The sequence below is a fragment of the Stenotrophomonas sp. MYb57 genome (assembly GCF_002966815.1).
GTDB classification, from domain to species: Bacteria; Pseudomonadota; Gammaproteobacteria; order Xanthomonadales; family Xanthomonadaceae; genus Stenotrophomonas; species Stenotrophomonas indicatrix.
On record NZ_CP023271.1, the window covers coordinates 767,899 to 879,993 of the forward strand.

The 112,095-nt window shown below is 67.2% G+C and carries 107 protein-coding genes, 1 tRNA gene and 1 riboswitch (2 of these 109 cut by a window edge); of the genes, 54 read left to right on the forward strand and 54 right to left on the reverse strand.

Going from position 1 to position 112,095, the window contains the following annotated elements; genetic code table 11:
* Together secA and CLM74_RS03405 are read left to right on the forward strand one after the other, a co-directional pair.
* Positions 1–45: the 3' portion of a preprotein translocase subunit SecA gene (secA, locus tag CLM74_RS03400; RefSeq protein ID WP_025876568.1), read on the forward strand. Its footprint begins 2,688 nt before the window's first position; the window shows 45 of its 2,733 coding nt (coding positions 2,689–2,733); its start codon lies beyond the left edge, outside the window; the stop codon is at positions 43–45.
* 95 nt (positions 46–140) lie between these two features.
* A complete protein-coding gene (locus CLM74_RS03405; protein WP_059066020.1) occupies positions 141–1,094 on the forward strand; it encodes a Nudix family hydrolase in 954 nt (317 codons plus the stop codon).
* 202 nt (positions 1,095–1,296) lie between these two features.
* Here CLM74_RS03405 and CLM74_RS03410 read toward each other — a convergent pair whose 3' ends face one another.
* The 3 genes from CLM74_RS03410 to CLM74_RS03420 all read right to left on the reverse strand — a co-directional run bounded on the left by CLM74_RS03410 (position 1,297) and on the right by CLM74_RS03420 (position 3,124).
* Positions 1,297–1,875: a DUF4124 domain-containing protein gene (locus CLM74_RS03410; protein WP_033830360.1), complete on the reverse strand. Its 579-nt coding sequence runs from the start codon at positions 1,873–1,875 to the stop codon at positions 1,297–1,299.
* 41 nt (positions 1,876–1,916) lie between these two features.
* Positions 1,917–2,744 carry a methylenetetrahydrofolate reductase [NAD(P)H] gene (gene metF, locus CLM74_RS03415; protein ID WP_059066021.1) on the reverse strand — a complete coding sequence of 276 codons (828 nt, stop codon included), beginning with the start codon at positions 2,742–2,744 and terminating at the stop codon, positions 1,917–1,919.
* 158 nt (positions 2,745–2,902) lie between these two features.
* On the reverse strand, positions 2,903–3,124 hold the full coding sequence (locus CLM74_RS03420) for a hypothetical protein (RefSeq protein ID WP_105163456.1): 222 nt from the start codon (positions 3,122–3,124) through the stop codon (positions 2,903–2,905).
* A 189-nt stretch (positions 3,125–3,313) separates the two neighbouring features.
* On the opposite strand from CLM74_RS03420, the gene CLM74_RS03425 reads away from it, so the two are divergent.
* Both CLM74_RS03425 and CLM74_RS03430 read left to right on the forward strand, forming a co-directional pair.
* Positions 3,314–3,871, forward strand: coding sequence for a DUF3228 family protein (locus CLM74_RS03425; protein ID WP_025876554.1), 558 nt, complete (start codon positions 3,314–3,316; stop codon positions 3,869–3,871).
* 98 nt (positions 3,872–3,969) lie between these two features.
* Positions 3,970–4,599 (forward strand): energy transducer TonB, encoded by a 630-nt coding sequence (locus CLM74_RS03430; protein WP_158684100.1) that lies wholly within the window; start codon positions 3,970–3,972, stop codon positions 4,597–4,599.
* A 92-nt stretch (positions 4,600–4,691) separates the two neighbouring features.
* Here the strand turns inward: CLM74_RS03430 and CLM74_RS03435 are convergent, their stop codons facing one another.
* Positions 4,692–5,186, reverse strand: a complete 495-nt coding sequence (locus CLM74_RS03435; RefSeq protein WP_105163457.1) for a hypothetical protein — start codon at positions 5,184–5,186, stop codon at positions 4,692–4,694.
* Positions 5,186–5,659 carry a Cys-tRNA(Pro) deacylase gene (ybaK, locus tag CLM74_RS03440; protein ID WP_059066028.1) on the reverse strand — a complete coding sequence of 158 codons (474 nt, stop codon included), beginning with the start codon at positions 5,657–5,659 and terminating at the stop codon, positions 5,186–5,188. The genes CLM74_RS03435 and ybaK overlap by 1 nt, the downstream gene beginning before the upstream one ends.
* Positions 5,660–5,751: 92 nt before the next feature.
* On the opposite strand from ybaK, the gene CLM74_RS03445 reads away from it, so the two are divergent.
* Positions 5,752–6,606 carry a hypothetical protein gene (locus tag CLM74_RS03445; protein ID WP_105163458.1) on the forward strand — a complete coding sequence of 285 codons (855 nt, stop codon included), beginning with the start codon at positions 5,752–5,754 and terminating at the stop codon, positions 6,604–6,606.
* A 71-nt stretch (positions 6,607–6,677) separates the two neighbouring features.
* Here the strand turns inward: CLM74_RS03445 and CLM74_RS03450 are convergent, their stop codons facing one another.
* The 3 genes from CLM74_RS03450 to ahcY all read right to left on the reverse strand — a co-directional run bounded on the left by CLM74_RS03450 (position 6,678) and on the right by ahcY (position 10,617).
* Positions 6,678–8,033 (reverse strand): peptidoglycan-binding domain-containing protein, encoded by a 1,356-nt coding sequence (locus CLM74_RS03450; RefSeq protein ID WP_234003417.1) that lies wholly within the window; start codon positions 8,031–8,033, stop codon positions 6,678–6,680.
* A gap of 50 nt (positions 8,034–8,083) precedes the next feature.
* Positions 8,084–8,869, reverse strand: a complete 786-nt coding sequence (locus tag CLM74_RS03455) for a lysozyme inhibitor LprI family protein (protein WP_105163460.1) — start codon at positions 8,867–8,869, stop codon at positions 8,084–8,086.
* A 302-nt stretch (positions 8,870–9,171) separates the two neighbouring features.
* Positions 9,172–10,617, reverse strand: coding sequence for an adenosylhomocysteinase (ahcY, locus tag CLM74_RS03460; protein ID WP_025876541.1), 1,446 nt, complete (start codon positions 10,615–10,617; stop codon positions 9,172–9,174).
* A gap of 36 nt (positions 10,618–10,653) precedes the next feature.
* A riboswitch (S-adenosyl-L-homocysteine riboswitch) is annotated at positions 10,654–10,735 on the reverse strand.
* Positions 10,736–10,858: 123 nt separating this feature from the next.
* Between ahcY and CLM74_RS03465 the strand changes: the two genes are divergently transcribed.
* Both CLM74_RS03465 and ppc read left to right on the forward strand, forming a co-directional pair.
* Positions 10,859–13,375 carry a prolyl oligopeptidase family serine peptidase gene (locus CLM74_RS03465; protein ID WP_105163461.1) on the forward strand — a complete coding sequence of 839 codons (2,517 nt, stop codon included), beginning with the start codon at positions 10,859–10,861 and terminating at the stop codon, positions 13,373–13,375.
* Between the two features lie 172 nt (positions 13,376–13,547).
* A complete protein-coding gene (gene ppc / locus CLM74_RS03475; protein ID WP_105163463.1) occupies positions 13,548–16,259 on the forward strand; it encodes a phosphoenolpyruvate carboxylase in 2,712 nt (903 codons plus the stop codon).
* Between the two features lie 146 nt (positions 16,260–16,405).
* Here ppc and CLM74_RS03480 read toward each other — a convergent pair whose 3' ends face one another.
* The gene (locus tag CLM74_RS03480) at positions 16,406–16,912 is read right to left on the reverse strand and encodes an acyl-CoA thioesterase (protein ID WP_025876535.1); all 507 of its coding nucleotides are present in this window, start codon (positions 16,910–16,912) and stop codon (positions 16,406–16,408) included.
* A gap of 148 nt (positions 16,913–17,060) precedes the next feature.
* Positions 17,061–18,272 (reverse strand): methionine adenosyltransferase, encoded by a 1,212-nt coding sequence (gene metK, locus CLM74_RS03485; protein WP_025876533.1) that lies wholly within the window; start codon positions 18,270–18,272, stop codon positions 17,061–17,063.
* 313 nt (positions 18,273–18,585) lie between these two features.
* Between metK and CLM74_RS03490 the strand changes: the two genes are divergently transcribed.
* From CLM74_RS03490 to CLM74_RS03500, 3 genes are all read left to right on the forward strand, one after another.
* Entirely contained in the window at positions 18,586–20,295 is a 1,710-nt protein-coding gene (locus CLM74_RS03490; RefSeq protein ID WP_032974921.1) for a GNAT family N-acyltransferase, read from the forward strand.
* Positions 20,292–21,092: a UDP-2,3-diacylglucosamine diphosphatase gene (locus CLM74_RS03495; RefSeq protein WP_025877846.1), complete on the forward strand. Its 801-nt coding sequence runs from the start codon at positions 20,292–20,294 to the stop codon at positions 21,090–21,092. Before CLM74_RS03490 ends, CLM74_RS03495 begins: the two co-directional genes overlap by 4 nt.
* A gap of 117 nt (positions 21,093–21,209) precedes the next feature.
* The gene (locus CLM74_RS03500; protein WP_105163464.1) at positions 21,210–22,268 is read left to right on the forward strand and encodes a metal-dependent hydrolase; all 1,059 of its coding nucleotides are present in this window, start codon (positions 21,210–21,212) and stop codon (positions 22,266–22,268) included.
* 198 nt (positions 22,269–22,466) lie between these two features.
* Here CLM74_RS03500 and CLM74_RS03505 read toward each other — a convergent pair whose 3' ends face one another.
* From CLM74_RS03505 to CLM74_RS03520, 4 genes are all read right to left on the reverse strand, one after another.
* Positions 22,467–23,294, reverse strand: coding sequence for a class I SAM-dependent methyltransferase (locus CLM74_RS03505; RefSeq protein ID WP_105163465.1), 828 nt, complete (start codon positions 23,292–23,294; stop codon positions 22,467–22,469).
* A 10-nt stretch (positions 23,295–23,304) separates the two neighbouring features.
* On the reverse strand, positions 23,305–24,300 hold the full coding sequence (gene dusB / locus CLM74_RS03510; protein ID WP_105164928.1) for a tRNA dihydrouridine synthase DusB: 996 nt from the start codon (positions 24,298–24,300) through the stop codon (positions 23,305–23,307).
* A 438-nt stretch (positions 24,301–24,738) separates the two neighbouring features.
* Positions 24,739–25,704 carry a ribokinase gene (locus tag CLM74_RS03515; protein WP_025877854.1) on the reverse strand — a complete coding sequence of 322 codons (966 nt, stop codon included), beginning with the start codon at positions 25,702–25,704 and terminating at the stop codon, positions 24,739–24,741.
* Positions 25,705–25,730: 26 nt separating this feature from the next.
* Positions 25,731–27,029, reverse strand: coding sequence for a nucleoside transporter C-terminal domain-containing protein (locus CLM74_RS03520; RefSeq protein WP_025877855.1), 1,299 nt, complete (start codon positions 27,027–27,029; stop codon positions 25,731–25,733).
* 193 nt (positions 27,030–27,222) lie between these two features.
* Between CLM74_RS03520 and CLM74_RS03525 the strand changes: the two genes are divergently transcribed.
* The 5 genes from CLM74_RS03525 (at position 27,223) to CLM74_RS03545 (ending at position 32,540) form a co-directional block, all read left to right on the forward strand.
* Complete coding sequence (locus CLM74_RS03525; protein ID WP_025877856.1) at positions 27,223–28,194, forward strand: aldo/keto reductase; 972 nt, start codon at positions 27,223–27,225, stop codon at positions 28,192–28,194.
* Positions 28,195–28,391: 197 nt separating this feature from the next.
* On the forward strand, positions 28,392–28,586 hold the full coding sequence (locus tag CLM74_RS03530) for a hemin uptake protein HemP (protein ID WP_005412278.1): 195 nt from the start codon (positions 28,392–28,394) through the stop codon (positions 28,584–28,586).
* A 152-nt stretch (positions 28,587–28,738) separates the two neighbouring features.
* Positions 28,739–30,925 carry a TonB-dependent hemoglobin/transferrin/lactoferrin family receptor gene (locus CLM74_RS03535; protein WP_199776073.1) on the forward strand — a complete coding sequence of 729 codons (2,187 nt, stop codon included), beginning with the start codon at positions 28,739–28,741 and terminating at the stop codon, positions 30,923–30,925.
* Positions 30,926–30,929: 4 nt separating this feature from the next.
* Entirely contained in the window at positions 30,930–31,532 is a 603-nt protein-coding gene (locus tag CLM74_RS03540) for a Hemin transport protein (RefSeq protein WP_099782885.1), read from the forward strand.
* A gap of 72 nt (positions 31,533–31,604) precedes the next feature.
* Positions 31,605–32,540, forward strand: coding sequence for a DUF6607 family protein (locus CLM74_RS03545; protein ID WP_105163466.1), 936 nt, complete (start codon positions 31,605–31,607; stop codon positions 32,538–32,540).
* 332 nt (positions 32,541–32,872) lie between these two features.
* On the opposite strand, the gene CLM74_RS03550 is transcribed toward CLM74_RS03545, so the two are convergent.
* Together CLM74_RS03550 and CLM74_RS03555 are read right to left on the reverse strand one after the other, a co-directional pair.
* Positions 32,873–35,377 carry an FtsX-like permease family protein gene (locus tag CLM74_RS03550; protein WP_105163467.1) on the reverse strand — a complete coding sequence of 835 codons (2,505 nt, stop codon included), beginning with the start codon at positions 35,375–35,377 and terminating at the stop codon, positions 32,873–32,875.
* Positions 35,374–36,021 carry an ATP-binding cassette domain-containing protein gene (locus CLM74_RS03555; RefSeq protein ID WP_059066070.1) on the reverse strand — a complete coding sequence of 216 codons (648 nt, stop codon included), beginning with the start codon at positions 36,019–36,021 and terminating at the stop codon, positions 35,374–35,376. The genes CLM74_RS03550 and CLM74_RS03555 overlap by 4 nt, the downstream gene beginning before the upstream one ends.
* A 75-nt stretch (positions 36,022–36,096) precedes the next feature.
* On the opposite strand from CLM74_RS03555, the gene CLM74_RS03560 reads away from it, so the two are divergent.
* The 3 genes from CLM74_RS03560 (at position 36,097) to CLM74_RS03570 (ending at position 38,970) form a co-directional block, all read left to right on the forward strand.
* The gene (locus CLM74_RS03560; RefSeq protein WP_105163468.1) at positions 36,097–36,744 is read left to right on the forward strand and encodes an arylesterase; all 648 of its coding nucleotides are present in this window, start codon (positions 36,097–36,099) and stop codon (positions 36,742–36,744) included.
* 90 nt (positions 36,745–36,834) lie between these two features.
* Positions 36,835–37,548 (forward strand): response regulator transcription factor, encoded by a 714-nt coding sequence (locus CLM74_RS03565; protein ID WP_002811889.1) that lies wholly within the window; start codon positions 36,835–36,837, stop codon positions 37,546–37,548.
* A gap of 150 nt (positions 37,549–37,698) precedes the next feature.
* Positions 37,699–38,970 (forward strand): HAMP domain-containing sensor histidine kinase, encoded by a 1,272-nt coding sequence (locus CLM74_RS03570; RefSeq protein ID WP_032974932.1) that lies wholly within the window; start codon positions 37,699–37,701, stop codon positions 38,968–38,970.
* Between the two features lie 151 nt (positions 38,971–39,121).
* Here the strand turns inward: CLM74_RS03570 and CLM74_RS03575 are convergent, their stop codons facing one another.
* Complete coding sequence (locus CLM74_RS03575; RefSeq protein ID WP_105163469.1) at positions 39,122–39,820, reverse strand: SGNH/GDSL hydrolase family protein; 699 nt, start codon at positions 39,818–39,820, stop codon at positions 39,122–39,124.
* A gap of 234 nt (positions 39,821–40,054) precedes the next feature.
* On the opposite strand from CLM74_RS03575, the gene CLM74_RS03580 reads away from it, so the two are divergent.
* From CLM74_RS03580 to CLM74_RS03625, 10 genes are all read left to right on the forward strand, one after another.
* On the forward strand, positions 40,055–40,450 hold the full coding sequence (locus CLM74_RS03580) for a diacylglycerol kinase (RefSeq protein WP_025877898.1): 396 nt from the start codon (positions 40,055–40,057) through the stop codon (positions 40,448–40,450).
* Positions 40,451–40,482: 32 nt separating this feature from the next.
* On the forward strand, positions 40,483–41,232 hold the full coding sequence (locus tag CLM74_RS03585; protein ID WP_105163470.1) for a TerC family protein: 750 nt from the start codon (positions 40,483–40,485) through the stop codon (positions 41,230–41,232).
* A gap of 255 nt (positions 41,233–41,487) precedes the next feature.
* Positions 41,488–42,648, forward strand: coding sequence for an MFS transporter (locus CLM74_RS03590; protein ID WP_025877900.1), 1,161 nt, complete (start codon positions 41,488–41,490; stop codon positions 42,646–42,648).
* A gap of 543 nt (positions 42,649–43,191) precedes the next feature.
* On the forward strand, positions 43,192–43,812 hold the full coding sequence (locus CLM74_RS03595) for a LemA family protein (RefSeq protein ID WP_025877902.1): 621 nt from the start codon (positions 43,192–43,194) through the stop codon (positions 43,810–43,812).
* Positions 43,813–43,815: 3 nt separating this feature from the next.
* Positions 43,816–44,700 carry a TPM domain-containing protein gene (locus CLM74_RS03600; RefSeq protein ID WP_025877904.1) on the forward strand — a complete coding sequence of 295 codons (885 nt, stop codon included), beginning with the start codon at positions 43,816–43,818 and terminating at the stop codon, positions 44,698–44,700.
* Complete coding sequence (locus CLM74_RS03605) at positions 44,700–45,194, forward strand: TPM domain-containing protein (protein ID WP_025877906.1); 495 nt, start codon at positions 44,700–44,702, stop codon at positions 45,192–45,194. Before CLM74_RS03600 ends, CLM74_RS03605 begins: the two co-directional genes overlap by 1 nt.
* An 84-nt stretch (positions 45,195–45,278) precedes the next feature.
* Complete coding sequence (gene lgt / locus CLM74_RS03610) at positions 45,279–46,166, forward strand: prolipoprotein diacylglyceryl transferase (protein ID WP_025877907.1); 888 nt, start codon at positions 45,279–45,281, stop codon at positions 46,164–46,166.
* Positions 46,163–46,957 (forward strand): thymidylate synthase, encoded by a 795-nt coding sequence (locus tag CLM74_RS03615; RefSeq protein ID WP_033830389.1) that lies wholly within the window; start codon positions 46,163–46,165, stop codon positions 46,955–46,957. The genes lgt and CLM74_RS03615 overlap by 4 nt, the downstream gene beginning before the upstream one ends.
* On the forward strand, positions 46,954–47,517 hold the full coding sequence (locus CLM74_RS03620; protein ID WP_105163471.1) for a hypothetical protein: 564 nt from the start codon (positions 46,954–46,956) through the stop codon (positions 47,515–47,517). The genes CLM74_RS03615 and CLM74_RS03620 overlap by 4 nt, the downstream gene beginning before the upstream one ends.
* Before the next feature lie 12 nt (positions 47,518–47,529).
* Positions 47,530–48,021, forward strand: a complete 492-nt coding sequence (locus CLM74_RS03625) for a dihydrofolate reductase (protein ID WP_025877911.1) — start codon at positions 47,530–47,532, stop codon at positions 48,019–48,021.
* A 48-nt stretch (positions 48,022–48,069) separates the two neighbouring features.
* Here CLM74_RS03625 and CLM74_RS03630 read toward each other — a convergent pair whose 3' ends face one another.
* From CLM74_RS03630 to CLM74_RS03675, 10 genes are all read right to left on the reverse strand, one after another.
* Positions 48,070–48,714, reverse strand: coding sequence for a DUF1287 domain-containing protein (locus CLM74_RS03630; RefSeq protein WP_105163472.1), 645 nt, complete (start codon positions 48,712–48,714; stop codon positions 48,070–48,072).
* Positions 48,711–49,721 (reverse strand): symmetrical bis(5'-nucleosyl)-tetraphosphatase, encoded by a 1,011-nt coding sequence (locus tag CLM74_RS03635; protein ID WP_105163473.1) that lies wholly within the window; start codon positions 49,719–49,721, stop codon positions 48,711–48,713. The genes CLM74_RS03630 and CLM74_RS03635 overlap by 4 nt, the downstream gene beginning before the upstream one ends.
* A gap of 15 nt (positions 49,722–49,736) precedes the next feature.
* Positions 49,737–50,120 (reverse strand): Co2+/Mg2+ efflux protein ApaG, encoded by a 384-nt coding sequence (gene apaG / locus CLM74_RS03640; protein ID WP_025877914.1) that lies wholly within the window; start codon positions 50,118–50,120, stop codon positions 49,737–49,739.
* Positions 50,121–50,133: 13 nt separating this feature from the next.
* A complete protein-coding gene (gene rsmA, locus CLM74_RS03645; protein ID WP_025877916.1) occupies positions 50,134–50,937 on the reverse strand; it encodes a 16S rRNA (adenine(1518)-N(6)/adenine(1519)-N(6))-dimethyltransferase RsmA in 804 nt (267 codons plus the stop codon).
* Complete coding sequence (pdxA, locus tag CLM74_RS03650) at positions 50,934–51,914, reverse strand: 4-hydroxythreonine-4-phosphate dehydrogenase PdxA (protein ID WP_025877918.1); 981 nt, start codon at positions 51,912–51,914, stop codon at positions 50,934–50,936. Before pdxA ends, rsmA begins: the two co-directional genes overlap by 4 nt.
* Positions 51,915–51,917: 3 nt before the next feature.
* Positions 51,918–53,261, reverse strand: coding sequence for a peptidylprolyl isomerase (locus CLM74_RS03655; protein ID WP_032974943.1), 1,344 nt, complete (start codon positions 53,259–53,261; stop codon positions 51,918–51,920).
* Entirely contained in the window at positions 53,258–55,738 is a 2,481-nt protein-coding gene (gene lptD, locus CLM74_RS03660) for an LPS-assembly protein LptD (protein WP_234003418.1), read from the reverse strand. Before lptD ends, CLM74_RS03655 begins: the two co-directional genes overlap by 4 nt.
* 89 nt (positions 55,739–55,827) lie before the next feature.
* A complete protein-coding gene (locus tag CLM74_RS03665; protein ID WP_105163475.1) occupies positions 55,828–56,766 on the reverse strand; it encodes a histone deacetylase family protein in 939 nt (312 codons plus the stop codon).
* Between the two features lie 6 nt (positions 56,767–56,772).
* Positions 56,773–57,327, reverse strand: coding sequence for a cob(I)yrinic acid a,c-diamide adenosyltransferase (locus CLM74_RS03670; RefSeq protein WP_025877925.1), 555 nt, complete (start codon positions 57,325–57,327; stop codon positions 56,773–56,775).
* Positions 57,328–57,335: 8 nt separating this feature from the next.
* Positions 57,336–57,920 (reverse strand): hypothetical protein, encoded by a 585-nt coding sequence (locus tag CLM74_RS03675; RefSeq protein WP_025877927.1) that lies wholly within the window; start codon positions 57,918–57,920, stop codon positions 57,336–57,338.
* A 107-nt stretch (positions 57,921–58,027) separates the two neighbouring features.
* On the opposite strand from CLM74_RS03675, the gene ubiH reads away from it, so the two are divergent.
* Both ubiH and CLM74_RS03685 read left to right on the forward strand, forming a co-directional pair.
* The gene (ubiH, locus tag CLM74_RS03680) at positions 58,028–59,233 is read left to right on the forward strand and encodes a 2-octaprenyl-6-methoxyphenyl hydroxylase (protein WP_105163476.1); all 1,206 of its coding nucleotides are present in this window, start codon (positions 58,028–58,030) and stop codon (positions 59,231–59,233) included.
* Positions 59,230–60,411, forward strand: a complete 1,182-nt coding sequence (locus tag CLM74_RS03685) for a UbiH/UbiF family hydroxylase (protein WP_105163477.1) — start codon at positions 59,230–59,232, stop codon at positions 60,409–60,411. The genes ubiH and CLM74_RS03685 overlap by 4 nt, the downstream gene beginning before the upstream one ends.
* 274 nt (positions 60,412–60,685) lie before the next feature.
* Here the strand turns inward: CLM74_RS03685 and CLM74_RS03690 are convergent, their stop codons facing one another.
* From CLM74_RS03690 to CLM74_RS03710, 5 genes are all read right to left on the reverse strand, one after another.
* Positions 60,686–61,084: a hypothetical protein gene (locus tag CLM74_RS03690; protein ID WP_033830397.1), complete on the reverse strand. Its 399-nt coding sequence runs from the start codon at positions 61,082–61,084 to the stop codon at positions 60,686–60,688.
* On the reverse strand, positions 61,084–62,151 hold the full coding sequence (gene rlmM / locus CLM74_RS03695) for a 23S rRNA (cytidine(2498)-2'-O)-methyltransferase RlmM (protein WP_025877934.1): 1,068 nt from the start codon (positions 62,149–62,151) through the stop codon (positions 61,084–61,086). Before rlmM ends, CLM74_RS03690 begins: the two co-directional genes overlap by 1 nt.
* Positions 62,135–62,695, reverse strand: a complete 561-nt coding sequence (locus tag CLM74_RS03700; RefSeq protein ID WP_105163478.1) for a nucleoside deaminase — start codon at positions 62,693–62,695, stop codon at positions 62,135–62,137. Before CLM74_RS03700 ends, rlmM begins: the two co-directional genes overlap by 17 nt.
* 96 nt (positions 62,696–62,791) lie before the next feature.
* On the reverse strand, positions 62,792–63,523 hold the full coding sequence (locus CLM74_RS03705; RefSeq protein WP_099841940.1) for a DUF6348 family protein: 732 nt from the start codon (positions 63,521–63,523) through the stop codon (positions 62,792–62,794).
* A gap of 177 nt (positions 63,524–63,700) precedes the next feature.
* Positions 63,701–65,449, reverse strand: a complete 1,749-nt coding sequence (locus CLM74_RS03710) for a glutamine--tRNA ligase/YqeY domain fusion protein (protein ID WP_025877940.1) — start codon at positions 65,447–65,449, stop codon at positions 63,701–63,703.
* Positions 65,450–65,645: 196 nt separating this feature from the next.
* On the opposite strand from CLM74_RS03710, the gene CLM74_RS03715 reads away from it, so the two are divergent.
* Together CLM74_RS03715 and msrA are read left to right on the forward strand one after the other, a co-directional pair.
* Complete coding sequence (locus CLM74_RS03715; RefSeq protein WP_025877942.1) at positions 65,646–65,909, forward strand: DUF2007 domain-containing protein; 264 nt, start codon at positions 65,646–65,648, stop codon at positions 65,907–65,909.
* Positions 65,910–65,939: 30 nt separating this feature from the next.
* A complete protein-coding gene (msrA, locus tag CLM74_RS03720) occupies positions 65,940–66,605 on the forward strand; it encodes a peptide-methionine (S)-S-oxide reductase MsrA (protein WP_059066071.1) in 666 nt (221 codons plus the stop codon).
* A gap of 604 nt (positions 66,606–67,209) precedes the next feature.
* On the opposite strand, the gene CLM74_RS03725 is transcribed toward msrA, so the two are convergent.
* From CLM74_RS03725 to ahpC, 5 genes are all read right to left on the reverse strand, one after another.
* Positions 67,210–68,166 (reverse strand): transaldolase, encoded by a 957-nt coding sequence (locus CLM74_RS03725; protein WP_025877945.1) that lies wholly within the window; start codon positions 68,164–68,166, stop codon positions 67,210–67,212.
* Between the two features lie 58 nt (positions 68,167–68,224).
* Positions 68,225–68,629, reverse strand: coding sequence for a nucleoside diphosphate kinase regulator (gene rnk, locus CLM74_RS03730; RefSeq protein WP_025877946.1), 405 nt, complete (start codon positions 68,627–68,629; stop codon positions 68,225–68,227).
* Between the two features lie 123 nt (positions 68,630–68,752).
* A complete protein-coding gene (locus tag CLM74_RS03735) occupies positions 68,753–69,718 on the reverse strand; it encodes a LysR substrate-binding domain-containing protein (protein ID WP_025877947.1) in 966 nt (321 codons plus the stop codon).
* A gap of 80 nt (positions 69,719–69,798) precedes the next feature.
* Positions 69,799–71,391, reverse strand: a complete 1,593-nt coding sequence (ahpF, locus tag CLM74_RS03740; protein WP_033830402.1) for an alkyl hydroperoxide reductase subunit F — start codon at positions 71,389–71,391, stop codon at positions 69,799–69,801.
* Positions 71,392–71,605: 214 nt separating this feature from the next.
* Complete coding sequence (ahpC, locus tag CLM74_RS03745; protein ID WP_105163479.1) at positions 71,606–72,169, reverse strand: alkyl hydroperoxide reductase subunit C; 564 nt, start codon at positions 72,167–72,169, stop codon at positions 71,606–71,608.
* A gap of 306 nt (positions 72,170–72,475) precedes the next feature.
* Between ahpC and prmC the strand changes: the two genes are divergently transcribed.
* Together prmC and pip are read left to right on the forward strand one after the other, a co-directional pair.
* Positions 72,476–73,333, forward strand: a complete 858-nt coding sequence (prmC, locus tag CLM74_RS03750; RefSeq protein ID WP_105163480.1) for a peptide chain release factor N(5)-glutamine methyltransferase — start codon at positions 72,476–72,478, stop codon at positions 73,331–73,333.
* A 49-nt stretch (positions 73,334–73,382) separates the two neighbouring features.
* Entirely contained in the window at positions 73,383–74,324 is a 942-nt protein-coding gene (gene pip / locus CLM74_RS03755) for a prolyl aminopeptidase (protein ID WP_032977488.1), read from the forward strand.
* A 106-nt stretch (positions 74,325–74,430) separates the two neighbouring features.
* Here pip and CLM74_RS03760 read toward each other — a convergent pair whose 3' ends face one another.
* A complete protein-coding gene (locus CLM74_RS03760; protein WP_105163481.1) occupies positions 74,431–75,315 on the reverse strand; it encodes a LysR family transcriptional regulator in 885 nt (294 codons plus the stop codon).
* 106 nt (positions 75,316–75,421) lie between these two features.
* On the opposite strand from CLM74_RS03760, the gene CLM74_RS03765 reads away from it, so the two are divergent.
* Together CLM74_RS03765 and CLM74_RS03770 are read left to right on the forward strand one after the other, a co-directional pair.
* Positions 75,422–76,840: an MFS transporter gene (locus tag CLM74_RS03765; RefSeq protein ID WP_025877957.1), complete on the forward strand. Its 1,419-nt coding sequence runs from the start codon at positions 75,422–75,424 to the stop codon at positions 76,838–76,840.
* On the forward strand, positions 76,837–77,061 hold the full coding sequence (locus CLM74_RS03770) for a hypothetical protein (protein WP_105163482.1): 225 nt from the start codon (positions 76,837–76,839) through the stop codon (positions 77,059–77,061). Before CLM74_RS03765 ends, CLM74_RS03770 begins: the two co-directional genes overlap by 4 nt.
* Positions 77,062–77,202: 141 nt before the next feature.
* Here the strand turns inward: CLM74_RS03770 and CLM74_RS03775 are convergent, their stop codons facing one another.
* The 4 genes from CLM74_RS03775 to CLM74_RS03790 are packed head-to-tail and all read right to left on the reverse strand — an operon-like array spanning position 77,203 to position 80,063.
* The gene (locus tag CLM74_RS03775) at positions 77,203–78,000 is read right to left on the reverse strand and encodes an N-formylglutamate amidohydrolase (protein ID WP_105163483.1); all 798 of its coding nucleotides are present in this window, start codon (positions 77,998–78,000) and stop codon (positions 77,203–77,205) included.
* Entirely contained in the window at positions 77,993–78,547 is a 555-nt protein-coding gene (locus CLM74_RS03780) for an NUDIX hydrolase (RefSeq protein ID WP_025877960.1), read from the reverse strand. The genes CLM74_RS03775 and CLM74_RS03780 overlap by 8 nt, the downstream gene beginning before the upstream one ends.
* Positions 78,544–79,488 carry a 5'-3' exonuclease H3TH domain-containing protein gene (locus tag CLM74_RS03785; RefSeq protein WP_025877961.1) on the reverse strand — a complete coding sequence of 315 codons (945 nt, stop codon included), beginning with the start codon at positions 79,486–79,488 and terminating at the stop codon, positions 78,544–78,546. The genes CLM74_RS03780 and CLM74_RS03785 overlap by 4 nt, the downstream gene beginning before the upstream one ends.
* On the reverse strand, positions 79,485–80,063 hold the full coding sequence (locus tag CLM74_RS03790; protein ID WP_025877963.1) for a nitroreductase: 579 nt from the start codon (positions 80,061–80,063) through the stop codon (positions 79,485–79,487). Before CLM74_RS03790 ends, CLM74_RS03785 begins: the two co-directional genes overlap by 4 nt.
* A 332-nt stretch (positions 80,064–80,395) precedes the next feature.
* Here CLM74_RS03790 and CLM74_RS03795 point away from each other — a divergent pair, with 332 nt between their 5' ends.
* Together CLM74_RS03795 and CLM74_RS03800 are read left to right on the forward strand one after the other, a co-directional pair.
* Entirely contained in the window at positions 80,396–82,717 is a 2,322-nt protein-coding gene (locus CLM74_RS03795) for a DUF1631 domain-containing protein (RefSeq protein WP_105163484.1), read from the forward strand.
* 52 nt (positions 82,718–82,769) lie between these two features.
* Positions 82,770–83,849: an NAD(P) transhydrogenase subunit alpha gene (locus CLM74_RS03800; RefSeq protein WP_032977478.1), complete on the forward strand. Its 1,080-nt coding sequence runs from the start codon at positions 82,770–82,772 to the stop codon at positions 83,847–83,849.
* Positions 83,850–83,936: 87 nt separating this feature from the next.
* On the opposite strand, the gene CLM74_RS03805 is transcribed toward CLM74_RS03800, so the two are convergent.
* The 3 genes from CLM74_RS03805 to CLM74_RS03815 are packed head-to-tail and all read right to left on the reverse strand — an operon-like array spanning position 83,937 to position 85,312.
* The gene (locus CLM74_RS03805) at positions 83,937–84,401 is read right to left on the reverse strand and encodes a DUF3106 domain-containing protein (protein ID WP_099841948.1); all 465 of its coding nucleotides are present in this window, start codon (positions 84,399–84,401) and stop codon (positions 83,937–83,939) included.
* Between the two features lie 3 nt (positions 84,402–84,404).
* Positions 84,405–84,731, reverse strand: coding sequence for a hypothetical protein (locus tag CLM74_RS03810; protein WP_105163485.1), 327 nt, complete (start codon positions 84,729–84,731; stop codon positions 84,405–84,407).
* On the reverse strand, positions 84,728–85,312 hold the full coding sequence (locus CLM74_RS03815; RefSeq protein ID WP_080149966.1) for an RNA polymerase sigma factor: 585 nt from the start codon (positions 85,310–85,312) through the stop codon (positions 84,728–84,730). Before CLM74_RS03815 ends, CLM74_RS03810 begins: the two co-directional genes overlap by 4 nt.
* A gap of 97 nt (positions 85,313–85,409) precedes the next feature.
* On the opposite strand from CLM74_RS03815, the gene CLM74_RS03820 reads away from it, so the two are divergent.
* Positions 85,410–85,730 carry an NAD(P) transhydrogenase subunit alpha gene (locus CLM74_RS03820; protein WP_025877970.1) on the forward strand — a complete coding sequence of 107 codons (321 nt, stop codon included), beginning with the start codon at positions 85,410–85,412 and terminating at the stop codon, positions 85,728–85,730.
* Positions 85,727–87,187, forward strand: coding sequence for an NAD(P)(+) transhydrogenase (Re/Si-specific) subunit beta (locus CLM74_RS03825; protein ID WP_025877971.1), 1,461 nt, complete (start codon positions 85,727–85,729; stop codon positions 87,185–87,187). The genes CLM74_RS03820 and CLM74_RS03825 overlap by 4 nt, the downstream gene beginning before the upstream one ends.
* Before the next feature lie 101 nt (positions 87,188–87,288).
* Here the strand turns inward: CLM74_RS03825 and CLM74_RS03830 are convergent, their stop codons facing one another.
* Positions 87,289–87,708 carry a hypothetical protein gene (locus tag CLM74_RS03830; RefSeq protein ID WP_025877973.1) on the reverse strand — a complete coding sequence of 140 codons (420 nt, stop codon included), beginning with the start codon at positions 87,706–87,708 and terminating at the stop codon, positions 87,289–87,291.
* Between the two features lie 121 nt (positions 87,709–87,829).
* On the opposite strand from CLM74_RS03830, the gene sufT reads away from it, so the two are divergent.
* The 3 genes from sufT to CLM74_RS03845 all read left to right on the forward strand — a co-directional run bounded on the left by sufT (position 87,830) and on the right by CLM74_RS03845 (position 91,785).
* Positions 87,830–88,381, forward strand: coding sequence for a putative Fe-S cluster assembly protein SufT (gene sufT, locus CLM74_RS03835; protein WP_025877975.1), 552 nt, complete (start codon positions 87,830–87,832; stop codon positions 88,379–88,381).
* A 59-nt stretch (positions 88,382–88,440) separates the two neighbouring features.
* Positions 88,441–89,535, forward strand: coding sequence for a branched-chain amino acid aminotransferase (locus CLM74_RS03840; protein WP_025877977.1), 1,095 nt, complete (start codon positions 88,441–88,443; stop codon positions 89,533–89,535).
* Positions 89,536–90,045: 510 nt separating this feature from the next.
* A complete protein-coding gene (locus CLM74_RS03845; RefSeq protein ID WP_059066084.1) occupies positions 90,046–91,785 on the forward strand; it encodes a S8 family peptidase in 1,740 nt (579 codons plus the stop codon).
* Between the two features lie 221 nt (positions 91,786–92,006).
* Here the strand turns inward: CLM74_RS03845 and CLM74_RS03850 are convergent, their stop codons facing one another.
* The 3 genes from CLM74_RS03850 to wrbA all read right to left on the reverse strand — a co-directional run bounded on the left by CLM74_RS03850 (position 92,007) and on the right by wrbA (position 93,497).
* The gene (locus CLM74_RS03850) at positions 92,007–92,492 is read right to left on the reverse strand and encodes an asparaginase domain-containing protein (protein ID WP_033830416.1); all 486 of its coding nucleotides are present in this window, start codon (positions 92,490–92,492) and stop codon (positions 92,007–92,009) included.
* Between the two features lie 79 nt (positions 92,493–92,571).
* Positions 92,572–92,907: a DUF2069 domain-containing protein gene (locus tag CLM74_RS03855; protein WP_025879136.1), complete on the reverse strand. Its 336-nt coding sequence runs from the start codon at positions 92,905–92,907 to the stop codon at positions 92,572–92,574.
* Positions 92,904–93,497: an NAD(P)H:quinone oxidoreductase gene (gene wrbA / locus CLM74_RS03860; RefSeq protein WP_105163486.1), complete on the reverse strand. Its 594-nt coding sequence runs from the start codon at positions 93,495–93,497 to the stop codon at positions 92,904–92,906. The genes CLM74_RS03855 and wrbA overlap by 4 nt, the downstream gene beginning before the upstream one ends.
* A gap of 77 nt (positions 93,498–93,574) precedes the next feature.
* Between wrbA and CLM74_RS03865 the strand changes: the two genes are divergently transcribed.
* Positions 93,575–94,849 (forward strand): YihY family inner membrane protein, encoded by a 1,275-nt coding sequence (locus CLM74_RS03865; RefSeq protein ID WP_025879138.1) that lies wholly within the window; start codon positions 93,575–93,577, stop codon positions 94,847–94,849.
* The gene (locus CLM74_RS03870) at positions 94,846–95,409 is read left to right on the forward strand and encodes a TlpA disulfide reductase family protein (protein ID WP_105163487.1); all 564 of its coding nucleotides are present in this window, start codon (positions 94,846–94,848) and stop codon (positions 95,407–95,409) included. Before CLM74_RS03865 ends, CLM74_RS03870 begins: the two co-directional genes overlap by 4 nt.
* A 595-nt stretch (positions 95,410–96,004) precedes the next feature.
* On the opposite strand, the gene ppk2 is transcribed toward CLM74_RS03870, so the two are convergent.
* Genes ppk2 through hemA form a run of 4 tightly spaced genes read right to left on the reverse strand, consistent with a single transcriptional unit; the run spans position 96,005 to position 100,889 of the window.
* Positions 96,005–96,787 (reverse strand): polyphosphate kinase 2, encoded by a 783-nt coding sequence (ppk2, locus tag CLM74_RS03875; protein ID WP_105163488.1) that lies wholly within the window; start codon positions 96,785–96,787, stop codon positions 96,005–96,007.
* Between the two features lie 46 nt (positions 96,788–96,833).
* Complete coding sequence (locus CLM74_RS03880; protein WP_105163489.1) at positions 96,834–98,540, reverse strand: tetratricopeptide repeat protein; 1,707 nt, start codon at positions 98,538–98,540, stop codon at positions 96,834–96,836.
* 5 nt (positions 98,541–98,545) lie between these two features.
* Positions 98,546–99,628 carry a peptide chain release factor 1 gene (gene prfA / locus CLM74_RS03885; RefSeq protein WP_025879142.1) on the reverse strand — a complete coding sequence of 361 codons (1,083 nt, stop codon included), beginning with the start codon at positions 99,626–99,628 and terminating at the stop codon, positions 98,546–98,548.
* Complete coding sequence (gene hemA, locus CLM74_RS03890) at positions 99,606–100,889, reverse strand: glutamyl-tRNA reductase (RefSeq protein WP_025879143.1); 1,284 nt, start codon at positions 100,887–100,889, stop codon at positions 99,606–99,608. Before hemA ends, prfA begins: the two co-directional genes overlap by 23 nt.
* 63 nt (positions 100,890–100,952) lie before the next feature.
* Here hemA and CLM74_RS03895 point away from each other — a divergent pair, with 63 nt between their 5' ends.
* From CLM74_RS03895 to ychF, 9 genes are all read left to right on the forward strand, one after another.
* On the forward strand, positions 100,953–102,638 hold the full coding sequence (locus CLM74_RS03895) for a tetratricopeptide repeat protein (RefSeq protein ID WP_199776075.1): 1,686 nt from the start codon (positions 100,953–100,955) through the stop codon (positions 102,636–102,638).
* The gene (lolB, locus tag CLM74_RS03900) at positions 102,635–103,294 is read left to right on the forward strand and encodes a lipoprotein insertase outer membrane protein LolB (RefSeq protein WP_025879145.1); all 660 of its coding nucleotides are present in this window, start codon (positions 102,635–102,637) and stop codon (positions 103,292–103,294) included. The genes CLM74_RS03895 and lolB overlap by 4 nt, the downstream gene beginning before the upstream one ends.
* A complete protein-coding gene (gene ispE / locus CLM74_RS03905; RefSeq protein ID WP_105163491.1) occupies positions 103,291–104,160 on the forward strand; it encodes a 4-(cytidine 5'-diphospho)-2-C-methyl-D-erythritol kinase in 870 nt (289 codons plus the stop codon). The genes lolB and ispE overlap by 4 nt, the downstream gene beginning before the upstream one ends.
* A gap of 11 nt (positions 104,161–104,171) precedes the next feature.
* Positions 104,172–104,248, forward strand: a tRNA-Gln gene (locus CLM74_RS03910).
* Positions 104,249–104,386: 138 nt separating this feature from the next.
* Positions 104,387–105,346, forward strand: coding sequence for a ribose-phosphate diphosphokinase (locus CLM74_RS03915; protein ID WP_025879147.1), 960 nt, complete (start codon positions 104,387–104,389; stop codon positions 105,344–105,346).
* A 106-nt stretch (positions 105,347–105,452) separates the two neighbouring features.
* The gene (locus CLM74_RS03920; protein WP_025879148.1) at positions 105,453–106,070 is read left to right on the forward strand and encodes a 50S ribosomal protein L25/general stress protein Ctc; all 618 of its coding nucleotides are present in this window, start codon (positions 105,453–105,455) and stop codon (positions 106,068–106,070) included.
* A 50-nt stretch (positions 106,071–106,120) separates the two neighbouring features.
* Entirely contained in the window at positions 106,121–106,699 is a 579-nt protein-coding gene (gene pth / locus CLM74_RS03925) for an aminoacyl-tRNA hydrolase (RefSeq protein ID WP_099782936.1), read from the forward strand.
* 41 nt (positions 106,700–106,740) lie between these two features.
* On the forward strand, positions 106,741–107,322 hold the full coding sequence (locus CLM74_RS03930) for a DUF4375 domain-containing protein (RefSeq protein WP_223484643.1): 582 nt from the start codon (positions 106,741–106,743) through the stop codon (positions 107,320–107,322).
* A 98-nt stretch (positions 107,323–107,420) separates the two neighbouring features.
* Positions 107,421–108,512 (forward strand): redox-regulated ATPase YchF, encoded by a 1,092-nt coding sequence (gene ychF, locus CLM74_RS03935; RefSeq protein ID WP_025879150.1) that lies wholly within the window; start codon positions 107,421–107,423, stop codon positions 108,510–108,512.
* A gap of 542 nt (positions 108,513–109,054) precedes the next feature.
* Here ychF and CLM74_RS03940 read toward each other — a convergent pair.
* Positions 109,055–112,095, reverse strand: the 3' portion of a protein-coding gene (locus tag CLM74_RS03940) for an autotransporter outer membrane beta-barrel domain-containing protein (protein ID WP_105164930.1). 202 nt of this gene lie beyond the right edge of the window; the window shows 3,041 of its 3,243 coding nt (coding positions 203–3,243); its start codon lies off the right edge, out of view; the stop codon is at positions 109,055–109,057.

Below are 112,095 nucleotides of genomic sequence, written 5' to 3' on the forward strand. Positions count from 1 at the left end.
GGCAGCGGCAAGAAGTACAAGCATTGCCACGGCCAGCTGAGCTGACCCCGGAGAGCCCCGCGAAAGCGGGGCTTTCCTGTTCTGGGCCTTGAAGCGCCCGGCGATTGCGCCGGTGCCCCGCTTTTCGGCATGCTTCGGCCATGCCTTCCCCGAAACGATCGATCCACGTCGTAGCCGCCGTCATCACCGACGCCCGCGGCCGCATCCTGCTCAACCGCCGTACCGAAAGCCGCGACATGGCCGGCCTCTGGGAATTCCCGGGCGGCAAGCGCGAGCCCGGTGAGACCTCCGAACAGGCGCTGGTGCGCGAGCTGCACGAGGAGCTGGGCATCGAGGCAGAGGTGGGCGAGTGGATCATGGACGTGCCGCAGCGCTACCCGGACAAGGACCTGACCCTGGAAGTGCGCCACGTGCGCAGCTGGAAGGGCGCCCCGCGTGGACGCGAGGGCCAGGCCATCACCTGGGTGACGCCGGACAAGCTGGCCCGTTATTCAATGCCGCCGGCTGACCTGCCGGTGGTGGCCGCACTGCGCCAGCCGGACTGCTACCTGATCACCCCTGCGCCGGACATCGATGAGGGCGGCCTGCAGCGTTGGCACGGCCAGCTGCAGCAGGCGGTGGCTTCCGGGCAGCAACGCATCCAGCTGCGCCTGCCCGCCGAGCATCCGCAGCGTCAGGGCGTGATCGAGCAGGCCGTGCGCGCGCATCGGCGCGGTGTGCAGTGGCTGCTCAACCGCGATATCGAACTGGCGCGCACCCTCGGCGTTGGCGTGCACCTGGGCAGCGAGCAGCTGCAGTCGCTGCAGGAACGGCCGCTGCCGTCCGGGCAGCTGGTGGCCGCCTCCTGCCACGGGCTTGAGCAGCTGCTGGCCGCACAGCGGCTGGGCTGCGACTTCGCCGTGCTGGGGCCGGTGCAGGCCACTGCGAGCCATCCCGATGCAGTGCCATTGGGGTGGGAGGCCTTCGCCGCGCTGCGCGCCCAGGTCTCGCTGCCGATCTATGCGCTCGGCGGCATGACACCGCAGCATGTGGCCGAGGCGCGCCGGCATGGCGGGCAGGGTATCGCCGCCATCCGCGGACTATGGCCGGTGTAGCGCGATACACAGGGTCGGATCCCCGCGACGCGGGGCTCTGACCTCCTCGCTTGAATCCGGGGTCGGAGCCCCTTCCGCTGGAAGGGGATCCGACCCCTCACCGCAAGCAGTAGATCCACGCCATGCGTGGATGAGCAGACCCACGTCACGCAGCGACCAGTAGATCCACGCCATGCGTGGATGGCGGTTCAGCAGCACCCGCTCACAACGTAATCCAGAAACACCCATACTGCCGCCGCAGCCCAAGCACGGTCGCCGCACGCGTGGCGCTGCCCGGCAGGGTCTGCTCCAACCGCAACCCGATCGGATGGCGCCGTGCAGTCGGCATCGGCACCGTTTCCGAATCCTGTGAGGCGATGCCCTGGCCTTCATCCAGATCCTGCCGCGGATACACCGGCACCACGTCCACCAGCGGCCGCCGCACCACCGATTCCAGCTGGCCAAGAATCCGCTGCGCGCCGGCATCGGACACCGCGCCCCACAGGTACAGCGAAGAAAGCCGGTTCACATCACCGATGCTGACCGCCGTGTGCAAAGCCTGCACCAGTTCGCTCAGCCGGCGCGGGCAGCTGCTGCCGAGGCTGTCGCGTTGCAGGGTATTGCCGGAAGGCGCCGGCGGTGGCCGCCGGGACTGCGCGCCCAGACTGTCGCAGGGGCGGTCGGTATAGACACTTTGTCCCTGCGGATCGGTGCAGCGGTTCAAGCGCGTGGACTGCGCCTGCACACCGGCGCAGACACCGGGCAGCAGCAGGACCAGCAACAGGGACAGGACGAGCTTCATCGACGCAGCGTAGCGCCGATTGCGATAACGCAGCGTACTTTTCAGCCTTGCAGCAGCTTCAGTACCGAGACCGTCGGCTTGGCCAGGTTCAAGGTGTAGAAGTGCAGGCCCGGTGCGCCACCTTCGACCAGGCGCTGGCACAGCTTGGCCACCACTTCGGCGCCGAAGGCGCGCACCGATTCGGCGTCGTCACCGTAGGCCTGCATCTTGCGGCTGATCCAACGCGGGATTTCCGCACCGCACTGTTCGGAGAAACGGCGCAGCTGGCTGAAGTTGGAGATCGGCATGATGCCCGGGGTGATCGGCACCTGCACGCCGAGCCGCTGCACTTCGTCGACGAAGTGGAAGTAGGCGTCGGGATTGAAGAAGTACTGGGTGATGGCGGCATCGGCACCGGCGTCGACCTTGGCCTTGAAGTGCTTCAGGTCGAGCAGGGCGTCCTGCGCTTGCGGATGCGTTTCCGGATACGCGCCCACTTCGATGCGGAAGGCATCACCGTGCTCGGCACGGATGAAGGCGATCAGTTCGGAGGCATAGCGCATGTCGCCAGGAAAGCCCATGCCCGAGGGCAGGTCGCCGCGTAGTGCCACCAGGCGCCGGCAGCCGATGGCGCGGTAGAGCTTGAGCAGTTCGCGGATTTCCTGGCGGGTACCGCCGACGCAGGACAGGTGCGGTGCCGCGTCGAAGCCGTGGTGCTGGTTGAGATGGCGCACGGTCTCGGAGGTGTAGCTGAGGGTCGAGCCACCGGCGCCGAAGGTGCAGGACACGTACTCGGGGGCATAGGCCTTCAGCCTGGCCGCGGCACGGTCCAGCTGGGTGCGCTGTTCGTCGGTCTTGGGCGGATAGAACTCGAAGCTGATGGCGGTCATGGCACGGGCGGCGGCGGCGGGTTTGGGCCAGTATATCGCTCCATCAAGATGGATGTGTAAATATTGGTCTCAATCCGCAGGAAGCACGATCCGCTCCTTATGGAATGGCCAATGGTTTTCACACCATGGGCCACCCAAGTTACCAGCTGGCCTGACTCTCAGCGCTTTTCGACCTTGTTGCCATGCTCGGCAAACAGCGCATCGAGCTTGCTCCAGCTGAGTCGATAGCCCTTTTTCCCATCGGCGCGAAACCATACCGCAGACCCGTTGGACACCTTGAGCTCGCCGAACTTGTCGTCATCCTTGCGGACGGCGAATGACACATCAGCCTTTCCCAGTTCGCGGGAAGGCAGGGTGAAATGTACTTTATGGGTTGCCATGAGGATTTCGTCCTGAAATTGATGTCATCGACTTGCAGCTGATTTTCCAGCCACCGAAGTCATGGCGGCATGCGCTGGAATTTCTTGAGCGCTGATATGGCGGAACCAATGCGGGCAGAGAGCGTGCTAGGCAGACGCATTGCCGTGCCACCCGTTACCCTGACAGTCTGTTCCGGTCCGTAGTTCGCCATGTCCATCGTCCTCACCGATTTCGCCCGCCCCCGCCTGTTCCCGCGCGTACCGCGCGGCAACACCATCCAGGACTGCAGCGCCGAGCAGTTCCAGGCGCATCTCAACGCGCACCCGCCGCTGAAGGTGCTCGATGGCTATGCACCGTTCTGCAAGCTGTTCGTCTATGAAAACTGGACCAGCACGCGCTGCCTGACCGTGCCGGTCACCGACGCCAACCGGCACCTGCTGCGCAGCGGCTACGAGGCGCGCAACCGTGAGGAACTGCCGGTGCTGGTGCGCTGGTTCGAGGGCGTGGAATCGCCACGGGCCAATTACCTGGTGGTGATCCTGTACAGCGCCGAGCAGCTGGCCAAGGAAGGTTCACCCATCGATGCGGACTGGGGCATCGTCGGCTGCATCTATACCGCCGAGCCGGAAGAAGTGCCGATGGCGCCGATCACCATGATGCGCAATGCGCTGGGCGTGGAGGAGGGTGGTTCGGGCGTGCCGCTGGACCGCGAAGCCTATCAGCGCGCGGTGGCGTTCTGGGAGAACAACGCCAACTGGCGGCCGTGAGAACACAGCATCGCGATGCGCGTCAGCGCACTGCGATGTGAAATCCGCTGCGGCCACCGCGGGATACGATGCTGTTTCCATCACAGCAGGAAGCAACGATGACGATCAGAACGTGGATGCCGTTGGCGGTGGCGCTGGGCGCCTTGCTGGGTTCAGCCGAGAGTTCAGCCCAGCGTTACGATGCCAACGCCGCATGCGGTGGATTGAGCAACGCGGCATCGATCCAGGATGTGGGCGTCAGCAGCATGGAGGCGCGTGCCCAGCAAGGGCGCTGCACGCTGCACGTCGTGGCTGCGGATGCGGAAGCGCTGGTGCGCCAGCAACGCATGCTGGAAGCGGTGTCGATGGCGGTATGCAAGGCCGCTGCGGAACCGCAGCCGTCCGCGCAGCCGCTGTCACTGGTGCTGCGATTCCCTGCGCGCTGCCCGCTGTCGTCCAAGGCGACACTGTTCCCTGCGGCCAGCGGCAACTGGAGGCGTGAATTCCCCGAGTACCCCTCTGCGGCTGTACGTGACGGGTTGCAGGGCAAAGTGCAGCTGAAGGCGCTGGTGAACGGGGACGGCAGGATTGTCGCGGCAGTGGTACGCGTGTCCAGTGGTCACGCGGTGCTGGACGCGGCAGCGGCCAAGGGGCTCCGCTCGTGGGCCATGCAACGCGACGCGCAACAGCCCGCGTTGCCCGCCATGAGTGTGATGGACGTGCCGGTGACCTTTGCTCTCAACGAATGAAGGACGTGCTCTCCTGGCTTTCGTAGCGGGAGCCGGCACAACCAGGCTTGGCGTGGATCCGCCTTCGCAGTAGAGCCACGCCACGCGTGGCTTCAATCAAGGGCGAGCAAGGTCCACTCCCACCACGGGTAGTGGTACTCGCGGTCGGTGGCATCCCAGCGCTGGCCGCAGCAGGTGCAGGCCACCCGATGGCGGTCGCCCCAGCCATCCTCGGCCACGCCCTGTTCCAGCAGCCGCACATGCCCCTGCTCGATGAGCCGGCGTGGGTCGAAGAACAGGTAATCCGGATACAGCGCGCACAGGCAGCCTTTGCGCTCACGCCAATAACGCAGGCGGCGCAGTGCCGCTTGCAGGTGCACATCGTTGCTGACCAGCGCACCGCCAAGCTGCACGCCCTGGCAGGCCTGCTCGATCCCCTCGGTCTGCGGTGCCAGCGCATCCAGCGTCGTAGCGGTGAACAACCGCGCCAGGCGGCTGCTGGCGGCATGGATACGACTGGCATCGCGCGACAGCAGGTCCTGCAGCAGCACATCGGCCTGCGGGTCGTCCAGCCGCGGTGGCGGCGATGTGGACCAGGGCCAGCGCATCAACGGGGCCTGCCGATCGCGGCGTAGAGGCCGCCGGTCAGGTGCAGCAGGTCGGCCGGTGCCAGCTCCACTTCCAGGCCACGCCGTCCCGCGCTGACGTGCAGGGTGGGCAGTGCCTGCGCGCTGGCGTCGAGAAAACTGCGCAGGCGCTTCTTCTGCCCGAGCGGACTGATGCCGCCGACCAGATAGCCGGTTGCGCGCTGCGCGGCATCGACGGCGGCCATCTCGCACTTCTTGCAGCCGGCCGCCTCGGCCAGTGCTTTCAGATCAAGCTGGCCGGCCACCGGCACGATGGCAACGAGCAGTTCGTGCGTTTCGGTGCTGGCCAGCAGGGTCTTGAATACCTGTGCCGGGTCCAGGCCCAGCTTTTCGACGGCTTCGCCGCCATAGGATTCGGCATGGGCATCGTGCACGTAGCTGTGCACGGTATGGGCGATCTTCTCGCGCTTGAGCAGGTTGATGGCCGGGGTCATGGGCGTATCGTAGCGCTCCGCCCGGGCATTGCCTTGACCGAGGCTATTGCCGCGCCCTGCGATACTGCACGTCGGCTTTCCCTGGCTCCAGCATGCGCGCACCCGCTCACCTCCACGACCTGACCTTTGACACCGAAGTGGCAGCGGGCCCGTATCCACCGCAGGGTTTTCTGCCGATCGCCGAAGGCGCGTTGGGCAACGGCGATTGCTTCGGGCTGTACTGGCCATTGGGGCGCGAAGGCGCATTGCCGCTGGTCTGCGAGATGTTCCATGACGAGGGCAGGATGGTCTACAGCCATTCTTCGCTGGACGTGTTCGTGCACTGGTTGGGCATCAATCGCGCGCTGGACGAGGATGCGTGGGATGACGACGAGTGGGATCCGCGCGCGCATGATGTGGACGACGCAGACTCGCCTTTCCGGCTTGTCGAGTCGGCGCAGGGACATGTAGCAGCGGGCGAGCCCGCCGCTGCGATCCCACTGCTCGACGCCGCAACCGCGGCTTTTCCAGACCTGCAGAAGGGCTGGGCCATGCTCGCTGGCCAGCACATGCGGTTGCGCAATGCCGAGCTGGCGGTGCGCGCGGCGCGCTCGGCCGTGCTGGCCAACTGGGCCTTTGGCGTGCCCGAAGCAGGTGTGCTGCGCATCCTGAAATCGGCGCATGCTGGTGCGGATCCGGTGGTGGCGATGGCGCAGCAGATGGGCTTCGCCTTTGGCGGTGCCAGGAACAACCCGGACTATGCGTTGATGCAGGCCTGCATCGATCGGTGTTGGCAGATCGGCGATAGGGAGGCGGCACTACGGTTGTCGCACAACCGCTGTTACGTGATGGCCGCCGAGACGGTGTCATTCCAGGAGCGCGAGCGCTTTGATCTGCCCGCGTGGCAGCTTGCGTTCCGCGAACAGTGCCGCCTCGCCCTCGGCGACGACCGCCAGCGCATGCAGTAGAGTCACGCCGCGCGTGGATACCGAACCGGATGACAGGATCCACGCTGTGCGTGGATCCGATCCATCGCAGATCAGCGCGACAGCGGCTGCTGTGCCTGTGCCTGTTCCTGCGCCTGTCGTTGTGTCTGTTCGGCGTTCAACGCTTCGCTCTGGCGAGTGCTGGATGGCAGATTCTGGCTGACCGCCTGCGCAAGGTCGATGTAAGTGCGATGCGCTGCAGGATCGCCCAGCTGGCCCTGCACCGCGAATACACCCTGGCCGTCGGGGCGCGCCACCACGGTGTCCACCTGTGACATGCCGACAAGCTTGGACTCGTAGGCGACCTGTCCAGCGGCATTCTCCAGCTGGCCGCGGTCATGGAACAGCGGCGATAGTCCACCTTGGCTGCGCTGCTGTTCCAACGTTTCCAGCTTTTCCACGACCTGCTGGTAGCGCGGATTGTCGGCGTGCCCGGGCGTGGCCATGCTCGGTGCTGCTGATTCGGCCTGCTGATGCTGCTGGCTTGCCGCCTCCAGCGCACCCAAGGTGCCGCTGCCGGCTTTGCCGTCCACCGTCAGCTGATGATCGCGCTGGAACTGCTGGACCGCCTGCAGGGTGCCCGGGCCAAAGTGACCGTCGGCCACCAGCGGTGCACCGTCCTTGCCCGTGTAGCCGAGGTCGGCCAGCTTCTGCTGCATGGCCTGCACCTCATCGCCCTTTGCGCCGTTCACCAGCACGCCACTGCCAGCCGACGCACCGGGTGTGCTGGGCGAGCCGTGCGAGGGGGCATGGGTTGGGGTGATGCCCAGCTGGGTCATGGCCGTGTCGAAGCGTTGATCGCGGCTGGTCACGGCCGCAGGCGACTGGATGCCGAATTTGGTCGCATCGACGAAGGTCTGCACGTCGGCCCGGCTTGGTGGATCGCCGGCCTGGACGGTACCGCCCTGCAGCTTCTCCGCGTTGCCGGCCAGATAGCTGATGAACTGCGGGCCCATGCTGCCGAACTGGTTGTCATAGTCGGCCATGGCCAGCTGCAGTTCCGGGTTTGCCACGATGGCATCGGCGGCGGCCGGGTTGGTCGCACGCACCTTGGCGATGGCCTCGTCGACGCGCTCGATGGCGCTGTCCAGCTTGGCGTTGGTGAGCTGGTCGATGTTGGCCTGCGGAATGGCCTGCAGCTTGGCGTCGAGCGCGGCCAGCTGCTGTGTGCTCAGCCCCCCGTGCTGGGACAGCAGTTCGATGTCACCGTTGGTGAAACCGTTGTCGCGCAGGAAGCGCCTGGCCTGGGGGTTGCCGCCGACGTCGAACTGCACCAGGCCGAACGAATAGGCGCTGGTGCCCTCCTGGGCGTATGAAAAATGGTCCAGGTGGCGGGTGTTGCCGCCCAGTTCGGTGTTGAGGAACAGCGTGGACAGCTGTTCGCGGGTGAGAGTGGAATCCGTTGCCATGGTCATCGTCCTTCAATGAGGAAAAGGGAGCCGTGCCCGCCCGGCTGATGTCAGCCGGCGCAGTGCTGCTGGGTGAAGCCGAGCAGCTGGCGTGTGGCCTCGGTGCCGTAGGCAGCCGGTGCCGGTTCGATGGCGAACTGGCCGACCATCTGGTTGCTGCACACTTGCACGTTGCGCTTGCCGCTGGCTGTTTCCAGGGTGCAGTTGGCCGCCAGCAGGGCGTTGTGGCCGGCGCCGATGTTGGTTGCCGCCGTGCAGCCCAGCAGGCTGCCTTTTTGGCCGTTTTCACCCAGCAGCGTGTTGAAGGTCGCCAGCTGGCTGTTGGGGTCGCGCAGCACCAGCATGTCCACGCACTGCTGCTGGCCGTCGGGCACTTCGCAGGCGTCCTGGTCGACCAGACCGTCGCGCGTGGCCGACAGTACCTTGAGGCGGTCGGCAGATACCTGTTGCAGGCAGTGCGCGTCGCTGCACAGGTCGCGCGTGTGCTGGATCCAGCGCTGCTGCTCGGCCTGCAGCTTGGCCTTGCCGGCGGCATCAAGGGTTTGGCTTGCGGCGGCTTCGGCCTTGGCCAGCTCGCCTTCCTGCTTCAACAGGGCGGGGTCGTTGCAGATCAGGGTCTGCACCGGCGATGCCGGATTGGCGCAGGCGGTGCTGCCGGCGGCCGCTGCCGGGGCGCTGGCCGCCTTGCCGTCGGTGTTGGCCTGTTCGGTGGCGGCTGCAGGTGTCGTGGCCTGGGCTTCACCGGAGGGCGGGGTGCAGGCGGCCAGCAGGGCCACCCAGCACAGGGTCATGAGGGGCTTGATGGCCCGGGTCATACGTTCACTGCTGCGCTGCATGTCTATCCTTTGATGTCTGCGTCCTGGCGCATGGCCTGCGGGCGGCAGGCATGGGGCGAACCATGGAACGGGGGGGCCGTGGCGGCCACGCGGCGGGCTGGGCATTGCAACATCCCGCGCCGGGGCCGTTGGCGGGAACAGAGCGTAGCAAGCGACTGCTTAGGGCTCTGTGACAGGGCGCGCGGAACACGGCGGCGGGTGCCCGGATGCAGAACGGGCGCCCGAAGGCGCCCGTCCGTGTGCATCCGTTGCTGGGGTCAGAGCCCTTTCCTGCGGAAAGGGATCCGACCCCGCGCACGGCATCAGTAGCGGTAATGATCCGGCTTGAACGGACCTTCCACCGGCACGCCGATGTAGTCGGCCTGTTCCTGGCTCAGGGTGGTCAGCTTCACGCCGATCTTTTCCAGGTGCAGACGGGCCACTTCTTCGTCCAGCTTCTTCGGCAGCAGGTACACCTTGTTCTCGTAGGTGCCCTTGTTGGCCCACAGGTCGATCTGCGCCAGGGTCTGGTTGGCGAACGAGTTGGACATCACGAAGCTCGGGTGGCCAGTGGCGCAGCCCAGGTTGACCAGGCGGCCTTCGGCCAGCAGGAAGATCGCATTGCCGTTGGGGAAGATGTACTTGTCCACCTGCGGCTTGATGTTGACGTGCTTCACGCCCGGGAAGGCGACCAGCGCATCGACCTGGATCTCGTTGTCGAAGTGGCCGATGTTGCAGACGATGGCCTGATCCTTCATCGCGCTCAGGTGCTCGATGCGGATGATGTCCTTGTTGCCGGTGGTGGTGACGTACAGGTCGGCACGGCCCAGGGTGGATTCGATGGTGTTGACCTCGAAGCCTTCCATCGCCGCCTGCAGGGCGCAGATCGGATCGATCTCGGTGACCACCACGCGCGCGCCGTAGGCACGCAGCGACGCGGCGCAGCCCTTGCCGACGTCACCGTAGCCGCAGACCACGGCGACCTTGCCGGCCAGCATCACGTCCATCGCGCGCTTGAGGCCATCGGCCAGCGACTCGCGGCAGCCGTACAGGTTGTCGAACTTGCTCTTGGTGACCGAGTCGTTGACGTTGATTGCCGGGATCAGCAGGGTGCCGGCCTGGGCCAGCTGGTACAGGCGGTGCACACCGGTGGTGGTTTCTTCCGAAACGCCCTTCCAGTCCTTGACCACGCGGCCCCAGTAACCCGGGCGCTCCTTGGCCACGCGCTTGAGCAGGTTCTTGATGACCTGCTCTTCGTGCGAAGCGGCCTTTTCGTCGACCCAAGTGCTGCCGTTTTCCAGCTCGTAGCCCTTGTGGATCAGCAGAGTCACGTCACCGCCGTCGTCGACCACCAGCTCCGGGCCGGTCAGGGTGCCGTCGGGCAGGGTGAAGGTCAGCGCGTCCAGGGTGCAGTCCCAGTACTCTTCCAGCGACTCGCCCTTCCAGGCGAACACGGGGGTGCCGGTGGCGGCGATCGCCGCAGCGGCGTGGTCCTGGGTCGAGAAGATGTTGCACGAGGCCCAGCGCACGTCGGCGCCGATGTCCTTCAGGGTCTCGATCAGCACCGCGGTCTGGATGGTCATGTGCAGCGAGCCGGTCACGCGCACGCCCTTCAGCGGCAGCTCGGCCTGGTACTTGCGGCGGATGGACATCAGGCCCGGCATCTCGTGCTCGGCGATGTCCAGTTCCTTGCGGCCCCAGTCGGCCAGGGTGATGTCGCGGATCTTGTAGTCGCCTTCAGTGGAGAAGGTCTTGGCAACAGCATTCATGCAGTAGCTCCGGTTGTGGGCGAGCGGATGCTCGCATCTGGCCGGGCGCCGTTGTTGCAAAGCCACCTGGCCGAGCCTGGCCGGTCTCAGGGATCCGGTCGCAGCGCCCCTCGGCAGGGGAGGATGCCCATTATATCGCGCCTCCGCTGTGACACGGCGATGACCCAACCATCGGCAGATGGGCGCAGGTGCATGGCCTGTTAAGGTCGAGGGCTTCACGCAGCGAACAGGTGGAACAATGATGAGCACGCACGCACGCCGCAACCGGCGCTTGACTGGCCTGGTCCTGTCGATGGCACTGCTGGCGGTGGTCCCGCAGGCCTGGGCTGCGGCACCGCAGGCGGCCGCGGCGCAGGCGCAGGGCGTGGCCGGTTACGAGCTGCCCTCGGCCGCACTGCAGGCCGTGGTCGACGCGCCGCGGGCGCCGTCGCTGTACCTGTCGCCACGCCGCGATGTGGCCGCGCTGATGCAGATGCCGTCGCTGCCGTCGATCCAGGTGGTGGCACAGCCGGAGCTGAAGCTGGCCGGCCTGCGCATCAATCCGAAAACCTTCTCTGACAGCCGCTTCAGCTTCGGCCAGAAGCTGTGGCTGATGAATGTAGCCGACGGCAAGGAGCGGCAGATCAGCGGGTTGCCGGCCTCGCTGTCGATCGCCAGCCTGACGTGGTCGCCGGACCAGAAGTGGCTGGCCTTCAACCAGGTCGATGCCGCTACCGGGGCCAATGAGCTGTGGCTGGTGGACGTGGCTGGCGGCAGCGCCCGTCGCCTGGTCGCCGGCCTGAACACCGTTCTGGGCACTGGCTACCAGTGGTTGCCGGACAGCCGTGGCCTGGTGGTGTTCACCCGCCCGGCCAACCTTGGCGCCGCCCCGGCTGCAGATGGCATCCCGACCGGCCCGGCCGTGCAGCAGACCAGCCAGGGCGGTGGCGTGGTGTCCATCCGCACCTACCAGGACCTGCTGAAGAACGAGGCCGACGCGCGCCAGTTCGATTACTACGCCACCACCCAACCGATGGAAGTGGGGCTGGACGGGCAGAGCCGTGCCATCGGTGCGGCCGGCATCTTCATGGGTTTTGCGGTGTCGCCCGACGGCCGTTTCGTGCTCAGCCAGCCGTTGCAGCGTCCGTACTCCTACGTGGTGCCGCTGAGCAGCTTCCCGCGCCGAATCGAAGTGCTCGACCGCAGCACCGGCAAGCTGGTGCATACCGTGGCCGTACGGCCGCTGGTGGAAGGTCTGCCGACCGGCAACGATGCCGAAGTGACCGGCGTGCGTGACATCAGCTGGCGCGGCGATGCCGATGCCACCCTGGTCTGGGCCGAAGCGCAGGATGGTGGCGACCCGAACAGGGAAGCCAAGGTGCGCGATGCGGTGTTCATGCAGGCCGCACCGTTCGACACGCCGCCGGTGACCCTGGCCCAGCTCGGCAGCCGCTATGCAGGCATCAGCTGGGGCCGTGGCGACCTGGCCCTGCTCAACGAATCGTGGTGGAAGACCCGCCGCAGCAAGACCTGGCTGATCGCACCGGACAACGCCAGCGCCGATGCCAGGCTGCTGTGGGATCGCGACGCGCAGGACCGCTACGCCGATCCGGGCCGCCCGCTGATGGCCAGTGATGACCGCGGCCGCTCGCTGCTGCAGACCACCGCTGATGGCGGCAGCCTGTACCTGGCCGGTGCCGGTGCATCGCCGGAAGGCGACCGTCCGTTCGTTGATCGCTTTGACGTGGCCAGCGGCAAGGCAACCCGCCTGTTCCATTCGCAGGCACCGACCTACGCCGCGCCGGTAACGCTGCTGGATGCGCAGGCCAGTTCGCTGCTGATCAGCCGCGAGAGCCCGGACGAGCCGACCAACTTCTACGTGCAGTCGCTGGCCGACACCAACGCCGCACCGCGTGCGCTGACCCATTTCGCCCATCCGCTGCCGCAGCTGAAGGGCGTGCAGAAGGAGCAGATCCGCTACAAGCGCAAGGACGGCGTGGACCTGACCGCGACCCTGCTGCTGCCGCCGGGCTATGACCCCAAGCGCGATGGTCCGCGGCCGCTGCTGATGTGGGCCTACCCGGGTGAGTTCAAGAGCGCGGCGGCCGCCAGCCAGGTGACCGATTCGCCGTACCGCTTCAACGCGATCAGCTACTGGGGCCCGCAGGCGTTCCTGGCCAAGGGCTATGTGGTGCTGGCCAGCCCGTCGATGCCGATCATCGGCGAAGGCGACAAGGAACCCAACGACACCTACATCGAACAGCTGGTGGCCAATGCGCAGGCCGCAGTGGACGAGGTGGTGCGGCGTGGCGTGACCGACCGCGAGCACATCGCCATCGGTGGCCACTCCTACGGTGCGTTCATGACCGCCAACCTGCTCGCGCACACCCGCCTGTTCAAGGCCGGTATCGCGCGCAGCGGCGCCTACAACCGCACGCTCACCCCGTTTGGTTTCCAGGCCGAAGAGCGCAACTACTGGCAGGCGCAGGACGTGTACCAGAAGATGGCGCCGTTCAATTACGCCGACAGGATCAAGGATCCGATCCTCTTCATCCACGGCGTGGACGACAACAACTCGGGCACCTTCCCGATGCAGAGCGAACGCATGTTTGCCGCAGTGAAGGGGCTGGGCGGCACCGCCCGCCTGGTGATGCTGCCGAACGAGTCGCATGCCTACCGCGCACGCGAATCGATCATGACGATGCTGGCCGAAAGCGAGCGCTGGCTCGAGCAGAACCTCGGCCCGGTGCAGCAGGGCAAGGCCAAGAAGACGCGCTGACCAGTGCTGGTAGTGCCGGCCGCTGGCCGGCAACCTCATGGACCTGCGCAACGTGAGGTTGCCGGCCAGCGGCCGGCACTACCAGATGAAACCATTTTTGCATCGCAGCACGGCACGCGTTCTGGTTTAGGCTTGGGGTCTGGATCCGTTGACCGAGGCCTGTGCGTCGCCGATGAACGAGTACCGCAGCAGTATCGAATTCGCTTCCCCTGATCTTCCCTTGCGTGACGACGTGCGCCGTCTGGGTGCACTGGTCGGTGACCTGCTGGTCGAGCAGGTATCGGCTGCCTTTCTCGATGACGTCGAGGACGTGCGCACGCGTGCCATTGCCCGCCGCGAGAACCAGGCGCCGCTCTCCGAGCTGGCCGACGGCCTGGCCGGGCGTGAACCGCAACAGGCCGAGACCATGGTGCGCGCGTTCAGCACCTACTTCCAGGTGGTCAACATCGCCGAGCGCGTGCATCGCATCCGCCGCCGCCGCGACTACCAGCGCGCCGTTGCCGCCGCACCGCAACCCGATGGCCTGCAGGATGCCCTGCAGCAACTGAAGGCGCAGGGCGTTGGCCTGGACGAACTGGCGCAGTGGTTGCCACGCATCGATATCGAGCCGGTGTTCACCGCACACCCGACCGAAGCGGTGCGCCGCGCGCTGCTGGAGAAAGAGCAGCTGATGGTGGCCAGCCTGGTCGACAATCTCGACGGCCAGCGCACGCCGGGTGAAGCGGCCGCAGATGCCGCGCGTTTCCGCATGGCGTTGACCGCCTCGTGGCAGACCACCGATTCCTCGCCGGTGCGCCCGACCGTGGACGACGAACGCGAGCACGTCGGCTTCTATCTGGTGCAGGTGCTGTACCGGGTGATCCCGGTGCTGTACGAATCGCTGCAGCAGGCACTGCGCGATACCTATGGCGCGGAACTGCCGCTGCCGCGCCTGCTGCGTTTCGGCACGTGGGTGGGCGGCGACATGGACGGCAATCCCAATGTGGATGCGCACACCATCCGCAATACGCTGGATGCACAGCGCGTTGCCGTGCTGGGCCGTTACCAGAAGGAACTGCTGCAGCTGGCCAGCCTGCTCAGCCAATCCACCGAGCGGGTGGGGGTGAGTGATGCACTGCAGGCGCGTGTAGCGCATTACCAGCAGTTGCTGCCGCAGGTGCAGTCGCGGCCACGCCATGCCGACATGCCATATCGGTTGCTCAATGACCGCATGCGCGCACGCCTGCAGGCCACGCTGGATGATGCCGACGGCGCCTATGCCGGCCCGGACGAGCTGATCGACGACCTGCAGCTGATCCTCGACAGCCTGCGCGCGAACCGGGGCGAGCATGCCGGCGGCTTCGCGGTGCAGCGCCTGTTGTGGCGGGTGAAGACCTTCGGTTTCCATCTGGCGCGGCTGGATGTGCGCCAGGAATCGAGCGTGCATGCGCGCGCGCTGGCCGCAGTGCTGGGGGGCGATGCGGCATGGGACGCATTGGATACAGCGGGTCGCGCACGCCGGCTGGCACCGCATGCCAGTGGTGAAACACCATTGCCTGTTGGCGATGATGAGGGCAACCAGCGCTTGGATGCAGTGTTCGCGGCCTTGGCCGATGCCCGTGCGCGGCATGGTGGCGACGCGCTGGGCAGCTACATCATCTCGATGGCGCACGACCGTGGCGATGTGCTGGCGGTGCTGGCGCTGGCGCGTCGTGGCGGCCTGGTCGATGACGCCGGCCACGTGCCGCTGGATATCGCGCCGCTGTTCGAAACCGTGGACGACCTCAAGCGCGGCACCGCGACGCTGCGCGATCTGCTGGCCGATCCGGTGTACCGCGCGCACCTGCGTGCACGCGAGGACGTGCAGATGGTGATGCTCGGCTATTCGGACAGCAGCAAGGATGGTGGCATTGCCGCATCACGCTGGGGCCTGCAGCGCGCGCAGGTGGAGCTGCTGGAAGTGGCTGCCGAAGCGGGCCTGCGCCTGACCTTCTTCCATGGCCGCGGTGGCTCGATCAGCCGCGGTGGTGGCAAGACCACGCACGCGGTCGATGCCTCGCCACGCGGCAGCATCGATGGCCGCCTGCGGGTGACCGAGCAGGGCGAGGTGATCCACCGCAAGTACGGCATCCGCGCGCTGGCGCTGCGTTCGCTGGAGCAGGCCACCGGTGCGGTGCTGCGCGCCAGCCTGCGCCCGCGTGCCGCCGAACCGCGCGAGGATGATTGGCGGCCGGTGATGGACGTGGTCGCCGGTTCCAGCAGCGAGGTCTATCGGGCGTTCGTCGGCCAACCGCGTTTCATGGACTACTTCCGTACCGCCACGCCGATCGATGTGATTGAACGGATGACGCTGGGATCGCGGCCGTCGCGCCGGCTCGGCCAGGATGCGGCCTTGACCAACCTGCGCGCGATTCCGTGGGTGTTCGCCTGGAGCCAGGCGCGCGCGGTGATTCCGGGCTGGTATGGGGTCGGCAGCGGGCTGCAGGCGGCCGCCGACGCCGGCCATGAAGCCACGCTGCGTGAAATGGCGCGGGACTGGCCGTTCTTCCGCACGTTCCTGGACGACATCGCGATGGTGCTGTCCAAGGGGGATATCACCATCGCCGAACAGTTCTCGCGCCTGTCCGGCGAGCTGCACGATGCGTTCTTCCCGCAGGTCGAGCGCGAACTGGAGCTGACCCGGCACTGGCTGCTGGCGCTGATGGAGCAGCAGACCCTGCTGGACCACGACGCGCGGCTGGCGCTGTCGATCCGCCTGCGCAATCCCTATGTGGACCCGATCAGCGTGCTGCAGGTGGACCTGCTGCAGCGCTGGCGCGAAAGCGGACGCGAGGACGACGACCTGCTGCGTGCGCTGGTGGCCTGCGTGAATGGTGTCTCGCAGGGCGTGCAGAACACCGGCTGAAATGCATCTGCCGGGCATGGCCCGGCGAATTCGCAATGGTAGTGCCGGCCGCTGGCCGGCAACCTCGCAGCAGGCAGGCTACTGCAGTTGCCGGCCAGCGGCCGGCACTACCGGTTTGCCAGGTGCCGAGCCCGGTCGGCCCGCTTTCATTCTTCTGGTGACGGCGGATTGGACGCCAGCAGTTCCAGATGCCGCTGCTCCATTTCCTGCCGCAGCTGGCGGCGGATCAGCGCTGCGGCCTGCCGGCGCTTTTCATCCGAACTGGCCGGTTGCAGCGATGGAACCGGCGTCGGCCGGCCGTCCTCGTCCACCGCCACCATGGTGAAGAAGCAGCTGTTGGCGTGGCGCACGCTGCGCTTGAGGATGTCCTCGGCCACCACCTTGACGCCGATTTCCATCGACGAGGTACCGGTGTAGTTCACCGAGGCCAGGAAGGTGACCAGTTCGCCCACCGCGATCGGCTGGCGGAACACCACCTGGTCCACCGACAGGGTGACCACGTAGCGGCCGGCATAGCGGCTGGCGCAGGCATAGGCGACCTGGTCGAGCAGGCGCAGGATCGCGCCACCGTGGACCTTGCCGGAGAAATTGGCCATTTCCGGCGACATCAGCACGGTCATGGACAGCTGGTGGGATTTGAGTTCGGTCGACATGGGGCGATTGTATCGGCAACCACCGGCACTACCATCTGCCGGCCAGCGGCCGGCACCCTCATGATGTGCGCAAACCGATGCATGGTTGCCGGCCAGCGGCCGGCACTACCGAAAGCAGAAGGGCCGCTTGCGCGGCCCTTCGTGTTTCTTACTTCAGCTTCGCATCGGCGCGCAGGGCGGCGGCGCGATCGGTCTTCTCCCAGGAGAAGGCCGTGGCGTTGACGGTCTCGCCTTCGCCGTTGATGTAGCTGAACTCCTTCGGCTTGCGGCCGAAGTGGCCATAGGCCGCGGTCTGCTGGTACATCGGGTGGATCAGGTCCAGCATCTTGATGATGCCGTACGGGCGCAGGTCGAAGTGCTTGCGGATCAGCTTCTCGATCTTGTCGTCGCTGATCTTGCCGGTGCCGAAGGTGGTGACCGAGATCGAGGTCGGCTCAGCCACGCCGATGGCGTAGGAGACCTGCACTTCGCAACGGTCGGCCAGGCCGGCGGCAACCACGTTCTTGGCGACGTAGCGGGCAGCGTAGGCGGCCGAACGATCGACCTTGGACGGGTCCTTGCCGGAGAACGCGCCACCACCGTGACGGGCCCAGCCGCCGTAGGTGTCGACGATGATCTTGCGGCCGGTCAGGCCGCAGTCGCCCACCGGGCCGCCGATCTCGAACTTGCCGGTCGGGTTGATGTGGAACTTGGTGCCCTTGTGCAGCCACTTGGCCGGCAGCACCGGCTTGATGATCTCTTCGCGGACGGCCTCGATGAGGTCCTTCTGCTTGATGCCCGGGGCGTGCTGGGTCGACAGGACCACCGCGTCGATGGCCGAAACCACGCCGTTTTCATAGCGCAGGGTGACCTGGCTCTTGGCGTCCGGACGCAGCCAGGACAGCGGCGAGTTGCGCTTCTTGCGGATCTTGGCCTGCTGCTCGACCAGGCGGTGCGACAGGTGGATCGCCGCCGGCATGTAGCTGTCGGTTTCGTTGGTTGCATAGCCGAACATCAGGCCCTGGTCGCCAGCGCCCATTTCTTCCGGCTTCTTGCGGTCAACGCCCTGGGCGATGTGCGGGGACTGCTTGCCGATCAGGTTCAGCACGCCGCAGGTGGCGCCGTCGAAGCCGACGTCGGAGCTGTCATAGCCGATGTCCACGATGACCTTGCGGGTCAGCGCTTCCAGGTCGATCCAGGCGCTGGTGGTGATTTCGCCGGCAACGATGGCAACGCCGGTCTTGACCATGGTCTCGCAGGCCACGCGGGCGCGCTGGTCCTGGGTCAGGATCGCGTCCAGCACCGCATCGGAGATCTGGTCGGCAACCTTGTCCGGATGGCCTTCAGAGACCGACTCGGAGGTGAAGAGGTAGCTGGACATCAGGCTTAATATCCTTTGATTCGGATGGAAAGATGGGCGCGAATGATACACGGGGTGCGCCGCCTGTGCATTGTGAACCCGTATGGGTTGCCGGTGGTTAAGGTGTTGTGCCCGGCAGGGCAAGGCCTGGCGGGCATTGCGGGGGCATCGTGCACAGGCAGTGTTCCACTGGCGTGACCATTGCCGCCCCCGCCGGGACCGGATGTGCCAGCGCCTGCGCCGTCATCATTCTGCCGCCAAACCGCCATCTGGCTGCCGCCTGCCGGGCGCAGGCTCTCGGCCAACCCGGCCGCCGGGCAGGAGGGGATACGCCATGCAGGAACTCGAACAGCGTCTGCAGCAACGCTATCCCGACTGGTTCCATGGCCGTCGCGGCCAACTGGCCCGGCCCCTGCTGCGCAGCGTCGGACGCTGGTCGCGGCTGGACCGGATCGAGGCGTTCCTGCGCCGCAACGCCAACGTGCGCGGTTTCGACTTCGTCGCCGCCGGGCTGGAGTTCATCGAGGGTCGCTACCACGTGGACCCCGCCGCGCTGGCGCGGATCCCCGCCACCGGCCGCCTGTTGATCGTGGCCAACCACCCTTCCGGCGCGCTGGATGCGCTGGCGTTGCTGGATGCGGTTGGCCGCATCCGCCGTGACGTGCGGATCGTGGCCAACGATCTGCTGGGCGCGATCGGGCCGCTGCAGGACCTGCTGCTGCCGGTACGCATCCTCGGCGGCAAGGTCCAGCGCAGCAGCCTGCAGGCGGTGGAGCAGGCGCTGGCGGCCGAGCAGTGCGTGATCGTGTTCCCGGCCGGCGAGGTCTCGCGGCTGTCGCTGCTCGGCATCCGCGATGGCCGCTGGCAGCGGGGGTTTGTCCGCTTTGCCCGCGCCGCCGCCGCACCGGTATTGCCGGTGCGGGTGGAAGCGCGCAATTCGGCGCTGTTCTACGGCGCATCCACCCTGTTCAAGCCGGCCGGTACGGCACTGCTGGCACGGGAGATGTTCGCCCGCCGCGGCCGGCCGCTGCGGCTGCGCATCGGCGAACCGATGCAGCTGGGGCAGGGTGATCCCGGCGCGCAGCTGCTGGCGGTGCGCCGCGCGGTATATGCGCTGGGGCGCAGCACAGCGATTGCCGAAGGCTGCCCGGCAGGGCCCGAGCCGCTTGCCGCGCCGGTGCCGCCTGCACAGGTCGCCGCTGCGATTGCCGCCGCCACCGTGCTGGGGCAGACCGCCGATGGCAAACAGATCCTGCTGGCCAGCTGCACGGCCGATTCGCCGCTGCTGCACGAGCTGGGGCGGCTGCGCGAACTGACTTTCCGCCAGGTGGGCGAGGGCACTGGGCGCAGTCGCGACCTGGATGACTTCGACCTGCACTACCAGCACATCGTAATCTGGGACGGCACCGCGCAGCGCATCGCCGGTGCCTACCGGATCATGCGGGGCGCGCAGGCGCTGGCGCGCCGGGGCCTGGCCGGGCTCTACAGCGCTTCGCTGTTCCGCTATTCCGACGACGCCATTCCCCGCATTGCCGAAGGCCTGGAATTGGGACGCAGCTTCGTGGTGCCCGATTACTGGGGCAGCCGCAGCCTGGATTACCTGTGGCAGGGCATCGGCGCTTACCTGCAATGCCAGCCCGGCATCCGCTACCTGTTCGGTGCGGTGTCCATCAGCGCCGCGCTGCCACGCGATGCGCGGGAGCAGCTGGTGGCCTATTACCAGCGTTACTACGGCGCAGCCGATGGCCGGGTGCAGTCGAACCGGCCGTTCCAGTACTTCGCCGCGCCACCTTGCTTTGGTGAGATGGATGCGGCGGCTGCCTTCGACGTGCTCAAAGCCAATCTCGCCGCGCTCGGTACCGGTGTGCCCACCTTGTACCGGCAGTACACAGACCTGTGCGAACCCGGCGGTGCACGGTTCCTGGCGTTTGGCGTCGATCCGGATTTCAGCGACTCGATCGACGGCCTGATCGAAGTCGACCTGCACGCGATCCGGCCACACAAGCGCAAACGCTATCTGCGCGATGCGGGGATGCCGGCATGAGCACGCTGGCGAACCTGGCACCGCATCGTCGCGCCGTGTTCGTCTCCGATGTTCATCTCGGGTCGCGGCATTGCCACGCCACCGAGCTGGCGCGTTTCCTCGGCACCCTGCGCTGCGAGCGCCTGTATCTGGTCGGCGACATCATCGACCTGTGGTGGATGGCACACCGACGCGCCAACTGGCGGCAGTCGCACAGCGAGGTCATCCTGGCCCTGCACGCGCTGCGACGCGCCGGTACCGAGATCATCTACATCCCCGGCAACCACGACGCCTCGCTGCGCCAGGTGTGCGGCCTGATGCTGCCGGCGATGCAGGTGCGCCGCCGTGCGATCCACACCACCGCCGATGGCCGCCGGCTGCTGGTGGCGCATGGCGACGACTATGACGGTGTCACCCACTTCGGTGGCTTGCAGGAGCGGTTTGGTGATTGGCTGTACTACCGCATCCTCACCGGCAACCATCTGTTGAATGCGGTGCGGCGCCGACTCGGGATGCGCTACTGGTCACTGTCCGAATTCCTGAAACGGCAGAGTGGCGCCGCTGAACGCTACATCGAGCGCTTCGTGCAGGCCGGCCTGGACGATGTTCGCCGGCGAGGCCTGGATGGCATCATCTGTGGGCACATCCACCGCGCCGCACTGATCGAACGCGACGGTCTGGTCTACGCCAATGACGGCGACTGGGTGGAGAGCCTGACCGCGTTGGCCGAGGACCACGACGGCGCCATGCGGCTGCTGGACCACAACGGGCGGACGTTGGTGGAGCTGCCGGGAGCACGGTTGTCGCAGGCGGCGTGATTCACAGCTGCAGGGACAGGCCCACGCGCGGCTGCGGCCGCACTGGCAGCTGACTGACGCGCCGCCGGGCAGGAAACCGCCGCTGCACGGAGATCGCCAAGCCGCTAGCATCGGCCGATGGACTCATTGACCCAGATCGTTCTTGGCGGCGCCGTCGCTGCCGCCATCGCCCCGCCTGGACACCGCCGTGCCGCCCTGCTGGCCGGTGCCGCGCTCGGTACCCTGCCGGACCTGGATGCCCTCTGGCTGGGCTTTGCCGCCGCCGACCCGGTGGCGAACATGACCGACCATCGCAGCTTCAGCCATTCGCTGCTGGTGCTGCCGTGGGTGGCCGCGCTGATCTGGTGGCTGTTCAAGCGCTTCGGCAACGGCCGGGTGGCGCAATCACCGCTGCGCTGGTTCTGGGCGATCCAGCTGGCGCTGGTCACCCATCCGGTGCTGGATGCATTCACTGTCTACGGCACGCAGCTGTGGTGGCCGTTGCAGCCACATCCCGCGATGGGCTCGAGTGTCTTCATCATCGATCCCGGCTACACGGTGTGGCTGCTGCTGGGCTGCGTGCTGGCGTGGTTCGGCCGCGCGCGACCGTGGGTGGGCAAGGTGCTCTGCGTTTCGTTGCTGCTCAGCAGTGCGTACCTGGGCTGGGGACTGATCGCCAAGGCACAGGTCGACCGCGCCGCGCAGCAGAGCCTGGCCGCGATGGGCCTGGGCGACGCGCCGCGGTTCTCGGTGCCGATGCCGTTCAATACCCTGTTGTGGCGGGTCGTGGCGATGACCCCGAATGGCTACGTGGTCGCTGACCGCTCGCTGGTGGCCGACCGCGGGCCGATGCGTTTCGAGGGGCATCCGTCCAACGTGCAGGCCTTGCGCGAAGCGGCGGAAATTCCGGCAGTACGGCGCCTGCAGTGGTTCAACCGTGGCTTCATGCGCGCACAGGTGGTGCAGGGCAGGCTGGTGCTGAGCGACCTGCGCATGGGGCTGGAGCCGGACTACACCTTCAATTTCGCGGTGGCCGAGCAGGTTGACGGCCAGTGGCGCTCGATCGTGCCCGAACAGTTGCGGGTGGACTACAGCAGCCCGGCCGCGCGTGCCGATGCCGGCCGCCGGTTGTCGGCGATGTGGCAGCGCATCTGGCACGAACCGGAGGCGGCGGACGGCGCCGCCGCGCACCCGTAGATCCACGCCACGGCCCATCAGCACAGTAGATCCACGCCACGCGTGGATGGCGCAGTGCATCGACACCCAGTAGATCCACGCCATGCGTGGATGGCGCAGTGCATCGACACCCAGTAGATCCACGCCATGCGTGGATGGCGCAGTGCATCGACACCCAGTAGATCCACGCCATGCGTGGATGGCGTGTACCGCGGCCGCTCAATACACCGTTGCGCGGCCCTGCACGAACGAATAGAAGAACACCGCGTTCGGATCGTTCTGCACCAGCCGGAACTCGCGGCGCATGCCCTCCACCGTCTCTTCGTCCACCGTGCCGGCCTGCAGCAGCTGGTCGGCCGCCGACAACAGCAGCTGTTCCCAGAAAGCGATCATCGTCTTGCGACGTGCCGGTTCGCGGTTGTCCAGGTAGATGGTCTTGATCTCGGTGTGCACATCGCGGAAGCCACCGGCCAGCAGCAGGTTGCCCAGCTTGGCGCCGACGAACGGATCACCGCCGTGGTCGTACTGGAAATCGTTGAAGGCCATCCAGTAGCGCCAGATGTGCGGCGAATACGGATCAAGCAGGAACGAAGCATTCATCACCTCGGTGATGTAGACCGGCGAGCCCGGGGCCAACACGCGGCGTACTTCACTCAGCACGCGCGCCGGCGACGGCACGTGTTCCAGCACCCAGCACAGGAACGCCGCATCGAAGCTGCGCGCCTCGAAAGGCAGTTCGCCCGCATCGGCCTGCTGCAGGGTGTAGCGGTCGTTGCACCACGGCGTGCGCGCCAGGTTTTCGCGCGCGGTTTCCAGCTGGGCCTCGCTCAGGTCCACGCCGGTCACGTGCAGCTCGGGGAAGCGGCGCAGCAGGATCTCGGTCTGCGCGCCCACGCCACTGCCGACTTCCAGCAGGCGCTTTGCGCCGCTGTAATCGATCTGGCCGAAGATGCTCGTTTCCAGCAGGCGCGCCTGGGTCATCAGGCGCTGCTGCTCCGTGCCGGAGAACCCATGCAGGTAGGTCGGGGAAGAAATCGGCGGGGTCATGGGGGCGGGCTCAGGCAGCGGAAGACATCGCCGGTTCCCCGGCAATCAGGCGGTCGAAATAGTCGGTGGTCAGCGCGATCTGGCTGGCCGGATCTTCGGCGCGGTTGACCACCGCGCGGAACGCGGCATTCTCCGGCCGATCCTTGGCGTACCAGCCCAGGTGCTTGCGCGCGATGCGCACGCCCTGCGGTTCGCCGTAGAAATCGTGCAGCGCGTGCAGATGGCCGAGCAGGATGTCGCGCACTTCGGCCAGCGACGGCGGCGGCAGCTCCTCGCCGGTGGCCAGGTAATGCGCCACTTCGCGGAAGATCCACGGCCGGCCCTGTGCGGAGCGGCCGATCATCACCGCATCCACGCCGGTCTGCTGCAGGACGAAGGCGGCCTTCTGCGGCGAATCGATATCGCCGTTGGCGATCACCGGGATGCGCAGCGCGGCCTTGATCTCGCCGATCGTGGCGTACTCGGCCTGGCCGGTGTAATGCTGGTCGCGGGTACGGCCGTGCACCGCCAGCGCAGCGATGCCACTGTCTTCGGCGATGCGCGCGATGAGCGGGCCGTTGCGATGGTCGCAGTCCCAGCCGGTGCGGATCTTCAGCGTCACCGGCACGTCCACGGCATTGACCACCGCCTCGAGGATGCGCGCGACCAGCAGCTCGTCGCGCATCAGCGCCGAGCCCGCCCAGGCGTTGCACACCTTCTTGGCCGGGCAGCCCATGTTGATGTCGATGATCTGCGCGCCATGGTCGACGTTGTAGCGGGCGGCGTCGGCCAGCTGCTGCGGCTCTGTGCCGGCGATCTGCACGCTGATCGGCGCCGGTTCACCGGCATGGTCCATGCGGTGGATGGACTTGCGCGTGTTCCAGAAGCGCGGGTCGCTGATGGTCATTTCCGAGGCGGCCAGGCCCGCGCCCAGCCGTTTGCACAGCAGGCGGAAGGGTTTGTCGGTAACGCCGGCCATGGGCGCCAGCACGACGTTGGGGGCAATGGAGTACGGGCCGATCTGCATGCGCCCATTGTAGGGCGCCGCAGGCGCCCCGGCTGGGTTGGCGGCCCGCCGGTTCAGGCCGATCCGGACCGACCTCATGCCGGACGGGCATCAGCAGATGCTTGATGGTCGCTTCCGTCGCCCCCACGGGCCGGTCATGGTGGGCGGCTGGGCGGGCCGGCAAGGCGCATCCACGCATGGCGTGGATCTACTGTGCCCCGGCAGATCCACGCCATGCGTGGATGGGGCCATCGCACCCAGCACCCGGTAGATCCACGCCATGCGTGGATGGGGCCATCGCACCCAGCACCCGGTAGATCCACGCCATGCGTGGATGGGGCCATCGCACCCAGCCCAGTAGATCCACGCCATGCGTGGATGGGGCCTTGCCCATGAACGTGAAAAGGCCCGGGCATCTGCATGCCCGGGCCCGATCATCATCCCCACGGGGATGTCGCGTTACTTCACTTCGGCATCGGCCGGGGTGAAGCGCGGCATCGCCGCCGCTGCGCCTTCCTTCTCGGTCGAGCGACCGGCGAACTGGTTGGCAAAGCGCACGTGGCGGGCGAACGGAGCGTCCGGCACCTGTGCCATCGAGGCCACCAGCGCACCGTTGAAGGCATCGCCGGCACCGGTGGTGTCGATCGCCTGCACCTGTTCGGCACCCACGCGGTAGTACGGCTGGGTGTCGCCACGCAGGTGCTCGTCGGCATGCGACACGAACACGCCCACCGAGCCCAGGGTCACCACCACCGTGCCGTTGCCGACCAGCTTGCGGCACAGCGCGTGCAGGCTGGCACCGTCCAGCGCGGCGACGTCGTTGGCATCCACGCGCTCGCCGACATGACGGCCGAGCAGGGCGGCGAACTCGGTCTCGTTCGGGGTGATCACATCGGCCAGCTTCAGCAGGCCGATGCTCGACGGGGCGTCGGCCGGGGCGGCGTTGAGAACGGTGGTGACACCGGCCTCACGGGCCACGGCCAGGGCCGCTTCGATGGTCTGCACCGGCGATTCCAGCTGCACCAGCACCACTTTGGCGCCGGTCAGCAGGGCCTGCTGTTGCTGTACGAAGTCGGTGCTCAGCGCCGCGTTGGCACCCGGGCCGATGACGATGGTGTTGCGGCCACGGGCATCGACGTAGATGCCGGCGGTGCCGGTCGGCTCGCTGCTGGCTTCGGCGATCAGCGCGAAACCATCCTGCGCGGCCAGGTCACGGGCGGTGGCACCACCGGCGTCGTCGCCCAGCGCACACAGGAAGCTGGTGTCAGCGCCGGCACGGCAGGCGGCAACGGCCTGGTTGAAGCCCTTGCCACCGGGACCGGTGCTGTAGCGGCCGGCAATGGTCGCACCCGGTGCCGGCAGCGACTCGCACCGCCACACGTGATCGACATTGAAGGAACCGACGACAACGACACTGCTGCTCATAGGGAATCTGTTCTCGAAACTAGGGTTCAGCTGAAATGCGTCAGCACGCCGGCGATGGTAGCCGTCATGAAGGTGGCGATGGTACCGCCCAGCACCGCGCGCAGGCCGAACTTGGCCAGATCGTGGCGACGTTCCGGTGCCAACCCGCCGATGCCGCCAATCTGGATCGCGATCGAACTGAAATTGGCGAAGCCACACAGCGCGTAGGTGGCGATCAGGCGACCTTCGTCGGACAGGCTCATGCCCGGCACCTGGCCATTCACGATCTTCGACAGTTCGGTGTAGGCGACGAACTCGTTGATCACGACCTTCTGGCCGATCAGCGAACCGACGGTGGTGGCGTCGGCCCACGGGGTGCCGATCACCCAGGCGATCGGGGCCAGCACGTAGCCGAAGATGGTCGACAGGTCGGTCGGCTTGCCGATCGCAGCCGCCAGGCCGGTCACTTCACCGATCCAGGTCAGCGGCGCATTGAGCAGGGCGATCAGGGCGATGAAGGCCAGCAGCATCGCACCGATGTTCAGGGCCAGCTTCAGGCCGTCACCGGCGCCGGCGGCGGCGGCGTCGATGATGTTGCTGGAGGTCTTCTCCACTTCCATCTTGACCGTGCCGCGGGTCAGCGGGGTGCCGGTTTCCGGAATCAGCAGCTTGGCCACGACCAGGGTGGCCGGGGCCGCCATGATGCTGGCCGCCAGCAGGTGCTTGGCGTAGAACGCCTGCTGCACCGGATCGCCACCGCCCAGCATGCCCACGTACGCGGCAAGCACGCCGCCGGCGATATGGGCCATGCCGCCGATCATCATCGTCAGCAGTTCGGACTGGGTCATCTTGGCGATGTACGGACGCACCGTCAGCGGCGCCTCGGTCTGGCCGATGAACACGCTGGCGCAGACGCTGGTGGTTTCCGCACCGGACACGCGCATCACCTTGGTGATCGACCAGGCCATCACCCGTACGATCGCCTGCATGACGTTGAGGTGGTACATGACCCCCATCAGCGCCGAGAAGAAGATGATCGTCGGCAGCACCTGGAAGGCGAAGATGAAACCGTAGTTCTTGACGTCCATCAACGAGCCGAAGATGAACTTCGAACCTTCGTTGACGAAGCTCAGCACCTTCACGAAGCCCTGGCCCAGCGCATCGAACACGTCGCGCCCGCCCGGTACCAGGATCACCAGGGCCGCAAAGGCGATCTGCAGGGTGATGCCGGTGGCGACCAGCTTCCAGTCCACCGCGCGCTTGTTGTTGGAAAACAGCCAGGTGATGCCGATCAGCACCGCCAAACCGAACAGGCCGAAGCCGATCCTGCCCAAACCTTCGACCATCTGAGTGACTCCCCTGGGGCGTCGCGAAAAACGGGAAGCCTAGTGCAGGGCAGGGGCCGGAGCAAGGAAAAGCCGTCTGCGCGCGGCCATCGGCTCCGATCAGGCCAGCAACAGCAAGGGGTTGCGCCTGCCGGGACAGGTAGAATGGTGGCTTGATCCCGGCCCGTATGCGGGCCCGCAGCAGGAGAATCGCATGCTCTACCGTCGCCTTGGCTCCACCGGCCTGCCGATGTCCGCCCTGTCCTTCGGCGCCTGGGTGACCTTCGGCGACCAGGTGCCGCGCGACGAGGCGCGCAACCTGGTGGCGGCGGCCTGGGACCATGGCATCAACTTCTTCGACAACGCCGAGGGCTATGCCAACGGCCGCGCCGAGCAGGTGATGGGCGATGTGATGGCCGACCTGCGCCTGCCGCGCGATGGCTTCTGTGTGTCCAGCAAGGTGTTCTTCGGCAGTGCCAAGGATCCCCGGCCCACCCAGCGCGGCCTGTCGCGCAAGCATGTGACCGACGCCTGCCATGCTGCGCTCAAGCGCCTGCGGGTGGACTACCTGGACCTTTATTACTGTCATCGTCCGGATCCGGACGCGCCGATCGCTGAGACGGTGCATGCCATGGACACCCTGGTCCGGCAGGGCAAGGTGCTGTACTGGGGCACGTCGGAATGGTCGGCCAACCAGATCCAGGAGGCGGTGGACATCGCCGCGCGCCACAACCTGCAGGCGCCGTCGATGGAGCAGCCGCAGTACAACCTGCTGCACCGTCAGCGCGTGGAAGTGGAGTACGCGCCGCTGTATGCCACCGCCGGACTGGGCACCACGATCTTCTCGCCGCTGGCCTCGGGCCTGCTGAGCGGCAAGTACGACGATGGCGTGCCGGCCGATGCGCGCCTGGGCCGCGAAGGCATGGGCTGGCTGCAGGACCTGGTGCTGGGCGACAACGCCGATGAGCGTTTGGCCCGGGTGCGCCGCTTCAGTGCGGTGGCCCGCGAGCTGGGTCACGCCCCGGCCAGCCTGGCCATCGCCTGGTGCCTGCGCAATCCCAATGTTTCCAGCGTGATCCTCGGCGCCAGCCGGGTCAGCCAGCTGCTGCAGAACCTGCAGGCGCTGGACGTGCTGGCGCAGGTGGACGACGCCGGCTGGGCGCAGGTAGAAGCCGTATTCGCCTGAGGAACGGGCACAGGTGGCAGGGTCGAACCCACGCTCGGTCGGCCCTCCCGCGCCCAGTCGGACCCATTCCAATAGATGGTAGCTATCGAATTTTAGATTTCGATCATTAATTCCATCAATGAAGTTGAGAATGGTTGTTGATTGTCAACTGAGAATCATTATCATTTAACTCGTCCCTCGCACGAGTCCAGATGCTCATGAATGCTCAACCTGTACTGCTGCGCCCCGAAACGCTGACCCTCCGCGACCGCCCGGTGCGTGTCGTGCCGCCGGAAGAGGTCATCGACAGCGAAGCCCTGCTCAAGGGCCGTCGTGAAATCCTGATCCAGCACGGTGACCGCTTCTACCGTCTGCGTCATACCAGCAACGACAAGCTGATCCTGACCAAGTAACGCGGTCTGGTCGCCCGCCTCCCTCCCTCCTGTCGGCAGCGCCGGCAGGGTGGGCGACCCGTCCGCTCCTGCTCTCTCCCCCTCGGTCTACCGTTCATGCCTGTCTGGCGTGGCGGTGGCCGGGGGTTCCCCTGCCTGACCGAACGATGCCGATGACCCGCCCGACTGCCCTTTCCATTGCCCTGTGGATGGCTCTGCCGCTGTCCGCCCACGCTGCTGCCGATGCCGCGCCCGACGCGCGCGAGTTCGATCGCGTGCAGGTCACCGCCACCCGTACCGAACGTGCGGTCAGCGATGTCGCCGCCACCGTCGATGTGATCGACCGCGAGCAGATGGACCGGCAGCTGGTGCAGGACATCAAGGATCTGGTCCGCTACGAGCCGGGCCTGTCGGTCAGCCGCAGTGCCACCCGTTTCGGCCTCGGCAGCATCCGCATCCGTGGCCTGGATGGCAATCGCGTGCGCATCCAGACCGATGGCATCGCCATGCCGACCAGCTTCAACATCGGCTCGTTCTCCAACGCCAACCGCAACTTCACCGACCTGGACACGCTCAAGCGCGTGGAGATCGTGCGCGGCCCGGCCAGTTCGCTGTACGGCTCGGACGCACTTGGCGGCGTGGTTGCCTTCGTCACCAAGGATCCGGCTGATTACCTCAAGGACGGCAAGGACAGCTACGTCGGCCTGAAATTCGGCTACGACGGCGAGTGGAAGGGCCTGCTCGGCGGCGTCACCAGCGCCTTCGGTGGCGAACACTGGAGCGGCATGGTCAACATCAACCACCGCCAGGGCCAGGAAACCGACAACAAGGGCGATGTGCGCAGCAACGACAACACGCGCACCGCGGCCAACCCGCAGGACCGCGATGGTCGCAGCGGCCTGGCCAAGCTGGTCTATGCGCCCAGCGAAGACCAGCGTTTCCGTCTGACCGTGGAAGGCAACGAAGACAACACCGATACCGACGTGCTGTCCTCGATCGACCGCACCACCACCACCGGCATGAAGGCGCGCGACAAGCAGAACCGCACCCGCGTGTCCTTCGCCCACGAGATGGATGCGCTGGACAAGGGCTTCGCCGACAGCCTGCACTGGCAGGTCTACACGCAGGACAGCGAAACCAAGCAGCGCACCGATGAGGCGCGCGCCAACGGCAGCCGCCGCCATCGCCAGTTCAGTTTCGACCAGCGCGTCTATGGCCTGCAGGCGGTGTTCAACAAGGCCTTCAGCACCGGCAGCGTCGAACACGCGCTGACCTATGGCTTCGATGGCGCCCGCACCGAGATCCGCCAGAAGCGCGATGGCTACCAGGTCAGCAATCGTGGCGTGGTCAGCACGACGATCCTGCCCGACGCGTTCCCCGTGCGCGATTTCCCGATCAGCAAGACCACCGAGCTGGGCCTGTACGCGCAGGATGAAATGCGCCTGGCCGATGGCAGGCTGTCGTTGGTGCCGGGCGTGCGCGTGGACCGCTACGAACTGAAGCCGGACGTGGACAGCATCTTCGCCGAGGACAACCCCGGCGTGGCCGTGTCGGAGCTGAAGAAGACCAGCGTGTCGCCGAAGTTCGGCCTGGTCTATCGCTTCACCGACGAGTGGTCGCTGTTTGCCGGTTACTCGCGTGGTTTCCGCTCGCCGCCGTACAACGACGTCAACCTCGGCTTCACCAATTTCGCTTTCGGCTATACCGCCATTCCCAATCCGGACCTGAAGCCGGAAACCAGCGATGGCGTTGAGCTGGGCCTGCGCTTCCTGTCGCCGGCGGCGTACGTGAGCGTGAGCGGCTACTACAACGACTACAAGGACTTCATCGAGTCGCAGACGCTGGTGGGTACCAACCCGCAGGGCCTGATGGTGTTCCAGTCGCGCAACATCGCCGACGCACGCATCTACGGCGCCGAACTGAAGGCCGGCGTCGACTTCGGCCAGATCAGTCCCGCACTGCAGGGCTGGGCGCTGCGCAGTGCGGTGGCGTGGTCGCGCGGCGACAACAAGACCGAAGACACGCCACTGGATTCGGTCGATCCGCTGCGCGGCACCGTCGGCCTGATGTACGACACCGATACCTGGGGAGTTGAACTGGCAGGCACCTTCGTCAAGCGCAAGGACCGGCTGGCCAGCACCACCACCTATCGCCCGGCGGGCTATGGCGTGGCCGACCTGATGGCGCACTGGAACTTCGCCCCGGGCGCCACCTTCAACGTCGGTGTCTTCAACCTGGGTGACAAGCGTTACATCGACTGGTCCAACGTCGGCTCGACCCTGTCGGCCACCAGTACCGTTCTGGACCGCTATACCAGCCCCGGCCGCACCCTGTCGGCCAGCCTTGCCGTGTCCTGGTGATCCCATGAGCCGAGCCCTGTCCGCGCGTCGCCTGCCGTCCTCCCTGTCGCGTTCGTCGCTGCGGGCCTGGCCCGCGCCGGCACAGCTGGCAGCGCTCGGCACCGTGTTGTGCCTGTATCACGCCGATGGCAACGAGCTGGGCGGTTGGCGCCAGGCGGTATCGGTGCATGCCTGCCAGGGCGTGGACAGCGAGGGCCTGCGCGAAAGCCTGTGCTTCCTCGATGCACGTGGCCGTTGCGTGTGGCGCCTGTACCTGTTGCCGGACAGCGATTTCCTGGCCTGGGACCGGCTGGTGGCGACGCTGCCGCCGGGTCCTTCGCACGATAGCGATGGCAGCGTCGGTGAGCGCCTGTGGCGGCGCCTGGCCGGGCACTTGGGCGGACAACGCTGGCGTCTGTGCACGCTGCGCCTGCACGCCGCCGACGAGGGCCGGACCCTGGCCGCCAGCCTGTCCACGCTGTCGTCGCTCGGTGCCGCCACCGCGCGCCGCATCGCACGCATGGAAGGCGCCGAAGGCGAACTGGCGATCGACGACTGCTGCTGCGCCGACGCCGCACGCCGCCCTGCCGCGCGCGCTCCCGGCGACCTGCCGCTGGTACGGCTGTGACCTGATTGCGATGGATTGCCTGCCGGCCAGGATGGCCTTTCCACGAAACCTGCAACCCCGAAGGAAGACCCGATGAAGTTCCAGACAGCCAGCGTGATGGTGCTGCTCGCCGCCAGTGGCGCCGCCAGCGCGCAGCCCTCCGACATCGCCCGCGACCATGACAGCATCCTCGCCATGCAGGGTGAGTACACGGTGGATTTCGCCTTCGATGAGACCGTGCTGCTGAAGCCGGGCTACGAGCGCGCGCCGGCCATGCGCAGCGGTGGCAACGAAGTGGTGATCGTGGTCGAGGACACGCCGAAGCGCATCGTGCTGCAGCACCTGCTGCTGGACGAGAAGAGCGGCCACGTGACCAAGCACTGGCGGCAGGACTGGGTGTATGAAGCGCCGAACCGCTTCGAGTTCAGCGCCGACCAGACCTGGCAGGTGCGCACGATCGCGGCTGCAACCAACCAGGGCGCCTGGACCCAGTGCGTGTACGAAGTCAGCGATGCACCGCGCTACTGCGGCACCGGCACGTGGACCTACCTCAACAACGTGCCGACCTGGACCAGTGACATCAGCTGGCGGCCGCTGCCACGCCGCGAGTACACCAAGCGCAGCGATTACAACGCGCTGGCCGTGGTCAACCGCCACACCCTGACCCCGAACGGCTGGACCCACGAGCAGTTCAACACCAAGGTGCAGCGCAACGCGGATGGCAGCCAGGTGGAAATCGCCCGCGAATTCGGCTTCAACGACTACACCAGGACCACCGAGGTCGACTTCACCCCGGCGCGCGATTACTGGAAGGCCACCGCCGGTTACTGGAGCAAGGTGCGCCAGCGCTGGGACGGCTTCCTGACCCAGGCCCCGGGCGTGCACCTGAAGACCAAGCTCGACGGCATGGCGATGATCGTCCCGTTGTTCACCCAGGCCGAGGACGTGCAGGCCGGCAAGAAGGTGAAGGACGCGCAGATCGACGAAGTCTTTGCCAAGTACGTGGAAAAGGCGCCGAAGGAAGGTTGATCGGCGCGGTGCGGGTGCCGGATGCGCACTGCACTGGTGGGCGCCGAGCTTGCTCGGCACGCTCTCCGGCGGTGATTGCACCCGGCATCCACGCATGGCGTGGATCAACTTGCTTGCGCGGCGTGGATCTACCGGGATCATCGGCACTGCATCCACGCGTGGCGTGGATCTACTGGGACCATCGGCACTGCATCCACGCATGGCGTGGATCTACTGGGACCATCGGCACTGCATCCACGCATGGCGTGGATCTACCTGCTTGCGTGGCGTGGATCTACTGGGCTCGCTGGTAGATCCACGCCATGCGTGGATGCCCTTGCCACAGAACAGCGTCAGGCCTCGCGCAGCGCCAATGCCGGTGGCGTGTGCAGGATCCGCCGGGTCCCCAACCAGCCGGCCAGCAGGCTCAGCGCGATGCCGAGCAGGCCACCCAGCAGCAGGCCAGGCCACGGCGGCAGCAGCGGTAGTTCGAACACCTTCTGCGACACCGCAACGCCGATCACCGCTGCCGCGCCCACCGCCAGCAGCGCCGCCAGCGCGCCCAGCGCACCGAACTCGACCAGCACCGCGCCACGCAGCTGGCGCCGCGTCGCACCCAGCGTGCGCAGCACCGCGCTGTCATAGCGTCGCTCGCCCGCCGTTGCTTGCAGCGCCGCCAGCAGCACCAGCACGCCGGCCAGCAAGCTGAACACCATCACCAGCTGCACCGCCTGCGCCACCCGTTCCATCACATCGCGTACCTGCGAGATCACCGCATCCACGTCCAGCAGCGAGAGGTTGGGCTGCGCACGCACCAGGGCACCCAGTCCCGCCGATCGGCCGGCCGGGAGATGGAATGCCGACAGCAGGTTGTGCGGTGTATCGCCCACCGCGTTCGGGTTCAACAACACGAAGAAGTTCGGCCGGAAGGTATTCCAGTCGGCCTTGCGCACGCTGGTGACGCTGAACTCGCGCTGCTGCTCGCCCACCGCTATGGTGATGCGGTCACCGGGATACACGCCGTAGCGCTTGGCCCAGCCGATCTCCACGGATGCCTCCGCGGCGGTGCTGTCCGGCTTCCAGAACGTGCCGTTGACCAGCGTATTGGCCGGCGGGAACGTGCTGCGCCAACTGAAGTTCAGCGGCCGGTTCTCGTCATCGTCGTCGCGCTGTCCTTCACCCTGCGGCTGATTGTCGTCGGCCGGCGTGCGATCCACTCGCAGCGGCGGTTTGCCGTTGATCGCGATCAGGCGGCCGGTGGCGATGCTGGCATCGTGCGCACCCAGGCCCTGCAGGGTCGCCAGCACGCTGTCGCGCTGCTCGGGCTGGATGTTGATCAGGAAATAATTGGGCGTGTCCGCAGGCAGGCGCTCGCGCCACTGCTGCAGCAGGCCGGGGCCGATCACCGCCAGCAACAGCAGGGCGCACAGCGACAGTGACAGGCCCACCAGCTGCATCACCGCCAGCATCCGCCGCCGCGTCAGCGCTGCCAGGCCCAACCGCCAGTTGCCGTGCAGGCGGTGCTGCAGGCCACGCAGCAGCTGCAGCAGCAGGAACCCGACCACGCCCGCGGCCACCGCCAGCCCGGCCAGGCCACCCAGCACCCACAGCGCCAGTTTCAGATCGCCGGTGACCTGCACCGCCAGTACCAGGCTGGCCGCCAGCGCAGCCACATAGGCCAGCAGCGAGGCCGGCGGCAAGGCTGCGAACGAACGGTTGAGCACGCGCATCGGCGGCACGCCACGCAGGCGCAGCAGCGGTGGCAGTCCGAAGCCGAACAGCAGCAACAGGCCGATTCCCGCGCCGGTCAGCGCAGGCATGGCTTCGGGCAGCGGCAGGCGTTGCGGCACCAGGCTGCCCAGTACCTGCACCAGTCCTTCCTGTGCCGCCATGCCCAGGCCGATGCCGATCGCACACGCCGGCACCGCCAGCATCAGCAGCTGCAGGGCCAGGCCGGCCAGGATGTCGCGCTGGCGTGCACCCAGGCAGCGCAGGATCGCCACCTGGTCGATGCGACGCAGCGCGAACCGGTTGGCCGCCAGTGCGGTGGCAACGCCGGCCAGCAGCACCGCCAGCAGCGCGCTCAGGCCGAGGAAACGACCGGCCAGGTCGAAGGCCTGGCGCACACCGCGCTGGGTATCGTTCACGCTGAGCAGGCGCATGCCTTTTACCTGCGGCAGCAGCCATTGCCGGAATGACGCGATGTCGGCGGCAGGGCCGGCGAACATCACCCGGTAGTTGATGCGGCTGCCGGGGCCGAGCAGGCCGGTGCCTTCCACATCGGCGCGGTTGACCAGCAGGGTCGGCGACAGCGTCAGCAGGTCGCCACCGGCATCCGGTTCCGATTCGATGATGCCGGCGATGCGCAGCGTGCCCGCACCGAATTCCAGATCGTCGCCGGCCTCCAGGCCCAGTGCCTGCAGCAGGCGTGGGTCGGCATAGGCCTGGCCCTTGGCCGGCATTCCGGCATCGGCGATCAGCGCGCCGCCGGGCGTGGCACGCACGCGCAGCGCGCCGCGCAGGGGGTAGCCCGCTTCCACGGCCTTGATGCTGGCCATCTGGCTGGCATCGCCCTGGAACAGCACGCTGCCGAAGCTGGCCAGCCGCGTATGCGCCAGGCCGCGTCGCTGCGCCTCCTCAGCGAACGCGGCGGGCGGGTCATCGCGGCCGGCAACACCGAGGTCGCCGCCGAGCATTTCCGCCGCGCTGCCGGTCAATGCCAGGTTGACCCGGTTCACCAGCGTGCCCACCGCCGTCATCACCGCCACGCCCAGTACCAGGGCGGCGAACACGGTCAGCAGGTCACCTGCCAGGGCCTCGCGGCGCAGCGCGCGCCACGCATGCCGCAGCAGGTTCATGCGTCCACTCCATGTTCCACCGGCTGCAGGCGGCCGTTGTCGATGCGATGGATGTACTGGCAGCGCTGTGCCAGGCGCAGGTCGTGGGTGACCAGCACCAGCGTGGTACCGCTGCCGGCATTGAGTTCGAACAGCAGATCGCTGATGTGCTGGCCGGTGGCCTGGTCCAGTGAACCGGTGGGTTCGTCGGCGAACAGGATGCGCGGGCGGCTGACGAATGCCCGGGCAAGGGCGACACGCTGCTGCTCACCGCCGGACAACTGCCGCGGATAGTGGCGGGCGCGATGCGAGAGCCCGACCGCAGCCAGCACCTCGTCCACCCGCGTGCGGTCCTCGCGCCCGGCCAGTTCCAGCGGCAGCGCGATGTTCTCGGCCGCCGTCAGCGCCGGCAGCAGATGGAAGCTCTGGAAGACGAAGCCGACGTCGCGCGCGCGCAGTTGTGCACGCGCTTCTTCGTCCAGCGCTGTCAGATCCTGGCCCGCCAGCGCGATGCGGCCACGGCTGGGCAGGTCCAGCCCGGCCAGCAGGCCGAGCAGGGTGGTCTTGCCGGAACCAGAGGCGCCGACGATGGCCACGCTGGTGCCTTCATGGACGGTCAGGGTGATGTTGTCCAGTATGTGGACTTCACCCTCCGGGCCATGCACGGATTTGCCGACCTGGTCGACGGCGATGGCGACGGGCGCGCTGCGGGGGGACAGGCTGTCGATGAGGAGACTCCAATGCACAAGACGGAATGGAGCCGGCAAGCCGGCGCAATGATGATGCTGCTGCTAGGGTTGCTGCTGTTGCCGGCACTGGCGTGTGCCAAAGGTCCGGGCGGCGGTACCGTGCTGGTGCTCGGTGACAGCCTCAGTGCCGCCCACAATATCCCGGCCGATGCCGGCTGGGTCAGCCTGCTGCAGCAGCGGGTCAGGCAGCAGTCGAAAACCCCGCCGCGCATCGTCAACGCCAGCATGAGCGGGGAAACCACCGCTGGCGCGCTGACCCGCCTGCCGGGCCTGCTTGGCCGGGAGAAGCCCACGGTGGTGGTGATCGCCCTTGGTGGCAACGATGCGTTGCGCGGGCTGACCCCGGCGCAGGTGCAGGGCAACCTGGAAAAGATGGTGCAGGCCAGCCAGAAGGCCGGTGCCAAGGTGCTGCTGCTGGGCATCGACGTGCCGCCCAACTATGGGGCGGGCTACCGCCAGCGCCTGGCTGCGGCGTACCGGGCACTGGCCACGCAGTACAAGGTGCCGTTGCTGCCGTTCCTGCTGGAAGGCGTGGCCCTGCAGCCCGGCTTGATGCAGGCCGACGGCCTGCATCCCGCCGCCCAAGCGCAGCCGAAGGTGCTGGACAACGTCTGGCCGCTGCTGAAACCGCTGCTGTGAGCACGCCATCTTCTTTTCATTGACGCAACTTCACATCGCGTGCACCGTCGATCGGGCATGTTTCACAAAGCTGAAGAAAGAGGGATTCTCATGCGTCAGACGAAGGAGACTTCCGGCTTGGTGCTGGTGGTCGAAGACAACCGCAATATCTCCGAGATGATCGGTGAATACCTGGAAGGCCGTGGCTTCGAGGTCGACTATGCGCAGGATGGCCTGGACGGCTACCGTCTGGCTGCCGAGAACAGCTACGACGTCGTCGTGCTGGACCTCATGCTGCCGCGGCTGGATGGCATCGAAGTGTGCCGCCGGCTGCGCAACGATGCGCGCAAGTCGACCCCGGTGCTGATGCTGACCGCGCGCGACACGCTGGATGACAAGCTCACCGGGCTTGGCTTTGGTGCCGACGATTACCTGACCAAGCCGTTCGCGATCCAGGAACTGGAAGCCCGCCTGCGCGCGCTGATCCGCCGCGAACGTCGCCAGGTGGGTTCGGAAGTGCTCAAGGTCGCCGACCTGGTGCTCGATCCGGTCAGCATGCGTGCCACCCGTGCCGGCACCGAGCTGCAGTTGTCGCCGATCGGCCTGCGCCTGCTGACCATCCTGATGCGTGAATCGCCGCGTGTGGTCACCCGCCAGGAAATCGAGCGCGAGATCTGGGGCAACGGCCTGCCTGATTCGGACACGTTGCGCAGCCATCTGTACAACCTGCGCAAGATCATCGACAAGCCGTTCGATCGGCCGCTGCTGCACACCGTGCAGAGCGCGGGCTATCGCATCGCCGATATCGCCCAGCCGATGGCCTGATCGACGTCGTGCCGGTGTTGCAGCAGAACCGGCACGGCCGTGGTCGGCAGGGAAGGGGTGCACGTTCCGGATACCGGGTCGTCATCGTCCATGCACGATCACGGCACAGCGCGCTGCCTATAATCGCAGCGCTCTGACCGGGACACCGCAATGCCGCACGGCCTGCCGCGCAAGATCCGTATCGCTTTCATCCTGCAAGCCGTGCTGGCCAGCCTGGGTATCCTGCTGGGTGCCTGGCTGGTTTCGCTGGTGATCAAGCACAGCCTGGTGGGCGCTGCCCTGCGCGAAGAAGCGGCGTACTACTGGACACTGCACGAGGCCTCGCCCGTGCAGCCGCCACCCAATACCCAGAACATCCGTGGCTACCTGCTGGAACGCGGGCAGTCCAGCCTGTCACTGCCGGCCAACCTGCGCACGTTGGAACCGGGTTTCCACGAACTGCCCGACGACGATCAGCTGGTGCTGGTCGACGCCCGCGAAGAGGGACGCCTGTACCTGGTGTTCCTGCGCTCGCGCGCGGAGATGCTGGCGTTCTGGTTCGGCATCGTGCCGGTGCTGCTGACCCTGCTGGCGGTATATGGCGCCTCCTGGATCACCTACCGTGCCTCCAAACGCCTGGTATCGCCGGTGAACTGGCTGGCGCGCCGTGTCTCGCGCTGGGATCCGGGCCATCCGGAAGCGGCCGACCTGGAGCCGAACAAGCTGCCGGCGGACATGCAGGGCGAGACCCGGCAGCTGGCGGCGGCGCTGCATTCGCTGGCCAACCGGGTCACCGCGCACGTGGCGCGCGAGCGCAACTTCACCCGTGATGCCAGCCATGAACTGCGCACGCCGCTGACCGTCATCCGCGTGGCCAGCGACATGGCGCTGGGCGATGAAAGCCTGGAGCCGCGCCTGCGCCGCAGCCTGCAGCGCATCCAGCGTGCCGGGCGGGACATGGAAGCGGTGATCGATGCCTTCCTGATCCTGGCCCGTGAGGCCGACGTCGAGCCGCAGGTGGAGCTGTTCGACGTCAACGACATCGTCCGTTACGAAGTGGACAACGCCAACGAGCTGCTGGTGGGCCGGCCGCTGGCGGTGCACCTGCACAGCGACGCGGCCGTGCAGCTGCACGCACCGCCGCGGGTGCTGCAGGTGGTGGTCAGCAACCTGGTGCGCAACGCCTGCAGCTACACCGATGAAGGCCGCATCGACGTGCACGTACACAACGACCGGGTGGTGGTGAGCGATACCGGCATCGGCATGTCCGCTGACGCGCTGTCGCGTGCGTTCGAGCCGTTCTATCGTGCCGATCCCAGCCGACCGCAGGGCACCGGCCTGGGGCTGTCGATCGTGCGCCGCCTGTGTGACCGCTTCGGCTGGAAGGTCAGCCTGGCCAGCGAGCTGGGCAAGGGCACCGAGGCGACGGTGATTTTCCGCTGAGGACCGCTTGCCACCTCGGTAGTTGCCGACCTTGGTCGGCGCTTTCACTGGGATGCAGGTGGACGCATTCATGCCAACCACGGTTGGCAACTACCGGAGCACGCGCGTTGCCGCGGTAGTGCCGGCCGCTGGCCGGCAACCTCGGGATCAATCAGTTGCAGTTGACCTTCGGCGCCAGCGCCTTGGTCCAGATCGCATAGCCGGCCGGGGTCATGTGCAGCATGTCCTCGCGGAACAACGACGCATCGGGCTGGCCGTCGGCCCCGAGCATCGGTGTGTAGATGTCGGTGTAGCCGGTGTTGGGCAGCTTCGCCAACGCGGCCTTGATCTTCGCGTTGGCGTCGTTGATCGCCGGCAGCAGGTGCGCCCGCGATGGGCTGGGCTTGATGGAGACGTATTCCACCTTCGTCTTCGGCAGGTCGCGATGCACGCGCTGCACGAAGGCCACCACGTCATCGCGTACCTGGGTCGCACTGCGGCCGCTGTTGAGGTCGTTGTCGCCGGCGTAGAAGAACACCTTGCACGGCGCGTACGGCACGATGGCCTGGCCGGCGTACCAGGTGCTGTCGCGTACTTCCGAACCCCCGAAGCCGCGGTTGAACACCGGTTGCCCCGGGAAGTCCTCGGCCAGGCTGTCCCACATGCGGAAGGACGAGCTGCCGATGAACTCGATGCCACCACGCGGCGGCGGATTGGTCCGGTCGGCGGCGGCGAAGGCGGCGATGTCGGCCTCCCAGGCCACGTTGGAGACCTGCGCAGGGATCTGCGGCGACGCCGGCGGGCTCAGGGCCTGGGCCAGCGGCGCGGCCAGCAGGCCGAGCAGGATCAGGCAGGTGCGGGGACGGGTCATCAGGCACTCCGGCAGGGCAGGGGTATCCATCATAGAAGCTGGGCTGGCCCCGCGCTTGGCCGCGCTGGGCCGTTTGCGGGGTCGTTCGCAGGGCCTCGCGGCGGGGCGTGCGGGGTGCCATTGCCGCCCTTGTGGCAAAATGGGGGCTGTCTGCCTATCCCTGTGCACCCATGATTTCCTGCCGTGCGTCTGAGCGGTCGCTGCGCCGCGCCCCTGTTGCTGGATCCATCACCCGTGGCTGATCAGTTCGGCCACATGCCCCGCGGCCCGCGCCGCATCTTCCAGGCCGCCCGCTGGTCCTGGCAGGGCCTGCGTGCTGCCTGGCTGCACGAGTCCTCGTTCCGGCTGGAGGTCTACCTGCTGGTGCTGCTGACCCCGCTGGCGATCTGGCTGGGCCAGACCCCGGTGGAGCGCGCGCTGATGATCGGTTCGATGCTGCTGGTGCTGGCGATGGAGCTGGCCAATTCGGCCATCGAGGCGGTGATCGAGCGCTATGGCGCGGAAATCCACGAACTGGCCGGCCGCGCCAAGGACATGGGCTCGGCGGCGGTGTTCGTGCTGATGATGAACGTGCTGCTGTGCTGGGCCCTGGTGCTGGTGCCGCGGTTGTTCCCGGCCAGCGTCGGCTGATCCTTCTTCCTCCCCCTTGTTGAAGACTTCCCATGTCCCTTGAGCTTCTCGCCGATCCGAATGTCTGGTTGACCCTGTTCACCTTGAGCGCACTGGAAATCGTGCTCGGCATCGACAATCTGGTGTTCATCTCCATCGCCGTCAGCAAGCTGCCCGAAGAGCGCCGCCCGTTCGCGCGCCGCCTCGGCATCGCCGTGGCCTGCATCACCCGTATCGGCCTGCTGGTCTCGCTGGCGTACCTGGCGCACATGCAGGCAAACCTGTTCACCGTGGCCGGCATGGGCATCTCCATCCGCGACCTGGTGCTGATCGTCGGTGGCCTGTTCCTGATCATCAAGGGCTGGATGGAGATCAAGGAGATGATCACCGGTGGCGAGGACGAGGACCCGACCACCACTAAGACCTCGGCCGTGTTCGGCTACGTGATCGCGCAGATCGCGGTCATCGACATCGTGTTCTCGCTGGATTCGGTGATCACCGCCGTCGGCATCGCCGACCACGTGCCGGTGATGGTGGCTGCGATCCTGTTGTCGGTGGCGGTGATGCTGCTGGCGGCCAACCCGCTGGGCCGCTTCATCGATGCCAACCCGACCGTGAAGATGCTGGCCCTGGCCTTCATCCTGCTGATCGGCGCGGTGCTGATCCTGGACGGCCTGGACGTGCACGTGCCCAAGCCCTACATCTACGCCGCGATGGGCTTCTCGGTGCTGGTGGAGTGGCTGAACCTGCTGATGCGCCGCCGCGCACGCGAACACCACGTGCCGGGCGTCGGCGACTGGTAAGCAAGCGAGACAGAACCCCCGGCCCGGCCGGGGGTTCTGCGTTTCAGGCGCCGCTGCGCTCGCCGGGCATGGCCCGGCGCTACCGAAGCGTGGGCCATGCCCGGCGTGGCTTCTTCCCGCAATGCCGGCTTGCACCTTCCACTTGTGAATCGGGATCAACACTGTTTTCCCGCGTAGTGGCTTACTCCCGGCCGGCAAAGCGCGCAGGCTACGCGCTCATTTTCCACAGGGCCTGCCCCCACGCAGGCAATCCCCATGAATTCCAGAGCCGCATTGCTGGCCCTCGCCGTCGGCGCCTTCGCCATTGGCACCACCGAGTTCACGCCGATGGGCCTGCTGCCGGTCATCGCCAACGGAGTGGGCGTCAGCATCCCCACCGCCGGCATGCTGATCACCGCCTATGCGGTGGGCGTGATGCTGGGCGCACCGGTGATGACCCTGCTGATGGGACGCTTCGGCAAGCGCACCGCGCTGATGCTGCTGATGTCGATCTTCGTCATCGGCAACCTGCTGTCGGCGCTGGCCCCGAACTACGGCCTGCTGCTGCTGTCACGGCTGGTGACCAGTCTCAATCACGGTGCGTTCTTCGGCATCGGCGCGGTGGTCGCCGCCAGCCTGGTGCCGAAGGAGAAGCAGGCCGCGGCGGTGGCGACGATGTTCATGGGCCTGACCATCGCCAACATCGGTGGCGTGCCGCTGGCGACCTGGGTCGGCCAGCAGCTGGGCTGGCGCCTGGCCTTTGCCGGCACCGCCGTACTCGGTGTGGTTGCGATCACCGCGTTGGCCATGGCACTGCCGCCGTCGGCCGCGGGCGCGCGCCCGGATGTCCGGCGTGAACTGAAATCGATCATGCAGCCGCAGGTGCTGCTGGCGATGGCCACTACGGTGCTGGGTGCAGGTGCGATGTTCACCCTCTACACCTACGTGGCGCCGGTGCTGACTGAACTGACCGGTGCGTCGAATGCCTTCATCGCGCTGTCGCTGGCATTGATCGGCATCGGCTTTACCTTCGGCAACGGTATTGGCGGGCGCCTGGCCGACTGGTCGCTGGACGGCGCCACCCGGATCCTGCTGGCGGTACTTGCGGTGCTGATGTTCGTGCTGCCGCTGGCTTTCATGAGCCACGCGACTGCAGCGCTGGGTGTACTGCTGTTCGGTGCGGCGACCTTCGCGATCGTGCCGCCGTTGCAGATCCGGGTGATGCAGGCGGCCAGCGAGGCGCCGGGCCTGGCGTCGTCGATCAACGTCGGTGCGTTCAACCTCGGCAATGCACTGGGCGCGGCGCTGGGTGGTGCGGTGATCAGCCTGGGGCTGGGGTACGCGGCGATTCCGGTGGCCGGTGGGCTGCTGGCAGCGTCGGCACTGCTGCTGGCGTGGCTGGGGCGGGCACGCGCGCCGGTGGCTGAGGCCTGTTGAACGGTGTGGGGTTCCGGCAGGGCTTGCAGCCCTGCACCCGCAGAATCCAGAGCAACAGCAACAGCCTGCATTCCGTGGGTTGGCGGGGTGGGTCCGGTTGAGGGGGACGGCGTAAATACGTCCATGTAGCCTCGGTCGCGCCATCCATGGCGCTCACGCCCCCTCAACCGGACCCACCCCGCCTTCGACAGGTTCCTGCGATCTGTTGGAACCTGCTGCTGATGGTGGGTGCCGACCGTTGGTCGGCACGAATGCCCGGAGCATGGGCTTTCGCTTTTGCTCTTTTTTGATCTTCCCGCGGTGCGCAGGAAACCGTCCGTGGCCGGGAGGGTGGGTTGGCTGGGGGCGTGAGCCGCATGGATGCGGCGACCGAGCTTACATGGACGTACTTGCAGCGTCCCCCAGCCAACCCACCGTCCCGGCCCACCCGAGCTGGCTGGACCACACCGCGGAGGGGGCGGCGCCCGATGGCCGGCACTCTCCACACGTCCGTTAACACCGACCATGGCATGCTCGGCGCTCAGTCCACCCGGAGCCTTGGCCATGCGCCTGTTGACCCGCCTCATCCCATTATTGCTGCTGGCCTCCCTGCTGTCCGGCTGCGGCTACAACGCCATCCAGCAGAAGGACGAAGCGGTCAAGGCCAGCTGGTCCGAAGTGCTCAACCAGTACAAGCGCCGCGCCGACCTGGTGCCCAACCTGGTGCAGACCGTGAAAGGTTTCGCCAGCCAGGAAGAACGCGTGCTGACCGAAGTCACCAACGCCCGTTCGCGCGTTGGCCAGATCAACGTCAACGCCGACGATGAAGCCTCGCTCAAGCAGTTCCAGCAGGCCCAGGGCGAACTGGGCAGCGCGCTGTCGCGCCTGCTGGTGGTTACCGAGAACTACCCGGTGCTGAAGTCCGACCAGAACTTCCGCGACCTGCAGGCGCAGCTGGAAGGCACCGAGAACCGCATCACCGTTGCCCGTGGCCGCTACATCCAGCAGGTCCAGGACTACAACACCTACATCCGCTCGTTCCCGCAGCTGATCACCGCCAAGATCTTCGGCTACCAGCCCAAGCCGAACTTCACCGTGGAAAACGAAGCGCAGATCTCCAACGCGCCGGCGGTTGATTTCGGCAACGCGCCGCAGCAGCAGCCGGCCCCGGCTCCGGGCCACTGACCGATGCGCCTGGCCGCCACACTGCTGGCCCTGCTGCTGTGGCTGCCGATGACCGTGCAGGCGCAGACGCTGGCGCCGATTCCGGCGCTGGATTCGCCGGTGGTCGATACCACCGGCACCCTGGATGCCGCGCAGAAGCAGGCGCTGGTGCAGCAGGCGCTGGACCTGCAGCAGCGCAAGGGCAGCCAGATGCAGGTGCTGGTGGTGCCGACCACGCAGCCGGAAGACATCGCCCAGTACACCACCCGGGTGTTCGACCAGTGGCAGATCGGTCGCAAGGGCGTGGATGACGGCGTGCTGCTGGTTGTGGCCAAGGACGATCGGCGGGTGCGCATCGAACCGGGCTATGGCCTGGAAGGTGCGATTCCCGATGCGATCGCCAACCGGGTGATCCAGGAATACCTGGTGCCACGCTTCCGCGCCAATGACTACGCCGGCGGCATCACCGAGGCCACGGCGGTGCTGGTGAGGATCATCGACGGCGAAGCCCTGCCGGCGCCGGTCAGCAGCCAGCAGGGACGCGCCCCGGACGGGGGCGGTGATACCTGGATCCTGGCGTTGTTCATCGGCGTGTTCGCCGGCAGCATCCTGCGCGGCGTGTTCTCGCGGGTACCGCGTCCGCTGCGCGGCCTGCTGGGTGGTGCTGGAGCGGCGGTAGCCGCCTTCCTGTTCACTTCCACCTTGCTGGCCAGTGGCCTGGCCGGCGTGGTAGGCCTGGTGGTGGCGATGTTGTCCGGCCATCCGGGGCGTTTCGCCGGTGGTGGCGGTTGGGGCGGAGGTAGCTGGGGCGGCGGCGGCTTCGGCGGCGGGGGTGGGTTTGGCGGTGGCGGCGGCTGGGGCGGCGGTGGTGGCCGTTCCGGCGGCGGCGGCGCGTCGGGAGGCTGGTGATGATCCAACGTCTGTGCAGGCATCTGTTTTCGCCATCGGTACGGCGGGCGTTCCCGCCGGCCACGCTGCAGGCGATCACCGAGGCGATCGCCGCGGGCGAGCAGCGCCATGGCGGCCAGGTGATGTTTGCCGTGGAGGCCGATCTGCCACTGCATGCGCTGTGGCACAAGGTCACCCCGCGGCAGGCGGCCGAGCATGCCTTCGCGCGCCTGCGCACCTGGGATACCGCGCACAACAACGGCGTGCTGATCTACCTGCTGCTGGCCGACCACGCCATCGAGATCGTGGCCGACCGTGGACTGCAGGGGCGGGTCGCGCCCGAGCAGTGGCAGCGGGTCTGCACGCATCTGCGCGAAGGCCTGCGCGGCTCGCAGCCGGTGGCGGCGCTGCGCGATGCCATCGACGAGGTTTCCTCCCTGGTGGAAGGGCACTTTCCGGCCTCGGCACGGTCCGATCAGGACGGCCTGCCGGACACGCCGCAGATCCTGGGCTGAAGCCCGGCAATCGGGCGACGGCGGCCACGACGAGGCCGCTCCCGGGCGGCGCTAGAATATCGGCATCCCTGCAAGGCGCCCTTCATGATCTATTTCCACGACATCGACCCCATCGCCCTCTCGTTGGGACCGATCAAGGTGCACTGGTACGGCATCATGTACCTGCTCGGCTTCACCGCCGCCTGGCTGCTGGGGCGCAAGCGGATCGCCGACGGGCGCCTGCCGGGCGTCGACGCCAACGGCTTCTCCGACCTGCTGTTCTACGCCATGCTCGGCGTAGTGCTGGGCGGGCGCATCGGCTACATGCTGTTCTACGCGCTGGGCGATTTCCTGCACAACCCGCTGCTGCTGTTCAAGGTGTGGGATGGCGGCATGAGCTTCCACGGTGGCCTGCTCGGCGTGATCGCGGCCTGCTGGTGGTGGTCGCGCAAGCATGCGCTGCACTTCTTCGACACCATGGATTTCATGGCGCCACTGGTGCCGCTGGGCCTGGGCTTTGGCCGCATCGGCAACTTCATCGGCGCCGAGCTGTGGGGCAAGTACACCGACGGCAGCTGGGGCGTGGTGTTCCCGTCCGGCCTGCCGGCACCGTTGAACCAGCTCGACCACGCCACCCTGCAGTCGCAGTTCGCCAGCGGTGCGCTCAACCAGTTCGCGCGCCATCCGTCGCAGCTGTATGAAGCGCTGCTGGAAGGGCTGGTGATGTTCGCGGTGTTGTGGACGGTGTCGGCCAAGCCGCGCCATCGCTATCTCATTGGCGGCCTGTTCGCGCTGCTGTATGGCATCTTCCGCTTCGCCGTCGAGTTCGTGCGCATGCCCGACAACGGCGTCTACGTGGCCTTCGGCTGGCTGACCAAGGGCCAGATCCTGTGCGTGCCGCTGATCGCCTTCGGCCTGGTGCTGCTGGTGATGTCGCGCCGCGCGCCGGTGCTGCAGCCGCAGCCGCTGGTGACGGCGGAGGGCAGGGCATGAAGGCCTACCTGGACCTGCTCTCGCACGTGCTCGAACACGGCGCGGAGAAGAGCGACCGCACCGGTACCGGCACCCGCAGCGTGTTCGGCTGGCAGATGCGCTTCAACCTCAACGACGGCTTCCCGCTGGTCACCACCAAGAAGCTGCACCTGCGCTCGATCATCCACGAGCTGCTGTGGTTCCTGAAGGGCGATACCAACATCGGTTACCTCAAGGACAACCAGGTGCGCATCTGGGACGAGTGGGCCGACGAGAACGGCGACCTCGGCCCGGTGTACGGCAAGCAGTGGCGCAGCTGGGCCACGGCCGACGGCGGCCAGATCGACCAGATGCAGTGGCTGGTGGACGAGATCAAGCGTAATCCGGATTCGCGGCGGCTGGTGGTCAGTGCCTGGAACGTGGGCGAGCTCTCGCAGATGGCGTTGATGCCGTGCCACAACCTGTTCCAGTTCTACGTGGTCGACGGCAAGCTCAGCTGCCAGCTGTACCAGCGCAGTGGCGACATCTTCCTCGGCGTACCGTTCAACATCGCCAGCTACGCACTGCTGACCCACATGGTGGCGCAGGCCACCGGCCTGGGCGTCGGCGATTTCGTGCACACGCTGGGCGACGCGCACCTGTATTCGAACCACTTCGAGCAGGCCCGCGAGCAGCTGTCGCGTGAACCGCGCGCGCTGCCGACGCTGTGGTTGAACCCGGAGGTGACCGATCTGTTCGGCTTCCAGTTCGATGACATCCGCATTGATGGCTACGATCCGCATCCGGCGATCAAGGCGCCGGTGGCGGTATGAGCGCGCGCCCACGCGTTGCGGCGCTGCTGGCGTTGGCTGGCCTGGCGCCGCTGAGCCTGGTGCAGGCGGCGCCTGCAGACACCCTCGCATTGGCCCGGCAGGTCAACGAGCAGATCGTGCACAAGCACATGCGCGGGGAATTGCAGCGCTTCGTCCGGACGCTCGATGGCAGCGCGCCACTGCCCAGCGACATGCCGGCCGGCTGCCAGGCACAGGTGCGCGAAGCGGTGACCGGCATGTACGCGGCGATGGCCGAACACCTGAAGGCTGGCATCGAAGAACCCGCCTACCAGCATGAGCTTGAGCAGCGCCTGGCGGTGGTCTATTCCAGCAAGGAGCTGCAGGGATTCCTGGCGCGCAGCGGCAGCACCGACGTTGCCACGCTGTCCAGGGACATCCTGTCGGGACCGGGCCTGAAGGAGATCGAGGACGCGCAGATGGACAGGATCCTCGAAGGCCTGGACGAGAATTCCACGTCGAACCCGGCGCTGGCTGCGGCGCTGCGCGCGGCCAGTGCCGCCAACGAGGCCTGTACACGCCTGCAGATCGACGCCGGCTGAGGAGGCCGCACCATGAAACTTTCGATGATCGTTGCACTGGATCGCAATCGTGGCATCGGCCAGGGCAACGCCATGCCCTGGCACCTGCCGGACGACTTCAGGCACTTCAAGGCGTTGACCCTGGGCAAGCCGATCCTGATGGGGCGCAGGACCGCCGAATCGATTGGCCGCGTGCTGCCCGGCCGAACGAACCTGGTGCTGACCCGCAGCGGCCAGGTGCCGTTCGAGGGCATGCGCGCGGTGGCCTCGCTGGACGAGGCGAAAGCGATTGCAGAGGGCGAGGGTGCCAGCGAGCTGTGCATCATTGGTGGCGGCGAGATCTTCCGCCAGCTGCTGGACCAGGCCAGTGATCTGTACCTGACCTGGGTGGATGCCGAAGTACCGGCCGATACCCATTTCCCGGAGGTGGATGAGCGCCTCTGGCAGCAGGTGGCCAGTGAGCCGCACCCGGCCGATGAGCGTCACGCCTACGCGTTCCGCTTCGTGCATTACGTCCGCCGCTGAGCGCGGCGTCCTGTAGAGCCCGGCCGTGCTCGGCTCTACAGGATCGTTCTACGGCATCCGGTAGTGGCCGATGATGGTGTGCTGGAACAGCAGGTTCTCTTCCCGCGTACCGCGCGCGATGTTGTGCAGTACCAGCGGCGTGCCGTCGGCCAGGCGCCGGTCGGAAACGATGCCTACGTGCAGCAGGCCGTTGCCGTTGAGCTTCCAGGCCACGATGTCGCCGGCAGCGAAGTCGCTGGGAAGAGCACTGATCGGTTGCTGCCAGCCGTGGCGGTCAAACCAGCGCATCAGGTTGGGCACGCGCCGGTGGTCGATGTTCCGATCCGGTCGGGACAGGCCCCAGAGGGCCGGATAGGCGCTGAAATCAGCGCGCATGTCTTCGTTCACGCGGACCTGCAGGTCCAGCCCCTGCGTACGCAGAGCGCGGACCACCACGTCGGTGCATACGCCGCGATCAGCGGGCACGTCGCCACCGGGGTAGGCCAGTACCTGATAGGCAGGGTCGTAGCGGGTGGTGACGCCGACCTGTGCGCGTGCGGCAGCGACCAGCGGCGGCGAAGGTGCAGGCGCTGATGCAGGGGCGGCGGTAGCGTCGGCGCCGGCAGTCGCTGGCGACGATGAGGGCTGGCAGCCGCTGGCCAGGGCCAGCGTCAGCAGCAGCACCGTCCATGGTGCGCGGTTGCCGGGCGTCATGCCGAAGGAGGCGTTCCGTTGTTGTTGCCACCACCGCCACCACCACCGCGGCGGCGGCGGCGGCGCGGACCACGGTTGCCCGGGGCGCCAGCCGTTGCAGCGTTGCCGTTGCCCTGGCTGTTGTCCTTGCCTGACGTGCGCTCGTGTGCCAGTCGCGCGGGCGGCCGCGCGTTGGCGACCGGTGCCGGTACGTCGCGTCCCGGTACCTGCACCACGCGCAGCTCATCGGTGTCGAGCTGGATCGCGGTGAGCTTGCCACCCCACACGGCACCGGTGTCGATCGCGTGGATGCCCTGGGTGATGGTCAGGCCGAGCGCGGACCAGTGGCCGCAGACCACCTTCAGGTCGCGTTCGACCCGGCCCGGCACTTCGAACCAGGGATACAGCCCCTGTTCCTGGGTGCCCGGCGTGCCTTTGTCCTCGATGCCGATGCGGCCGCGCGAGGTGCAGTAGCGCATGCGCGTGAGCACGTTGATGATCGCCCGCGAGCGCTCGTAGCCGGTCAGGTTCGGCGCCCAGCTGGGCTTGTCGCCGTACATGTTGCGGAACAGCTTGCGGTAGCCGGCGCCGTGCAGCTGCACTTCCACTTCGGCCGCATGCTTCTCGGCCATCTGCGTGGTCCACTTCGGCGCAAGGCCGGCATGCACCATCATCCAGCCAAGCTCGCGGTCCACGTGCACCAGCTTCTGCAGGCGCAGCCAGTCCAGCAGCACATCGCGGTCTTCGGCCTGGACGATGCGCAGCAGGTCCGGGTTGACCTTGCGCTGCTCTTCCTCGGTGCGCGCACCGACGGCCAGCAGGGAAAGGTCGTGGTTGCCGAGCACCACCACGCTGTGTTCGCGCAGCGAATGCACCAGCCGCAGGGTTTCCAGTGACTGTCCACCGCGGTTGACCAGGTCGCCGCAGAACCACAGGGTGTCCTGCGCCGGATCGAACCGGATCTTCTCCAGCAGGCGCTGGGTTACGTCATAGCAGCCTTGCAGGTCGCCGATCGCCCATACACTCATCGTTCGGCCTCCGTGTCAGTGCAGGGTGCGCGGGATGGCCAGCACGAAGGGTGCGACCGGCGCGGCGAATTCGGTGCCGTCGTCGGCCACCATGTCGTAATGGCCCTGCATCGTGCCGTGCTCGGTGCCGAGCATGACACCTGAGGTGTAATGGAAGTCTTCACCCGGACGCAGTCGCGGCTGTTCGCCGATCACGCCATCGCCATCGACATGCTCGACGCGGCCATTGGCATCGGTGATGCGCCAGTGGCGTGCGACCAGGCGCGCGGCAACGCGGCCCTGGTTGTGGATGCGGATCGTATAGGCGAACGCATAACGACCGTCTTCCGGCGCGGATTGGTCGTCGAGGAAGCGCGGGGCGACTTCGACGGAGATGGCATAAACGTCAGCGTCTTCCATACCGGCAGTGTAATCAGGTGGCATTGGCCAAAGCGATGAATTCAGCCACGTCCAGCTGTTCGGCGCGGGCATCGGGGCGCACGCCGGCGGCCACGAACTGCTCGGCGCTGACCACGTTGTTCAGGGCATTGCGCAGGGTCTTGCGGCGTTGGCCGAATGCGGCCTTGACCACCTCGGCGAAGCGCTTGTGGTCCTTGATGTCGATGCTGGCCGGGTCGCGCGGTACCAGGCGCACTACGGCCGAATCGACCTTCGGCGGCGGCCTGAACGCACCCGGCGGCACCACGAACAGCGAGGTCACCTCGCAGTAGGCCTGCAGCATCACGCTGAGGCGGCCGAACACCTTGCTGCCGGGACCGGCAGCCATGCGGTCGACCACTTCCTTCTGCAGCATGAAGTGCATGTCCGAGACCACCGCAGCATGCTCCAGTGCATGGAACAGGATGGGCGAGGAGATGTTGTAGGGCAGGTTGCCGACCAGGCGGATCGGCTGTCCGTCGGCCAGCTCGGTGAAATCAACCCGCAGCACGTCGCGGTTGACGATGGTCAGTTCACCCAGGGGCTCGGCGGCGGCCGTCAACGGCGCGATCAGGTCGCGGTCGAACTCGATCACCGTCATCTTCGGGTGCACGCGCAGCAGCGGCAGGGTGATCGCACCCTGGCCCGGGCCGATCTCGACCAGGCGGTCGCCGTCCTTGGGATTGACCGCCATCACGATCTTGTCGATGTAGTAGCGGTCGGCAAGGAAGTGCTGGCCGAGCTGCTTCTTGGCCGGGGCGGAAAACACCGGGCCGGAGGGGGAATGCGGGGAAGTCATGTGCTCAGTGTACGTTGCCGCGCCAGCCGCGCACACAGCGTTGTGGCGGCCTGCAGGCTGGAAGGATCGGCGATGCCGCGGCCGGCAAGATCCAGCGCGGTGCCGTGGTCCACCGCCACGCGCGGATAGGGCAGGCCCAGGGTCAGGTTCACCGCCTGCTCGAAACCGGAGTACTTCAGCACCGGCAGGCCCTGGTCGTGGTACATGGCCAGCACGGTGTCGAAGCCGGCCAGCTTGGCCGGCAGGAACGCGGTATCGGCCGGCAGCGGACCGATCAGGTCCATGCCCTCGCTGCGCAGGCGCTGCAGCAGCGGGATGACCAGATCCAGTTCCTCGCGACCGAGGTGACCGTCTTCGCCGGCATGCGGGTTCAGGCCAAGCACGGCGATGCGCGGTGCGGCCAGGCCGAACTCGCGGCGCAGCGCGGCATGCACGGTGCGCAGGGTGTGTTCCAGGCCGGGCGCGGTGATCGCATCGGCAACCTCACGCAGCGGCAGGTGGGTCGTAGCCAGGGCAACGCGGACGATGTCGTTGGCCAGCATCATCACCACCTTCACCCCGGCCTGGTCGGCCAGCAGTTCGGTGGTGCCGCTGTAGGCGATGCCGCCCTGGTTGATCACCGCCTTGTGCACCGGGCCGGTCACCACGCCGTGCAGTTCACCGGACAGGCAGGCCTGGCCCGCACCGAGCAGGGCGCCGATCACCGCACCTGCGTTGGCAGGGTCGGTATGGCCGAAACGGCTGGGGGCGCTGTTGGCGACGGCGCGCAGGCGCAGATCGCCGGGGACGCGTGCGTGTGCGTCCTCGGGCAGCAGTTGCAGGGGCAGATCCAGCGCGGCTGCGGCCGCGCGCAGGGTGTCCGGATCGGCGAATGCCAGCAGCCGGCAATCATCGCGCGGCTGCTGGACCAGTCGGACACACAGTTCCGGGCCGATCCCGGCGGGCTCGCCCGGTACCAGAGCGAGCTCGGGGAGCATGGCTCAGGACTGCGGAGGCGTGGCGGTATTTTCCGCCCGGTCACCGCTGCGGAAGCTGACGTAGGCTTCGCCACGCAGCTCCTGCAGGAAGCGGTTGTACTCGTCTTCCAGCTTGCGGCGACCGATGGTCTCGCGGACCTGGGCGCGCTGGTTGTCACTGCCGACGTCGGTCTGGCGGGTGCCCACGCGCTGCACGATGTGCCAGCCCGCATCGGTGCGGAACGGCTGGCTTACGCCGCCGTCCTGGATGCCTGCCACCTGCTGGCCGAAGGCCGGGCCGAACGCGTCGGCCGGGAACCAGCCCAGATCGCCGCCCTGGCCCTTGCTGTTGGTGTCCTCGGACGATTCCTTGGCCACCTGCTGGAAGTCGGCGCCGCCGGCAATACGCGCACGCAGGGTGTCGATCTTGGCCTTGGCGGCGGCGTCGGACTGGGCATCGTCCACGCGCACCAGGATATGGCGGCCGTGGTACTCGGTGACCGTGTGGGTGCCTGCCGCCGCGCTGGCGTCACGCACTTCCACCAGCTTCAGCAGCTGGAAGCCGCTCGGGCCACGGATCGGGCCGACCACTTCGCCGGGCTTCATCTGCTGCATCGTCTGTGCGAACGCGGCCGGGATTTCATCCAGGGTGCGCCAGCCGAGGTCGCCGCCTTCCAGCGCATTGGGGCTGTCGGAATAGCGCACGGCCGCCGCATTGAAGTCCAGTTCGCCCTTGTCCAGCAGGGCCTTCACGCCATCAGCCTTCTTCTGGCCGGTGGCGATCTGCTCGGCGCTGGCACCGTCGGGCAGGGCGACCAGGATGTGTGCGAGGTGGAACTGGTTGCCGGCATCGGCCTGCTGCTTCAGGGCAGCATCGACCTCGCCTTCGCTGACGCTGATGCGGCTCTGCGCGAAGCTCTGGCGCAGGCGCTGCACGGTGATCTCGTCACGCACCGAGGCGCGGAAATCGTTGAAATCGATACCGTCACTGGCCAGGCGCTGGCGCAGGGCATCCAGGGTCGAGCCGTTCTGCTGGGCGATGGCATTCATCGCCTGGGTCAGTTCCTGGTCGCTGACACGGATGCCGCTGCCCTGGGCACGGGCCACCTGCAGCTTGACCAGCACCAGGCGCTCGAGCACCTGGCGGCTGAGCACGTCATCGGGCGGCAGCTGGGCCTCGCGGCCGGCGTACTGCGCCTTGATGTTGGCGATCGCACGCTGGAGCTCGCTCTGCAGGATCACGTCCTCATCGACGACAGCAGCGATGCGATCCAACGGCTGGGCCTCCTGCGCAAGAACCTGCAGGGGGGCGGACACGCTGGACACCGCCAGAAGCGATGCGAGGAGAACGGGGAAGCTCTTGGTCATGGGATCTGATTCGGATCGTAGTCATCGCGGGTCGCTCCGGTGTTGCTGGGCGGCACGAGATAGAGGTCGTCGCGGTTGTAGCCGAGGATAGCACGGCGCAAAGTGCGGTCCGTGTCCTGGCCGAGGGAGCTCAAGCCCTTGAGCACGAACTCGAGCTGGATGGAGTTGTTCATTTCGCCTTCGCGGTTGCGCACGTAGCGGCGGGCCACGGCGCGCACGGCCAGGCAGCAGCTGTCCCACTGTACGCCACCGATGATCTCCAGCGGTTCCTTGTCCTGGATCGAGTAGTAGTAGCGGCCGACCAGGCTCCAGCGCTCGTTCAGCGGGTACAGGAACGACAGGTCGGCCTGTTCCAGCAGGGTGCGGTCATGCTTGTTGGCGGTGGCCGGGGCGCCGGAATTGATGCGGTAACGGTAGGTCAGGTTGACCACGCCGTCGTTGGACATCAGGTAGCGGGCACGTACGCTGGCCAGATCCTCGCGCTTGTACTTGGGGTCCCACTGATAGGTGGCGCCCAGGGTCCAGCGGTCGTTGATCATGTAGTTGCCGTCGGCGATCCAGGCCGACTTGCCCTTTTCAACCGGCGCGCCACCGGGGACCACGCTCACCCGCGACTCGTCGAAGTACTGGATCTGGCCGATGGAGGCCGAGAAGCGTTCCTTGCCGGTGGTCTGGTCGATGAAGCGGGTACCCAGCGCCAGAGTCAGCTGGTTGGCGTCGTTCTGGCGATCGGCGCCGGTATAGCGCGAATCGCGGAACAGCTGGCCCCAGCTGAAGGTGAAGTCGCGGGTATCGAAGATCGGCAGCTCGTCCTGGTTGCGGTAGGGCGTGCGCAGGTAGAACAGGCGCGGTTCCAGGGTCTGCAGGAACGACTTGCCACCGATCTTCGTCTCACGGTCGAAGAACAGGCCGGCATCGAGGCTGGCGATCGGCAGGCTGCGGCTGGGCGAGGTATTTCCGCGAAGCTGTTCCGGAGTGGCCGTGTTCGGGTCGATGCCCTGCGAGACCAGGATGCTCCTGCGGGTGGCATCGGCCAGCCCGCGGTCCAGCTCGTAACCGGTGTAGCGGTAGGCCAGGGTCGGGGTGATGTACCAGGCCGCGCCGCTGATCGGGAACGACACATAGGGCTTCACATCCAGGCGCGAGCCACCATACATGCGCTGGGTCTGGCCGTTGCGCGTGTACTGCAGGTCGGGACCGGCCTCGGCGCCGTACTTGAAGTTGATGTCGTCGTGGGTGAAGCGCACGGCCTCGGCGTAGACGCCGGTCTCCAGCCACGGCAGCAGCTGCTTGTCCCAGTTGAAGTACAGGCGCGGCTGGCGGTTGTAGGCCAGGGCGCGCTCGTCGAGCGTGTAGTCGGTCAGCTGCCAGCGGTCGGCCATGATGCCGGCCGTCCAGTTCTCGCCGGTGCCGTACAGGCCGATGGTGCTCTGCAGGTTTGACGCGGTGACGCCCACCAGGCGATTGGCGAAGTCTTCCACGTAGCGCTCGTCGCTGACCCAGGCCAGGTTGGCGCGGGCCTGCCAGTGGCTGTCTACGTTGTGGTAGCCGCCGAACATCACCCGGCCGCGGTCGCGGTCGCGCAGTTTGTCGTTGGGCATGAACGCGGTCAGCAGTTCGCCGCGGCCGCCGTTGTAGAGGTAGCGGAACTCGTTGTCGAGCATCAGGCCGCGTTGGCTCATGTAACGCGGGGTCAACGTGTCGTCGTAGTTCGGCGCCAGGTTGAAGTAGATCGGCTGTGCGTAGTCGAAACCGTTGCGGCCGGACATGCCCAGCTGCGGGAACAGCAGGCCGGTCTTGCGCCGGTCATCGATCGGGAACTTGAAGTAGGGCGCCCACAGCACCGGCACCTTCCCGATCCGCAGCACCGCGTTGCGGGCGGTGCCGAAGCCTTCGTCGTTGTCGACTTCGATCTCCGGGGCGGTCAGCTTCCATACCGGCTGCGACGGGTCGCAGGTGGTGTAGGTGGAGCGGTGCATCTGCCCGACCGCGCCCTGCAGGTCGACCGATTCGGCTTCACCGTTGCCGCGGCGGGACACCAGCTGGTACTGGATGTCGGTGATCTTGTGGGTGTCGCTTTCCTGGTTGCCCTCGGCGCGCTTGGCGACCATCCGGATCGAGCCATCCTGGTAACGGACGTTGCCGTCGGCGACATAGTTGCCGCTTTCGGTATCGAAGCTGAGCTTGTCGGTGCCCACGAACTGGTCGCCCCGGCGCAGCGCCACGTTGCCCTGGTACTGCGGAACGGTGGTGGTGCCCAGCAGCTGGTCGCCCTCGATGTCGGTGGGCTGCTGTTCGCGCGCAGCGCTGGCGGCAGCCTTGTCCTGGCCGGGCACCGGGGTCGGTGCGTCGGTGAACGCAGGGATCACGTCGGTGGCCGGGCAAAGGCCCCAGTTGAGCGGCTTGTCATCAGCCCATGCCGGAAGGCAGACGGCGATGCTCAGGGGCAGGGGAAGCAGGCGGAGGGCTCGGCGCACGCGGTTCGGATTCGGGCGAAAACGGACGGTAGCTTGCCCCATCCCTTGCATAGGGGCAATGAAGGCCTCCCCGGATTGCCGGTTCGGGTTCATCCAGGCCCGTTGCCGGAGGGCGTGTCGATCAGTGCCTGCAGGTGGGCCACGCTGCACTCGGCCAAGGCCTGCAGGTCGTATCCTCCCTCCAGCATCGACACCACCCGGCCGGCGGCATGGCGGCGTGCCAGCGCGTGCAGTTCGCGGGTGATCCAGGCGAAATCGTCGGTCTCCAGCATCAGGTCGGCCTGCGGGTCGCGCAGGTGGGCGTCGAAGCCTGCCGAGATCAGCAGCAGCTGGGGGCGGAAGTCGTCGATCGCCGGCAGCATCTCGTCGGCCCAGACGTTGCGGAAGCGGAAGCCGCCACTGCCGGGCGGCAGCAGGATGTTCATCAGGTTGCCGGCGCCGCGGTCACGGCGCAGGCCGGACTCGGGGAACAGCCCGGCCTGGTGGGTGCTGTAGTAGGACACCCGTGCGTCGTGCTGGAAGATGTCCTGGGTGCCGTTGCCGTGGTGGACGTCGAAGTCGACCACTGCGATCCGCTCCAGACCGTGGCGGTCGCGGGCGTAGGCGGCGGCGATGGCGATGTTGTTGAGCAGGCAGAAGCCCATCGCGGTGCTGCTGGTGGCATGGTGGCCGGGCGGGCGCACCGCGCAGAAGGCCAGCGGATCCTCGCCCAGCATCACCGCATCGACGGCCGCGACACCTGCGCCGGCGGCGTGCACCGCGGCGCTGGCCGAGCCCGGCGAGGTCCAGGTGTCCATGTCCAGCTGGCGCAGCGGTGCGCTCTGCGGTTGCAGTACCAGATCCAGCAGCGCGCTGTCGTGGACCCGGGTCAGTTCACCGAACTTGGTCGGCGGCGCTTCGCGCCAATCCAGTTGGCCGGGGAAGGCCTCGTGCAGCGCGTCGAGCACCACCTGCAGGCGTTGCGGGCATTCAGGATGGCCAGGGCCCGGGTCGTGCAGCAGGCAGGCGGGATGGGTGAAGACCAGCACGGCGGCTCAGCGCTGGCGATGCTGTGGTTGCCACAGCGCTTCGCCGTGGCCATCGGCCCGTGCCAGCACCCGGGCCAGCACGAACAGCAGGTCTGACAGCCGGTTGAGGTACTGCAGCGCCTCGCTGCGTACCGGTTCCACGCGGGCCAGGGCAACCGTGTCGCGCTCGGCGCGGCGGACCACGGTGCGCGCCAGGTGGCAGCGCGCGGCGGCCTCGCCACCGGCCGGCAGGATGAACTCCTTCAGCATCGGCAGGTCGGCGTTGTAGTGGTCCAGCTGCTGCTCCAGCGCCGACACATCAGCGGCGTGGATCGCCGCATGGCCGGGAATGCACAGTTCGGCGCCCAGATCGAACAGCTGGTGCTGCAGGTGCACCACCAGCGCGCGGACGTCCTCCGGCAGCGGCACGGCCAACAACAGGCCGAGCGTGGCGTTGGCTTCATCGACGGTGCCATAGGACGCAACACGCAGGTCATCCTTGCCGACCCGGCTGCCGTCACCCAGGCCGGTGCTGCCGTCGTCGCCGGTGCGGGTGTAGATGCGCGAGAGGCGATGACCCATGGCGTGGCTCAGTGGTGGATGTCGCGGCGGGCCTGCAGGAGCTTGAGCACCTGCTCCACGGCCAGCTGCAGTGCGGCGGCCAGGGCCACGTAGATCGCGGTGGTGCGCAGGTAGGGGCCGAACCACTGGGCGTAGTTCTGTGCCCATCCGGCCACGGTCGGCTCGGCCACGTTCTGGCTGGTCCAGTAGAAACCGCCCTGCGCCAGCAGATGGCACAGCGCCACCGACGCCACCAGCAGCAAGGCACCCTTGCCCAGCACCGACCACTGCGCGCTGCGGTAGTTGCGGCCCAGCAACATGCCGCCGGCCCACATCGCGAAGTAGGCCGGCAACAGCAGCCAGTAGCCCGGCGATACGCAGTAGTGCTGCCAGAAGTCGAGGCCGCTGCTGCGGATCACGATCCAGTCGACCAGCACCGCGAACACCATCAGCAGCGGGAACGCCCAGCGGGTCCAGCGGGCGAGATAGAAGCCGCCGATGAAGAACACCGCCCAGGAGGCGTCCGGGATTGCCGCGAAGTGATTGACGCGGGTCGCCGCCAGCAACAGCACGAGCACTGACAGGACGAAGGCGCGGGGGGCGGAGTCGGACATGGCGGTGGGCCGGAGCGGATTCAGGTTTCATTCTAGCCCGGCGCGGCGCTTGGCGCAGGCGGGGCGGCGTGGGGCATGCCGGCGCGGCGAGCGCGTATCATGCGCCCATGAGTGAACGACATGACGTGCTGATCGTCGGTGGCGGTCTGGTGGGTGCCAGCCTGGCCATCGCCCTGGACCGCCTGGGCCGCGACGTGGGCCTGCTCGAAGCCAGCCCGGCCGGGGAACTGCCGGCGGTGTTCGACCAGCGCAACCTCAGTTTTGCCGCCGCCACGATCAACGCGCTGACCGCGCTGGGGGTCATGCAGAAGCTGTCGATGGCGCCCGGTCCGATCCGCCGCATCCATGTCAGCCGCGCCGGCGATTTCGGCCGTGTGCAGCTCGATGCCGCAGAGTACGACCGGCCATGGTTCGGCCAGGTGGTGGTGGCGCGTGATTTCGGCCAGGCGCTGGAAAGCCGGCTGCAGGAGTTGTCACGGCTGCGCCGCTACCGGCCGATGCGTTTCCTTGGCCTGGGCGAGGTGATTGACGGCTACCGCCAGGTGCGGGTGGCCGATGACAGTGGCGAGCGGGTGCTGCTGGCGCGGCTGGTGGTCGGTGCCGACGGCACCAGCAGCGGCGTGCGCGATGCGTTGGGCATCGACGTTGATCGCCACGACTTCCAGCAAACGCTGTTCGTGGCCCGCGTGCGCAGCCAGCGCGCGCCCGATGGCACCGCCTGGGAGCGTTTCACCGATACCGGCCCGACGGCGTTGCTGCCGCGTGGCGACCGCCATTTCGGCACCGTGCACGGGGTTGCCCGTGACCAGGCCGAGGCGGTGATGGCGCTGGATGACACCGCCTGGCTGCAGCGCCTGCAGCAGGCCATCGGCTGGCGGGCGGGCCGCCTGCTCGACTCCGGCCCGCGCAGTGCCTATCCGCTGATCCAGGTACTGGCGCGCACGCTGGTGGGGGAGCGCTCGGTGCTGCTGGGCAATGCCGCGCAGACCATCCACCCGCTGGGTGCGCAGGGTTTCAACCTCGGCCTGCGCGACGCATTGACGTTGGCCGAGCTGCTGGAAGTGGAGGGTGATGCCGGCAGCGATGAACTGTTGCGATCCTACGTGGACCGCCGCGAAGAAGATCGACGGCAGACGGTGGCGTTCTCCGGCGGTCTTGCCCGGCTGACCAGCAATCCGGCGCCGCTGCTGCGCCCCCTGCGCAGCCTGGGCCTGGTGGCCGCACAGCGCGCCTCGGTGCAGTCGATGCTGGTTGGTGGTGCGATGGGCTTCCGTGGCGATGTGCCGCGCCTGTGCCGTGGAGAAGCCGCATGAACCGGCGCGCACGCCTGGACGTGGCCATTGTGGGCGGCGGTGTGGTCGGCGCCGCCTGTGCGCTGGCGCTGGCCGATGCCGGCCTTGCCGTAACGCTGGTGGAAGGGCGTGAACCGGCACCATGGCAGGCCGCACAGCCGGATCTGCGGGTGTTCGCCTTCGCCGCCGACAACGTGCAGTTGCTTGAGCGTCTCGGCGTGTGGCCGACGATCGCGCAGGCGCGCGCCTGGCCGTACCGGCGCATGCAGGTGTGGGACGCGGCCGGTGGCGACGACCTGCTGTTCGACGCCGATCGCTTCGGCCGTCGCGAGCTGGGTTTCATCGTCGAGAACGGCTTGCTGCAGGATCGCCTGTGGGCGGCGCTGCCGGCAGCTGGCGTGGAGCTGCATTGCCCGGCGCGGGTGGAAGCGCTTGAACAGGACGAGCACGCTGTGCGCCTGCGCCTGGATGATGGCCGTCGCATCGAAGCCGCACTGGCGGTGGCTGCCGACGGCGCTGAATCGACCCTGCGCCGACTGGCCGGGATCGAGGTCGAGCGCCACGATTACCAGCAGCGCGGTGTAGTCGCCTATGTGGACAGCGAGCTGCCCAACCAGGCCACGGCCTGGCAGCGCTTCCTGCCGACCGGTCCGCTGGCGCTGTTGCCGGTGGCCGAGCGCCGCAGTTCCATCGTCTGGACGTTGCCCGACGACGAGGCCGCACGCGTACTGGCCCTGGACGAAGACGCATTCAATCGTGAACTGACCCGCGCTTTCGCCGCGCGCCTGGGTGAACTGCGGCTGGCCTCGCCGCGCGCAGCCTTCCCGCTGCGCCGGCAGCTGGCCCGCCACTACGTGGCCGGTCGCGTGCTCGCGCTGGGCGATGCCGCCCACGTGGTGCATCCGCTGGCCGGGCAGGGTGTCAATCTTGGCCTGCGCGATGTCGCCGCCCTGCAGCACTGGCTGGCGCCGTCGGCCGAACGGCGTGGACAACCCCGGTTGTCGCCGCAGCGCGTGCAGCGCTGGGCGCGTGAGCGTCGCAGCGACAACCAGATCGCCGCCTACAGCTTCGACGCGATCAACCGGCTGTTCTCCAACGACGAGATGCACCTGACCCTGGCGCGTGGCCGCGCGCTGGGCTGCGTAGGCAAGTGGCCGCCGCTGGTGCAGGCCTTCTGGAAGCGCGCCGCAGGGGTGTGACGGCGAGGCTCTGGTACATGCCAACCTTGGTTGGCGCGTCGATCGGGCACCCTCGGCCCAGCTGGAGTGAGAGCCTTCCGGCCTTGTGCCAACCAAGGTTGGCACCTACCAAAAGCGGGTCATGCCGGTCTGCAGCGAATCGCTTCTGTAGACGCCAACCTTGGTTGGCGCGCGAGCCCCGGATCATCCGCCGGTAGCGCCGGGCCATGCCCGGCGAGCGCGCAGCGCGGTTCACCGATCCCGCCGGGCGTGGCCCGGCGCTACCGGAATCGGGTCAATCGATCAGCCAACCGGCAAGGTCAGCGCGGTCCAGCTTGCCGCGACGCTTGCTGTCCAATGCGTTGAACTCATCGGAAAGCGCCGGATTGGCCAGTGCTTCGTCACGGCTGATGAAACCATCAGCGTTCACGTCCAGCTCGGCGAAATGGATGCGGTACTGGCCGACCACGCTGGCCGGCGCCAGCGAACGCACCGTTACCGGGGTTTCGCCCAGCGGCACCACGATGTCGACGCTGCCGGTCACGCGGCCGGCCGACAGCGACTGCTGGCGGACCACGCCACTGTCATCGCGCAGCGGGGCGCTCTGTGCCGGCTGCGGGCGCGCCGGTTGTGCCAGTGCCGGCGACGCCAGCACCGCGGTACACAGCAGCAGGGAAATGCGCGGGATGTTCATCAGCGCAGCGGCGACGCCAGCACCGTGATTTCCTCACGGTCGTGGTACAGCTGCTTGGCACGTACCACCAGCGGCTTGCCGGCCTGCTCCTGGAACAGGTCCAGGCACAGGCGGGTTTCGTCCCAGCGCTTCTTCATCGGCAGCTTCAGGTTGAAGATCGCGTGCCTGCACCACCCCTCGCGGAACCAGGTGGCCATGCGTTCGGCGACGCGACGCGGCTGCTCGACCATATCGCAGACCATCCAGTCCAGCGGCTGCTCCGGGTGCCAATGGAAGCCATCGGCGCGCAGGTGTTCGACCAGGCCGGTGTCCAGCACGTGCTGGCGCAGCGGGCCGTTGTCGATGCTCAGCACATGCACGTGCTGGCGGGTCAGCACCCAGGTCCAGCCGCCGGGTGCCGCGCCCAGGTCGGCCGCACGCATGCCCGGACGCACCAGCGCTTCGCGTTCTTCCGGGGCGAGCAGGGTCAGCAGCGCTTCATCCAGCTTCAATGCCGAACGCGAAGGCGCGTCGGGCAACAGCTTCAGGCGCGGAATGCCCAACGCCCAGGGTGCACTGTCGTCCGGGTTGGCCACGCAGATGAAGGCATGCGTGCCATCGACGAACACCACGTGCAGGCGCGGCAGGCGTGCGTTGGGTTTGTCGCTGAGTTTGCCGGCCTTGCGCAGCGCCGGGCGCAGGGCATTGCCGAAGGCACGCGCGAGCCCGGACAGCGGTTTGCCGGCATCCGAATCGGGATGCTCCACCCACAGATCACCGAAGCGCGGCGCATCGGCCAGCACGTCCAGCATGGGCGTGATGCGGTCGGCCGGGTCCAGCTGCGGCAGCTCGGCCAGCACCACCAGCTTCTGGCGGGCGAAGATCAGCTCGCGCCACGGCAGTCGCGGTGCAAGCGCTGCGGCTTCATCGCACATGAAGAGCACGTAGCCATCATTGCGCTGGGTACGGGCGTAACCGGCAAAACCGGCGGCGCCTGCGCGGAACTGCAGTTCGCCGGCCAGTTCGGGCTCGAAGCCCTGCCGGCACAGGCACAGCAGGCCGATGCCGGCCTCAGTAACGGGCGCCATCGCTTTCCCCATAGGTACGCAGCACGCTGCGCGCCGCATCGCGGTTCAGGCCCTGCACCACTTCGATGCCGCGCTTGTTGAGCTCGCCCACCCAGTCGGCCGGCAGCGGGCCTTCATCGAACGGGGTCAGTTCTTCCACGTCGGCCGAACTGGCGCCGATCAGCAGGCGGTCGATGCCGGCCCACACGGTGGCGCCGTAGCACTGGCAGCACGGCTGCGAGCTGGTGGCCAGGGTGATCGGCGACAGCACCGCGTTCAGGCGCGGGGTCTGCAGGCGCTGCTGGGCCAGCATGTAGGCCATGTTCTCGGCGTGCGCCAGCGAGGTCGAATGCGGCATCACCCGGTTCACGCCGGCAGCGATCACCTTGTCATCCGGCCCGAACACCACGGCGCCGAACGGGCCGCCACTGGCGTGGTCGACGTTCAGCCGCGACAGCTCGATCGCCAGCGCGACCTTGGCCTCGTCGCTCGGATATCGACGATCCAGGTCGATCTGGTCGTGGATCCAGGCGGGAAGGGTCAGGTGGACTTGCGCGTACAGCATCGCGGGGGTGCCTCGTTGGGAGTGAAAGGAACAGGTGCAACAGATGTCGGCGCGCAGTGTAGCGGCAGTGGCATGTACCGGGCGTGCGCGCTGGATTCAGGCCGCTGAGGGTGAGCCGGTGCGGATCACCACGTACTGCTTGCGGAATTCCAGCCCCGCCTGCGGCCAGCGCGCAGCATAGGCGCGCAGCAGCGGCAGGGCAGGGGCGAAGTCATGGCCGTTGACCCGGCAGTCGGCTTCGCACTGGCCCTGCTCGTCGCGCGAAGCGAACAGGCGGACGGCCAGGAAGTGATGAGCCTTCAGCAGATCGTCGAAGGCGTCGATGCTCCTGGTGAACAGGCAGCAGGGGCAGGAGCCGTGGTCGTCTTCGCTGCACGCAGCAGCGTCGTCCAGTTCGCGGGCGCGGTAATGGGCCAGCGGTCCCAGCACCACGGTGCGCTCGTGTTCCCGGCCGTCTTCGTTGGTCGGGTAGGTCAGTCCCATCATCGGCAGATCCGGTGCGTCTTCAGCGCCGATGGCGGCCTGCAGGGTCGCCAGATCCACCCGCACCCAGGTCTCGAAGCCGGACAGCAGGGATTCCTGTTCGGTTGCGCCATTGGCGTGCTGGTATTCGAACAGGCCATCGGCGAACAAGCCCGCGTGACGGGTCTCGATGACGGTGGAGGTCTGCCAGCCGCCGTTGTCGCGTTCGTTGCTGGCGACACCGTGCGGTGTCAGGTGCAGGCCACTGTCGAGCAGCAGTCCGTCGTCCTCGACGGTGCAGGCGATGTCACGGCCCAGCAGGACCTGTTGCAGCAGCGGCAGAAGTGCACTCGGGGCAGCGGACATGGCAGGGCCTGATGGGTAGGAAAGAACGGACGATGATGGCGGTATCCGCTGCACAGCGGCAGTGCGTGCCACGTGCGCAGCACGGCCGGGCCGCGTCCGCTGGTCGGCGATGCGGCTTCACGGGATGGGGCACTCGCCGGGATGACGCGGGCGCCTGTGCGGCGCCCGCGCAGGTGCTCAGGCCGACCAGGTGTCGCGCAGGGTCACGCTGCGATTGAACACGGGCTTGGCTGCGGTGTGGTCGCGGCGGTCGGCAACGAAGTAGCCGGTGCGCTCGAACTGGAACGACTGTTCCGGCGCCGCGGTGGCAGCCGCCGGCTCGACATAGCCGATGACGGTGCGACGTGATTCCGGATTGAGGTAATCGCGGTAGGTCTTGCCTTCCGATTCATCGTCCGGGTTCGGCACCGAGAACAGGCGGTCATACAGGCGGATCTCGGCCGGCACGCCGTGCACCGCGCTGACCCAGTGGATGGTGCCCTTGACCTTGCGGTTGGCGCCTTCCATGCCCGGACGCGACTCCGGATCCAGCCAGCCGCGCAGTTCGGTGATGGTGCCGTCGGCATCCTTGATCACTTCATCGCAGCGGATGATGCCGGCGCCGCGCAGGCGCACTTCGCCACCGGGAACCAGGCGCTTCCAGCCCTTCGGCGGCACTTCGGCAAAGTCCTCGCGGTCGATCCACACTTCACGTGCGAACGGCACTTCGCGGGTACCGAAGCTTTCGTCCTTCGGGTGGTTGCTGAAGGTCAGCTGCTCTTCGTGGCCGTCGGCCAGGTTGGTCAGCACCAGCTTGACCGGGTCGACCACGGCCATGCGGCGCGGCGCGGCGCTGTCCAGGTCTTCGCGCAACGCGCCTTCCAGCACGCTGAAATCGATCAGCGAATTCTGCTTGCTGATGCCCACGCGCTCGGCGAACAGGCGCATCGCCGCCGGCGTGTAGCCACGGCGACGCAGGCCCTGCAGGGTCGGCATGCGCGGGTCTTCCCAGCCGTCCACCAGCTGTTCGGTGACCAGCGCCATCAGCTTGCGCTTGCTCATCACCGTGTAGTTGATGTTCAAGCGCGAGAACTCGATCTGGCGCGGCTTGGCCGCTTCGCGCGGCAGGCCGGCGTCGACCAGCGGCTGGGTCAGCGCGTCATCGTGGGCGAAGTCGACGTTGTCCACGCACCAGTCGTACAGCGGGCGGTGGTCTTCGAACTCCAGCGTGCACAGCGAGTGGGTGATGCCTTCGATCGAATCGCCCAGTGCATGGGCGAAGTCGTACATCGGGTAGATCGGCCAGGCGTTGCCGGTGTTTTGGTGTTCGACGTGCTTGATGCGGTACAGGGCCGGATCACGCAGGTTGATGTTGCCGCTGGCCATGTCGATCTTGGCGCGCACGGTGCGCGCGCCATCGGGGAATTCACCGGCGCGCATGCGGCGGAACAGGTCCAGGTTTTCCTCGACGCTGCGGTCGCGCCACGGCGAGGGCCGGCCCGGTTCGGTCAGGGTGCCGCGGTAGGCGCGCACTTCCTCGGCCGACAGGTCACAGACGTAGGCCTTGCCGTCGGCGATCAGCTTCTCGGCGGCCAGGTAGTAGGCGTCGAAGTAATCCGACGCATGGCGCAGCTCGTTCCACTCAAAGCCCAGCCAGCGCACGTCGTCCTGGATCGCGGCCACGTACTCCGGGTCTTCCTTGGCCGGGTTGGTGTCGTCGAAACGCAGGTTGCAGACGCCGCCGAACTCGCCGGCGACGCCGAAGTTCAGGCAGATCGACTTGGCATGGCCGATGTGCAGGTAGCCGTTCGGCTCGGGCGGGAAGCGGGTCTTGATCGCCTGGTGCTTACCGCTGGCCAGGTCCTCGCGCACGATCTGGCGGATGAAATCGCGCTTCTCGTGGCTGTCGGCGGGGGTCTCGGGGCTGGCGGGGGTGTGCTCTGACATGAGTCGGCGAAAGAAAGGCAGAAAGATTGCCAGTCTAACGCTTACCGGGAAGGGCTGCCCGGGGGTGCCGCTACGCTCGCCGGGCATGGCCCGGCGCTACCATCCCGCACCGGTGCGCCGGGCCATGCCCGGCGAGCGCAGCGGCACCATTCAGCCCCCGGGCGTATGCTGGAATCCTGTCCCACGGAGCTGCCGCATGCACATCGTGTACAAGGCCGACAATCTGTTCGACGCCCACCTGGTCAAGCACGCGCTGGAAGACGCCGGCATCCCGGCGTTCGTGTTCGGCGAGTCGCTGCTGGGCGGCATGGGCGAGCTGCCGCTGTTCGGCGTGCTGCGGGTCGGTATCCCCGACGCCGCGCGGCCACAGGCCGAAGAGATCGTGGCGGCGCTGGACTTGGGCCACGCCGCAGACGCCCCCATTTCAGATGCCGACGACATTGCCGGGCTTCCGGCGTAGGAGCGCATCATGTTGGGAATCGGACAGGGCATCCTCGGCATCGGGGCCTTCAAGCAGCGCCTGCCGCGCCCGGAAGAGGCTTTGCCGGGCCGCGACCAGCCGCTGCCGTTGCACAGCAACCAGCACTTCGTGAACAGCCATCCGCTGAAGGACCGTTTCGCCGGCCTGCAGCAGATCCGCTTCGCGCTGGGCTGCTTCTGGGGCGCCGAGCGCAAATTCTGGAACGAGCCGGGCGTGTACAGCACCTCGGTGGGCTATGCCGGTGGAATCACCCCGAACCCCACCTATGAAGAGGTCTGCTCGGGCCTGACCGGCCACACCGAGGTGGTGCAGGTGGTGTTCGACCCGGCGGTTGTCAGCCTGGAGCGGCTGTTGCAGCTGTTCTGGGAAAGCCATGACCCGACCCAGGGCATGCGCCAGGGCAACGACACCGGCACCCAGTACCGTTCGGCGATCCACGCCACCGACGAGGCCCAGTACGCCGCGGCGCTGGCCAGTGGCGAGGCCTACCAGGCGCAGCTGGCTGCAGCGGGTTATGGCCCGATCACCACCGAGATCGTGTATCCGGCACCGACGTACTACTACGCCGAGGACTATCACCAGCAGTACCTGGCCAAGAATCCGAACGGCTACTGCGGCATCGGCGGTACCGGCGTGAGCTGCCCGATCGGGTTGGATGTGGAGGTGCCGCGCTGACGCGCGGTGGTCCGCCTGCGGCGGGCAGAAGCCAAAGCCAAAGCCAAAGCGGCTCTGGGTTTCTGTGGGTTGGGCGGGGTGGTGTGGGTTGGCAGGACACGCCGTGAACCCCCCTCCGGGGTCCAGCCCAGCCGCTGGCGGCTGTGCGTTCGGGCGCTTGCGAAGCAGTGCTTCGCAAGCAAAGCGCCCTCACCCATGGGGGCTCGATGGCGCCATCCATGGCGCCAACGGTCCTGCCAACCCACACCGCCCCGCCCCCGACCGTTTCCCGGTGACGGTGGGCAAGAGCATGGGCTACTGACGAACTGATGGAAAACAAAAAGGACGCGGCGTTCGCCGCGTCCTTTTTGTTTGTTTGTTTGCTTGTGAGCAAGCGCAGCGCGCGACCCGCTTCTGCTCTTCTTTTCTTTCTTCCGTGGCGGGCGGCCGCAGGAAACTGTCAGAGGTCGGGCGGGTTGGGTTCGCGGGAGTGTCCGCCGCATGGATGCGGCGGCCAAGCCTCCAGGGACGGATTCACGGCGTCTCCCGCGAACCCAACCCGCCCGGCCCAGCGCGGCTTTTGCTCATAGCCCCCCGCCACGAGGGGCTCAGCCGTTGGCTGGAATCACAGTTCCGAGCGAATGCGCTCGCGCAGCGCCTGCAGATCCTTGGCAAACGCATCGATACCGGTCGCCAGCTTCTCGGTCGCCATCGGATCGGCCGCCAGGTCGGCTGCGAACTTCGCCGCGTCGATCGGCGTCACCTGCACCGTTTCAGCGGCACCGGCCACCAGCTTGCGCGGCAGCGCGCCGTGGTCGGCGTCGAGCTTCTCCAGCAGGTCCGGCGAAATGGTCAGGCGGTCGCAGCCGGCCAGCGCTTCGATCTGCGCGGTCGAACGGAACGAGGCGCCCATCACCACGGTCGGCGAACCGCGGCGCTTGAATTCGGCATACACCCCACGCACGAACACCACGCCCGGGTCCTCGTCGATGTTCGCCGGGGTCTGGCCGTTGGCCACGTACCAGTCCAGGATGCGGCCGACGAACGGCGAGATCAGGAACGCACCGGCTTCGCTGCAGGCCAGCGCCTGGGTGGGGTTGAAGATCAGGGTCAAGTTGCAGTCGATGCCTTCGGCCTGCAGCACGCGCGCGGCTTCCACGCCTTCCCAGGTCGCAGCGATCTTGATCAGGATCTTCTCGCGCGGCACGCCGGCATCGGCGTACATCTGGATGAACTGACGGGCCTTGGCCACGGTCGCGGCGGTGTCGTGGGCCTGGTCGGCATCCACTTCGGTGGAGACGCGGCCCGGTACCAGCGTGCTCAGCAGCGCACCGACGCCGATGGTCAGGCGGTCGGCCACGGCGTGCACCACGGCCTCGCGGTCGCCGCCCTGCTGGCGGCCCCAGGCCAGTTCGCGTTCGATCAGTTCCGCATAGACCGGCAGGTCCAGCGCCTTCTTCACCAGGGTCGGATTGGTGGTGCAGTCCACCGGCTGCAGGCGCTTGATCGCCTCGTAGTCACCGGTATCGGCAACGACCACGGACAGTTCGCGCAGCTGGGACAGTTTGGACGGGGTACTCATTACGGCTCCTGGTGCGGGGATTGCAGGGAAACTGATCGCGCGCGGTTCGCAGCGCAGTTCAGGGACGGTCGTTGTGGACCGCGCTCACGCGCAGCCGCAGCTTGCGGCCGCCCGGGGCGGTCCAGTCGATGCTCTGGCCAACGGCCAGGCCAAGCAGGGCGCTGCCGACGGGCGCCAGCACGGACACCTTGCCTTCATCGACATTGGCTTCGCGGGGGAAGACCAGGGTCAGGACATGCTTCTCGCCCGACACTTCATCTTCGCACTCCACGCGCGAATGCATCATGACGATGCCTTCGGGAATCTGGTCTGGCGGCAACACGGTTGCGCGGTTGAGCTCGTCGGCAAGCGTGCGCGCGGCCGGCGTCTGGCTGTGTGCCGGGGATTCGAGCATGGCGTCCAGGCGGTCCATGTCGAGGGTGGAAACAGTGATCGACGGCGGAAGGCCGCTGGCGGTGTTCATGGTGACGCTCCTTGGTTGAAAGCCATGCAAAAGGCGGCACCTGCTGGCGCCGCCTGACTGTATTGTGGGGACAAATGCGGCCGGAATCGACTCCCGCCGGTTTCGATGCCCGGCTGCGGTGTCTCAGCCGTTCAGCACCGGCGTGGGCGGGGTGGCAGCATCGCCGCTTGGCGGGGCCAGCGCCTCCAGCGTGAACAGCGCATCGGGCAGGCGCTTGAACTGCTCGGCCAGCTCCATCAGGAACTCGTTCATTGCCGAGCTGCGCCGCCAGATCATGGCGATGCGACGGCTGGGACGGCCCTCGCCGACGAAGTCGAGCAGGCGGATGTTGTTCGAGCGCGGCACCGGCGGCTGTACCGACAGGCTGGGCAGCAGGGTGATGCCCACGTCGGCGGCGACCATCTGTCGCAGCGTTTCCAGGCTGGTAGCGCGGAATTCGGATTTTTCGTTGGCGCCGAACAGGCGACAGACTTCCAGCGCCTGGTCACGCAGGCAGTGGCCGTCTTCCAGCAGCAGCAGCTTCTGCGTGGCCAGTTCCTGTACGTCCAGATGCTCGCGCGTGGCCAGCGGGTGGCGGCCGGATACGGCCAGCAGGAACGGTTCCTCGAACAGGAATTCGGCGTGCAGCTGGTCGTCGATCACCGGCAGTGCCAACAGCGCGGCGTCGAGCCTGCCTTCGCGCAGGCGCTCCAGCAGCACATCGCTCTTTTCCTCCACCAGCAGCAGTTCCAGCTCGGGGAAGCGCGTGCGGATGCGCGGAATCACGTGCGGCAACAGATACGGGCCCAAGGTGGGGAAGATCCCCAGGCGCACCGTGCCCGCTTCGGGATCGCGGCTGCGTCGCGCCGCTTCCTTCAGCTGCTCCACTTCGGCCACGATCACCCGTGCCCGCGCGGCCGCTTCGTGGCCGGCGGGGGTCAACATCACCTTGCGCGGTGCGCGTTCCACCAGCGGCAGGCCCAGTTCCTCTTCCAGCTTGCGGATCTGGGTCGACAGCGTTGGCTGGCTGACGAAGCAGGAGGCGGCGGCCCGGCCGAAGTGCTTGTGATCGGCCAGGGCCACCAGGTATTTCAGGTCACGCAGGTTCATCCTCAGACCTCTCGGGGTACTGCACCGGCAGGGCGTGCCCAGCCGGTTGATGGTGCTCCCGATGGCCTGGGAACGTTGGATCAGGCCGCTTCGGCCACCGCACCGCTGCTCTTGGGAACCGAGGAGCGGATCAGGTGATCGAAAGCGCTCAGTGCGGCGGTCGAGCCGGCGCCCATCGCGATGATGATCTGCTTGTAGGGTACCGTCGTGCAATCGCCCGCGGCGAACACACCCGGCAGATTGGTCTGCCCGCGGTCATCGATGACGATCTCGCCACGCGGCGAAAGGGCCACGGTGTCCTTCAGCCATTCGGTGTTCGGCAGCAGGCCGATCTGCACGAAGATGCCTTCCAGTTCGACGCGATGGGAGTCGCCGCCGACACGGTCCTTGTAGACCAGGCCGGTGACGCGGCTGCCGTCGCCCAGCACTTCGGTGGTCTGCGCGCTGGTCAGCACGGTGACATTGGCCAGGCTGCGCAGCTTCTTCTGCAGCACTTCGTCGGCACGCAGGCTGGAATCGAACTCCAGCAGGGTCACATGCGACACGATGCCGGCCAGATCGATGGCCGCTTCAACGCCGGAATTGCCGCCACCGATCACCGCCACGCGCTTGCCCTTGAACAGCGGGCCATCGCAGTGCGGGCAGTACGCCACGCCCTTGTTGCGGTACTGGTCTTCGCCGGGCACGTTCATCTGCCGCCAGCGCGCGCCGGTGGACAGGATCACCGAGCGCGACTTCAACACCGCGCCGTTTTCCAGCTGCACCTGCACCAGGCCGTCTTCGCCGGCGGGCACCAGCGCACTGGCGCGCTGCAGGTCCATGATGTCGACTTCATACTCGCGCACATGCTGTTCCAGCGCCGTGGCCAGCTTCGGGCCTTCGGTCTCCTTCACCGAAATGAAGTTCTCGATCGCCATGGTGTCCAGCACCTGGCCACCGAAACGCTCGGCGGCGATGCCGGTACGGATGCCCTTGCGCGCGGCATAGATCGCCGCAGCAGCGCCGGCCGGGCCACCACCGACCACCAGCACGTCGAAGGCGTCCTTGGCGGCGATCTTCTCGGCATCGCGCTTGCTGGCGTTGGTGTCCAGCTTGGCCACGATCTGCTCCAGGGTCATGCGGCCCTGGTCGAACACCGCGCCGTTGAGGTAGACGGTCGGCACCGACATGATCTCGCGCTGCTCGACTTCCTCCTGGAACAGCGCGCCGTCGATGGCCACGTGCTGGATGCGCGGGTTGAGCACCGCGGCCAGGTTCAGTGCCTGCACCACGTCCGGGCAGTTCTGGCAGGACAGCGAGAAATAGGTTTCAAACCGGTAGTCGCCTTCCAGGTTCTGCACCTGCTCGATCAGCTCGGCAGTGGCCTTGGACGGATGCCCGCCGACCTGCAGCAGGGCCAGCACCAGCGAAGTGAACTCGTGGCCCATCGGCAGGCCGGCGAAGGTCAGGTGGATGTCCTGGCCCGGCGTGCCCAGGTCGAAGGACGGCACGCGGCCCTGGCCGTCGCGCAGCACCTGCAGCGAGATCTTGTCCGACAGGCTTTCCAGGGTCTGCAGCAGTTCCAGCATCTCCTGCGACTTGGCACCGTCGTCGGCATGCGCGGTGATCTGGATCGGGCGGGTCACGCGCTCCAGATAGGTCTTCAGCTGCGACTGCAGGTTGGCGTCCAACATGGTCTTCTCCTGGCTTCAGGCAAAACGGGGGCGTGGCACCGCTGTAGAAGGTAGCGGACCAGCGAGGGGGTAGGGGTGAACCCAAGAGGGCAGCGCGGACCTGTGGAAGGGGCGATGCGGGCGCGGCCGTCTTGGGTTCACCCCCACGCCGGCGATGTGGCCGGCACGGGGATGGGCGCGCCGCAGCGTGGGGCTGTGGCAGGCCGGTGCTGCTTTAGATCTTGCCGACCAGGTCCAGCGACGGGGTCAGGGTCTTCTCGCCTTCCTTCCACTTGGCCGGGCAGACCTGGTTCGGGTTGGCGGCGGTGAACTGGGCAGCCTTCAGCTTGCGCAGGGTCTCGGAGACGTCACGGGCGATCTCGTTGGAGTGGATCTCCAGGGTCTTGATCACGCCTTCCGGGTTGATGATGAAGGTGCCGCGCAGGGCCAGGCCTTCTTCTTCAATGTGCACGCCGAAAGCGCGGGTCAGCTGGTGGGTCGGGTCGGCCACCAGCGGGAACTGGGCCTTGCCGACGGCCGGCGAGGTTTCGTGCCAGACCTTGTGCGAGAACTCGGTGTCGGTGGTGACGATGTAGACCTCGGCGCCGGCCTTCTTGAACTCGGCGTAATGGTCAGCGGCGTCTTCGATCTCGGTCGGGCAGTTGAAGGTGAACGCTGCCGGCATGAAGATCAGGACCGACCACTGGCCCTTCAGGGTGCTGTCGGAGACCTTGATGAACTCGCCATTCTGGTAAGCGTTGGCTTGGAACGGCTGGATCTGGGTGTTGATCAGGGACATCGTTTTTCCTCTGGGTGAAGGGGAGTGGGTGAATCGACAGGACCTAGGTTACTGGTTCCATTTCGATAAGGACAATGCATTGATTACATCTATTTGATAGATGCAGTCTATTGATGTGCGCTGAGCCGGCAATGAATCAGGCCACCTGCATCCTGCAACCCGCTGTATGACAAGGGAAATCATCAGCGGCTGCGGAAACCGGTCGATAGGTCTCTCATATCCCACCGCAGCGAATCCCGCCCCAGCGAACCTGAACGGTATCCAGACTCTACAATTGCGGGCCCACCGCCCGCGCCAGTGCCTGCCATGCCCGCCGATTTCGAACCGTCCCTGCGCCAGGTCGTGGCCGACGCCAGCGGCCGCCTGGGGGGCGTAGAGGCCCGTCATGAAGCGGAGCTGCTGCTGCTGCATGTGCTGCAGCGACCGCGCAGCTGGTTGTTCGCGCACGCCACCGATCCACTGCCCGCCGCCGAGCAGGCCGCGTTCGAGGCCTTGCTGAGCCGGCGCCTGGCTGGCGAGCCGGTGGCCTACCTGACCGGCCGTCGTGGTTTCTGGACCCTCGATCTGGAAGTCGACCCCGCCACCCTGATTCCGCGCCCGGAAACCGAACTGCTGGTGGACCTGGCGCTGGAGCGCCTGCCGCCGGACCGTGCACTGCGGTTGGCCGATCTTGGCACCGGCAGCGGCGCGATTGCCTTAGCCCTGGCCAGCGAACGACCGCAGGCGCAGGTGCTGGCCACCGACGCCAGTTCCGCTGCGCTGGCGGTGGCGGCCCGCAACGCCGCGCGCCATGAGCTGGGCAACGTGCGTTTTGCTGAAGGTGGTCACGACTGGTACGCGCCGCTGCACGGTGAACGCTTCGACCTGATCGCCAGCAATCCTCCCTATATCGCCAGCGACGACCCGCACCTGCAGCAGGGCGACCTGCGCTTCGAGCCGGCCACGGCGCTGGCCTCGGGCGTTGATGGGCTGGACGACATCCGTCGCATCATCGTCGGCGGCGGCGACCACCTGCAGCCCGGCGGCTGGCTGCTGATCGAGCACGGCTGGGACCAGGGCGATGCCATCGGCGCGCTGTTCGAGCAGGCCGGCTACATCGACGTGCAGACCGTGCAGGACCTGGAGCAGCGCGACCGGGTCACCCTGGGCCGGCGACCGGCCTAGAATGGGGGTTCTCCTGCCAAGGGCAGGGCACCACCACGGAGCTGCAAGCATGCGTACGCTGTACCCCGCCATCACCCCTTACGACGTCGGCACCCTGAAGGTCGACGACCGCCACACGCTGTACTTCGAACAGTGCGGCAACCCGGACGGCAAGCCGGTGGTGATGCTGCATGGTGGGCCCGGCGGTGGCTGCAGCGACAAGATGCGCCAGTTCCACGACCCGGCCAAGTACCGCATCATCCTGTTCGACCAGCGCGGTGCCGGTCGTTCCACCCCGCACGCCGATCTGGTGGACAACACCACCTGGGACCTGGTGGCCGACATCGAGAAGCTGCGCGAGCACCTCAAGGTCGATCGCTGGCAGGTGTTCGGTGGCAGCTGGGGCTCGACCCTGGCGTTGGCCTATGCGCAGACCCATCCGCAGCGCGTGACCGAACTGGTGCTGCGCGGCATCTTCATGCTGCGCCGCTGGGAGCTGGAATGGTTCTACCAGGAAGGCGCCAACCGCCTGTTCCCGGATGCGTGGGAGCACTACCTCAAGCCGATTCCGGCGGTGGAACGCCACGACCTGATTTCCGCCTTCCATCGCCGCCTGACCAGCGAAGACGAAGCAACGCGCCTGGACGCGGCCAAGGCCTGGGCGGTGTGGGAAGGCGCGACCAGCTTCCTGCACGTGGACGACGACTTCATCAACAGCCATGAAGACCCGCACTTCGCGCTGGCGTTCGCCCGCATCGAGAACCACTACTTCGTCAACGGCGGTTTCTTCGAGGTGGAAGACCAGCTGCTGCGCGACGCGCACCGCATCGCCGACATCCCGGGCGTGATCGTGCACGGCCGCTACGACGTGGTCTGCCCGCTGGCCAATGCCTGGGACCTGACCAAGGTGTGGCCGAAGGCGAAGCTGGAGATCACCCCGGCCTCGGGGCATTCGGCGTTCGAAGCAGAGAACGTCGACGCGCTGGTGCGTGCCACCGATAGTTTCGCCTGATCGGGTGGTGGTAGTGCCGGCCGCTGGCCGGCAACGCCTTACCGGTAGCGCCGGGCCATGCCCGGCGGCTTTTGCGTTGAAACGCTCATCCACGCGCGGCGTGGATCTACCAATCCCCGGCCAACAACGCTTCGGCCAGCACCTGCAGTTTCGGTGAGTGCTGGCGCGAGGGCGGGTAGATCAACGACAGCGCGCGGCTGCGGCCTTCAAACGGCTGCAGCACGCGCTGCAGGCGGCCATCGGCCAACGCGTCGGCCACCGCGAAATCCATCACCTGCACGATGCCGATGCCCGCAATCGCTGCCTCCACCAACGGGTCGCCGCAGTCAAACACCATCCGCGTCGGCGGCGTGACCTCGCGCAGCTGCCCGTCCTGCAGGAACTGCCAGTCCACCAGCCGGCCGCTGCGCAGGTTGCGCACCGCCAGGCAGGCATGGTTCTGCAATGCCGCCACATTGGCCGGCTCACCCTGCGCGGCCAGGTAGGCCGGGCTGGCCACGGTCACCCAGCGCAGTGGCTTCAACGGACGCGCCACCATGCGCTGGTCGGCGATGGTGCCGGTGCGCAGGGCGGCGTCGAAGCCTTCCTCCACCAGATCCACCAGGCGGTCGCTGAGCACCGCTTCCACCTGCAGCTGCGGATGCTGCTGCAGCAACGGTCCCAGCAACGGCACCAGCACCTTGCGCCCGAACATCGACGGAGCGCTGATCTTCAACGTGCCCGATGGCGTGCAGGGGCGGTCGGCCAGCAGCCGCTCTGCGTCTTCCATCCCGCACAGCAACGGTCCCACCTGCTCGACGAACTGCTGGCCATCCGGGGTCAGCGCGACATTGCGCGTATTCCGCTGCAGCAGCTTTACCCCCAGCGAGGCTTCCAGCCGGCCGATCGCGCGTGACAGCCCGGACTGGCTCAAGCCGAGCTGGCCTGCGGCGACGGTGAAGCTGCGCGCCTCAGCCACCTGCACCAGCATGCGCACCGCGTTGAGGTCCATCGAGGATCCATTCATGCGGAAAATCATGACAGAAATCGCGCTGAGGGGGTTTATTGATTCAGCTGCATCAATGAGACTGCCGTCCCCCCTCCGAACCGGGCGCCGCATGCCTCCCCTGAAATACCCGCGCTGGGCGCTGACCCTGCTGGCCACCGCGCAGCTGATCATCGCTCTGGACGCCACCATCATCTTCGTCGCCCTGCACGACATGGGCCGCGCGCTGCAGATCAATGCGCAGCAGCTGCAGTGGGTGGTCAGCGCCTATACGGTGGCCTTTGGCGGCAGCCTGCTGCTGGGCGGGCGTGCGGCCGATCTGCTGGGCCGCCGCCGCTTCTACCGGCTGGGCATGCTGCTGTTCGCGCTGGCCTCGCTGCTGGGTGCGCTGGCGCCCAATGCCACGCTGCTGATCGTGGCACGTGCGGCGCAGGGCATCGGTGCGGCGCTGCTGTTTCCGGCCACCCTGGCCCTGATCAATACGCTGTATGCAGAAGGCCCGGTGCGCAACCGCGCGCTGGCAATCTGGAGCATGGCCAGTGCGGCGGGCCTCGCGCTGGGGACGCTGCTGGGCGGCGTGCTGACCCAGGCGTTCGGCTGGCCGGCGGTGCTGGCGGTGATCGTGCCGTTGGCCACGGCCTGTGCGGTCGCCGCGGGCGCGTGGCTGCCGGCCGATGGCCCGCGCGTGCGCGGCCGTTCCTTCGATCTGGCCGGTTGCCTCACCGTCACCGCCGGCGGCAGCCTGCTGGTCACCACCCTGGTGCAGGGGCCGGAATGGGGCTGGACCGCGCCGGCCACGCTCATCTGCCTGTTGCTGTCAGCCGTGCTGCTGACGGTGTTCGTACAGATCGAAAAGCGCAGCCGCGACCCGCTGATGCAGTTCGCGCTGCTGCGCCTGCCCGGCCTGCGTGCAGCACTCGGCCTGACCTTCGCGTTCATGAGCAGCTATGGCGTGCAGTACTACTTCCTGGCGCTGTACTTCCAGGATGGCTACGGCTGGAGCCCGCTGCAGGCCGGCATGGCCTTCCTGCTGCCGACGCTGGTGTGCACCTTCGGCATCCGCATTGCCGAGCGCATGCTGCAGCGCCGTTCGCCACGGCAGGTGCTGGCCTGGGGCTTCGCTGCCGGTGCCATCGGCATCACCGCAGTGGCGCTGGCGATGCCGCACGGCGCCAGCTACTGGCCGCTGCTGCCCGGCATCGTGGTGCTCAGCGTGGGCCAGGGCATGAGCTGGACGGCGATGTGGATCGTGGCCGGGCAGGGCGTGCCGGGGCCGCAGCAGGGTGTGGCGTCCGGCATGGCCGCTACCGCACAGCAGATCGGCGGCGCGTTGGGACTGGCAGTACTGGTGATGGTGGCCAACGCCGCACGCGGCACGCAGGCGGCAACCAGTCCTGATGCCCTGCAGGGCATGATCAATGCACAGTACGGCGCCGCGCTATTCGCCGCGCTCGGCGTGCTCATCGCGCTGGGCCTGCGTCCGGCACGGGTAGACTGCAGCTCTCCCGACGCGCTGCCCAACGACGCATGATTGCACTGCTTGATCTTCGCCAGACGCTGGACGCGTTTGCCGCCTGCAATGACGACCACGACGTATGGGCGTCGTTCGGCTGGGTGCATGCCAGCCAGGGCGATCTGCTGGCAGCGCGTTTCTGGTTGCCGGCAGATGAAGACGCCGCGTTCGATGATGACGGTGAGGTGCCCGAGGCCGTGCAACCGTTCCGGTCGATGGATGCGCTGATGCTGCGGTAGTGCCGGCCGCTGGCCGGCAACTGCAATGATCCAGCTATCCTGAGGTTGCCGGCCAGCGGCCGGCACTACCGATCCCGGGCAGATCTACATCATGCGTGGATGTACCGATTCCGGGTAGATCCACGCCATGCGTGGATGCGGTCATCCCAACGCCAACAACTGCGGCTGCAAGGCGCTGAAAATACGCGCCAGCCGCTCCGCCCATGCCTGCTGCCCGGCGGCATCGGCGATCAGGTCCTGGCGGATTTCCAGTTCCACATGCACCAGGCCGCGACCTTCGCCATGCACCGGCACCGCGTAGTCGCTGCTGCTGTTGACCGAATACGGTTCGTTGTCGCCCACCACCAGGTCGCCTTCATCGCGCAGTGCCTGCAGCAACGCGTGGGCAAAGCGTGTGTCCTGGTGGTACAGCACGCCGGCGTGCCAGGGGCGCTGCATGCCGTTCATCACCGGGGTGAAGCTGTGCATCATCACCAGCAGCGTCGGCCGTCCCGCATCGCGGCGCGCATCCAGTTCGGCATCGATGCGTGCATGGTAGGGCGCGTGGATCGCATCGATGCGCTGCTGCCGCTGTGCGGGCGACAGCCCGGCATTGCCCGGCACCAGGGTGTGGTCGCTGACCTCGGGAATCAGCGTGGGCGAAACCAACGGCCGGTTGCAGTCGATCAGCAGCCGCGAATAGGTCTGCTCGATCGCCCACGCATCCAGCCGCTCGGCCAGTGCACGGGTGGTGCCGCCGATGCCGATGTCCCAGCCGATATGCCGGTCCAGTTCGGCCTGCGGCAATCCAAGGTCGGCCAGTGCACGCGGCACCTGCTGGCCGGCATGGTCGGCCAGCAGCAGGAACGGTGAGGCACCCTGCGCACGGTGCACGCTGAAGATCGCCGGATCGTCGGCGCCCAGCAGTGCCGGCAGCGCGCGCAGGTCGGCGTCAGCCACGGGGCCGGCCGTCCAGGTGGTGCTCGATCATCCACAGGCCGGCCCACAGCTTGGCATCGGCTTCATAGCCTTCGGCCATTTTCTGCACCAGCCAGGCGGCCGCCTGCGTGCGCGGCACTTCATGCACGGTGATGTCCTCGCTCTCGTCGCCGCCGCCTTCGCCGATGCGGCGCAGGCCGGTGGCACGCACGAAGGCGATCTTCTCGCTGCTGGCACCGGAGGAGGTGGGGCCGATCATCAGCACTTCGGCGTGCTCGGCGGTCCAGCCGGTTTCCTCTTCCAGCTCGCGTACAGCGGAAACTTCGATGGACTCGCCCGCATCGATGTCGCCGACCAGCCCGGCCGGCATCTCGATGGTCGAGGCCTGCAGCGGCACGCGGAACTGCTCGACGAACAGCACCTTGTCCTCGGGAGTGACGGCAATGATGATCGCGGCCAGGCCGCCGGCGTGGGTGCGTTCGCTGTATTCCCAGCTGCCACGCACGACCATGCGCTGGTACTTGCCTTCGTAGACGACACGCGGTGCTTCGGTGTTGCGCTGGCTCATGCGGGCTCGCTGGAAGTAGGGACGGGGTCGGAAATGCCGGCGGCACTGAACAGCCGGCGGCGGGTCATGGGGCCGAAGCGCAGGGTCTGGCACAGGCCGCCGAGCAGCTCTGGATCGGCCGCCTGGCGCGGCATGCCGGGCTGGCAGCCTTCCAAGGGTGCGTCCAGGGCGATGGTGGTCAGCTGGCGCCAGAGCTGGGCGTGCTCGCGCTGCTCGCGCAGGCGCACGGCCATCTGGGCCGCGCCGCGCAGGCGCAGGAACGGCACTTCGTCCAGGCGTTCGTACAGCACGTCCATGCTGCCGAAATGGGCCAGCAGCACGGCCGCCGATTTGGCACCGACACCGCTGATGCCCGGAATGTTGTCGACCGCATCGCCGCACAGCGCCAGGTAATCGGCGATCTGGTGCGCGTGTACGCCGTGCCGGGCCTTGACCCCGGCCACGTCCCAGCGCTGGTTGCGTGCGTAATCCCATTGCTCGTCATGGTCGAGCAGCAGCTGAGACAGGTCCTTGTCGGCGGAAATGATCACGCCGCGATGGCTGCTGCGGTGGCCATGCAGGGCGCTGCCGATCAGGTCGTCGGCTTCGTAATCATGGTGGGCAAGCACCGCCAGGCCGAGCGCTGCGCACAACGCCTTGCAGTGCACGAACTGGCGCTTGAGCGCTTCCGGCGCCGGGTCCCGGTTGGCCTTGTAGGCCGGGTACAGGCGGTGGCGGAAGCCGCTGTCCAGTGCTTCGTCGAAGGCGATGGCGATGTGCCGGGGGCGTTCGCGCTCCAGCAGGTCCAGCAGGAAACGGGCGAAGCCGTGCACGGCGTTGGTCGGCCAGCCCTGGCTGTCCTGGAATTCGTCCGGCAGCGAATGCCAGGCGCGGAACACGTAGATGCTGGCGTCGACCAGGTACAGCGGCGGCGGTATCGCCACGGGAATCACGGCGTTCACTGGCCGGTCCAGTCCTGCAGCAGGGCCGCGGCATCGGGGCGCTCGCGCTCGGGGACTTCGGCCTTGGGCGTGCCGATGTGGATGAAGCCGGCAATGCCTTCGCCCTCGGCCAGCCCCAGGTGGGCGTGCACGGCAGGATCGAAGGCCATCCATGCGGTCAGCCACTGCGCGCCGAAGCCCAGCGCCTGTGCCGCCTGCAACAGAGCAAAGCACACACAGCCGGCGGTCATCAGCTGTTCCTGTGCCGGTACCTTCGGGTCCGGGCGGGGGCTGGCCACCACCACGATCACCAGCGGTGCATGGCTGAAGCGCTGGCGGTCCTTCTCGAACACGGCGTCGCCGGCATGCGGGTCGCGCTCACGGCTGCGCGCGGCCAGGAAGTCGCCCAGAGTGTGACGCGCATCGCCGGCGATCTTCAGGAAGCGGAACGGTACGCGCTTGCCGTGGTCGGGCACGCGGACCGCCGAGGTCAGCATCCGCTGCAGGGTGGCCGGGTCCGGTCCGGGCTCGCCCAGTTGCCGCGAGGGCACCGAGCGGCGGGCATCCAGGGCAAGCAGGGCGGCAGGGTCGGGCATGGAGTCTGAACCGGTCATCACGGGTCGCTGATTATAGTCGGGGAGGTAGATGACGCCGTTTGTGTCGCGTCAGACCCCTGAATAGCAAACTGTGATGAACATCATGCCACTGGCGGATCACGGAGCTCCGCTTCCCCTCGCCTCGCAGGCCCTGCACGGCTTACGATACGTAATATTGCCGGGCCGCCGTTCATGAGGTTTGAAGTGAGGACTGTTTCACTGTCCGCGATGGGCTGGGCGGCCTACCATCGAGGGACCGGTGCATGGGGTGTACCGGCCGTCGCGATGTCCATGATGTCTGTCGCACCAGAGAAGGTGGGGAGCCTTCCCGAATGATGAGCGCGCCCACTCCGATGGGATCGCCGGGCCGTGACCCGGCCCAGCTCCAGCTTGCCCGGGACATCGTCCTGCCGGCGTTGTGCCAGGCCTTTGGCGCGGCACTGGCCCGCTTCGACGATGCCCTGTTCGACCGTGCCGGCAATGCCGGCTCGTCGCAGTTGCTGTTCCTGGACGCGATGCGCGAGCTGCGCCGCCGCCGTGAGGAGATTGCCGGTGGCTTTGCCGGCCATCTTGGCCATGCCTGGGACGGTCTGGCTGCAGGCGAGCCGCTCTCTGCCGAGCTGACCCTGGCCGGGCAGGCCCAGGATGGCCTGAGCCTGGTGCCGGAACATGTACTGGAATCGCGGTTGGCGGTGCGCAACTTCGCCACCGTGCTGCTGCGCGACTTCAAGCCGGTGCTGGCGCGGCTCGACCGCCGCCTGGGCTGGCTGGGCGGGGGTATCGAACTCGACGCCGACCGTAACCCGATCAGCCCCGAGCATCTGGGCGTGGCCATCCACGAAGCCTTCGCCGGCTGCGAGCTGGCCCCGGAAGTACACCTGGTGCTGATCAAGCTGTGCGAGCGCGACCTGCGCGCGCCGGTGGGCCGCATCTACGAGAAGCTGGATGAGCACCTGGCTGCGGCCGGGGTGATGTCGCAGATGGGTGCCCCGCGCCGACCACTGGCGCCGGCCCCGGCGCAGCACGTTCCGCATGGCCTGGATGATCTGGTCGAGCAGCGCACGGTGCCGGGCGTTGACAACGAATTCAATGACGACGAACAGGCCGCGCCGGCCTGGGCGCAGCGTTTTGCCGCGCGCTGGTCGGAGCGTCGTGGCCACATGCAGCAGCATGCCGGTGGCGAAGAGAGCCCGTCCGGCGAAGCCTATTCCGGCCAGCAGGGCATGCTGCTGGAAGCCCTGCACGAACTGCTGCAGCAGACCCGCCACGTGCGCGACGACGCAACCTCTGCGGCGCAGGTCGCGGTCGGCCAGCATCGCCCGTTGAGCCAGCGCGAAATGATGTCGGTGCTGTCGCTGCTGCAGGCGACGCCCAGTGCGACCCTGCGTGCGGCGATCGGCGAGGACGGCGAATCGTTGGCGCAGCGGCTGAAGAGCGAAGTGCTGTCCAGCGCTACCCGGCTGGGCGTCGACCCGGGCCAGACCCGGCTGGACGCGCAGGACGAGGATGCGATCGACCTGGTCGGCATGCTGTTCGACGTGATGCTCGATGAGCGCGAACTGGAAGGCCGCTCGCGCGAGCTGATCGGCCGCCTGGTGGTTCCGTTCGTGAAGGTGGCGATGCTGGACCGCCGCATGTTCGTGCAGAAGACCCATCCGGCGCGCAAGCTGCTCAACTCGCTGGCCGAAGCCTGCGAGGGCAACACCGGCGAAAGCCAGGCCGAACGCATGCTGATGGCCAAGGTGGAGGAGATCATCGAGCGGCTGGTCGCCGAGTTCAACGAGAACCTGGCGATCTTCCTGACCCTGGAAGAAGAATTCCGCGATTTCCTGGTACAGCACCGCCGTCGCGTGGAAATCGCCGAGCGGCGGGCCGCCGAGACCCAGCGCGGCCAGGAAAAGCTGGAAATGGCCCGCACCCGTGCCGGTGCTGAACTGGACCGCCGCATCGGCGATGCCACCCTGCCGCCGGCCATCGCCGAGTTCCTGCGCCAGCCTTGGCAGCACCACCTGACCCTGGCGCTGCTGCGCGAGGGCGAGGAGGGTGCCTCGGTGGCCGAGGCGCTGACCCTGGCTGATGGCCTGCTTGAGGAAGTGGCCGAGGCCCGCCGGCAGATCGTCGGCAAGCCGTGGCTGCAGGCCTGGCAGCCGATGCTGGCCAAGGTGTTTGCCAGCGTCGGCGTGCATGGCGACGCAGCCACCGCAGCCATCGATGCGCTGCACGACACATTGCAGGGCATCGCCGAATCGCGACCGGAGCTGCAGCGCGCGTTGCCGGAGCTGCCGCAGGTGGTGCTGCCCGCGCCGCCGGCCCCGGAAACACCGGCAGTGGAACTGGGCGGTACCTTCAATACCGACGATTTCGACAATGCCGATGCCGACCGCTTCCGCCGGATGGAGATCGGCAACTGGCTGGACTTCGTCGACAAGGATGGCAAGGTGCAGGCGGGCAAACTGTCCTGGATCAGCCCGATTTCCTCGCGCCTGCTGTTCGTCAACCGTCGTGGCGTGCGCTTCTGCGTGGCCTCACCCGAAGAACTGGCGGTGATGGTGCGGCTGGGTCGCCTGCGTCCCCACATCGACGATGGCGCCTTCGACAGCGCCATGCAGGGCGTGCTCGACCGCCTCGACCCGGGTGGTGCGACGCTGCACTGAGCCACGTACGCCTGCTAGGATCGGACCCACTCACCGATCAGCGGGAATCTGCATGGCCGTGGCGTTGCTGGGGATCAAGGAGACCGCGCCGGGCGAACGACGCGTTGCGCTCACGCCGGAGACGGCGCGCAAGCTCGGTGCGCTGGGCATCACCGTGTGGTATCAGCCGGGTGCGGGCCAGACGGCCGGTTTCACCGATGCCGCCTACGACGACGCAGGTGCCCGCGCCTTCGACGCGGCCCGTTGGGCCGAGATCGACATCCTGCTGTGCGTGCAGGCACCACCGGCCGAGGTGCTGGCCCAGCTCAAGCCGGGCGCCAGTGTGGTCGGCCTGCTGACCCCGGCGGCCGACCCTGCGTTGGCCGCATTGGCCTCCGATGACCGCCTGCACCTGTTCCCGCTGCAGCAGTTGCCGCGCACCACGCGCGCACAGGCGATGGACGTACTCAGTTCGCAGGCCGGCATGGCCGGCTACAAGGCGGCATTGATTGCTGCCGAACGCGCGCCGCGCTTCTTCCCGATGCTGACCACTGCGGCCGGTACCGTGCGTCCAGCCAAGGTGCTGGTGATCGGCGCCGGTGTCGCCGGCCTGCAGGCCATTGCCACCTCACGCCGCCTGGGTGCGCAGGTGGAGGGCTTCGACGTGCGCCCGGAAACCCGCGAACAGATCCAGTCGCTCGGTGCGCGCTTCCTCGACCTGGGGGTGAGCGCGGTCGGCGAGGGCGGTTATGCGCGGGCGCTGACCGATGAAGAGCGTGGTGAACAGCAGCGCCGTCTTGGCGACCACCTGCGCAGCGTGGACGTGGTGATCTGCACTGCCGCGGTGCCGGGACGTCAGGCGCCGACGATCGTCACCGCCGCGATGGTCGAAGGCATGGCCGCCGGCAGCGTGATCGTCGATCTGGCCGCCGAGAGCGGTGGCAACTGCGCGTTGACCGAGCCCGGCCAATGCATCGAGCACCAGGGCGTGACCATCGATGGCCCGCTGGGCCTGGCCAGCCGGGGTGCCACCCAGGCCAGCGAGATGTATGCGCGCAACCTGATGAACTTCGTCGCGCTGTTCGTGCGCGACGGCCAGCTGGGCTTCGACTGGGAAGATGAGCTGCTGGCGAAAACGCGCTGGCAGGCCTGAGTCGGTAGCGCCGGGCCATGCCCGGCGAGCGCGGCGGCATCCGGTGAATCCGCGGGGCATGGCCCGGCGCTACCGCTTCGATAGGGGTTACCGCGGCTTCGCCGGCGGCGGGTTGTCCCGCACCCATTCCCTGCGTTCGTCTGCGGTCATCTGCGACCAGCGCTCGCGCATGGCATCGCGCTGGGCCGGACTGAGGTCACGCATCTGGCCGAACAACGCCCGGGCCTGCTCGCGCTGTTCCGGGCTCATGTGCTCGAAGCGGCGCAGGCCGCGGCGGGCCTTGTCGCGTTCTTCCGGGCTCATCGACTGCCAGCGCTGGCCGTGCGACAGCATGCGCTGGCGCTGCGCGGAATCGGCGCCGTTCCAGCGGTCACGCAGCGGGGCCAACAGCGCTTCGCGCTGGGCCGGGCTCAGCTGTTCCCAGTTGGGCAGCGGCGCGGCAGCTGGTGCCGGCCGCGCGGCAGGCGCCGGCGCGGTGGCCTGCGCCAGTGCCGATGCAGCGGGCAGCAGGGTCAGGGCGATCAGCAGGGGCAGGGAGGGGTATCGCAGCATGGTTCACTCCATCGCCAGGTCGTTGTCGCCCAGCCACAGGTACAGATCGGGATTCTCGTCGTACAGCACGCCATTGTCTTCTTCCGCAGCGACGATCGGCGTGCTGATCGGGCCCTGGTGATCGCCCGGGCCGACGAACTGGACGCCGATGCCCAGCGCGATCACCAGCGAACAGGCGCTGGCCAGCCACCAGCGCCAGCGACCGGCGTGCGCCGCACCGGCGCTGTGACGGGCACTGCGCAGGCGTGCCAGGGTGGCCGGCGACAGCGCCTGCAGCGACTGCGTGTGCAGGCTGCGCAGGGCGTCATCGGAAGGCAGGGGGCGGTTCACGGGTGCATCTCCAGTTGATTCTGCAGCGCCTGTCGGGCGCGCGCCAGATGGGTCTTTACCGCGCCTTCGCTGCAGCCCATGGCGCGGGCGGTGGTGGCCCCGTCCAGGTCCTGCAGCACGCGCAGGGTGAATGCCTCGCGCTGGCGGGCGGGCAGGTCGCGCAGTGCCTGCACCAGCTGCTGGTACTGCTGGCGCTGCTCGTGCGCCTGCGAAGGGTCCGGTGCGGGGTCGGCCCAGTCGATCTCGCCGCCATCGGCATCCTGGTTGTCGCGCCAGAACGGCAGGCGGAAACGGCGGCGGCGCTGCAGGTCGATCACGCGCCGGCGCAGGATGCTCCAGAACAACGGCGCCCACTCGGCGGCCGGCTTGTCGGCATAGTCCAGCATGCGCAGCAGCGCGTCCTGCACCGCATCCAGCGCGTCATCACGCTGGCGCAGGCCGGCCTCGGCGAAGCGGAAGGCGCGCGGCCCGACGCTGGCCAGGAATGCTTCCAGCGAGGCCGGAACGGCGTCGGCATCGGTGGTTGAGGGGACAGGGCTGCTCACCAGCACAGGGTACGGTTCCTCGGCAGGGGTCACCATCGACAACGCGTGAGCGCGGCCGTGGTTGACCGGGACGCGCGCAGGGTTCAGCCCATGGTTATGATGGGGCGACGAAGACAGAGCAGGAGCGTTGCCGGTGAGTGACGGGTTCGTGGCGCTGTACATCTTCATGCTGGCCGCCATTGCCGGCCACGTGATCATTTCCCGGGTCCCGGTGATCCTGCATACCCCGTTGATGTCGGGCTCCAACTTCATCCATGGCATCGTGCTGATCGGCGCGATGGTGGTGCTGGGGCACGCACAGACGCCGTTGGAGAAGGTGCTGGGGTTCCTTGCCGTGGTGCTCGGCGCCGGCAACGCCGCCGGCGGCTATGTGGTTACCGCGCGCATGCTGGAAATGTTCAAGCCGAGCGTGCGCAAGGCCGGCAACGATGAACCGAAGGAGCCGCAGGCTTGAACATCAGCACCGTCGAACTGCTCGATTGGCTGGTCAAGGCCAGCTACCTGGTTGCCGCCACCCTGTTCCTGCTCGGCCTGCAGCGCATGGCCTCGCCGATGACCGCAAGCAGCGGTATCCGCTGGGCGGGGCTGGGCATGCTGCTGGCCACGGTGGCGACCTTCTTCCTGCCCGAACTGCACAACGTGCCGCTGATCCTGGTGGCACTGCTGCTGGGGGCCGGCCTGGCCTGGTGGTCGGCGGGCAAGGTCGCCGTCACCGACATGCCGCAGATGGTCGCGCTGTACAACGGCATGGGCGGCGGCTCGGCGGCCGCCATCGGTGCGGTGGAACTGCTGCGCTATGCCTTCCTGGCCAACCGCGATACCACCCACTGGAGTGCGCAGGCGCTGGCCGATCTGGCCGCGCGGCAGCCGTCCGGCACGGTGCTGGTGCTGGCGGTGGTGGGCGCGGCGATCGGTGCGGTGTCGCTGTCCGGCTCGGTGATCGCCTGGGCCAAACTCGATGGTCGCCTCGACAAGCGCGTGACCTGGCCGGGCCAGCAGGTGATGAACCTGCTGGTGGCGCTGGCCGTGGTGGTGCTGGGCATCATCGCCGCCAGCACGCTCAGCACCTGGGCCATTGTCGCCTTCTTCGTGCTGGCCCTGGCGCTGGGCGTGTTGATGACGTTGCCGATTGGTGGCGCCGACATGCCGGTGGTGATCTCGCTGTACAACGCGTTCACCGGCCTGGCGGTGTCGTTCGAAGGCTACGTGCTGGGCAACGAGGCGCTGATCATCGCCGGCATGATGGTCGGTGCGGCCGGCATCCTGCTGACCCGGTTGATGGCCAAGGCGATGAACCGGCCGATCCGCAACGTGCTGTTCTCCAACTTCGGTGGTGGCGCCGGTGGTGAGGCGCAGGCGATTTCCGGTTCGCAGAAGCCCATCGAGGCGGCCGACGTGGCGGCGATGATGGGCTTTGCCGAACGCGTGGTGATCGTGCCCGGCTATGGCATGGCCGTGGCCCAGGCCCAGCACAAGATCTGGGAGCTGGCGCAGCGGCTGATCACGCGCGGGGTGAAGGTCAAGTTCGCCATCCACCCGGTGGCCGGGCGCATGCCCGGGCACATGAACGTGCTGCTGGCCGAAGCGGGGGTGCCGTACGACCTGATCGCGGACATGGACGACATCAATCCCGAGTTCGCCACTACCGACGTGGTGCTGGTGATCGGCGCCAACGACGTGGTCAACCCGGTGGCACGCACCGATCCGGCCAGTCCGATCTACGGCATGCCGGTACTGGACGTGGTCAATGCCCGCAACGTGGTGGTGATCAAGCGGGGCAAGGGCACCGGCTTTGCGGGTATCGAGAATGCGCTGTTCTACGCCGACAACACCCGCATGCTGTACGGCGATGGTGCCGAGGCGGCGGCGTCGCTGGTCAGCGAGCTGAAGGCGCTCGACGGCGGGCATTGAGGGTTGGGGTCGGATCCCTTTCCGCACGAAAGGGCTCTGACCCCGGATCCAACCACCCCATCCACGCATGGCGTGGATCTACCAGGGCATCACCGGCGCGATCAACGCGCCAGCCAGGCGCCTACGGCGACGCCCACCGCCAGCCACAGCCATTCGACCACGCCATTGGCCAGGGTGATCAGCGTCCAGGCCAGGTGCGGGCCCATCCGCAGCGAGGCGTCCCAGGGGTTCAGGCCCATCGAGCCGCCCATCCAGGCACTGGCGATCGCCCAGTTCGAGATCGCGGCCACCAGCAGCGTGCCCAGCACGACCAGGGCGATGCGCAGCTTGCCGGGACCGAGCGTGCCCAGACGCAGCATGAATACCAGTTCCAGGGCGGTCAGTACCGCCATCCAGCCGACCGGACGGCCGGTGAACAGGGCGATCAGCATCCAGGCGAGGGGGGCGGTGGCCAGCGCCAGCAACAACATGAAGGGCCAGAGCCAGGTAACGGTCCTGGCGCGTGCGGCATTGGAGGACATCGAAGCTCCTGAAGGTCGCCCACAGGATACTGTGGTTTGCCGCAGTGCACCGGCGAGGGCGGGGCGCCTACGCTAGAATGACCGCTTGCGTGGCTTATGCCGCAGCCCCATATCGGTCCCCATGTATTCCCGTAGCAGCGAACCTGTCCACTTCGAACGCGATTGCGAGGCCGTGATGGTCCCGCAGGGCGACACCGTGACCTTGCCCGCCGGCAGCTATGGGTACATCACCCAGGCGCTGGGCGGCAGTTATTCGGTGTTCGTCGAGGGCAATCTGTTCCGCATCGCCGGCAAGGATGGCGATGCCATCGGCAAGGAGGCGCCGGCACCGCTGGAACTGCCCGACGATGCCAGCGACGAGCAGGTCGAACAACTGGTCTGGCAGCAGCTGCGCACCTGTTTCGACCCGGAAATTCCGGTCAACATCGTCGAACTGGGCCTGGTCTACGAGGTGGAGATCAAGCACCTCGACGAAGGGCAGCGCGAGATCGACGTGAAGATGACCCTGACCGCGCCTGCGTGCGGCATGGGCGACATCCTGGTCGACGACGTGCGCAGCAAGCTTGAAATGATCCCGACGGTGGCCGAGGCCGACGTCGAGCTGGTCTTCGACCCGCCGTGGAACCAGCACATGATGTCCGAGGCCGCACGGCTCGAAACCGGCATGCTTTGACCCACGGCCCGCAGTGACGCGGGCCCGGCATTACCCGCAACCAGAACAGGAAATCTCCGGTGTCCCAGTCCATTCCCAGCTTCGCCGTCACCCGTTCGGACCACCCGCGCAGCGCTGAAGAGCGCGCCCAGATCCTGGAGAAGCCGGGCTTCGGCCTGCACTTCACCGACCACATGGTGGAAGTGCGCTGGGACAAGGATGCCGGCTGGCACAACGCCAACGTGCGCGCTTATGGTCCGCTGCAGCTGGACCCGGCCGCGGCCGTGCTGCACTACGGCCAGGAGATCTTCGAAGGCATCAAGGCCTACCGCCATGCCGATGGTTCGATCTGGACCTTCCGACCCGATGCCAACGGCCGTCGCCTGCAGCGTTCGGCGCAGCGCCTGGCGTTGCCGGAACTGCCGGTGGAGATCTTCGTCGAATCGCTGAAGCAGATGATCGCCGTCGACAGCGCCTGGGTGCCGTCGGCCGATGAGTCGAGCCTGTATTTCCGTCCGTTCATGATCGGCGATGAAGCGTTCCTTGGCGTGCGCGGCGCGCACAAGGCCGGCTACTACGTCATCGCCAGCCCGGCTGGCCCGTACTTCGCCAAGGGCGTCGCCCCGGTGTCGATCTGGCTGTCCACCGAGTACGCGCGTGCGGCCAAGGGCGGTACCGGTGCGGCCAAGTGCGGTGGCAACTACGCCGCGTCGCTGTTGCCGCAGCAGAAGGCGCAGGCACAGGGCTGCTCGCAGGTGCTGTTCCTGGACCCGGTCGAGGGCAAGTACCTGGAAGAACTGGGCGGCATGAACGTGTTCCTGGTCTACAAGGACGGCACGCTGGTCACGCCGGAACTGTCCGGCAGCATCCTCGAGGGCATCACCCGCGAGAGCATCCTGCAGCTGGCCCGCGACCGCGGCATGAAGGTCGAAGAGCGCAAGGTCACCATCGATGAGTGGAAGCAGGGCGTGACCTCCGGCGAGATCGCCGAAGTGTTCGCCTGCGGTACCGCTGCGGTGGTCACCCCGATCGGCCAGCTGAAGGGCGAAGGCTTCTCGGTGGGCGACATCAATGCGCCGGCTGGCGAAGTGACCATGTCACTGCGCAAGGAACTGACCGATATCCAGTACGGTCGCCTGCCGGACCGCCACGGCTGGCTGGTCAAGCTGGGCTGATCGCCCACGCGAACGCGTAGCGCCGGGTTACGCCCGGCCGCATCCCCGGAAAGCCCGTCCCCGCGACGGGCTTTCTGCGTTTCAGGCGTACCTCCGCCGGGCATGGCCCGGCGCTACCAGGATCAACGGCTCCCCCTGCGCGCGGCGATGCCCGGCGAATGTACGCGTACCACGGTAGCGTCGGGCCATGCCCGGCGGCTGTTCGCCGATGTCGGCAAAGACATGGTGGGACAGGACATTCCGCAGTCAGGTACGTGCAGCTGACGCGAAAGTTCCTTCACCTTCACAAACCCTCGACCCGGAAAGTCTCAGATCCAACATTTCATCTTGCTGAAAAGACGCTGAAAATCTTGTGGTGTCCGGTTTGAGCCACTAGCGTCATCAACACAGCGGATGGTCAGGGGAATCCGCTGGCTCGCCGGACCCGAACCTCGCCATCGCAAGCCAGCCCACGGTTCAGGCCGGTGCTTCTGCCGATTCCGGCATTCCTACCATTAGAAGGGAAATCCGATGTCCCAGGTAACGCAACCGCGTGTGCGTCGTGTGTGGGTGGTCCTTGGTGCGTCCGTCCTGTCATCGCTGCTGCTGGCCACGCCTGCGCTGGCCGGTGATGTCCAGCTCAGCGGCCTGCAGTCCGCGCCGACCCACCAGCGTTTCATCGTGAAGTACCGCGACGGCAGTGCGCCGGTGGCCAACACCACCGCGCTGGCCTCTTCGCTGAAGACGGCCGCTGCCGGCATCGCCAGCAGCCAGGGCCGCGCGCTGGGCCTGCAGCAGGTCCGCAGGCTTGCCGTCGGCTCCACCGTGGTCAGGACCGACCGTGCGCTGGACCAGGCCGAATCCGAGCTGCTGATGCGCAAGCTGGCCGCCGACCCGAACGTCGAATACGTCGAAGTCGACCAGATCATGCGCGCGACGCTGACCCCCAACGACACCCGTTTCAGCGAGCAATGGGGCTTCGGTACGTCCAACGCCTCGATCAACGTGCGTCCGGCCTGGGACAAGGCCACCGGCACCGGCGTGGTCGTGGCCGTGATCGATACCGGCATCACCAACCATGCCGACCTCAACGCCAACATCCTGCCCGGCTATGACTTCATCAGCGACGCGGCGATGGCGCGCGATGGCGGTGGCCGTGACAGCAATCCCAACGATGAGGGTGACTGGTACGGCGACAACGAGTGCCAGGCCGGTTATCCGGGCTCGAACTCCAGCTGGCATGGCACCCACGTGGCCGGCACGGTCGCTGCGGTGACCAACAACAGCACCGGCGTGGCCGGTACCGCGTTCAACGCCAAGGTCGTGCCGGTGCGCGTGCTCGGCAAGTGCGGCGGCTACACCTCCGACATCGCCGACGCGATCGTCTGGGCCTCCGGTGGCACGGTCAGCGGTGTGCCGGCCAACGCCAACCCGGCCGAAGTCATCAACATGTCGCTGGGCGGCGGCGGCAGCTGCTCGACCACTTACCAGAACGCGATCAACGGCGCGGTCGGCCGCGGCACCACCGTGGTGGTCGCTGCCGGCAACAGCAACACCAACGTCTCCAGCGCGGTACCGGCGAACTGCCCGAACGTGATCGCCGTGGCGGCCACCACCTCGGCGGGTGCGCGTGCCAGCTTCTCCAACTACGGCACCGGCATCGACATCTCCGCACCGGGCCAGAGCATCCTGTCCACCCTCAACAGCGGCACCACCACCCCGGGCAGCGCCAGCTATGCGTCCTACAACGGCACCTCGATGGCGGCACCGCACGTGGCGGGCGTGGTTGCACTGATGCAGTCGGTGGCACCGAGCCCGCTCAGCCCGGCGCAGGTGGAGAGCATCATCAAGAGCACCGCGCGTCCGCTGCCGGGTGCGTGCTCGGGTGGTTGCGGCGCCGGCATCATCGACGCCGATGCCGCGGTGACTGCCGCGATCAATGGCACCACGCCCAACCCGGGTGGCACCGTGCTGCAGAACAACGTACCGGTTACCGGCCTCGGCGCAGCCAGCGGCGCATCGCTCAGCTATACCGTCAACGTCCCGGCTGGCAGCACGCAGCTGCGCGTGGCGATCAGCGGCGGCAGCGGTGATGCCGACCTGTACCTGCGCCAGGGCAGTGCCCCGACCGACACCGTCTACACCTGCCGCCCGTACCTGAGCGGCAACAACGAGACCTGCACCGTCAACAGCCCCGCCGCCGGTACCTGGTACGTGCGGGTGAAGGCCTACAGCACCTTCTCGGGCGTGACCGTCAACGCCCAGTACTGAGCCCAAGCCCCTCTCCATGGGCACGCCCCGGCCTCGGCCGGGGCGTTTTTTTTAGGGGCGGCGAAGCGGAGAAAGCAATGTGCAGCAGTGCATTTGCTCTTGCTCTGCCCTTGACCTTGCTGGCCGCGCGCGATGATCTGTCAGGAGGGGGGGATCACCCCCTCAACCCAGCAGCAACCAAAACGCTGAACCCATCCGCGCGACAGCGCGCCTTCAATCCCTCAAACCGACTCGAACCGGTTCGCCGCCACGTTCTTGCGCACATGCTGCGGGTCGAAGATCCGGCCGTTCATTGCGATGAACACCCCCGCCGGCAGCGACTGCACCGCACCGATCGCACAGCCGATGTTGAACTCCGCATCCGAACCACGGAAACGCGCCGGGCTCAGCGCACCGGTCATCACGATGGTCTTGTCCGGGATCGTCGCCAGCACCTTGCCGGTCTGCACCATCGAATCGGTGCCGTGGGTCACCAGCACGTGGCGGGTGGGCTGCGCGGCGATCGTCGCGCGGATCAGCTCACGATCGTCGTCGTTGATGTGCAGCGAGTCCTTGCGCAGGATCGGAATCACGTTGAAACGGAACGTGACCCCCAGTTCGCGCAGGATCATGCCGATCTGCGGGTCGCCGATCTGGTAGTCCGACTTGTCGTCGAAATAGATCTTGTCGATCGTGCCACCGGTGGTGACGACCAGGAGCTCTTCCATCATGTGCATGCGCGAAACCAAGGCAGGTACAGCGGCGCGGGGCCGGGAACGCAGATGATACGGCCCACCGGGCGCAGCGTCAGCGCCGCCGCCCGAAACGGGCGCGCAGGCCGGGCAGGCTGGCCGAAAAGATCACCAGCAGCGCCAGCACGATTTCGATCAGTGCCAGCCAGCGGGTCTCGGGATGGCTCCAGGCGCTCATCACGCCGTGGCTGAACCAGCCCAGGGCCAGCACCGCCGCCCAGAACCCGGCCTTGCGCCAGCCCAGCCGCAGGGCGATGGCCAGCGCCAGCGGCGGCGCTGTGAACACCAGCTGGGTGGCCAGCCAGTGCCTGTCGTTGATGAACCAGCCGGCAAACAGCGCCGCCAGCCCCATCAGGGCCAGCAGCAGCACGGTGCGCGGCGCGGTGCTCATCGCGCCAGCCGCTGCGCGATGTCGGCCACGCGCCGGCCCAGCGCCCGCGCCAGTACCGCCTCGTCATCGGTGGGTTGCGGGTCGCCGGCGGCGCCGGCCACGTGGCTGGCGCCATACGGCGTGCCGCCACTGGTGGTGTGGCTCAGCGCCGGCTCGGTGAACGGAATGCCGACGATCAGGCAGCCGTGGTGCAGCAGCGGTACCTGCATCGACAGCAGGGTCGACTCCTGGCCGCCATGCATCGACGCAGTGGACGTGAACACCCCGGCCGGCTTGCCGGCCAGCGTGCCGTTCACCCATTCGGCGCCGAGGCCGTCAAGGAAATGCTTGACCGGCGCGGCCATGTTGCCGAAACGGGTAGGGCTGCCCAGCAGCAGTCCCTGGCACTCCGCCAGGTCCTGCACGCTTACATAGGGCGCGCCATCGTCGGGTACCGGCGGCTGCGCGGTCTGGGTAACGGCAGCCACCGGCGGCACCGTGCGCAGCCGCGCTGCCATGCCCGGAACCTCGCCGATGCCCCGCGCGATCTGGCGCGCCAGCCGTGCCACCGAACCGCCGCGGCTGTAGTACAGCACCAGGATTTCGCCCATCGCGCCCAGCTCTCCTCATCGTGTGGACGCCAGTATGGCTATCCTGCACCGATTCCGCATCGGGTACCCTTGCGCCGATGGAACCTTTGGATACGCTCAATTTGTGGATGGAACGCGCGCGGGATCGCGCACGCGCCGCCAGCTTCGGCCGCTTCCTGTGGCGCCGCTTCCTCGACGACCGCCTGTTCCAGGCCGCCGCCGCGCTGGCCTACACCACGGTGTTCGCGCTGGTGCCGTTGGCGATCGTGGTATTTGGCGTGCTCTCGGCCTTCCCGGTGTTCGATCGCTGGAGCGACCAGCTCAGCGACTACGTCTTCTCCAACTTCGTGCCCAATGCCGCGCGCGCTGCCGAAGGCTACCTGCGGCAGTTCTCGGCCAGCGCCGGCCAGCTCACTGCCGCCGGTTTCATCGCCCTGGTCATCTCGCTGCTGATCACCCTCAACAGTGTTGAAGAGACCTTCAACCAGATCTGGCGCGTCGGCAGCAGTCGGCCGCGGCTGACCCGCTTCCTGGTCTACTGGACGGTGCTGACTCTGGGAGCGATGCTCGCCGCTGCATCGCTGGCGGTGTCGGCGCGGGTGTTCGCGATGCCGTTGTTCGGCACGCAGGAGGGGCGCTGGCTGGCCGATCTCGCCTTGCGGCTGGCGCCGATCCTGATCGAATTCGTCTGCATCACCCTGATGTTCCGGGTGGTGCCACACCACACCGTGAAGTGGCGCCATGCGGTTCCGGGCGCGATTCTCGCCGCAGTGATCCTGGAGCTGGTGAAGTGGGGCATCGGCGCCTACCTGGGCAGCTTCCAGTCCTACCAGAAGCTGTATGGCACGGTGGCCTTCGTGCCGATCCTGCTGCTGTGGATCTACCTCTGCTGGGTGGCCGTGCTGCTGGGCGCGTCGTTGGCGTCGTCGATGGCGGCTTTCCGCTACCAGCCGGTGGAACTGCGCCTGCCGCAGGGCTACGAGTTCTATGGCCTGCTGCGCCTGCTCGGGCGCTTCCAGCATGCACGCGCCAAGGGCAGGGGCCTGGCCGACGACGAGATCCTGCGGCTGGAACCGATGCTGACCGACTCGCTGCTGCAGGACCTGGCCTGCCACCTGGAGGGCATCGGTCTGCTGCGCCGCGATGAGCGCGGCGAGTGGCTGCTGGCCCGCGACCTGGACCAGGTCAGCCTGGGCGATCTGTACGAATGCACGCAGCTGCGCATTCCGGTGGCCGAACAACACCTGCCTTACCGCGATGACAGCCTCGGCCGGGCCGCCTTGGCCGCACTGGATGAACTGCGCCTGCCGCTGCGTGAACGCCTCAAGCGTCGCGTCAGCGACATCTACCCTGATTCTGGAGACACCCCATGACCTGCAAGACCCCGTTGCTGCTGGCTGCGCTGCTGGCCCTGGCCGCCTGCAAACCCGCGCAGGAGCCGACCCCGGCCAGCAGCCAGCCGCCGGCACAGGCACCGACCCCGGCCGCGCCGGCGCCTGTGGAGGACACGCCCGCCGAGCGCGTTACTGCCGAGTTCCCGACGCTGAAGATGAAGGCGGTCGATGGCAGCGATTACGACCTGGCCGCGCATCGTGGCAAGTGGGTGGTGGTGAATTTCTGGGCGACCTGGTGCGCGCCCTGCCGCAAGGAAATGCCCGAGCTGTCGGCGTTGCATGCCATGCGCAGCAACATCGAAGTGGTTGGCCTGGCCTACGAGGACATCCAGACGCCGGAGATGCAGGCGTTCCTGACCAAGCATCCGGTGACCTACCCGATCGTGGTCGTCGATCCGTTCGACCCGCCGGCCGACTTCGCCACCCCGCGTGGCCTGCCGCTGACCCATCTGATCGACCCGCAGGGCAAGCTGGCCCACAGCTTCCTGGGCCCGGTCACCGCGGCGGACATCGAAAAGCAGATTGCTGCTGCCAAATAAGGGGAGGGGCAGGGCTGCGCCCTGCACCCACCGAAGCGGTAGTGCCGGCCGCTGGCCGGCAACCTCGACAGCAACAGCAACAGCAACAGCCGAAGCAACAGCAGAAGCAGGTTTCCTGTGGGGAGGCGGGGTGGGTCCGGTTGCGGGGGACGCCGTAAATACGTCCCTGTAGGCTCGGTCGCCGCATCCATGCGGCTCACGCCCCCGCAACCGGACCCACCCCGCCTTCGACAATTCTCCGCAAGCTGCGGGAATTACATGGCCTGCTCTTGGTGGGTGTCGAACTTGGTCGACACGTAGATCCACGCCATGCGTGGATGTTTTTCGTTCACTTGTCGAGATATTCGATTCCGATGGAGATTCATCCACGAATGAGGTGGATCAAATCAGACACCGGAAGTCTGTCAGAGGTGGGGCGGTGTCGGAGTGCGGGGTGTCAGCCGCATGGATGCGGCTGCCAAGCCTACAAGGAGGTACTTGCGGCGTCCCCGCAGTCCGACACCGCCCCGCCATCCCACGCAATGCCGCTTTTGCTGTTGCTTTGGCTGTTGCCTGAAAGCAGCAGGTGCAGGGCCGCAGGCCCTGCCGACCAACCCTACTCCTTGGCCGGAAAATCCTCGATCGGCTTCAGCACGCCGTAGTGCTCGCGATGCAGCTTGCCCTTCAGTTTCGGCAGCTCCGGCAAGGGCGCATCCACCCGTGTGTCCGGCAGCCGGTCCAGCAGGTTGCGGACAAGAGTCAGGCGACCCAGCCGCTGGTCGTTGAAATCCACCAGCGTCCACGGCGCACCGTCGCGATGGGTCGCGCGCAGCATCGCCTCGCGCGCTTCGGTGTACGCGCTGTACTTGCTGCGCGACTTCAGATCCACCGGCGACAGCTTCCACCCCTTCAACGGATCAAGATGGCGTTCGGCGAAACGCTTCTCCTGCTGCTCCTGGTCCACGCACAGCCAGTACTTGAACAGCAGGATGCCGTCATCCACCAGCAGCTGTTCGAACACCGGTGCCTGATGCAGGAACTGCTGGTACTCGGTCTCGCTGCAGTAGCCCATCACCCGTTCCACGCCCGCGCGGTTGTACCAGCTGCGGTCCATCAGCACGATCTCGCCGGCGGCCGGCAGATGCGTGGCGTAGCGCTGGAAATACCATTGCGTGGCTTCGCGGTCGGTGGGCTTGGGCAACGCCACCACCCTGCATTGGCGTGGGTTGAGGTGCTGGCTGATGGCCTGGATCGCACCGCCCTTGCCGGCGGTATCGCGTCCTTCGAACAGCACCAGCAGGCGTTGCCCGCTGTGCTGCACCCAGCGTGCCATCGCCGTCAGTTCCAGCTGCAGCGGCTGCAGCAGTTCGTCGTATTCCTTGCGCTTGAGCTTGGCCATCGTCATGCCACGCGGGAGGGAAGCCCGAGCGTAGCGCAGGGCGATGTCAGGGCGTGTCGAGGCCCTGCCAGCCCTGTTCGCGGGCCAGCTGCTGAAGCAGTGAGGACAGATCGCGCGCGAAGGCCGTCATGTCGAACAAGCCGCTGCGCTCGCGTGCCTGCGCCAGTTCGGCACGCAGGGCAGCCAGCGCGGCCGGGTCGTTGCCGAGTGCACTGGCGGTGGCGACGAAGGCCGCATCGTCGGCGACGTTCATGTGCTCCAGCCCCAGATGATGGTTGAGGCTGCCGGCCACGCGCGCGGCGAAGGTAGCGCCGGGGCAGGTCAGCACCGGGCAGCCGGCCCACAGTGCATCCGATGCGGTGGTGTGCGCGTTGTACGGGTTGGTGTCCAGGAACAGGTCGGCCAGCTGATAGCGGGCCAGATACTGCGGATGCGGCAGCTTGGCCATGAACACCAGGCGCGCCGGATCCAGTCCTGCAGCCTTGGCGGCGGAACGCAGCCTTGCATCGGCCTGGCCGGGGCCGGACAGCAGCCATAGCACGCTGCCAGGTACTGCCTGCAGCACCGCGAACGCACGGCCCATGCTGCGCGGGTTGAGTTTGTAACTGTTGTTGAAGCAGCAGAACACCGTGCCCTGCGCGGGCAGCCCACACGCCGCACGGTCCGGCGCCGGTTCCAGCACGCGGGTGTTGTCGGAGGGCTGGAACGCGCGCGGCAGGCGCAGCACGCGTTCGCTGTAGTGCGGTTCCAGCGAGGACGGCAGCGCGAAGTCGTCAGCGATCACTGCATCCAGCCACGATGCACCGGAGGTGCCGGGGTAGGCCAGCCAGTTCAACTGCAGCGGGGCAGGGCGCATCGCCAGCACTTCCGGCGTGCCGCCACCGCCCCAGCCGCGCAGGTCCAGCAGCAGGTCGATGCCCTGTGCACGGATGCGCGCGGCCGTATCGGCGTGGCGCAATCCCACCACGTCATGCAGCCGGGTGGCGGCCTGCAGGCGTTGGCGGATGCGGCTGCCATCGTCCGCGTTGAGCGCGAACAGATGCAGTTGCAGGGCCGGGTCGCGGCTCATCTGCTCCAGCAGCGCCACCGTCAGCAATCCGGTGGGATGGGCGCCGAAGCCGTTGGAAAGGAAGCCCACGCGAAGTGGGCCTCGTACGCGCAGCTTCGCCGGCGGCAGGGGCCGCACCGATGCCGCCACAGCGGCGGCGCGTGCACGCGCGCAGGCCAGCTGTTCGGCCGCGCTGGCGTCTTCGCTGAGAAACGCGAAGGGTTCTACTACGCCCTGGCCGGACACCAGTGCACCGCGCACCTGATCGGCCAGCGCATCCACGTCCTGCCAATCGCACAGGCGACGCTGCCAGGCGAGGCGCTGCGCGGCGATATACGGCTCATCGGGCATCAGTGCATGTGCGCGGCGATAGGCCGCTGATGCACCTTCGGCATCGTTGGCATCTTCCAGCGCGTGCCCCAGCCACAACGCGATGCCCGGGTGCTCCGGTGCCAGCGCCGAGGCCTGGCCCAGCAGCGTAGCGGCATCGGCATGCGCTCCTGCCATCCACGCCACCCGGCCGAGCCGTGCAAGCGCTTCAGGATGATTGGGCCGCAGCTGCAGTGCGCGCCGCGCGGCCTGCTCGCCGGCCGCGATATCGCCGGCTTCCAGTTCCAGGTCGGCCAGCATCACCCAGGCGACGAAGTCGCCGGGCTGGCGCGTGATCGCCTGCTGCAGTTGCTGCCGCTGCTGCCAGGCCGACATGCTGGTCAGCCCGCCGAAAGCTGGGCCAGGGCGTCGACCTGGTGCTCGTGGCTCAATCGCTGCAGCAGCGGATCGAGATCGCCGGCCAGTACGTTGGGCAGGTCGTACAGGGTCAGCCCTTCCACGCGGTGGTCGGTGATCCGGCCCTGCGGGAAGTTGTAGGTACGGATGCGCTGGCTGCGGTCGCCGCTGCCAACCTGCAGGCGCCGAGATTCGGCTTGCGCTGCGTCGTGGCGCTGGCGCTCGGCATCGAGCAGCTGCGCCTTCAGGCGTTTCATCGCCTTGTCCCGGTTGGCGTGCTGGCTGCGTTCGGTCTGGCACTCCACCACCACGCCGCTGGGCACGTGGGTGATGCGGATCGCCGATTCGGTCTTGTTGACGTGCTGGCCACCGGCGCCGGAGGAGCGGTAGGTATCAATCCTCAGGTCAGCCGGGTTGATGACGATCTCATCGACTTCGTCGGCTTCCGGGATGATCGCCACGGTGGCCGCCGAGGTGTGGATGCGGCCCTGCGATTCGGTGGCCGGCACGCGCTGCACGCGGTGGGTGCCCGATTCGAATTTCAGGCGCGAGAACGCGCCCCGGCCGACCACGCGCGCCACCACTTCCTTGTAACCGCCATGTTCGCCGGGGTTGTCCGATTCGATCTCGACCTTCCAGCCCTGTCGCTCGGCGTAGCGGGCATACATGCGGAACAGGTCGCCAGCGAAGATCGCCGCCTCGTCGCCGCCGGTGCCGGCGCGCACTTCCAGGAACAGGTTGCCTTCATCGCGCGGGTCGCGCGGCACCAGCAGCAGCGCCAGTTCCTGCTCCAGTTCCTGCAGGCGGGCCTGGGCGGCGGCGATCTCCTCGTCGGCCAGTTCGCGCAGGTCCGGATCGGTGCGCATGCTTTCGGCCGCAGCCAGGTCGGCCTTGGCACGCACTTCATCGGCCAGCGCGGTGGCGATCGGTTCGAGCTGGGAAAACTCACGCGAAAGATCGCGGAAGCGCGCGTTGTTGGCGACCACCTCCGGTTCGGCGAGCAGACGTTCCAGTTCTTCGCGGCGCTCGGCCAGCGCTTCCAACTTACGGCGCAGGGTCGGCGTCATCGGTTCTCACAGGTGGGTGGTGGTAACCCGGCGCAGCCGGGAACAGGCGCTCGGCGGCGCGGGTCAGGTCGGCGTCGCCGCTGAGCGCGGCCGCGCGCAGGGCGGCGGTCGGCGGGTGCAGCAGGCGGTTGGTCAATCCATGGGCAAGCAGTTCCAGCACTTCGTCGGCCGGCTTGCCGTTGGCCAGCTGCTGGCGCGCGCGCTCCAGCAGTTCGGCACGGGTGGCCTCGCCGAAGGCGCGCAGTTGCCGCAGCGGTGCCTGGTGGGCACTGGCCTGCAGGGTTTCGACGAAGCGCGAGACCTGCAGGTCGATGATCGTCTCCGCTTCGGCGGCCGCCTCGCGGCGGCTGCGGCGGTTGTCTTCCACCGCGCGCTCGAGGTCGTCCACGGTATACAGGAACGCATCGTTGAGACTGGCAACGTCGGCCTCGATGTCGCGCGGCACGGCCAGGTCGAACAGCAGCATCGGCTTGTGCCGGCGTGCGCGCAGGGCGTTGGCCACTGCAGCACGGTGGATCACCGGTTCGCGGGCGGCGGTGGCCGAGAACACTACATCGGCCTCGGCCAGGTGACGCTCCAGTTCGGTCAGCGGCAGCGCCACACCGCCATGGCGGCTGGCCAGTTCCTGCGCATGGGCGAGGGTGCGGTTGGCGATCAGCAGCCGCCGCACCTTGCCTTCGCTGAGGTGGCGTGCGGCCAGCTCGATGGTCTCGCCGGCGCCGACCAGCAGCACGGTGGAATCGTCAAGGCGTGCAAATGCGTTCTGCGCCAGGCGCACCGCTGCCGAGGCCACCGATACCGGGTTGGCACCGACCTGGGTATCGGTACGCGCGCGCTTGGCCACCGAGAACGTCTGCTGGAACAGGCGGTCCAGGCGTTGGCCGAGCAGGCCGTGGTCGCGCGCGGTCGACCAGGCGTCCTTCACCTGGCCCAGGATCTGCGGCTCACCCAGCACCATTGAATCCAGCCCCGTCGCCACCCGGAACAGGTGGCGCACGGCATCGGCATCGGCGTGCTGGTACAGGTAGCCCTGCAGGTCGCCGGCCTGGCTCTGCAGCCACTGGTCCAGCGCCTGCGCGGACTCTGCCACGGCATACAGTTCGGTGCGGTTGCAGGTGGACAGCAGCACCGCCTCGGCGATCTGCGGGGTATCGCGCAGCGAACCGAGCGCGCGCGGCAACGCGTCACCGGCGAAGGCTGCGCGTTCGCGCAGTTCCACCGGTGCGGTCTGGTGATTCAGTCCGAGCACCCACAGGGTCATTGTTCAGTTGCTTGCGATAAGCTGCTGGCCATTGGACGACATTTTAAGGCCCCGATGCCGACGATGCCCGCATTGATTCGCATCCCCAGTGTTCTGCTGCTGTCTCTGGTCTGTGCGCAGGCCCTGGCGGGGGTGCCCGCCAAGGCGCCTGCACGGCCTGCGGTGACTGAGGAACTGGCGCTGGAGCCGGTGCTGGCCGGCGAGTTCGCCCTGCAGGCCGGCAAGCTGGCCGAGGCCGCGCGCTGGTACCTGCAGGCGGCCCAGCAGACCGACGGCGACGCCGGCCTGGCCGAGCGGGCGACCCGTATCGCCATGCTGGCCAACGAAGATGGCGCCGCGGCCAAGGGCCTGGCCCTGTGGCAGCAGCGTGCGCCGCGCTCATTGGCGATGCGCAGCGCAGCCGGTGCGCTGGCGATGCGCCAGGGCGACGTGAAGGCTGCGCGCAGCGAGCTTCAGGCTTTGTTGCAGGACCCGGGGGATGAGGGCTGGAAGTTCGCCCTGGGCGCCTTGATCGGCGGTGGCCGCGATCCGGCCGTGCCGGCCCAGGTGCTGGGCGAGCTGGTCGATGCCAACGCCATTCCCCAGAAGATCGAGGCCTGGCAGGAGTTTGGACGCCTTGCACTGCGCATGGAGAAGCCCGAGCTGGCACGGCGCATGATCGATGAGGTGGTCAAGCGCTTCCCCGAGGAGCCACGCGTGGCGTTGCTGCGCGCCAGCCAGCTGCAGCAGGCCGGCCAGACCGACCAGGCGCTGTCGCTGCTGCATGGGGTGGAGCCGAAGACCCGTCAGGACCCGGATCTGCGCAACGCGGTGGCCATTGCCTATGACAGCCTCGGCCAGCCGGCAGCGGCCGAGCGCGTGCTGGCGGTCGGTCCCCAGGATGTGCAGACGTGGGGCATGCGCGCTTCGCTGCTGGCCAAGCAGGGCGACAAGGCCGCGCTGTCCAATCTGTACAACGAACTTTCTCGGCAGGCGGCCAAGCCGGACCCGGCGCAGCGCCTGTTGCTGGGCAAGATCGCCGAGTACCTCAAGCGCTACCCGGAGGCGGTCAACTGGTATCACAGCGTTCCTGGCGGCGATGAGCTGAATGAAGCGCGCCTGCGCGCGGCCAATGCGCAGGGTCTGGCGGGCCGGCAGTCGCTGGCGCTGGATGAAGTGCATGCCATCCAGTCCGATGCCAGCGTGGATGACGATGTGCGGCGCGATGCGTATCTGCTGGAAGCCGAGCTGCGCCAGCGCGCCGACGACCTTCCCGGCGAGATCGACGCACTGGCCCGTGGCCTGGCCGCGTATCCGGACGAAAACGGCCTGTTGTATGCCCGTGCGCTGGCCTGGGAGCGCCGCGATGACATCGCCCGTGCCGAGGCCGACCTGCGCAAGATCCTGGTGACCGAGCCGGAGAACGTGCCGGCATTGAACGCACTGGGCTACACCTTGGCCGACCGGACCGGTCGCTACCAGGAAGCGCTCGAACTGATCGACCGCGCGCGCGTGGCCGAACCGGACAACGCCGCCATCGTCGACAGTTATGGCTGGGTGCTGTATCGGCTGGGGCGCAACGCCGACGCGCTGGTACAGCTGCGCCGCGCCTGGACGCTGGCCAAGGACCCGGAAATCGCCGCCCACGTAGGCGAGGTGCTGTGGGTGCTGGGCAAGCACGATGAAGCCCGTCACTTCTTCGAGGAAGCGGCCAGGCTCGACCCTGAAAACCGCGCGCTGCTGCGCGCCCGCGAGAAATTCAATCCATGAGCGTTTCCACGATCCGGCCGTTGCTGCTGGTGGCCGTGACCCTGGCCCTGAGTGCCTGTACCACCGTTGGCCGGCAGAAAACGCCGGCGCCGGCCGTAGTCACCACCGTTTCCGCCGAAGCGACCGCCGCCGAGGCCGCACGCGTGGACGCGCTGCGATCGGCGTCGGAGTGGAATTTCCAGGGCCGGGTGGCGGTCAGCAAGGGCAAGGATGGTGGCAGCGGCCGCATCGACTGGAAACAGGAAGGCCAACGCTATGTCGTCGAACTGAGCGCGCCGGTCACCCGCCAGAGCTGGAAGTTGAGCGGTGATAGCCATCATGAAGCCGGCCGTCTGGAAGGACTGGCCGGTGGTCCGCGAGACGGTGAAGACGCGCAGGCCCTGTTGCTGGAAGCCACCGGCTGGGATATTCCGGTCAACCAGCTGCCGGACTGGGTACGCGGCCTGGTCGCCGGCGACAGCGCTGGGCCGGAAAAGATCGAGCGTGATGCCGATGGCCGTCCGCGGCGCATGCAGCAGATGGGGTGGGTGATCCAGTATCTGGACTGGTACCCGGCCGAAGCCGGACGTCCGGCCCTGCCGCGCAGGGTCGAGGCGGTCAATGGTGACGCCAAGGTGCGCCTGCTGGTCGACCAGTGGGGGCAGGGCGCGCCATGAACGCGCGGGTGGATGACGCGGGTTGGTCCTGGTGGCCGGCCCCGGCCAAGCTGAACCTGTTCCTGCATATCACCGGCCGCCGTGCCGACGGCTACCACGAGCTGCAGACCGTGTTCCGCCTGCTCGACTGGGGCGACCGGATCGGCCTGCGCCTGCGTGAAGACGGCCAGGTGCGGCGGCAGGGCGATGGCCTGGCCGGTGTCGCGGAGGTGGATGATCTGGCGGTTCGGGCAGCGCGGTTGCTCAAAGAGGTGGCGAATGTCGAGAAAGGTGTCGATATCGTCGTCGAAAAGCACGTTCCTGCGGGCGGCGGTTTCGGCGGCGGTTCGTCCGATGCGGCCACCGTGCTGGTGGTGCTGAACCGGCTCTGGGGCGCGGGGCTGGACGAAAATACGCTGGCGGCGCTGGGCTTGCGCCTCGGCGCCGATGTGCCGGTGTTCGTGCGTGGCCACAACGCCTGGGCCGAGGGGGTAGGCGAGCGGCTGCGGGCGATCACCCTGCCGCAGGCCTGGTATGTGGTCGTTGATCCGGGCGTTCATGTGCCGACCCCGCTGCTGTTCGCAGATCCGGATTTGACGCGCGACAGTCCACAGGCGAAAATAGAGGACTTCGCTTCCGGCTTGCTGGTCGGGAACGTGTTCGAACCGGTGCTGCGCCGCCGTGAGCCTGCCGTCGAGGCGGTGCTTGCTGCGTTGAGCGACATCGGCACGGCACGACTGACCGGTTCGGGAAGTGGTTGTTTCGTCGAGTTCGATTCGCAGGCTGCCGCCGAGCAGGGACGAGCGAAGTTGTCGAAGGAGTTGCGGGCAAGGGTGGCTGCGGGCGTTGCACGTTCGCCACTGCTGGATGCACTCGAGCAACACTGATTCATCAATGCAGGGGCGTCGCCAAGAGGCCCAAGGCACCAGGTTTTGATCCTGGCATTCGGAGGTTCGAATCCTCCCGCCCCTGCCAATGCGGCTGCGTCCGCGCCTTCCAGCGCATCACCTGCGCGGGACGTGGGAACAGCCGCGGTGTTGTCAGCAGCAGGGGCCGACGTGGTCCTTGCCGCTACCGGATCCCCGCCACTCGTCCCCGCCCGAGACAATCATGATGCAAGAGTCCCCGAACCTGCTGGTCTTTTCCGGCAACGCCAACAAACGTCTGGCGCAGAACATCTGCAAGGAACTGGGAGTCCGCCCGGGCAAGGCGCTGGTCTCGCACTTCTCCGATGGTGAAGTGCAGGTGGAAATCGAAGAGAACGTCCGCAAGCAGGACGTGTTCGTGATCCAGCCGACCTCGGCGCCGAGCGCGGAAAACCTGATGGAACTGCTGGTGCTGATCGACGCGCTCAAGCGCGCATCGGTGGCCAGCGTGACCGCCGTGGTGCCGTACTTCGGCTACTCGCGCCAGGATCGCCGCATGCGTTCCTCGCGCGTGCCGATCACCGCCAAGCTGGCGGCGAAGATGTTCAGCACCGCCGGCGCTGATCGCGTGCTGACCGTCGACCTGCACGCCGACCAGATCCAGGGTTTCTTCGATATTCCGGTCGACAACGTGTATGCCTCTCCGCTGCTGCTGGCCGACATCTGGCGCGCCTACGGCACCGAGAACCTGATCGTGGTGTCGCCGGACGTGGGCGGCGTGGTCCGCGCCCGTGCAGTGGCCAAGCGCCTGGATGACGCCGACCTGGCGATCATCGACAAGCGCCGTCCGCGCGCCAACGTCTCCACCGTGATGAACATCATCGGTGACGTCGAAGGCAAGACCTGCGTGATGGTCGATGACATCGTCGACACCGCCGGCACCCTGTGCGCCGCTGCTGCTGCCCTGAAGGCGCGCGGTGCGCTGAAGGTCGCCGCCTACTGCACCCACGCGGTGCTGTCGGGCCCGGCGGTGGACAACATCACCAATTCCCAGCTCGATGAGCTGGTGGTGACCGATACCATCCCGCTGAAGGACGCCGCGCGGGTGTGCAGCAAGATCCGCCAGCTGAGCGTGGCGGAAATGCTGGCCGAAACGATGCGCCGCATCGCCTTCGGCGAGTCGGTCAGCTCGCTGTACGTGGATTGATTTTTCGTCCCCGCCGGCAACGGCAGGGACACACCGGGCGCTTCTGGTCGCGGAAGTGCCTTCAACCGCCAAGCCGCAAGGCAAGGCAACAACCGAGTAGTCGAAAATGTCGAAGACCCATGAAATCAAGGTCACCAAGCGTGAACTGCAGCGTAAGGGTGCGAGCCGCCGCCTGCGTACCGCTGGTGTGATCCCGGCGATCGTGTACGGCGGCAACGCCGAACCGGTCGCCATCAGCCTGGACCACAACGAAATCTGGCTGGCCCAGCAGAACGAGTGGTTCTATGCCTCGATCCTGGACCTGAACCTGGACGGCCAGGTGCAGAAGGTGCTGCTGCGTGACATGCAGCGCCATCCGTACAAGCAGCTGATCATGCACCTGGACTTCCTGCGCGTGAACGAGAACGAGAAGCTGACCGCTTCGGTTCCGCTGCACTTCATCAACGAAGACACCTCGCCGGCTGGCAAGGCTGCCGACGTCGTGGTCGCCCACGAACTGAAGGAAGTGGCCATCAGCTGCCTGCCGAAGGACCTGCCGGAGTCGATCGAAGTCGACCTGGGCGAGCTGAAGGCTGGCGACGTTGTGTACCTGTCGGACATCAAGCTGCCGAAGGGCGTGGAAATCCCGGCGCTGGCGCTGGGCAAGGACCACGACGACGCCATCGTCACTGCCAAGCACGGCAAGCAGGATGCTGCCGACGCTGAAGAAGCAGCGGCCGAGTAATACCCCGCGGCGCCTGTCCTTCGGGGCAGGCGCCGTATCTGGATGGAACGATGGCAGGATTGCGACTGATCGTCGGTCTGGGCAACCCCGGATCGGAGCACGCCCGGACCCGGCACAATGCCGGGTTTCATTTCGTTGAGGCCCTGGCTGAAAAAGCCGGTGCACGATGGAACGTGGACAGCAAGTTGTTTGGCGAGACCGCCAAGGTCGACATTGCCGGACAGACCGTGTGGCTGCTCAAGCCGGCCACCTTCATGAACCTCAGCGGCAAGTCGGTCACCGCCGCACAGCGGTTCTGGAAGATCGAGCCGGAGGACACCCTGCTGGCCCACGACGAACTGGACCTGGCGCCCGGCGTGGCGCGGTTGAAGTTCGACGGTGGCCACGGTGGACAGAACGGCCTGCGCGACACCATCCGCCTGCTCGGCCATGGCAGGTTCCATCGCCTGCGGGTGGGCATCGGCCATCCCGGACACAAGGACCGCGTGGTGGGCTGGGTGCTGGGACGCCCCTCCAAGGACGATGAAGTACTGATCTCCCGCGCCATCGACGATGCGATCGACGTGCTGCCGTTGGCGGTGCAGGGCGATTTCAGCGAAGCGATGAAGCGGCTGCACACCCCGCGCTGATCATGACCGACCCGCGTACTCCCTGCACCGTGTGTGGCGCCATGATCCTGCTGGCTACGGCGGCCCGGAACGATGGGCTCTGCATGCCGTGCGGGAATGGCACGCGGCAAAGCATGGAAATGGCGCGGGAACGAGATCGGGAAATTCGTGAAGAGCGCAAGCGCTTCGAGGAGTCTGCAGAGGGGCGGTATTGGCATTGGTTGATCGAGCAGGTCCACGGTGGCGGGTGTGGATTTGCGGGATTGTCGGTACACGATCAGCGTTACTTTGCGATCAACGCGCTCATCAGTGATGTCTATCGGGGAGGGCTTGACGCCTATTTCCACAATTCTGCTGGCGGTTACATCGCTGAAGCCCTTGCAGGGCTTGAGGAGATAGAGCGGCTTGACGTGCGCGACATCGTGCTGACGGCCCAGAGGCTGCTGTTTGGCAATGAGGCCATGGAAGATCATCATGCGCAGAGACGCCTGCAGATCTATCGTGCTGACGGGTATCTCGGCAATGAACTCGAAACAGCACTTGATGCGCTGGATGGGCGATTCTATGCACTAGTTGATGACGGCCAGCTCGAAGAACTGCTGAAAGCGTACGCAGAACGTCACAGGTTGTACGCCGCGTTCTAACGCGGGCTACTGGAAGGACGATTGGGGATTGAGGGCATGCCCACAGGCGAGCCTTGAATCCCGAATCATCCACTTACACTCAAACCCGGATTCAACCCATGGGTATCAAATGCGGCATCGTCGGCCTGCCCAACGTCGGCAAGTCGACCCTGTTCAACGCGCTGACCAAGGCGGGCATCGCCGCGGCGAACTTCCCGTTCTGCACCATCGAGCCCAACGTCGGCATCGTGCCGGTGCCGGATCCGCGCCTGAACGAGCTGGCGGCGATCATCAACCCGCAGAAGGTCATCCCGACCGCGGTGGAGTTCGTCGACATCGCCGGCCTGGTGGCCGGTGCGGCCAGTGGCGAAGGCCTGGGCAACAAGTTCCTGGCCCACATCCGCGAAGTGGATGCGATCACCCATGTGGTGCGCTGCTTCGAGAACGCTGACGTCATCCACGTCAACAACAAGGTCGACCCGATCTCGGACATCGACACCATCGATACCGAACTGGCCCTGGCAGACCTGGACAGCGTCGAGAAGGCACTGAACCGCGCCGAGCGTGCGGCCAAGGGCGGTGACAAGGACGCAGCGGCACGCAAGCCGGTGCTGGCCAAGCTGCAGGCCGCGCTGGCCGATGGCAAGGCCGGCCGTTCGGCGGGCCTGGACGAGGAAGAGAAGGCGCTGGTGCGCGATCTGTTCCTGCTGACCCTGAAGCCGGTGATGTACATCGCCAACGTGCTGGAAGACGGTTTCGAGAACAACCCGCACCTGGACGCCGTGCGCGCCCGTGCCGCCGAAGAAGGCGCGCAGGTGGTGCCGGTGTCGGCGGCGATCGAAGAAGAGCTGTCGCAGCTGGATGACGAAGACCGCGATACCTTCCTGGCCGACCTTGGCCTGACCGAGCCTGGCCTGAACCGTGTGATCAACGCGGCCTACAGCCTGCTCGGCCTGCAGACCTACTTCACTGCCGGTGTAAAGGAAGTCCGCGCGTGGACCGTGCGCAAGGGCGCCACCGCGCCGCAGGCTGCCGCGGTCATCCATACCGACTTCGAGAAGGGCTTCATCCGCGCCGAAACCATCGCGTATGACGACTTCATCAAGTACAAGGGCGAAGCCGGTGCGAAGGAAGCCGGTCGCCTGCGCCTGGAAGGCAAGGAATACCGCGTGCAGGAAGGTGACATCCTGCATTTCCGCTTCAACGTCTGATCGACGACGCAGCGCAGTGATTGTCCACGGGACCCCGCAATGCGGGGTCTTGTTGTATCGGGCGCCTGTCAGAAGGGGCGCACGAGCAGTGCCGCTGCGCGCTTCTGCTGCGGAAGCGCCAGCGCAGTGCTGCCGGTGGCCGTGGACAGAAATTCACCACGCCTTGAAACGCTTGCCGTGCAGGGCTCGCAGCTACTTGTCCACACCAAACCCCCACGGCTTTCCACGCGATGTGTGGAAAACCATCGAAGCGCCTGGACAAAAAACAGCCACACCCTGAAACGCTTGCGGCATAACGTTCAAGCCGGGTTGTCCACATCAAGTCCGCAGCGCTTTCCACCTGCTGTGTGGAAAACATGCACCTGCGGGCGCGGTGGATTGGTTGGATAAAAAATGACCAGAGCTGAAAACGCTTGTCGTGCGTGGCTCATGGCCACTTGTCCACATCCAACCCCCATCGATTTCCACGCGTGGTGTGGAAAACAACAAGGGGTCCGACGACGCATCGCCGGACCCCTCGCTGGGCTCACCCGTCGCAGCGCTTACCAGCGGTAAGAGACGCCCAGCTGGCCGCTGGTATCGCGGAAGCCCATGCCGCCGGTCTGGTGGCTGATCTCACCCCAGCCGCGCCAGCCGCCCGACAGATTCACCTGCACGCCGGCCTTGGCTTCGTAGATGTCACGCGGCAACTGCCGGCGCAGGCGTTCTCCGTCCACGGCGATGGTCGCGTCGTTGCCACCGGACCACCAGTTCACCGCGACGAACGGCTGTACCTGCCCCTGGCGCTGCGTCAGCGAACGCGTGTACAGGCGCAGTCCCACACGCGTGGTGGTGCTGTCCTTGTCGCGCCCTTCAACCACCGTGCCGTTGGCCTCGACCACGCGGTCGGCGTCGTAGCGGCTGTGGATCACCTGCAGCTGTGGCTCCAGGTAGACACCGCGCTGGGCCGTGCGCTGCACGGGCAGCACGTAGCCTGCCTCGGCCGAACCGGTCCAGCTGTGCGAACGATAGTGCTCCTTCTGCAGCCCTTCGCCCTGCACGCTGTTGCGGAAACGCCCGTGCTGCAGCCAGCCGTCCACATACGCACCGTGCTCCATCCGCGCGTCCTGCAACCAGGTCGCATACAGGCCCAGGCTGGTGCCGTTGACCACACCGTGCGCGGTGTAACCGGTCACCTGCGAGCGACTGTCATTGCGTGCCCGGCCATGGCCGGCCATCACACCTGCCTGCAGCTGGCCGCCGGCATTGGCTTCGAAGCGACGACCGATGCCCAGCAGCACGCTGTTGAGCTCGCTGTCCACATCCACCTGGTGGCCGCGGCTGCCGGGCGCGCTGCTGCGCACCTGTGCCCAAGCAATGGCGTCGCTGCCACCACCGGTCGCATCGGCAGGATCACCGCTGCGGTCGTACAGGCTGTGCCGGAACATGCCCAGCGCACTGCTCTGGTTGGCCATGTATACCGCCGGCTCCGGTCGCTCCACGCGCGGCGGTGCCGGCGGCAGTGGCGGATCGACCGGCGGAACTACCGGCGGATCGATCGGCGGGGCAGGCGGATCGATCGGCGGAGTCGGCGGATCAATCGGCGGATCGGGCGGTTCCGGCGGGTCGACCGGCGGGACGTATTCCGAGCGCAGGTACCAGTTGCCGTCATCCGGGGTGGAGACGCCGCCCTTGTACAGGAAGTAGTCGTAAGCGCCGGCCACCGCGCGTCCCTGCAGCGAGAACTGCGCATCGGACTGGCCGCCCACGCTGATCAGGCGGATGCCTTCGCTGGTCAGGGCACCGGCGCCCCCTGCGTTGCGCACGCTGACGGAGGCGGTGCCACTGCTGTTGCCCTGGATCACCAGCTGGTCACCCAGCGAGGCATCGTCGCCCAGCGCGCGGTTGAACAGCCAGTGGCCATCGTTGCCGACATAGTCGCCGGTGACGGTCAGGGTCTTGAAGTCGCCGGTGGTGGGGGCGACGAAGGCGATGGTACCGGCATGGTCCAGCGAGCCGACGCTGGAACTGGAACGCACGTTCCATTGGCTGCTGCCGTCCATCGCCAGCTGCGCGACCTGGTAGCCCGAATCGTTGCGCAGCGCGCCGTTGAACACGGTGCCGTTGCGCAGCGTCATCTGCACGTTGGCGGTGGCGCTGTCGACCACGACATCGCCGGTCAGGCGGCTGTTGTCGGCAGTGAACAGAATGTCTGCGGTGGCGACTGAACTTCCATCGGTGAACACCGTATCGCTCACCCGCAGCAGGCGGCCACCGTCGAGGTTGCCCTGCTGGCGCGCGACGACATCGGTGTTGTTGAGCGTGAGCTCGTGGTTGCTGCCCTGCAGCCACAACGCGGGGCCGTCCTGGGTCTGCAGGGTGCTGTTGTTGAACACCAAGCGGTCCCAATACGGCCCGAACACGGTGATGTAGGAGCGATAGACACCCGAATTCGTGCCCTGCGCATGGATGCTCAGGTTGTCGGCGGTGAGCTTGGCCGTGTTCATCTGCACGATGCCGAACGAGGATGCACCCAGTGTGGTGATCGAGCCTCCGTCCAGCTGCGCATCGGCCGTGCTGCCGCCAAGGAAGACGCCGCCACCGCCGGTGCCGTAGGTGGTGATGTCCAGGTTCTTGGCGCGGATGCGCGAGTAGGGCGTCGGCGGATTGCTGCCCGAGGCACGCAGGCCGTAGACACCATCGCCGTGGGTATCGATGCTGCCGCCGGTGATCGTGGCAGTACCACCCCAGACGTCCACGCCATGGCCGTAGCCGTTGTCGCCATAGGTGCTGAGCGTGGTATCGGTGAGGTCGGCCAGCGAGTCCGCGCCGGACAGCCAGATGCCGGAATAGCCGTCGCGCACGGTGAAGTGGGCACCGTTGGTGGTCAGCTTGGCCCAGCTGTTGACGTTGACGCCGTAGCCGCCGACGGTCTCGAAACGGCCGCCGGTGATATCGGCGGTGGAGTACACGCGGTTGCCACTGTTGCCGAGCAGGCGGATGCTGCTGCCGCTGCTGCTGGCACTGCCGCCCACGATCTGCAGCGTGCCACCGTTGTCGATGTCGAAGTAGCCGTTGACCACGTCCACGTCGCGCAGCGACAGCACGCTGCCGCTGCCGCCGGAGGACAGACGGCCGCTGTAGCCGCTGCTGGCTTCGTCGAAGGTCATCTTCAGCGATTCCAGCGACAGCAGCGCGCCACCCTCGGCGTACACTGCGCTGTTGGCACCGTTGTTGATCTCCGTACCGGTCACGTGCAGTTCGCTGCCACGCCCAGTGGAGTACAGAGCGTGCCCGCCGCTGCTGACACGGCCACCGTTCAACCACACCTTGCCGCCACCGGTGGCATTGACCGTGCCGTAGCCGGAGCCATTGCGGAAGGCATTGATGACCAGGTTGTTGGCGCGGATCACGCTCCCTGCACCGCTGGCGTTCAGCGCATAGCCGACGGTGGTGCTGCCGCTGCCGACCTGCAGGATGCCGCCCTCGAGCAGGACGCTGCCACCGGCGCTGGCAAGGATGCCGCTGCCGCCGCCGGTGCTCGAGATCCAGCTGCCGTTGACCGTAATGCTGCTGCCAACACCATTGGCCTCCAGCGCGTAGC

Coding starts and splice junctions, on each gene's coding strand:
- CLM74_RS03405 (WP_059066020.1), top strand. CDS start 141: ATGCCTTCCCCGAAACGATCGATCCACGTCGTAGCCGCCGTCATCACC.
- CLM74_RS03410 (WP_033830360.1), bottom strand. CDS start 1,875: ATGAAGCTCGTCCTGTCCCTGTTGCTGGTCCTGCTGCTGCCCGGTGTC.
- metF (WP_059066021.1), bottom strand. CDS start 2,744: ATGACCGCCATCAGCTTCGAGTTCTATCCGCCCAAGACCGACGAACAG.
- CLM74_RS03420 (WP_105163456.1), bottom strand. CDS start 3,124: ATGGCAACCCATAAAGTACATTTCACCCTGCCTTCCCGCGAACTGGGA.
- CLM74_RS03425 (WP_025876554.1), top strand. CDS start 3,314: ATGTCCATCGTCCTCACCGATTTCGCCCGCCCCCGCCTGTTCCCGCGC.
- CLM74_RS03430 (WP_158684100.1), top strand. CDS start 3,970: ATGACGATCAGAACGTGGATGCCGTTGGCGGTGGCGCTGGGCGCCTTG.
- CLM74_RS03435 (WP_105163457.1), bottom strand. CDS start 5,186: ATGCGCTGGCCCTGGTCCACATCGCCGCCACCGCGGCTGGACGACCCG.
- ybaK (WP_059066028.1), bottom strand. CDS start 5,659: ATGACCCCGGCCATCAACCTGCTCAAGCGCGAGAAGATCGCCCATACC.
- CLM74_RS03445 (WP_105163458.1), top strand. CDS start 5,752: ATGCGCGCACCCGCTCACCTCCACGACCTGACCTTTGACACCGAAGTG.
- CLM74_RS03450 (WP_234003417.1), bottom strand. CDS start 8,033: ATGGCAACGGATTCCACTCTCACCCGCGAACAGCTGTCCACGCTGTTC.
- CLM74_RS03455 (WP_105163460.1), bottom strand. CDS start 8,869: ATGCAGCGCAGCAGTGAACGTATGACCCGGGCCATCAAGCCCCTCATG.
- ahcY (WP_025876541.1), bottom strand. CDS start 10,617: ATGAATGCTGTTGCCAAGACCTTCTCCACTGAAGGCGACTACAAGATC.
- CLM74_RS03465 (WP_105163461.1), top strand. CDS start 10,859: ATGAGCACGCACGCACGCCGCAACCGGCGCTTGACTGGCCTGGTCCTG.
- ppc (WP_105163463.1), top strand. CDS start 13,548: ATGAACGAGTACCGCAGCAGTATCGAATTCGCTTCCCCTGATCTTCCC.
- CLM74_RS03480 (WP_025876535.1), bottom strand. CDS start 16,912: ATGTCGACCGAACTCAAATCCCACCAGCTGTCCATGACCGTGCTGATG.
- metK (WP_025876533.1), bottom strand. CDS start 18,272: ATGTCCAGCTACCTCTTCACCTCCGAGTCGGTCTCTGAAGGCCATCCG.
- CLM74_RS03490 (WP_032974921.1), top strand. CDS start 18,586: ATGCAGGAACTCGAACAGCGTCTGCAGCAACGCTATCCCGACTGGTTC.
- CLM74_RS03495 (WP_025877846.1), top strand. CDS start 20,292: ATGAGCACGCTGGCGAACCTGGCACCGCATCGTCGCGCCGTGTTCGTC.
- CLM74_RS03500 (WP_105163464.1), top strand. CDS start 21,210: ATGGACTCATTGACCCAGATCGTTCTTGGCGGCGCCGTCGCTGCCGCC.
- CLM74_RS03505 (WP_105163465.1), bottom strand. CDS start 23,294: ATGACCCCGCCGATTTCTTCCCCGACCTACCTGCATGGGTTCTCCGGC.
- dusB (WP_105164928.1), bottom strand. CDS start 24,300: ATGCAGATCGGCCCGTACTCCATTGCCCCCAACGTCGTGCTGGCGCCC.
- CLM74_RS03515 (WP_025877854.1), bottom strand. CDS start 25,704: ATGAGCAGCAGTGTCGTTGTCGTCGGTTCCTTCAATGTCGATCACGTG.
- CLM74_RS03520 (WP_025877855.1), bottom strand. CDS start 27,029: ATGGTCGAAGGTTTGGGCAGGATCGGCTTCGGCCTGTTCGGTTTGGCG.
- CLM74_RS03525 (WP_025877856.1), top strand. CDS start 27,223: ATGCTCTACCGTCGCCTTGGCTCCACCGGCCTGCCGATGTCCGCCCTG.
- CLM74_RS03530 (WP_005412278.1), top strand. CDS start 28,392: ATGAATGCTCAACCTGTACTGCTGCGCCCCGAAACGCTGACCCTCCGC.
- CLM74_RS03535 (WP_199776073.1), top strand. CDS start 28,739: ATGACCCGCCCGACTGCCCTTTCCATTGCCCTGTGGATGGCTCTGCCG.
- CLM74_RS03540 (WP_099782885.1), top strand. CDS start 30,930: ATGAGCCGAGCCCTGTCCGCGCGTCGCCTGCCGTCCTCCCTGTCGCGT.
- CLM74_RS03545 (WP_105163466.1), top strand. CDS start 31,605: ATGAAGTTCCAGACAGCCAGCGTGATGGTGCTGCTCGCCGCCAGTGGC.
- CLM74_RS03550 (WP_105163467.1), bottom strand. CDS start 35,377: ATGAACCTGCTGCGGCATGCGTGGCGCGCGCTGCGCCGCGAGGCCCTG.
- CLM74_RS03560 (WP_105163468.1), top strand. CDS start 36,097: ATGCACAAGACGGAATGGAGCCGGCAAGCCGGCGCAATGATGATGCTG.
- CLM74_RS03565 (WP_002811889.1), top strand. CDS start 36,835: ATGCGTCAGACGAAGGAGACTTCCGGCTTGGTGCTGGTGGTCGAAGAC.
- CLM74_RS03570 (WP_032974932.1), top strand. CDS start 37,699: ATGCCGCACGGCCTGCCGCGCAAGATCCGTATCGCTTTCATCCTGCAA.
- CLM74_RS03575 (WP_105163469.1), bottom strand. CDS start 39,820: ATGACCCGTCCCCGCACCTGCCTGATCCTGCTCGGCCTGCTGGCCGCG.
- CLM74_RS03585 (WP_105163470.1), top strand. CDS start 40,483: ATGTCCCTTGAGCTTCTCGCCGATCCGAATGTCTGGTTGACCCTGTTC.
- CLM74_RS03590 (WP_025877900.1), top strand. CDS start 41,488: ATGAATTCCAGAGCCGCATTGCTGGCCCTCGCCGTCGGCGCCTTCGCC.
- CLM74_RS03595 (WP_025877902.1), top strand. CDS start 43,192: ATGCGCCTGTTGACCCGCCTCATCCCATTATTGCTGCTGGCCTCCCTG.
- CLM74_RS03600 (WP_025877904.1), top strand. CDS start 43,816: ATGCGCCTGGCCGCCACACTGCTGGCCCTGCTGCTGTGGCTGCCGATG.
- CLM74_RS03605 (WP_025877906.1), top strand. CDS start 44,700: ATGATCCAACGTCTGTGCAGGCATCTGTTTTCGCCATCGGTACGGCGG.
- lgt (WP_025877907.1), top strand. CDS start 45,279: ATGATCTATTTCCACGACATCGACCCCATCGCCCTCTCGTTGGGACCG.
- CLM74_RS03615 (WP_033830389.1), top strand. CDS start 46,163: ATGAAGGCCTACCTGGACCTGCTCTCGCACGTGCTCGAACACGGCGCG.
- CLM74_RS03620 (WP_105163471.1), top strand. CDS start 46,954: ATGAGCGCGCGCCCACGCGTTGCGGCGCTGCTGGCGTTGGCTGGCCTG.
- CLM74_RS03625 (WP_025877911.1), top strand. CDS start 47,530: ATGAAACTTTCGATGATCGTTGCACTGGATCGCAATCGTGGCATCGGC.
- CLM74_RS03630 (WP_105163472.1), bottom strand. CDS start 48,714: ATGACGCCCGGCAACCGCGCACCATGGACGGTGCTGCTGCTGACGCTG.
- CLM74_RS03635 (WP_105163473.1), bottom strand. CDS start 49,721: ATGAGTGTATGGGCGATCGGCGACCTGCAAGGCTGCTATGACGTAACC.
- apaG (WP_025877914.1), bottom strand. CDS start 50,120: ATGGAAGACGCTGACGTTTATGCCATCTCCGTCGAAGTCGCCCCGCGC.
- rsmA (WP_025877916.1), bottom strand. CDS start 50,937: ATGACTTCCCCGCATTCCCCCTCCGGCCCGGTGTTTTCCGCCCCGGCC.
- pdxA (WP_025877918.1), bottom strand. CDS start 51,914: ATGCTCCCCGAGCTCGCTCTGGTACCGGGCGAGCCCGCCGGGATCGGC.
- CLM74_RS03655 (WP_032974943.1), bottom strand. CDS start 53,261: ATGACCAAGAGCTTCCCCGTTCTCCTCGCATCGCTTCTGGCGGTGTCC.
- CLM74_RS03670 (WP_025877925.1), bottom strand. CDS start 57,327: ATGGGTCATCGCCTCTCGCGCATCTACACCCGCACCGGCGACGACGGC.
- CLM74_RS03675 (WP_025877927.1), bottom strand. CDS start 57,920: ATGTCCGACTCCGCCCCCCGCGCCTTCGTCCTGTCAGTGCTCGTGCTG.
- ubiH (WP_105163476.1), top strand. CDS start 58,028: ATGAGTGAACGACATGACGTGCTGATCGTCGGTGGCGGTCTGGTGGGT.
- CLM74_RS03685 (WP_105163477.1), top strand. CDS start 59,230: ATGAACCGGCGCGCACGCCTGGACGTGGCCATTGTGGGCGGCGGTGTG.
- CLM74_RS03690 (WP_033830397.1), bottom strand. CDS start 61,084: ATGAACATCCCGCGCATTTCCCTGCTGCTGTGTACCGCGGTGCTGGCG.
- rlmM (WP_025877934.1), bottom strand. CDS start 62,151: ATGGCGCCCGTTACTGAGGCCGGCATCGGCCTGCTGTGCCTGTGCCGG.
- CLM74_RS03700 (WP_105163478.1), bottom strand. CDS start 62,695: ATGCTGTACGCGCAAGTCCACCTGACCCTTCCCGCCTGGATCCACGAC.
- CLM74_RS03705 (WP_099841940.1), bottom strand. CDS start 63,523: ATGTCCGCTGCCCCGAGTGCACTTCTGCCGCTGCTGCAACAGGTCCTG.
- CLM74_RS03710 (WP_025877940.1), bottom strand. CDS start 65,449: ATGTCAGAGCACACCCCCGCCAGCCCCGAGACCCCCGCCGACAGCCAC.
- CLM74_RS03715 (WP_025877942.1), top strand. CDS start 65,646: ATGCACATCGTGTACAAGGCCGACAATCTGTTCGACGCCCACCTGGTC.
- CLM74_RS03725 (WP_025877945.1), bottom strand. CDS start 68,166: ATGAGTACCCCGTCCAAACTGTCCCAGCTGCGCGAACTGTCCGTGGTC.
- rnk (WP_025877946.1), bottom strand. CDS start 68,629: ATGAACACCGCCAGCGGCCTTCCGCCGTCGATCACTGTTTCCACCCTC.
- CLM74_RS03735 (WP_025877947.1), bottom strand. CDS start 69,718: ATGAACCTGCGTGACCTGAAATACCTGGTGGCCCTGGCCGATCACAAG.
- ahpF (WP_033830402.1), bottom strand. CDS start 71,391: ATGTTGGACGCCAACCTGCAGTCGCAGCTGAAGACCTATCTGGAGCGC.
- ahpC (WP_105163479.1), bottom strand. CDS start 72,169: ATGTCCCTGATCAACACCCAGATCCAGCCGTTCCAAGCCAACGCTTAC.
- prmC (WP_105163480.1), top strand. CDS start 72,476: ATGCCCGCCGATTTCGAACCGTCCCTGCGCCAGGTCGTGGCCGACGCC.
- pip (WP_032977488.1), top strand. CDS start 73,383: ATGCGTACGCTGTACCCCGCCATCACCCCTTACGACGTCGGCACCCTG.
- CLM74_RS03760 (WP_105163481.1), bottom strand. CDS start 75,315: ATGGACCTCAACGCGGTGCGCATGCTGGTGCAGGTGGCTGAGGCGCGC.
- CLM74_RS03765 (WP_025877957.1), top strand. CDS start 75,422: ATGCCTCCCCTGAAATACCCGCGCTGGGCGCTGACCCTGCTGGCCACC.
- CLM74_RS03770 (WP_105163482.1), top strand. CDS start 76,837: ATGATTGCACTGCTTGATCTTCGCCAGACGCTGGACGCGTTTGCCGCC.
- CLM74_RS03780 (WP_025877960.1), bottom strand. CDS start 78,547: ATGAGCCAGCGCAACACCGAAGCACCGCGTGTCGTCTACGAAGGCAAG.
- CLM74_RS03790 (WP_025877963.1), bottom strand. CDS start 80,063: ATGCCCGACCCTGCCGCCCTGCTTGCCCTGGATGCCCGCCGCTCGGTG.
- CLM74_RS03795 (WP_105163484.1), top strand. CDS start 80,396: ATGATGAGCGCGCCCACTCCGATGGGATCGCCGGGCCGTGACCCGGCC.
- CLM74_RS03800 (WP_032977478.1), top strand. CDS start 82,770: ATGGCCGTGGCGTTGCTGGGGATCAAGGAGACCGCGCCGGGCGAACGA.
- CLM74_RS03805 (WP_099841948.1), bottom strand. CDS start 84,401: ATGCTGCGATACCCCTCCCTGCCCCTGCTGATCGCCCTGACCCTGCTG.
- CLM74_RS03815 (WP_080149966.1), bottom strand. CDS start 85,312: ATGGTGACCCCTGCCGAGGAACCGTACCCTGTGCTGGTGAGCAGCCCT.
- CLM74_RS03830 (WP_025877973.1), bottom strand. CDS start 87,708: ATGTCCTCCAATGCCGCACGCGCCAGGACCGTTACCTGGCTCTGGCCC.
- sufT (WP_025877975.1), top strand. CDS start 87,830: ATGTATTCCCGTAGCAGCGAACCTGTCCACTTCGAACGCGATTGCGAG.
- CLM74_RS03845 (WP_059066084.1), top strand. CDS start 90,046: ATGTCCCAGGTAACGCAACCGCGTGTGCGTCGTGTGTGGGTGGTCCTT.
- CLM74_RS03850 (WP_033830416.1), bottom strand. CDS start 92,492: ATGGAAGAGCTCCTGGTCGTCACCACCGGTGGCACGATCGACAAGATC.
- CLM74_RS03855 (WP_025879136.1), bottom strand. CDS start 92,907: ATGAGCACCGCGCCGCGCACCGTGCTGCTGCTGGCCCTGATGGGGCTG.
- wrbA (WP_105163486.1), bottom strand. CDS start 93,497: ATGGGCGAAATCCTGGTGCTGTACTACAGCCGCGGCGGTTCGGTGGCA.
- CLM74_RS03865 (WP_025879138.1), top strand. CDS start 93,575: ATGGAACCTTTGGATACGCTCAATTTGTGGATGGAACGCGCGCGGGAT.
- CLM74_RS03870 (WP_105163487.1), top strand. CDS start 94,846: ATGACCTGCAAGACCCCGTTGCTGCTGGCTGCGCTGCTGGCCCTGGCC.
- ppk2 (WP_105163488.1), bottom strand. CDS start 96,787: ATGGCCAAGCTCAAGCGCAAGGAATACGACGAACTGCTGCAGCCGCTG.
- CLM74_RS03880 (WP_105163489.1), bottom strand. CDS start 98,540: ATGTCGGCCTGGCAGCAGCGGCAGCAACTGCAGCAGGCGATCACGCGC.
- prfA (WP_025879142.1), bottom strand. CDS start 99,628: ATGACGCCGACCCTGCGCCGTAAGTTGGAAGCGCTGGCCGAGCGCCGC.
- hemA (WP_025879143.1), bottom strand. CDS start 100,889: ATGACCCTGTGGGTGCTCGGACTGAATCACCAGACCGCACCGGTGGAA.
- CLM74_RS03895 (WP_199776075.1), top strand. CDS start 100,953: ATGCCCGCATTGATTCGCATCCCCAGTGTTCTGCTGCTGTCTCTGGTC.
- lolB (WP_025879145.1), top strand. CDS start 102,635: ATGAGCGTTTCCACGATCCGGCCGTTGCTGCTGGTGGCCGTGACCCTG.
- ispE (WP_105163491.1), top strand. CDS start 103,291: ATGAACGCGCGGGTGGATGACGCGGGTTGGTCCTGGTGGCCGGCCCCG.
- CLM74_RS03915 (WP_025879147.1), top strand. CDS start 104,387: ATGCAAGAGTCCCCGAACCTGCTGGTCTTTTCCGGCAACGCCAACAAA.
- CLM74_RS03920 (WP_025879148.1), top strand. CDS start 105,453: ATGTCGAAGACCCATGAAATCAAGGTCACCAAGCGTGAACTGCAGCGT.
- pth (WP_099782936.1), top strand. CDS start 106,121: ATGGCAGGATTGCGACTGATCGTCGGTCTGGGCAACCCCGGATCGGAG.
- CLM74_RS03930 (WP_223484643.1), top strand. CDS start 106,741: ATGATCCTGCTGGCTACGGCGGCCCGGAACGATGGGCTCTGCATGCCG.
- ychF (WP_025879150.1), top strand. CDS start 107,421: ATGGGTATCAAATGCGGCATCGTCGGCCTGCCCAACGTCGGCAAGTCG.